This is a genomic window from Streptomyces sp. H39-S7, from assembly GCF_027158205.1.
Classification (GTDB): domain Bacteria; phylum Actinomycetota; class Actinomycetes; order Streptomycetales; family Streptomycetaceae; genus Actinacidiphila.
In genome coordinates this window covers 57,672-172,349 of sequence record NZ_JAPVLU010000006.1, presented here as the reverse complement: position 1 = coordinate 172,349, position 114,678 = coordinate 57,672, and the positions used below count along the sequence as shown (strand labels likewise).

Here is a 114,678-nt window from a genome sequence, read left to right as displayed (position 1 = left end):
CCCACCGCCGCTCCGCCGCTCGGCCGCGTTCCCCCGGGCCGGGCGGCGGCGCGGCGTCAGGCCGCCGGCGCGGCGGGCCTTCCGCTGAGCGCTTCCAGGTCGCTCTTGCGCACCCGCACCACGACCGCCAGGACGACGAAGCCGACCCCGGCCATGAAGGCCGTGGATATGCCCTGGGAGGGCACGTCGTGCCCCCAGCGGGCGGGCAGCTCGTGCGTCGTGCCGCCGCCCGCCGAGACGGCGGCGAACACCCCGAACGCCCGGTTGCGCTCCGGGCCTTCGGGAATCGTGCTGGGGATGAGGGCCAGTGAGGTGGGGGAGGCGATGGCGCCCCCGACGACTTGAGAGGGCGGCGGTCCACCGCCGCTGGCCGTCGAAGGATGCGCTGGTGGCCGACGCCACCGCGGCCATCGTCGCCGACGTGGTGACCGCCCTGAGGAGGTACCGCGCCAAGCTCGGCGACCACCGGATCGGGGAGCAGGACATGGCCGATCTCGTCGATCACGTGATGCTCCCGCTCCTCCGGCCCTGAGGGGGGAGTACCCTGGTCCCCGCCATGCCGTATGAACCTCCCACCCACAGCGTCGAACGCTCCCTGCGCGCCACCCTCGGAGCGAAGATCGTCGCAGGCGTCGACGAGGTGGGACGTGGCGCGTGGGCCGGGCCCGTCACCGTGTGCGCGGCCGTCACCGGTCTGCGCCGGGCGCCCGAAGGACTCACCGACTCCAAGCTGATCCCCGCGCCGCGCCGCGCCCCGATGGCCGCGCTGCTGGCCGACTGGGTGACGTCCTACGCCCTCGGCCACGCGACGGTCGAGGAGGTGGACACCCTCGGCATGACCGCCTCGCTGCGGCTGGCGGCCGTCCGCGCCCTCGAAGGCCTCCCGGTGCGACCCGACGCGGTGATCCTGGACGGCAAGCACGACTACCTCGGCGGGCCCTGGCGGGTGCGCACCGTCATCAAGGGCGACCAGTCCTGCGTCTCGGTGGCCGCGGCCTCGGTCATCGCCAAGGTGCACCGCGACGCCGCGATGGCCGAACTGGGCGCGGAACACGCGCCGTTCCGCTTCGCCGACAACGCCGGCTACCCCTCGCCCGTACACCGTGCGGCCCTGGAGGAACTCGGCCCCACACCGCACCACCGGCTGTCCTGGTCGTACCTCGACGCGCTGCCGCGCTGGCGGCACCTGAAGAAGGTCCGGGCTTCCGCCGACCCTGGGGAGCAGCTCGGTTTCGATTTCTGACGACCCACCGCTGCGCATCCGCGGCGTATTTGATAGACATCAGCCCATGCCTCTCATCCCCGAGGAGCCTCAGATTCACGAGAGTGTCCCGGGTCCCCGCTCAGCTCCGGCCGCAGGCCGCAGCGCGTCGACCCCCCGTCCTGTCCCCGGTCCCCGACCTACCCCCCGTCCCGTGCCTCCGCGCGCCGGTTACGCGGCCAACGCCGGGCCCGGTCGGCCCGGTCCGGCCCGCGGGCCCGCGCCGACCGCTTCCGCGACCGCCACGGCCACCGCGCCGCTGGTGCCGCGTTCGCCGGGCGGAGCCGGCGGCGTTACCGCAACGGCGCAGATCCAGCTCATCCCGGCTCCCGCCGACGGTGCGATCGACGCCGCCGACGAGGCGGTCGACCTGCTGCTGGACACCGGCCGCGCGCCCGGCGAGATCCTGGTGCTCACCACCGGCGAGCACCACCCCTGGGCCGCGCACGAGTTGTCCTTCGGTGAGACGTCCTACTGGGCGCAGCACGACGCGGGCGACGACGTCTTCTACGCCGGCATCACGGCCGAACGTGCCGCCGGCCGCCAGGTCGTGGTCGTCGCGGTCAACGGCGGAGCCGACGAGGCCACGGCGTTGGGACTGCCCACCGCGCTGGCCCGCGCCGGCACCCTGCTGATCGTGTGCGGCGACCCCGTCCTGATCAACGGGATCGTCGCGGCGAAGGCCTGAGCCGCACGGACCCCGTCCCGGTCACCGGGCGGCGGTGCGGCGTAGCGACTCCGGTGCCCTGTGCGGGCCCGGAGCCGCTACGCCGCCCGTCCGTTCGGAAAGGTGCCCGGAATTCGGGGTGCGGCCGCAGCGGTTCTCGCCCAGGACCCGCCAGCCCTCCCGGGTGAGCGTGATGTAGGCGCCGCAGCGCAGCCCGTGCAGCCCGCACGCGTCGCGCAGGCCCCACATCCAGGCGCCGTCCTCCTCGGTCCAGCCGGGAGGCCCGTCGCGGCACAGCAGCAGCATCGCGGTCCGTGCCGGGGTGCGCCGCCGCAGGTCGTGCGGGAGCACCCGGCGCAGATGCGCGAGGATCGCGTTGCGGTGCTCCCAGCCGTCGACGGCCCCGGTGCTGCCGGTGAACGAGGCGCTCGCCACGAGCCGGCCCTCCGGCGCGAACACCGCGACCACGGCGGTGACCGGAGTCGGGAGATGACGGAACTGCAAATCCTTGACGACCTCGCGCGGATTGGCGAGCAGCGGGATCCCCGCCGCTGTCCACTCGGCCGGTTCGAGGTTGCGGAAGAGCCGGGAGGAGCCGCGCGTCGTGGCCTGCGGAGCGAAACCGATGGTCATGTTCCTCCCCCCGCTACCGCTGGGGGTGCCCCCAGTCGGCGGACACACCCGAGGGCCGGGCGCGGGCGCACGCCGGTCAGGGGCTCGATGAGCCGGTCGGGGATCCATCGTCAATTCTTCCCCTCGCGCCTGCGAGCGGCAACGGGCACTCGAATCTTCTGACCGGTTATGGCCCGGTGCGTCGGTTAGATCCCGCTCATCGTCTCAAACGTCGGTACCCGTCACCCCTGCGCGGCCAGGACCAGCGGGAACACCGCGGTCGCGCCCGCCTTGCGCAGCAGCCGGGCGGCTACGGCCAGCGTCCAGCCCGTGTCGGCCAGATCGTCCACCAGGAGCACGGGACCCGGCGTCGCGGCCAGCGTCGCGGCCAGTTCCGGCGGGACGGTGAACGCGCCGTGCAGCGCCCGCAGCCGCTGCGCGCTGTTGCTGCGCGGTACCCGGCCCGGTCCCTCGTCCGTGTACGCGATCTGGCCGAGCAGCGGCATCCGGCCGATCTCGGCGATGCGCGCGCCCAGGGTTCCGATGAGCTGCGGACGGGTGTGGGACGCGACGGTGACGACGCCGACGGGCCGTTGCGGGGCGTCCGCCTCGCCGCTCGCCCACCCTCCGTGGCCCTTGGCCCAGTCCGCCAGCACCCGCACCACCGCCTCCGCCGCGTCGGCGGGTACGGGCTGGTCCGGGGCGCCCTCGGCGAGCAGCGGGCGCAGCCGGTTGCCCCAGCCGATGTCCGAGAGCCGGCCCAGTGCCCGCCCGGAGGACGCCTGCTCCCCGGCCGGGATGCGGCCCTTGAGGTTGAGCCCGATCGCCTGCAGCCCGGTCGGCCACATCTTGCGCGGCTCCACCTCGATGCCGGGCCGGCCCAGCGCCGCCCGCGCGGCGTCCAGCGCCGCGGCGGAGACCTCTATGCCGAACCGGGCGCCGGCGCAGTTGTCGCAGCGGCCGCACGGCTTGGCCTCCTCGTCGTCCAGCTGGAGCCGCAGGAACTCCATCCGGCAGTCGGTCGTCGACGCGTAGTCGCGCATCGCCTGCTGCTCCGCCTCGCGCTGCCGCGCGACCCACGCGTAGCGCTCGGTGTCGTAGGCCCAGGGCTGTCCGGTGGAGGTCCAGCCGCCGCGTACCCGGTGCACCGCCCCGTCCACGTCCAGCACCTTGAGCATGATCTCCAGCCGGGACCGGCGCAGATCCACCCGCGCCTCCAGCGCCGGGACGGACACCGGGCGGCCGGCGTCGGCCAGCACCTCCAGGGTGCGGCGCACCTGCTCCTCGGTGGGGAACGCGAGGGAGGCGAAGTAGCGCCAGATCGCCTCGTCCTCGCGCCCGGGCAGCAGCAGGACCTCCGCGTGGTCCACTCCGCGCCCGGCGCGGCCGACCTGCTGGTAGTAGGCGATGGGGGAGGAGGGGGATCCGACGTGCACGACGAATCCGAGGTCCGGCTTGTCGAAGCCCATGCCGAGCGCGGACGTCGCGACCAGCGCCTTCACCCGGTTGGCCAGCAGGTCCGCCTCGGCGGCCATGCGGTCGGCGTTCTCGGTCTTGCCCGAGTAGGACGCCACCGGGTAGCCGCGCCCGCGCAGGAACGCGGTGATCTCGTCGGTCGCGGCGACCGTGAGGGTGTAGATGATGCCGGAGCCCGGCAGGGTGTCGAGATGGTCCGCGAGCCAGGCCAGCCGGTGGGCCGCGTCCGGCAGCCGCAGCACCCCGAGCGACAGGCTCTCGCGCTCCAGCGGACCGCGGAGCACGAGCGCGCCCTCCTCGCCCGTCCCGGCCGTGCCGGTGCCGAGCTGGTCGGCGACGTCCGCGGTCACCCGGGCATTGGCGGTGGCGGTGGTGGCCAGCACCGGGACCCCCGGCGGCAGATCCGCCAGCATCGTGCGCAGCCGCCGGTAGTCGGGGCGGAAGTCGTGGCCCCAGTCCGAGATGCAGTGCGCCTCATCGACGACCAGCAGTCCGGTCGTCGCCGCGAGCTTGGGCAGCACCTGGTCGCGGAAATCGGGGTTGTTCAGCCGCTCCGGGCTGACCAGCAGCACGTCCACCTCGCCCGCCGCGACCTCGGCCTCGATGGTGTCCCACTCCTCGGTGTTCGCCGAGTTGATCGTCCGGGCCCGGATACCGGCCCGCTCGGCGGCCTCGACCTGGTTGCGCATCAGCGCGAGCAGCGGCGAGACGATCACCGTGGGACCGCCGCCGCGCCGGCGCAGCAGGGCGGTGGCCACGAAGTACACCGCGGACTTCCCCCAGCCGGTGCGCTGCACGACCAGCGTCCTGCGGCCGTGTGCCACCAGGGCCTCGACCGCCAGCCACTGGTCCTCGCGCAGCCGGGCGGTGCCGGTGGAGTCGCCGACGAGGCGGCTCAGAACGGTGTCGGCCGCGGTACGGAGCGCGGTGGGGGAGTCAGTCATACCCCCATGCAACCCGATGCCACCGACAACGCGCGAACCGCGCACCGAACCTGTGGATAACTCCGTCCCGAAGTTATCCACAGGTTTTTGGGGGGTCTGGCGGAGATCACCGGCCTGCGGGACTGTCGGGCCATGACACAGCACACCGAATCGCCCCGGTCCGAGAACGACCCCAAGGTCACCCTGCGCAGTCCGGCCGACCTGGCCGACGCCCTGCCGTACCTCATGGGATTCCACCCCACCGACTCCATCGTGATGGTCGCCCTGCACGGGGAGCACGGCCGTTTCGGTGGCCGGTTGCGCCTGGGGATTCCCCGGGACCGCGGGGAGTGGCCCGAGGTCGCCGCGCAGCTCGCGGACTGTCTGGTGCGCGGCAGCGAGCAGCGCGGCGACCGGGCGGCCTCGATCGTCCTTTTCCTGTGCCAGGACCCGGCGGGGAGCGAGCGGCCATCCGAGGTCATGGAGCGCCTGCGGCCACTGGCGCAGCGGCTGCGGACAGCCTGCGGCGCCCTGGACGTGCCGGTGGTCGAGGCGCTCTGCGTCTCGGCGGGCCGCTGGTGGTCCTACTGCTGCGCCGGCAATGGTTGCTGTCCTGCCGACGGGTTCACCATCGCGACCTCGGGCGACTCCGTGATGGCCGCGGCCGCCGCGTACGCCGGCATCCATGTGCGCGGCTCGCTGCGCGAGATGGAGGCCCGGCTCGTCCCGCCGGCCACGGAACGGACCTCCGGGCAGGCGCTGGCGCTGGACCGGGTCTGCGCCGAACTCGTCCCGCGGATCCTGGACGTGGGGGACTGCGAGGCCGTGCGGCACCGGACGCTGACCCTGGTCGGCGCGGCACTCGAACGCTTCCGGGCCACCCCGGCGGACGGGGACCCGCGGCGCAGCGACCGGCGCGACGACGGGCTGCTCGGCGACGACGAGGCCGCCGAGATCATCCTGGGCCTCCAGGACCGCGCCGCGCGGGACCGGGCCGCGGAGTGGATGGAGCCCCCGCACACCGACCCCGCGCTGCGCCTGTGGCGAGCCCTGGCCCGGCGCTGTGTCGGGCCGTACGAGGACCATGCCGCCGCCCCGCTGACTCTGGCCGGCTGGGTCGCCTGGGCGTCCGGGGACGAACCGGAGGCGCGCGTCGCCCTCGGCCGCGCGCTCGACCTCGATCCCGGATACACCTTCGCGCGGCTGCTCCACCACTCGGTGAACGAAGGGCTCGACCCCGAGCCGCTGCGCCAGTGCCTGCGCCAGGAGCGGCGGCAGCGGGTGATCGACGCGTCTAAAGCTCGCCGCGGACCAGTCGGATCAGCCGGTCGAGGACCCGGCCGCCGCTCACCCGGAGACCGTCGTGCTCGTACTCGTCGGTGACCCAGGTGCGCAGACCGCGCACCGCGCGGGCGGTGGCCAGCGAGTCGGCGGCGTCGACGTACATGTCGTCGTGGTAGACCGCCGCCGCCACCGGCACCTCGTTGCGGGCCAGTTGAGCCGGGTCGTAGAGGTCCGGCCAGCCCTCGCGCAGCGCCAGCCGGTTCGCGGCGTCCCGGAGCGGGACGAGCGCGGGGTCGCCGGTGAACATCCAGGGATAGATCATCTCGCCGGTGAACAGCACCGGTCCCTCGCCCGCCAGCGCCTTGTCCACGTCGAACTGGGGGAACTCGAGGTGCGCGGAATGCGCCGCCCAGCCGGTACCCGCGGCGGACACCGAACGCTGCCCGTAGACCGACTCGTGCAGCACGGCATACAGCGGATTGGCCGCGAACGACAGATGGCTCTGCGCCTCGGCGAGGAAGCCGTCCGAGAGCTCCGGGTCGGCGGTGCCGGGGAGGAAGGCGTCCTCCAGCAGATAGTGGAGGGTGTGCGAGCCGGTGCCCGTGCCGAGCATCAGGCCCAGGGACTGGAACGCCTCCGCGGTGAACCGGCCGCCGTCGGGCAGCGTCACGTCGTGGTCGCGCAGATGCCGGGCGACGGCGCGCGCGGCCTGCACGTCCCCGGGGTAGCGGTCGTAGTGCGCTGCGTTCTTGCGCTCCACCCGGGGGAAAGCCGAGCGGTAGACGTCGAGGGCGCTGCTGCGCAGCCCCGGCAGGCCGCCGGTGATGAACGCCTCCCGCAGGCCGTCGGGGGCCAGCGACAGGTAGGTCAGCGCGCAGAAACCGCCGAAGCTCTGCCCCAGCAGGCTCCACCGCCCCTCCGCGCCGAGCAGTTCACGACGGATCAGTTCGCAGTCCCGCACGATGGAGTCGGCCCGGAAATGCGCGAGATACGCCGCCTGGGCGCTGCCGTCGCCGCGCGCGGGCAGGGTCTGCCGGTTGGCGGGGGTGGAGCGTCCGGTGCCGCGCTGGTCGAGCAGCAGCACCCGGTAGTCGTCCAGGGCCCGGACCAGCCAGCCGTCCCGGCCGAGCGGGCGCGGGGAGCGGCCGCCGGGGCCGCCCTGCAGGAACAGCAGCCAGGGCAGGGGCTCGCCCTCCCGGCCCGCGGCCACGACCTCACGGGCGTACACCTGGATCCGCTCCCCGGTGGGGGCCGCGTGGTCGAGCGGTACGTCGAAAGCGTGGTCGGTCACTACGGTGCCGGGCTGGCGGTACACGGCCATGGCGTCTCTTTCCGGTGGTACGGGCGGATACCGGGGGTGCGATCCCTGTCCAGGAACGGTAGACGGGCCGTGACCCGGGTGCCCACACGGCCGTTCACCGGGATGTGAACCCGTCCATGACCGCCCCGACCGTTTCGACGCCTCCCACCCCGACCAGGACCGCTTCCGGCCCGCAGCCCGTGCACACCTCGGTGATCTGTGTCGCGGCCCCCTCGCTCGCCGTCTCCGCCGAGGACGGACAACTGCGGGGGAAGGGGCTCGACGGTTTCTACCAGGAGGGCCGGCGGGTGCTGGCGCGCTGCGAGGTGCGGCTGGCGGGGGCCGAGCCGGTCCCCGTGCTGGCCGCGCTGCTCAGCGCGGACCGGGCGCGGTTCGTGGCGGTGGTCAGGACCCCGGCCGATACCGGTCCCGATCCGGAGGTCACGGTGGAGCGGCTGCGGGACGCAGACGGCTCCGAGCGCATCACCGTGGTCAACACGGGGCCGACCGTGCTGCGGCTGCCGCTCGAGGTGGCGCTGGGTACCGACCTGGCCGAGCTCGGCGCGGCCGCCGCGGGGCGGGCGGGACCCGACCTGCCGGCCGGCGTCTGTGCCGCAGGGCTGCGCTGGTCCCATGCCGGGATCGGGGTCCGGGTCACCGCGCGGCCGGCTCCTGCCAGCGTGCTGGCGTCGGCGGGGGTACTGCGCTGGGATCTGGCGGTGCCGCCCGGCGCCGGCCGGACCGTCGAGCTGCGGGTGTGGCGGGAGTCCGCGGCCCAGGGGGCCGCCGTTCCCGCCCCGGTGCGCGGCGACCGGGCGCCCGCGCCCTGGTCCGCCGCCGAGCTGTCCGGGGACGACGCCCGGGGTGAGGCGCTGCTGCGGGGCAGCCTGGACGGTCTGCGGGTGCTGCTGCTGCGCGACCCTGCGCGGCTCTCCGACGTCCATGTGGCGGCGGATGCCCCCTGGCGGATGGGACTGACGCCCGCCGACGCGCTGTGGGCGGCCAGAATGCTGCTGCCGCTCGGCACCAGGCTTGCCGCCGGCACCCTGCGCACCCTCGCGCGGCTCCAGGACCAGGACAGCGGCCGGATCCCCGGCGTTCTGCGGCATGCGGGACCTCATTTGCCGCCCACCTGCTCGGGCGTCGAGGCCACGCTGCTGTTCGTCACCGTCCTGGCGGAGGCGCGGCGCTGGGGGATGCCGCCACGGGAGGCCGAGCTGCTGCTGCCCGCGGCGGAACGCTGCCTCGGCTGGCTGCGCGCGGTCGCGGACACGGCGGGCTACGTGCCGGACCCCGCCCCCGGTGGCCCGCTGCGCAGCGAGGTCCAGGCCCACGCCCACCGGGCGGCGCTGCACGGCGCCGACCTCCTGGACGCGTACGGGCGTCCCGGATCCGGCGCGTGGCGCGAGTACGCGGCGGGGCTTCGTGAGCGGTTCGAGGAGGACTTCTGGGTCGACGACCGGGGTGGCGGCAGGCCCGCCGCGGCGCTCACCCCCGGCGGACGGCAGGCGGTCCACCTCGGGTCGGCGGCGGTCCACCTGCTCGACACCGGACTGCTCGGCAAGGCGCGGACCGGGCAGCTGGCGCGGCTGCTCGGCGCCCCGGACCTCGACTCCGGATGGGGCCTGCGGACGCTCTCGAGCCGGGCGCCCGGGCACAATCCGTTCGGCCACCGGAGTGGTGCGGTGCGGGTCCATGAGAGCGCCCTCGCCGTATCGGGGCTGGCTGCCGCCGGATACGAGAAGGAGGCGGGCGCCCTGCTGCTCGGTGTGCTGGACGCGGCCGGGACCTTCGGGTGCCGGCTCCCCGAGATGTACGCGGGCGAACAGCGAGCCGCCGACCGGACGCCGCTGCCGCACCCCACCGCGTGCCGGCCGTCCGCCGTCGCGGCCGCGGGAGCCGTCCACCTGCTGGCCTCCCTCGCGGGGGTACGGCCCGACGCTCCCGGCGGCGTCGTCGCGGTGCGTCCGATGAGTACCGCCCCACTGGGCGCGGTGCGCTTCTCCGGACTGCGGGTGGACGAGCAGCCGTTCGCGGTGCGGGTCAGCAGGCTCGGCATGGCGATGGTCGAGGAGGCGGCCCCCGCCCTCCAGCTCGGCGCGTGAGCACCGGCGTGTCGCCGCGGGGCGGCACGCCGACGGCACCGCGGCCCGTGGCGTCGTCCGTGCCGCGGACCCCGGCGCGGGAAACAGGGTGAAACAAGGGGCGGGCGCAGGGGGCCATCCTGCTGTTTATCGTCAGGCAGACGACTATGATCGCGCCATGTCGCCCTACGACCCGTCGGCCTTTCCACCCTTCGCCGTCACCGTCGACCTGGTCGTGCTCACGGTGCGGGACCACGCCCTGTGCGCGCTGGCCGTGCGCCGGGGCGAGCCGCCCTATCAGGGGCGCTGGGCACTGCCCGGCGGGTTCGTCAGAGCCGACGAGGACCTGTCCCAGGCCGCGGCCCGCGAGCTCGCGGAGGAGACCGGTCTGCGCGCCCAGAGCGGCGCGCACCTGGAACAGCTGGCCACGTACGGCGATCCGCACCGCGACCCGCGGATGCGGGTGGTCAGCGTCGCCCATCTCGTCCTGGCACCCGATCTGCCCGCGCCCCGCGCGGGCGGCGACGCGCGCAGCGCCCGCTGGGCCCCGGTGGGTTCCCTGCTGGAGCAGGACGGTTTCGACTCGGCGGGCGAGGCCGCTCCGCTGGCCTTCGACCATGCGCGGATCCTCGCCGACGGGGTCGAGCGCGCCAGGTCGAAGATCGAGTACTCCTCGCTGGCGACCGCCTTCTGCCCGCCCGAGTTCACCGTCGGTGAGCTGCGGCGGGTGTACGAGGCGGTGTGGGGGGTGGCCCTCGACCCCCGCAACTTCCACCGCAAGGTGACGGGCACCGTCGGCTTCCTCGTACCGACCGGAGGGACGACGACCCGTCAGGGCGGCCGGCCGGCCCAGTTGTTCCAGGCCGGAGGGGCCGCTCTGCTCAATCCGCCCATGTTGCGACCAGAGGTCTGATTCCGGGCGTTATGGTGCAAGGGTGATCCAGGCCATCGGATTGACCAGCATGCCCCGCCGTAACGGTCCGCCCGCGGTCGACGACCTCACCTTCGAGGTCCGCCCCGGGCAGGTCACCGGTCTGCTCGGCGCGCCGGGCGCGGGAAAGTCGACCACGCTGCGCCTGATGCTCGAACTCGAGGCGGGCCGGGGCGTCACCCTCTTCGACGGCGTCCCGCTGCACGCGGTGCGGCAACCCAACCGCGAGGTCGGCATCCTCCTCGGCGATGTGCCGGGGCATCCCGGGCGTACCGCGCGGAACCATCTCCGCATGCTCACCGCCGCGCTCGGCGTGCCGGCGGAGCGGGCCGACGAAGTGCTCGACATCGTCGGTCTCACCGGCCTCGCGGACCAGCGGCTGAGCACCTACTCGCTGGGCATGGACCGGCGGCTGGGCCTCGGGGCGGCGCTGCTTGCGGAACCGCGGACCCTCTTCCTGGACGAACCGTCGTTCGGCCTGACGCCCCGTGAAGCCGACTGGGTCCACGCGCTGCTGCGGGCCTACGCGGCCGACGGCGGAGCCGTCCTGGTCACCGGGCGCGATGCCAAGGCGATGGCCAGGACGTCCGACCGGGTGGTCTCGATGGAAGGCGGCCGGCTGGTGGCGGACCAGCCCGCAGAGGAGTTCCGCCGCACCCGGCTGCGCCCGCACGTGTCCGTCCACTCCCCGCACGCCCAGCGGCTCGCCGGTGTGCTGACCGAGCGCGGCGCCGAGATCGCGTCGGCCGCCGGCAGCCATCTGGTCATCTACGGCACCACCTCCGCGCACATCGGGGAGATCGCCTACCGGAACGGGATCCTGCTGCACCGGCTGACCGACGAGGTCGCCGACCTCGGCCCGGTCGCCGCGCTGCACCGCGCCGACGGCCGCGATCCCGCCGCCGTCCCCTCCGGCGATCCGACCCCGGCCCCCTCGGGCGATCCCGCCGAGGGGCCGCCCGTCCGGATCCCCGCCCCGTCCCGGGCGGCCGTCGCGCCGGCCACTCCCGCCCACCCGCTCCGGTACGAACTGCTCCGGCTCGGGGGAATCCGCACGCCGTGGTGGATCGCCGCGTTCTCGCTGCTCGCCTCGGTGGCGGGCGCCCTGGTGCTCTCGCGGACCGGGGGCGCCTCCGCGCTGTCGCTGATGTCCGGTTGGGTGCCCCACTTTCCGCTGCCGCCCGCCGCGCTGGGCGCCGGTCTGCTCGGCGCGCTCGCCTACGGGCAGGAGTTCCGTTATCCGGCCCTGGCGCCCGCCCAGGTGCCGGTGCCCCGGCGACTGCGGCTGCTCGCCGCCAAGCTGCTGGTGGCCGGCGCCGCCGCGCTGCTGATCGCGGCCGCCGCCGCGGTGCTCGACACCCTCGTGCTCCGCGCGTTCCTGGGCTCCGGCGCGGTTCCGCTGCCCGTCGACCGGCCCGTGCAGGCGGCCGGATGGGCCGCGCTGGCCGTCGGCTGCGCCTGGGCCGGACTGCTGGCCGCCGGGCTCTTCCGCACCACGGCGCTGGGAATGCTGGCCGTGCTGGCGGTCCCGCTGATCGTGGCCCCCGCGGTGCGGCTGGTGGTCCGCAGCCGCGCGGGAAGCCACCTGATCGACGCCGCCGGGGCACTGCTCAGCGTCCTCGGCGGCTGGCCGGGAGGCGTCGGCAGCACCGCCGCGGGGGTGATGGGAAAGGCCGTCCAACCGGTCGGCTGCGCCTTCGTGTTGTCGCTCACCGTGCTGCTCTGCGCCCACCTCGCAACGGTGTTGCGGGGCCGTGGACGTTGACGCCGGCCAACTCGCGGTCGGATAAACGGAAGTGTCGCCGTGGCCTGTCCCGTAGGGCGTTTCATTCCGATAAAGCGTCAATTATCAGGTGATGAGCGCTCACCCTTTCGTGTGCTTTTCAGCAAAGCCCTCAAGGCCCGCACCGGCATCGCCGACAAAGGATGCGTGAGTACCCTTGCGCACCCCCTGATGACCACGGCTCGTTCCGCCGACTCCAGCATCGTCGGCCCGGCCGAGCTCGACCGCTACTCGTATGCCGACGCCTCAGGTGTCGACCGCCCCGGCCTGCCCTCCTGGGACGGCGCCGATTCGGACATGGGCCGGGTCGGCCGCCGGGCCGGCGGCAGCCGCGGCCGCGGGCTGCACGGCCAACTCGTCCAACAGCTCGGCCAGATGATCGTCTCCGGCGACCTGGGCGCCGACCGGCCGCTCGTCCCCGAGGAGATCGGCCAGCGTTTCGAGGTCTCCCGCACGGTGGTGCGCGAGTCCCTGCGCGTCCTCGAGGCCAAGGGCCTGGTCAGTGCCAGGCCGAACGTCGGGACCCGGGTCCGCCCGGTCGCCGACTGGAACCTGCTGGACCCCGACATCATCGAATGGCGCGCCTTCGGTCCGCAGCGTGACGACCAGCGCCGCGAGCTGTTCGAGCTGCGCTGGACGATCGAGCCGCTCGCGGCCCGCCTCGCCGCCGGCCACGGCCGCGAGGACGTGCAGCAGCGCCTCGCCGACATGGTGGAGATCATGGGCCACGCCGCCGCCCAGGGCGACTCCCTGACGTTCTCCCGGGCGGACGCCGAGTTCCACTCCCTGCTCCTGCAGGTGGCGGGGAACCGGATGCTCGAACACCTGGCCGGCATCGTCTCCTCCGCCCTGCACGTGTCGGGCGGCCCGATCACCGGCTGCGAGCGGCCCGGCGAGCCCGCCGTGACCCTGCACCGGCGGATCGTCGAGGCACTCGCGTCGGGCGACGGGGCCGGCGCCGAGGCCACCATGCGCCAGCTCCTCGCCGTGCACACCGAGGTCGCCGCGAGCGACCACGTCGTCCCGGCTCCGCGCGAGCACTGACCGTACGGCCGTTCCGCGGCCGGCCCCGGGCCATCGGTCCGGGGCCGGCGGCAGCCCAGGTGCACAGAGTGTCCCGCTATCCGATAAGTACAGTTGGTATGGGGTGTGACTCGGGCCACGTGGGCCGGGCGTAACGCTTGGCGAGGCAGCGCGATGACTTAAGAGGTGGTGGCCGCAGGAGGAATAGCAGCGACAGTTCTGACGCTGTGCTCCCGAGCGGTTCCACCGAGTCGTTCCCATCGTTCCGAGAGGTTGTTCGTGTCGGCCAGCACATCCCGTACGCTCCCGCCGGAGATCGCCGAGTCCGAGTCTCTGATGGCGCTCATCGAGCGGGGTAAGGCTCAGGGGCAGATCGCCGGCGACGACGTGCGTCGGGCCTTCGAAGCGGACCAGATTCCGGCAACCCAGTGGAAGAACGTTCTGCGCAGCCTCAACCAGGTCCTCGATGAGGAAGGTGTGACGCTGATGGTCAGTGCCGCTGAGGAGCCCAAGCGCACTCGCAAGAGCGTCGCAGCCAAGAGCCCGGCGAAGCGCACCGCCACCAAGACGGTCGTCACCAAGGCCACCGTCGCCAAGAAGACCGTCGCCGCCAAGGCCGCCACCGCTCCCGGTGCTGTCGAGGCCGAGACGGTGGATCCGGTCGAAGAATCCGACGCACCCGCCGCCAAGACGGCGGCCAAGAAGACGGCGGTCAAGAAGACCGCCGCCAAGAAGACGGCGGCCAAGAAGACCGCCGCCAAGAAGACCTCGGGCGATGACGAGGCCGCCGACGGTGAAGAAGCCGACGAGACGACCACGCCCGGCAAGGACGGCGAGGAGTCGGACAAGCCCGAGTCCGAGAGCTTCGTGCTCTCCGACGACGACGAGGACGACGCTCCCGCCCAGCAGGTCGCGGTGGCCGGTGCCACCGCCGACCCGGTCAAGGACTACCTGAAGCAGATCGGCAAGGTTCCGCTGCTCAACGCGGAGCAGGAGGTCGAGCTCGCCAAGCGCATCGAGGCCGGCCTGTTCGCGGAGGACAAGCTGGCGGCGGCGGACAAGCTCGCCCCCAAGCTCAAGCGCGAGCTGGAGATCATCGCCGAGGACGGCCGCTGGGCCAAGAACCACCTGCTGGAGGCCAACCTCCGTCTCGTGGTCTCGCTGGCCAAGCGCTACACCGGCCGCGGCATGCTCTTCCTGGACCTGATCCAGGAGGGCAACCTGGGCCTGATCCGTGCGGTCGAGAAGTTCGACTACACCAAGGGTTTCAAGTTCTCCACGTACGCCACGTGGTGGATCCGCCAGGCGATCACCCGCGCGATGGCCGACCAGGCCCGCACCATCCGTATCCCGGTGCACATGGTCGAGGTCATCAACAAGCTGGCCCGCGTCCAGCGCCAGATGCTCCAGGACCTGGGCCGCGAGCCCACCCCGGAGGAGCTGGCCAAGGAACTCGACATGACCCCCGAAAAGGTCATCGAGGTCCAGAAGTACGGCCGCGAGCCGATCTCCCTCCACACCCCGCTGGGTGAGGACGGCGACAGCGAGTTCGGAGACCTCATCGAGGACTCCGAGGCGGTCGTCCCGGCCGACGCGGTCAGCTTCACGCTCCTCCAGGAGCAGCTGCACTCGGTGCTCGACACCCTGTCCGAGCGGGAGGCGGGCGTGGTCTCCATGCGCTTCGGCCTCACGGACGGTCAGCCGAAGACGCTCGACGAGATCGGCAAGGTCTACGGGGTCACGCGCGAGCGGATCCGCCAGATCGAGTCGAAGACGATGTCGAAGCTTCGGCACCCGTCACGCTCGCAGGTGCTGCGGGACTATCTCGACTGATCCTCGCAATCCAGCGGATGCGGCCTCCGGTCCTATGGATCACTCTGGGTTTCCAGAGGGATCCACAGGGTCAGGAGGCCGTATGCGTTTCTCGTTCCGGATGGTGCTCAACGGGTCGGCGATGGCGCTGGCGGCGCTGATCGTGCCGCTCGCGGTCCCCGGAGCCGCGGCGGAGGCCGGGGCGGTGGTCATAGGCGGGGACCAGGTCGTCGCGGGACAGCAGCCCTGGGCGGTGGCGCTGGCCAGTCGAAACCGGTTCGGACCGGCGAGATCCGGCCAGTTCTGCGGAGCGGCCGTGGTGTCCGCCTCGACCGTGATCACCGCGGCGCACTGCTTCGGCCGGGACGTGCTCGGCGGGGACTGGCGGACCGTCCGGGACCTGCGCGTCATCGCCGGCCGGGTCGACCTGCGGAGCCGCGACGGCCGGGAGATCCGGCTGCGGCAGGTCCGGATCAACCCCGGATACGACCCGGTGACCAACGCGGGCGATGTGGCGGTCATCACACTTCAGAGCCCGCTGCCGACGGAATCCGCCATCGAGATGGCGGGTCCGGACGACCCGAAGGCCTACCGGGCGGGCTCGCCGGCCCGTGTGTACGGCTGGGGGGACACCACGGGCGCCGGGGCGTACTCGTCGGTGCTGCGCTCCGCGGAGGTGGCGCTGCTCTCCGACACGGTCTGTGAGCGGGCCTACCCGGGCACTGCGGACGGCACGTACCTCAGAAGGACGATGCTGTGCGCGGGGGAGCCGCAGGGCGGCAGAGACGCCTGTCAGGGCGACAGCGGCGGGCCGCTGGTGGTCCGGGGCAAGCTGGTCGGCCTGGTCTCCTGGGGCACCGGGTGCGCGGAGGCCGGACATCCCGGGGTCTACACCCGGATCTCCTCGTTCAGCGCCCTGATCACGGACGGGCCGGCCGCCCGGCACCGGTGACGGGCCCGGAAGAGCCGACGGACGGCCCGGCCCCGGGTGGGGTCCGGCCGCCCGTCGGTTCCGAGCTCGTCGCAGGTGCGAAGTGTCAGTGCTCGTCCTCGACCGTTTGCGCCGGGGTGTCAGTGAGTCGGCCGGTTTCGTCCTGTATTTCCGCAGCGATCTTCTTGAGTTCGGGCTCGAACTTGCGCCCGTGGTGCGCGCAGAAGAGCAGTTCGCCGCCACTGATGAGGACGACGCGCAGGTATGCCTGGGCGCCGCAACGGTCGCAGCGGTCCGCTGCCGTCAGCGGGCTCGCGGGGGTCAGAACTGTAGTCACGTCGCCTCTTCTCTAGCTCGACGAGCTGTCGTACCAGGGTCAACATCCAACCAGGCCGAAAACGTTCCCGCTCGTGGCTTTTCCTCGAAATCTGACTTCGAAGTGACTGGATGCTACCTGTTGGTAGCGGATTGGCCTCTGATGCGTTAGTTGTCGCTTTTGGGGCGCTTGTCCGGTTGTGTCCGCCGACTGGCTTGCCGGTTGTTGGTGAGGACGTGCCCGGAGCCTAAATGGTTCATGCCTCAATGTGAACGTGACATGTGTATCACTCAAATGAGGTATCGAACGTATGATCGATACGGGGGTACTCCGAGGCCCGGATAACGGGTCGCGGCACTACGGGCGCACCAGCTCTCGGTACCCTTCCACCGACACGGCCCATTGACACGGCCGAAGTACTTTTATCGAGGAGCTGCCCGCGTGACCGCCGAAACATCCGTGCCGTCCTCCGCGCTGCTGACGGGCGCAGATCGCGACGGTTCCAACTACACCGCGCGGCATCTGCTGGTCCTCGAGGGGCTGGAGGCGGTCCGCAAGCGCCCCGGCATGTACATCGGGTCCACCGACAGCCGTGGCCTCATGCACTGCGTGTGGGAGATCATCGACAACTCCGTCGACGAGGCCCTGGGCGGTCACTGCGACCGCATCGAGGTCTTCCTGCGCAGCGATTCCTCGGTCGAGGTCCGCGACAACGGCCGCGGCATCCCGGTCGACGTGGAGCCCAAGACCGGGCTGTCCGGCATCGAGGTCGTGATGACCAAGCTGCACGCCGGCGGCAAGTTCGGCGGCGGCTCCTACGCGGCCTCCGGCGGCCTGCACGGCGTCGGCGCCTCCGTCGTCAACGCCCTGTCCGCCCGCCTCGACGTAGAGGTCGACCGCAGCGGCCACACGCACGCCATCAGCTTCCGGCGGGGCGTTCCCGGCTCCTTCTCCGGGGCGGGCCCCGACTCCTCCTTCGACGCGGCGAGTGGCCTGAAGAAGACCAAGAAGGTGCCCAAGAACAGGACCGGCACCCGCGTCCGCTACTGGGCGGACCGCCAGATCTTCCTCAAGGACGCCAAGATCTCGCTGGAGAACCTCCACCAGCGCGCCCGCCAGACGGCCTTCCTGGTGCCGGGTCTGACCATCCTCGTCCGCGACGAGCGCGACCTGGAGGGCGACGGCAAGGCGATCGAGGACGTCTTCCACTACGACGGCGGCATCAGCGAGTTCTGCGAGTACCTCTCCCAGGACAAGCCGATCTGCGACGTCCTGCGGCTGACCGGCAGCGGCAGCTTCAAGGAGACCGTCCCGGTCCTGGACGACCGCGGCCACATGACAGCCACCGAGGTCACCCGCGAGCTGGGCGTCGACATCGCGATGCGCTGGGGCACCGGGTACGACACCGTGGCCCGCTCCTTCGTGAACATCATCGCCACCCCCAAGGGCGGCACCCACGTCACGGGCTTCGAGCGGGCCATCACCAAGACCGTCAACGAGGTGCTGCGCTCCTCGAAGCTGCTGCGCGTCGCCGAGGACGACGTCGTCAAGGACGACGCCATGGAGGGCCTGACGGCGGTCGTCACCGTACGGCTGGCCGAGCCGCAGTTCGAGGGCCAGACGAAGGAAGTGCTCGGCACCTCGGCCGCCAACCGGATCGTGGCCAACGTCGTGGCCAAGGAGCTCAAGGAGTTCCTGACCTCCGCGAAGCGCGACACGAAGCTGCAGGCGCGGGCGGTGCTGGAGAAGACCGTCGCCGCCGCGCGCACCCGCATCGCCGCCCGTCAGCACAAGGACGCGCAGCGCCGGAAGACGGCGCTGGAGACCTCCTCGCTGCCGGCGAAGCTCGCGGACTGCCGCAGCGACGACGTGGACCGCACCGAGCTGTTCATCGTCGAGGGCGACTCGGCGCTCGGCACCGCCAAGGTGGCCAGGAACTCGGAGTTCCAGGCCCTGCTGCCGATCCGCGGCAAGATCCTCAATGTCCAGAAGTCGTCGGTTTCGGACATGCTGAAGAACGCCGAGTGCGGCGCGATCATCCAGGTGATAGGGGCCGGGTCGGGCCGCACCTTCGACATCGACCAGGCGCGCTACGGCAAGGTGATCTTCCTCGCGGACGCCGACGTCGACGGCGCGCACATCCGGTGCCTGCTGCTCACCCTGTTCCAGCGCTACATGCGTCCGATGGTCGAGCAGGGCAGGGTCTTCTCGGCCGTGCCCCCGCTGCACCGGATCGAGCTCGTCCAGCCCAAGAAGGGGCAGGACAAGTACATCTACACCTACTCGGACAACGAGCTGCGCCAGACGCTGCTCGACCTGCAGCGCCGGAACGTCCGCTACAAGGACGGAATCCAGCGCTACAAGGGTCTGGGCGAGATGGACGCCAACCAGCTCGCGGAGACCACGATGGACCCGCGCCACCGCACCCTGCGCCGGATCAACATCAGCGACCTCGAAGCAGCGGAGCAGGCCTTTGACCTGCTCATGGGGAACGAGGTCGCGCCCCGCAAGGAGTTCATCACCAACTCGGCGGCGACGCTCGACCGCTCCCGCATCGACGTGTAGTCCCGCGGGTGAGGCCGTCGGTCATGTCCACGGGCACCGTTCCCGGGCATGGCCGACGGCACGGCATCACCTGATGGGGTGAACGTTTCCGCTTGGTGGCACCGGATCTTCGCACTCTGTCCATGCTTGGGCACACGGCCGATTGGCTCGTGACGCGAGGAGAGTTCGGTGGACAAGCACGACGGGGGCGACCCGGGTGCGCTGCGGGTGGACGACCCCTGGTACGACGCCCTGGCCGCCGGGCTCTGGGCTCCGGACCCGACGGCTCCGCCGTCCGCGCCCGTGCCGGCGCCCTCCGCGGCGCCCGTCCCGGGAGCGGAGCGGGACCGGGCCGCGATCTACCTGGAAGTGCAGCGGAGCGCCGCGTTCCAGGAGGTGCGGGGCCGGTACCGCCGGTTCGCCTTCCCGGCGACCGCGGCGTTCCTCGCCTGGTACCTGCTCTATGTGGTGGCGGCCACGGTGGCGCCGGGCCTGATGAGCCGGCCGGTGGCCGGGGAGCTCAACGTGGCGATGGTCGCGGGGCTCGGGCAGTTCGCCACGACGTTCCTGCTGACCTGGGCCTACTCGCGGCACGCACGGCTGCGCAGGGACCGGGCCGCGCTCGACCTGCGCTGGGACACCCAGGAGCGGATGCGCTGATGGTCCGGTACCTGGCAGATCCGGCGAACGAGCACCAAGGGCTCGCCCTCGTCCTGTTCACGATCTTCGTCTCCGTCACCCTGGCCATCACCGCCTGGGCGGGCCGGCGCCGCAGCTCCTCGGTGGAGTTCTTCGCCGGTGGCCGGCTCTTCTCCCCCATGGAGAACGGCTTCGCCATCGCGGGCGACTACATGTCGGCGGCGTCCTTCCTCGGCATCTCCGGCCTCATCGCGCTCTTCGGCTACGACGGCCTGCTGTACTCGGTCGGCTTCCTCGTCGCGTGGCTCGTCGTGCTCCTGCTGGTCGCGGAGCTCGTGCGCAACTGCGGCCGCTACACCCTCGCCGACGTCCTGTCCGCCCGGATGCGGCAGCGGCCCGTGCGGCTGGCAGCCGGCACCTCCTCGGTCATCGTCTCGGTGCTCTACCTGGTCGCGCAGATGGTCGGCGCGAGCAGCCTGGTGGCGCTCCTGCTCGGCGGCCAGGGCGGCGCGGCCCGTACCTGGACGGTGATCGGGGTCGGCGGTCTGATGGTGGTCTACGTGTCGTTCGGCGGCATGCGCGCGACGACCTGGATCCAGATCGTCAAGACCGTGCTGCTGATGGGCGGCACCATCACGCTCGTCGTGCTGGTGCTGATCCGCTTCCACGGCGACCTGAACGGCCTGCTGCGCTCCGCGGCGGCCGGCAGCGGACACGGCAGCGCCTTCCTGGCCCCCGGCCTCAAGTACGGCGGGAGCTGGACCTCGAAGCTGGACTTCATCAGCCTCGGGATCGCCCTGGTGCTCGGCACGGCCGGGCTGCCGCACATCCTGTCGCGCTTCTACACGGTGCCCACCGCCCGCTCCGCCCGCCGGTCGGTGGTCTGGGCGATCGGGCTGATCGGCTCCTTCTACCTGATGACGATCGTCCTCGGCTTCGGCGCCGCGGCCGTCGTGGGCTCGGACGCCGTGCGCACCTCCAATGCGGCCGGCAACACCGCCGTGCCGCTGCTGGCCCAGGATCTGGGCGGGGGAGCGGGCTCCACAGGCGGAACGGTTCTGTTCGCCGTCGTCGGCGCGGTGGCTTTCGCCACGATCCTGGCGGTGGTCGCCGGCATCACGCTGGCCTCGTCCGCCTCCGTCGCGCACGACCTGTACGCCACCCTGCGCCGCAGTGGGAAGCACGCGGGCCCCGCGACCGGGAACGACGAAGTGCGGGTGGCGCGGTTCGCCGCGGCCGGGATCGGTGCGGTGGCCATCGCGCTGAGCCTGTTCGCGCAGGGGCAGAACATCGCCTTCCTGGTGGGCCTCGCCTTCGCGGTGGCCGCCTCGGCGAATCTGCCGGCGCTGCTGTTCTCCCTGTTCTGGCCCCGGTTCACCACCAGGGGAACGGTCTGCGCCATCTACGGCGGACTGGTCCCCGCGCTGCTCCTCGTCGTGCTGTCGCCCGTTGTCTCCGGACGCCCCGACGCGCTCTTCCCCGGTATGGACTTCCATCTCTTCCCGCTGGAGAACCCGGGACTGGTCTCCATCCCGCTGGGCTTCCTGGCCGGCTGGCTGGGCACCGTGCTCTTCCCGGAACCGGGGGACGCGGGCAAGTACGCGGAGACGGAGGTCCGTTCCCTCACCGGTGCGGGAGCGGTGTGACGCGGCGGCAGGCCGGCACTCCCGCACCGTTCAGTCCGCCGCCGCCCAGGCGTAGCGGTGCTCGGGGCGGCCGGTGTCGCCGTACTTGAGGGTCAGGCCGATCCGCCCGGCCTGCTCCAGGTACTTCAGATAGCGCTGCGCCGTGGAGCGGCTCAGCCCGGCCAGTTCGGCGACCTCCTGCGCGGAGAGCGGGTGTCCGGCCTCGCGCAGCACCCGGCGTATCAGGTCGGCGGTCGGCGCCGAGTGCCCCTTGGGCAGTTCGGCGGAGGCCGCTCCCGCCGTCCGCAGCGCACCGAAGATCCGGTCGACCTGCTCCTGGCCGGCCTGACCGGCCCCGCCGACCCCGTCCAGGGTGCGGCGCAGCGCCGCGTACCCGTCGAGCTTGGCGCGCAGCCCGGCGAAGGTGAACGGCTTGACCAGGTACTGCAGGGCGCCGTACCGCATCGCGGCCTGGACGGTCGCGACGTCGCGGGCGGCGGTCACCATGATCACGTCGGCGTGGTGGCCGAGCTGGTGCAGCCGCCGCACCAGCGTCAGTCCCGTCTCGTCGGGAAGATAGTGGTCCAGCAGGATCAGGTCGATCCGGGTGCGCTCCAGGGTCGCCAGCGCGTGGGCGGCCGTGTGGGCCCGGCCGGCCACCCGGAAGCCGGGGACCTTGGCCACGTAGGCCGCGTTGATCTCGGCGACGCGGAAGTCGTCGTCCACGACCAGTACCTCGATCATCGTGTCTCCCTTGTGGCGACGAGCTGCGTGGAGTGATCGGCTGCGCCGGGGCGGCAGCCCTGGACGTCCTCCGCGACCAGGGACTCGGGCAGCACCACGGTGAAGACCGCGCCGCCGCCCGCACGGGCGGTGACCCGGGCGATGCCGCCGTACCGTTCGGCGAGCCGTCTGACCAGCGCCAGGCCCAGCCCCCGGCCCCGGTGGGCGGGGCGCTCCTTCGTGGACCAGCCCTCGGTGAAGATGAGGTCGCGCGCCTCGGGCGGCACCCCGGGGCCGGTGTCGGAGACCCGCAGGACGGCGGTCGTCCCCTCCTCGGTCCGCAGCTCGACCTCCACGAAGGAGTCGGCGGTGCGGTGCGCCGCCGCCGCGTCGAGGGCGTTGTCGATGAGGTTGCCCAGCACGGTCACCAGGTCGCGGGGGTCGACGACCCGGTCGGGCAGCCCGGTCGCGGCGGAGATCCGCAGGGCCACCCCGCGCTCGGCGGCGATGGCCGCCTTGCCGACCAGCAGGGCCGCCAGCAGGGGGTCCCGCACCTGTTCGGCGATCTGCTCCGCGGAGGAACGGTGGGTGTCGGCGACCTCCACGACGAACTCCACCGCCTCGTCGTGCATCCCCAGTTCCAGCAGGCCCAGCAGGGTGTGCAGCCGGTTGGCGTGTTCGTGGTCCTGGGCACGGAGCGCGTCCAGCAACCCGTGCGTGCTGTCCAGCTCCCGGCCGAGCAGCTCCAGTTCGGTGCGGTCCCGCAAGGTGGCGACCGCGCCGCCGTCGGCGGTCGGCATCCGGTTGGTGACCAGTACCCGGCCGCCGCTCACCGTCAGCAGGTCGGTGCCCTCGACCCGGCCGGTCAGGACGTCCGCCGTGCGGCCCGGCGGCAGCACGTCGTCCAGGACGTGTCCGGTGGCGTCGGGGCCGAGTCCGAGCAGCCGGCCGGCCTCGTCGTTGACGAGCCGGACCCTGCCCTGCCGGTCGAGCGCCACGACGCCCTCCCGGATGCCGTGCAGCATCGCCTCGCGCTCGTCGAGCAGCGAGGAGATGTCGGCGAACGCGAGTCCGTGGGTGCGGCGCTGCAGCCTGCGGGAACCGCCGATCGCGGCCAGCACACCCACCGCGAGCGCGGCGGCCGCGTACAGCAGCAGCCCGGGGACCGCGCCGAGCAGCCGCTCGCGGACGCTGTCGTAGGCGATGCCCACGGAGACCGCGCCGACGATCCGGCCGCCGCTGTCGCGCAGCGGCGTCTTGCCCCGGGCGCTGCGGCCCAGGGTGCCGTTGTCGATCTGCATGACGTCCTCGCCGGCCAGCGCACCGCCGGGGTCGGTGGAGACGTGCTCGCCGATCCGGTCCTGTGTGGTGTGCGACCAGCGCGTTCCGTGGAGATCCATCACGACGACGTACTCGGCCCGGGTAGCGAGGCGGATCCGCTCGGCCTCGGCCTGGACCGGGCCGTCGGGGGTGGGCTCCGAGGCGAGGAGTGCCTCGGCGAGCCGCGGTTCCGCCGCGGCGGTCTGCGCGATGGACAGGGCGCGGCGCATCGCCTGGTCGTCGAGCTGGTGGCTCAGCGGTGCGAGGAAGAGCGCGGTGGCCAGCACGGTGACACCCGTGGTGATCGCGACCTGGGTCAGCAGGACCTGTGCGGAGACGCGACGCGGCCACCGGATGCGCATGCGGTCTCCTTCTGCTGAGTGGTGTGCGGGGTTATAGAGCGATATGCACCGTTTCGCAGGCGAGGACCGTGCCGTATCCCGGTGTGAACGCAACGTAAACGCCACAGAGGCGGATGCACAGCCTCCGTTTCGCTTTCGTTGTGCGGGAGCGAGCAGAACGAGCAGAACAGCGGTTGTGAGCAGAAGGCGCCCTGTGCTCACAAGGCTGCCGCCCGGCCCGGAGCCGCGCCTAACGTCCCGGCCCATGAGCAGTCAAACGAGTCCCGCCATTGAGTTGCGGGGGGCGAGCAAGGCGTTCCGGACCCCGTCCGGGGCGCTGCACACCGCCGTACGTGATCTGGACCTGACCGTGGAGCGCGGCGAGTTCGTCGCGGTCGTCGGACCGACCGGATGCGGCAAGTCCACGACGCTGACCCTGGTCAGCGGGTTGGAGGAGCCGACCGAGGGCGAGGTGCTGGTGGCCGGTGAGCCGGTCCGCGGCATCGGCGACAAGGTCGGGTTCGTCTTCCAGCAGGACGCCGTCTTCCCCTGGCGCACCGTGCTGTCCAACGTGATGGCGGGGCCCCGCTTCCGCGGCGTGCCCAAGGCCGAGGCGAGGGAACGGGCCCGGGAGTGGCTGGCCCGGGTGGGCCTGACGTCCTTCGAGGACCGCTATCCGCACCAGCTGTCGGGCGGCCAGCGCAAGCGCGTGGCGCTTGCCGCGACCTTCGTCAACGACCCCGAGATCCTGCTGATGGACGAGCCCTTCTCGGCGCTCGACGTCCAGACCCGGGCGCTGATGTCGGACGAACTGCTGGACCTGTGGGCGGGCACCGGCTCCTCGGTCGTGTTCGTCACGCACGACCTGGAGGAGTCCATCGCCCTCGCCGACAAGGTCGTGGTCATGACCGCCGGACCCGCGACCGTCAAGGAGGTCTTCACGATCGACCTGCCGCGGCCGCGCAAGGTCGAGGAGGTCCGGATGGAACCGCGGTTCCTGGAGATCTACCGGGAGATCTGGTCCTCGCTGGGCGAAGAGGTCCGCATCACCCGCGAGAGGGGAGCCGGCAATGCCGCCTGAACCCGTCACCAGCATCGTCACCGACGCCGTGGCCACCAGGGACCGGCCCGCCGAGGCCCGTCCCGCCAAGGCTTCCACCGAGCGCACCGCGGCCCGGGCCCGGGCCGCCCGCAACCGCCGGGTCCTGGTCTACGGAACCCGTCTGCTGCTGCTCGTCGCCGTGATCGGCCTGTGGGAGTGGTTCGCCCGCGCCGGGATCATCGACCCGTTCAACTTCTCGATGCCGTCGAAGATCTGGGACCAGATCCGGGAGTGGGCGCTGCACGGCACCGCGCAGGGCTCCCTGTGGGAGCAGATCTGGTACACGCTCTACGAGGCGCTGTTCGGCTGGATCATCGGCGTCATCGCCGGCGTGCTGCTGGGCATCGCGCTCGGCCGGGTGCGCTTCCTGGCCGACGTGCTCGGCCCGTACATCAAGGTCCTCAACGCGCTGCCGCGTATCGTGCTGGCGCCCATCTTCCTCATCTGGTTCGGCCTCGGCCCGGCCTCGAAGGTCGCGTCCGCAGTCGTCCTGGTCTTCTTCCCGGTGTTCTTCAACGCCTTCCAGGGGGCCAGGGAGGTGGACCGCAACCTGGTCTCCAACGCCCGCATCCTCGGCGCGAGCAACCGCCGCGTGACGCTGCAGGTCGTCATCCCGTCCGCCACGTCATGGATCTTCACGAGCCTGCACGTCTCATTCGGCTTCGCGCTGATCGGCGCCATCGTCGGCGAGTACATCGGCGCGACCAAGGGCCTCGGCCTGCTGGTCTCCGCCTCGCAGGGCACCTTCAACGCGGCCGGGGTGTACGCGGCCATGGTGATCCTCGCCGTGGTGGCACTGCTGGCCGAGGGGCTGCTGACGTTCGGCGAGAAGCGGCTGTTCCGCTGGAAGCCGGCCGAGCCCGGCTCCGAACGCTGAGACCCGCGAGCCGGGCCTCGTTCCCGATGTCCCCCGAACGACTCTCCCCCTTCATTTCGCCATCCCCTCACAAGGACGTGAACATGCGCAGCATGGCCAGAATCCCGGCGGCCGCGGTCGCCGGAGCGCTCGCCCTCACCACCCTCACCGCCTGCGGCAGCGACTCCTCGGCGGCGGGCGACAACGGCAAGGTCAAGGTCATGGTGGGCGGCCTCGACAAGGTCATCTACCTGCCCGCGATGCTCACCCAGCAGCTCGGCTTCTTCAAGGCCGAGGGCCTGGACGTCACGCTGCTCACCGAGCCGGCCGGTGTGCAGGCCACCACCTCGCTGGTCTCCGGCGACGTGCAGGGCGTCGTCGGGTTCTACGACCACACCCTCGACCTCCAGGTCAAGGGAAAGATCATCGAGTCCGTGGTGCAACTGGCGCAGGCTCCCGGTGAGGTCGAGGTGGTCTCCGCCAAGGCGGCCGGCGACATCTCCTCCGCCAAGGACTTCAAGGGCAAGAAGCTCGGCGTGACGGGCCTCGGCTCCTCCACCGACTTCCTCACCAAGTACCTCGCCGTCAAGAACGGCGTGGAGGTCAGCGACTTCACCCCGGTCGCCGTGGGCGCGGGCCAGACGTTCATCGCCGCTCTGCAGCAGGGCTCGATCCAGGGCGGGATGACCACCGACCCGACCGTCGCGCAGATCCTCGACAAGGGCATCGGCAAGGTGCTGTACGACATGCGCACCCCCGAGGGCTCGAAGGCGGCGCTCGGCGGCCTCTACCCGTCGTCCAGCCTCTACATGAGCACCGACTGGGTGAACGGTCACAAGGCGACGGTGCAGAAGATGGCCAACGCCTTCGTCAAGACGCTCGCCTGGATGTCCACGCACACCCCGGAGGAGATCGCCGCGAAGATGCCGGCCGACTACGCGCAGGGCGGCAAGGAGCTGTACGCCCAGTCGATCAAGGCCACGCTGCCGATGTTCACCAAGGACGGGGTCATGCCGGCCGACGGTCCGCAGACCGTCGAGAAGGTCCTCAAGGCGTTCAACCCGGCCCTGAAGCACGCCACGGTGAACCTGGAGAAGACCTACACCTCGGAGTTCGTGAAGAAGGCGGGCTGATCCGCACCTTCCTCCCGCGTCGCTGTCAGCGGCCCCCGGCCACCGCCTCGATCCCCGTGACCTCCATCCGGGCGGGGGAGCCGAGGGCCGCTCCGCAGCTCTCCGGGCGCGGCGGCAGCGCCGGGACCTCGGTGACGCCGACGTCCCAGGACCGGCCGTCGGTGTGCGCCACGCGCACCGACCAGGCCGGCGACGAACCCTCCGTGCGCTCGACCACGAGCGCGTCCGTCCGGTCCTCGCCGGTCAGGGAGCGCACCGCGAGGTCGGCGGCCTGGCCCGGCCGGTCCCAGGCGGAGGCGCCGCGGCAGCCCTCGAGCCCGATCCGGTCGTCGCGCGCAGCCTTGAGCACCCCGTGGGCCAGTTCCGCGTCGATCCGCCCGTAGGCGTAGCCGGACGGCAGGACGAGCATGGTGGGGGAGAACCGGTGGCCGCCGATGTGGGTGATCTCCCATACGCCGCTGCCGCCGCCCTCGGCGGCCAGCCGCGCGGCGAGCGGACGGCCGTTCAGCGCGCAGCAGCGGTCCCGTCTGCCGTTGGTGCAGACGAGCGCGACGGGTTCCCGGTGCGGTTGCCCGAACCCCCGGTGCTCGCCGGTGCCCAGCGCCGCGAAGTCCAGCTCCAGCAGGGCGGCGGGGTCGTCGATCACGTCCTGCCGGATCCAGGACCGCCCGGGGACGACATGGGCGATGAGGACCTGGTGCCGGGAGGGCGGGACACGGAAGTCCGCGTGGCGCCCCGGGCGCCGGATCAGCGCGACCCTGACGCCGGTGCCCTTCGCGGCCTTCTCCAGGGCCCGGCCCACCGCCGGATCCAGATGGCTCGAGGTGAGGGCCTTCGCGCCCCAGGGACCGGGCTGTTCGAGCAGGAGCCAGGTGCTGGCGGTGGCAGCGGTCGCGGCGAGCGGTTCGCCCAGCTCCGCCGAAGCGTTCGTGCACGTACTCACACAGGGCAGCCTAACCGCAGCGCGGCAGGGCGCGGCACCGGTGGTGCCGCGCCCTGCCGGTCGCCGGTCGGCGGTCCTTCGGGTCAGACCGGGCCGGCCACCACCGTGATCGGCTTGGCCAGCGCCACCCCTGAACCGTCCCTGCGGGGGTCCTTCGGGGGGAGGTCGGCGGGCAGGCCCGTCGCCGTCGCGGCGCGGGCCGGGACCGCGCCCGCCCAGGCGAGCACCAGGCCGTCCTCACCGCGCAGGAAGCGCTGGCAGCGCACCCCGCCGGTCGCCCGGCCCTTGCGCGGATACTGCTCGAACGGGGTGAGCTTGGCGGTGCCCTGGACCGCGCCGTCGAGCGTGCCCTCGGCGCGGGCCACGGTGAACACCACCGCGTCCACGGCCGGGTCGACGGCCGTGAAGGAGATCGCCTTCGCCCCGTCGGTCAGCTTGATGCCGGTCATACCGCCAGCCGGGCGCCCCTGGGGGCGCACCTGCGAGGCCGGGTACCGCAGCAGCTGGGCGTCGTCGGTGATGAAGACCAGGTCCTCCTCGCCGGTGCGCAGCTCCACGGCGCCCACGACCCGGTCACCGTCCTTGAGGCCGATGACCTCCAGATCGTCCTTGTTCGCGGGATAGTCCGGGACCACCCGCTTGACGATGCCCTGCTCCGTGCCCAGCGCGAGACCGGGTGAGGACTCGTCGAGCGTCGTCAGGCACAGCACCCGCTCGCCGGTCTCCAGGGACAGGAACTCCGAGACGGGAGCTCCGCCCGCCAGGTTCGGCGCCCCGTGCGTGTCCGGCATCATCGGCAGGTCGATCACGGTGAGCCGCAGCAGCCGGCCGGCGGAGGTGACGGCGCCGACGTCGGCGCGCGCCGTGGTCGGCACCGCGGAGACGATCACGTCGTGCTTGGCCCGCTTGCCCTCGCTGTCGTCGAACTCCTCGCCGTTGGCGGTCCGCGCGAGCAGCCCCGTCGAGGAGAGCAGCACCCGGCAGGGGTCGTCGGCGACCTCCAGCGGAACGGAGGAGACCGGCGAGCCGGCCGACTCCAGCAGGACGGTCCGGCGGTCGGTGCCGTACTGCTTGGCCACCGCGGCCAGCTCGTTGGAGACCAGCTTGCGCAGCTCGGCGTCCGATTCCAGGATCACCGTGAGCGCTTCGATCTCGGCGTTGAGCCGCTCGCGCTCGGACTCCAGCTCGATGCGGTCGAACCGCGTGAGCCGGCGCAGCGGGGTGTCCAGGATGTACTGGGTCTGGATCTCGGACAGCGAGAAGTGCCCGATCAGCCGTTCCTTGGCCTGCGCGGAGTTGTCGCTCGACCGGATGATCGAGATGACCTGGTCGATGTCGATGAGGGCGACGAGCAGGCCGTCGACCAGGTGCAGCCGGTCCCGGCGCTTGGTGCGGCGGAACTCGCTGCGGCGCCTGACCACCTCGAAGCGGTGGTCGACGTAGACCTCCAGCAGCTCCTTGAGGCCCAGCGTGAGCGGCTGCCCGTCGACCAGCGCCACGTTGTTGATGCCGAAGGACTCCTCCATCGGCGTCAGCTTGTAGAGCTGCTCCAGCACGGCTTCGGGGTGGAAGCCGTTCTTGACCTCGATCACCAGGCGCAGGCCGTGCGACCGGTCGGTGAGGTCCTTCACGTCGGCGATGCCCTGGAGCTTCTTCGCGCCGACCAGGTCCTTGATCTTGGCGATGACCTTCTCCGGGCCGACCGTGAACGGCAGCTCGGTGACGACCAGGCCCTTGCGGCGCGGCGAGGTGTCCTCGACGGACACCGTGGCACGGATCTTGAACGTGCCGCGGCCGTTCTCGTACGCGTCCCGCACCCCGGCCAGGCCGACGATGCGGCCGCCGGTGGGCAGGTCGGGGCCGGGTACGAAGCGCATCAGCGTCTCGAGGTCCGCGCCCGGGTGCTTGATCAGATGCCGGGCGGCGGCGATGACCTCGCCGAGGTTGTGCGGCGGCATGTTCGTCGCCATGCCGACCGCGATCCCCGACGCGCCGTTGACCAGCAGGTTCGGATAGGCGGCCGGGAGCGTGACCGGCTCCATCTCCTGGCCGTCGTAGTTGGGCGAGAAGTCGACGGTGTCCTCGTCGATGGACTCCACCATCAGCGTGGCGGCCCCGGCCATCTTCGACTCGGTGTAACGCATCGCGGCGGGCGGGTCGTCGTTGCCCAGGGAGCCGAAGTTCCCGTGCCCGTCGACCAGCGGGAGGCGCATGGAGAACGGCTGCGCCATACGCACCAGGGCGTCGTAGATGGAGGCGTCGCCGTGCGGATGCAGCTTGCCCATCACCTCGCCGACCACGCGGGCGCACTTCACATACCCCCGGTCGGGGCGCAGCCCCATCTCGTTCATCTGGTAGACGATGCGCCGGTGCACGGGCTTGAGCCCGTCACGGGCGTCGGGCAGGGCGCGCGAGTAGATGACCGAGTAGGCGTACTCGAGGAAAGAGCCCTGCATCTCATCGACGACGTCGATGTCGAGGATGCGCTCCTCGAAGTCGTCGGGAGGAGGGGTCTTCGTGGTGCGGCGGGCCATCGCGGCTGCTGCTCCTTTTCCTGGACCTGGACGGGGCTGACGCGGACCATTGTGGACCGGCCCACTGACACTGGTGACCACCGCCCGGCATAAGCGTGCCGTGAGCGGGAACTTCGCGTGGTGTCGGCACGCTTGCCTAGAGTGTCAGCACTCGACCAAGACACGTGCATACGACCGGAAGGACAGCTTGCCCATGGGTCTCACGGCCACGTCGGACGGCACACAGCCGCAGGACTCCGACGGCCTGACAGCAACCGAACACCGTTTGGCGAACGGCCTGCGTGTGGTGCTCTCCCAGGACCACCTCACCCCGGTCGCCTCGGTGTGCCTCTGGTACGACGTCGGTTCCCGTCATGAGGTGAAAGGCCGGACCGGATTGGCCCACCTGTTCGAGCACTTGATGTTCCAGGGGTCGGCCAGTGTGAAGGGCAACGGTCACTTCGAGCTGGTCCAGGGCGCAGGCGGTTCGCTCAACGGCACCACCAGCTTCGAGCGCACCAACTACTTCGAGACGATGCCGGCCCACCAGGTGGAACTGGCGCTGTGGCTCGAGGCGGACCGGATGGGCAGCCTGCTCACCGCGCTCGACGACGAGAGCCTGGAGAACCAGCGCGACGTCGTCAAGAACGAGCGCCGCCAGCGGTACGACAACGTGCCGTACGGCACGGCCTTCGAGCGGCTGACCGCGCTGGCCTACCCCGACGGCCACCCGTACCACCACACCCCGATCGGCTCGATGGCCGACCTGGACGCGGCCTCCCTGGAGGACGCGCGGGCGTTCTTCCGCACGTACTACGCGCCGAACAACGCGGTGCTGGCCGTGGTCGGCGACATCGACCCCGAGCAGACGCTGGCCTGGGTCGAGAAGTACTTCGGCACCATCCCCGGCCACGACGGCAAGCCCGCCCCCCGTGACGGGTCGCTGCCCGACGTCATGGGCGGCCAGCTGCGCGAGGTCGTCGAGGAGGACGTGCCCTCGCGCGCCCTGATGGCGGCGTACCGGCTGCCGCACGACGGCACCAGGGAGTCCGACGCGGCCGACCTGGCGCTGACCGTGCTCGGCGGCGGCGAGTCGTCCCGGCTGCACAACCGGCTGGTGCGCCACGACCGCAGCGCCGTGGCGGCCGGGTTCGGCCTGCTGCGACTGGCCGGCGCGCCGTCGCTGGGCTGGCTGGACGTGAAGGCGTCCAGCGGCGCCGAACTCACCGACATCGAGGCGGCCGTCGACGAGGAGCTGTCGCGCTTCGCCGCCGAGGGCCCCACCCCGCAGGAGATGGAGCGGGCCCAGGCGCAGCTGGAACGCGAGTGGCTCGACCGGCTCGCGACCGTGGGCGGCCGCGCCGACGAGCTGTGCCGCTTCGCGGTGCTCTACGGCGACCCGCAGTTGGCGCTCACCGCCGTCCAGCGGGTGCTGGAGATCACTCCGGAGGAAGTACGGGCCGTCGCCGCGGCCCGGCTGCGCCCCGACAACCGAGCCGTCCTGGTCTACGAGCCCACCGGCTCGTCCGACGAGGCGGCCGACGAGACCGAGCAGGAAGGCGCGGACCAGTGACCGACGTCGCCGCGACCATGACGTTCCACCCCCAGCCGCAGCCGGGTGCCCCCAAGCCGTGGGCCTTTCCGGCCCCGGACCGGTCCACGCTCGGCAACGGGCTGACCGTGCTCACCAGCCACCGCCCCGGCCAGCAGGTCGTCGCGGTGGAGGTGCTGCTCTCGGCGCCGCTGGACGCGGAACCCGAAGGCCTGGACGGGGTGGCCACGATCATGGCCCGCGCCTTCTCCGAGGGCACCGACAAGCTCACCGCGGAGGAGTTCGCCGCGGAGCTGGAGCGCTGCGGCGCCACCCTGGACGCGCACGCCGACCACCCGGGCGTCCGGGTCTCGCTGGAGGTCCCGGCCTCCCGGCTGGACAAGGCTCTCGGGCTGCTCGCGGACGCCCTGCGCGCCCCCGCGTTCCCGGACAGCGACGTCGAGCGGCTCGTCAACAACCGGCTCGACGAGATCCCGCACGAGCTGGCCAACCCGGCCCGCCGCGCCTCCATGGCGCTCTCCGCCGAACTGTTCCCCACGGACCTGCGCTGCTCCCGCCCGCGCCAGGGCACCGAGCAGACGGTGGCGCGGATCGACGCGGCGGCCGTCCGGGCGTTCTACGAGGCGCACGTGCGTCCCGCCACCACCACGGCCGTCGTCGTCGGCGATCTGACCGGCATCGACCTGGTCGCGCTGCTGGACGAGACGCTCGGCGAATGGACCGGCTCGGCCGCGCAGCCGCGCCCGCTGCCGCAGATCACCGCCGACGACACCGCGCGCGTGGTGATCGTGGACCGGCCGGGAGCGGTGCAGACCCAGCTGCTGATCGGCCGTACCGGCTCCGACCGCCATGACCCGGTCTGGCCGGCCCAGGTGCTCGGCACGTACTGCCTGGGCGGCACCCTGACCTCCCGTCTCGACCGGGTGCTGCGCGAGGAGAAGGGCTACACGTACGGCGTGCGGGCCTTCGGCCAGGTGCTGCTGTCCACCCCGGAGGGCACGGGAGCCTCGCTGCTCGCCATCAGCGGCTCGGTGGCCACCGAGGTCACCGGACCGGCGCTGGCCGACGCCTGGCTGGTCATCCGCACGCTGGCGGCCGAGGGGCTGACCGACGACGAGCGCGACGTCGCCGTGCAGAACCTCGTGGGCGTGGCCCCGCTGCGCTACGAGACGGCCGCGGCCGTCGCCGGCACGCTCGCCGACCAGGTCGAGCAGTTCCTGCCGGACGACTTCCAGGCCCAGATGTACGCGCGGCTGGCCAGGACCGGCACCGTGGAGGCGACCGCCGCGGTGGTCAGCGCCTTCCCGACGGACCGCCTGGTCGTCGTCCTGGTGGGCGACGCCTCGGCGATCGAGGGGCCTGTCACGGAGCTGGGCCTCGGCCCGGTGAAGGTCGTCTCGGCCGGCTGACCGGCCCGACCGCGCGGCGGTCGGCGGAACCCTGGCGCACCCCTTGGGGCGCCGGGGTTCCGGGCGTTTTGGATCTTTATCCGCCGGCAAACCAATCTTGTGGCGAACGCAACAAATCACCTGATCTGTTTGCCGTAACCGACGCGGTCCGATTAGCGTCCCCCTCTGCTGCTCGTCACCATCCGCCGCGTCCAGCGGCAACCGGGCAGTGATCGCCGAGTCCCCGTCCGGCGCGAGCCTGGGGAGCCGGGGACCCACGTCCCTGGGGTGAATCGGGCCGTCCTCACCACGAGGCAGCCCGTAGGAGACCTTCCTGCTCCGAACCCGTCAGCTAACCCGGTAGGCGAGAAGGAAGGAAAGGATCTCGCCGCACCCATGGCGTTCAAAGTTCTGCCCGCGCCCAGCGGGAAGCACCGCCGTCCCCGTCGTGCCGCTCTGCGCACCGGGACCACCCTGGCCGGCGTCGCGGTCCTGACCGCCGCCGGCACCTTCGGAGCCACCGCGGCCACCGCGCTCTCCACCCCGGCCGATGCCGCTCCCCAGGCGATCGAGGACATCGCGTTCGCCCGCGCCGTCGACGCCTCGGACAACCTCACCGACTCCCTCGCCGCCCAGGCCGCCGCCCAGCACAAGGCGGCCGACGAGACCAAGCGCAAGGCCGCGGAGGCCAAGCGCAAGGCGGACGAGGCGAAGCGCCTGGCCGAGGCCGCCGCGAAGAAGGCCGCCGCCGAGGCTAAGGCCAAGGCGGAGCGCATCGCCGAGCGCGAGGCCCAGGCCCGCGCCGCCCGTGACGAGGAGCGCAGGAAGCTCAACTCCTTCGTGCTGCCCGTCGACAGCGGCATCGGCACCGGGTACAAGGTCCCCGGCTCCATGTGGTCCTCCGGCTACCACACCGGTGTCGACTTCACCGCGTCCACCGGCACCCCGGTCCACGCCGTCGGGGCGGGAACCGTCGTCACCGCCGGCTTCGACTCGGCCTACGGCAACAACGTGGTGATCCGGCACAACGACGGCATCTACACGCTGTGCGCCCACATGTCCTCGCTCAGCGTCTCGGTCGGCCAGACCGTCACCACCGGCGAGCAGATCGGCCTGTCCGGCGCGACCGGCAACGTCACGGGACCGCACGTGCACTTCGAGGCCCGCACCACGGCCGAGTACGGCTCGGACATCGACCCCGAGGCGTACCTCCGCTCGCACGGCGTCTCCATCTGATCCACCCGATCCCTCCGGGATCAGCAGAACCCCGTCCCCCCGAAGGCCCCGGCTCCCCGCCGGGGCCTTCGTGTTGTCCAAAAATAATCCATGAATTCTCGCCTGCGGTCGGATTCCCGGATGTGCTGGAATAGAGTCGCCGAAGAATACGGGGAAATGAATGGAGACCGGCGATGCGGAATCGGGTGTGAACGGGACGGACGGCGCAGGGCGTCGTATCTCCGCACAGGTCGTGTGCACCGCGATCCGTGACGACATTGTCGGCGGTTACTACCCGCCTGGCAGCCGGCTGACCGAGGAGCTGCTGGCGAGGCGTTACGGCGTCTCCCGGGTCCCGGTGCGGGAGGCGCTGCGCACGCTGGAGTCCGAGGGGTTCGTCCGCACCCGCCGGCACGCGGGCGCCTCCGTCGCCGAGCCGACGGCGCAGGAGGCGGCCGATCTGCTGGAGCTTCGCGGCCTGCTGGAGCCGCTGGGGGCCGCCAGGGCCGCGCAGCGGCGCACGGACGCCCACCTCAAGGTGTTGCGCGGGCTGGTGCGGCTGGGCCAGGAGCGTTCCCAGCAGGGCCAGCTGTCGGATCTGCCGTCCCTGAACGGCTGGTTCCACGAGACGCTCGCGCAGGCCTCCGGCAGTCCCACCCTGGCCGCGCTGCTCACCCAGCTGCGGCACAAGATCGCCTGGGTGTACGGCGAGGGGGAGCCGGACCGGGCGGTGCAGTCCTGGGAGGAGCACGGCGCCATAGTCGACGCGGTGGCCCGCGGGGACGCCGAGCGGGCCCGCCGGATCTCGGCCGGGCATGTGGAGCGCGCCGTCGCCGTGAGGACTCCGAAACCTTCTGTATACGCCGCACGCCGGAAGAATTAACAATGGCACCGTATACAAGTGGGCAGAATTACCGGTGCTCTGCGGGCGCCTTGAATAGGAAAAGGCGGAGTCGCGTTATCCCGTCGGACAACGCGACCCCGCCGATATTCCTGCACGGGCATACGCCCGGGGGCTCAGACGGGCTCGGGGAGTTCCTCGAGGCCCTCGGAGACCAGCTTGGCCAGCCGGTCGAGTGCGGCGTCGGCGCCCTCGGCCTCCGACGCGAGCACGACCGGCTCGCCGCCCTGCGCGCCCAGGCCGAGCACGGCCAGCATCGAGGCGGCGTTGACGGCGTTGCCGTCCGCCTTCGCGATCGTCACCGGGACGCCGGCGGCGGTCACCGCGCGGACGAAGAGTGAAGCGGGGCGGGCGTGCAGGCCCTCGGCCCAGCCGACGGTGACGCGGCGCTCAACCATGGTGTAGCCCTTCAGGTGGTTCCTGTTGTCTAGACCAGTTTCGCACGGGCGGGAGACTGCTCAGACACCTCGACGCAGTTCAGCCTGCCCGCTGCGCCGACCCGACGCCAGACGGGCGCGCCCGGACCGCACCGAGCCCTCCGGGCACCCGAGGTCGTTACCCTGGCCCCATGACGACTCCGGCCCCCCGCCCGTATCCGGTGCACTGGGAAGCGGACGTCGTTCTGCGCGACGGCGGCATCGCCCACATCCGGCCGATCGGCCCCGACGACGCCCAGCGGCTCGTGGACTTCTACGAGCAGGTCTCCGACGAGTCGAAGTACTACCGCTTCTTCGCGCCGTACCCCCGGCTCTCCGACCGCGACGTCCACCGCTTCACCCATCACGACTACGACGACCGGGTGGGCCTGGCGGCAACCGTCGGCGACGAGTTCATCGCCACCGTCCGCTACGACCGCATCGACGCCGACGGCCGGCCGGCCAGCGGCGACGCGTACCGGGCCGAGGTGGCGTTCCTCGTCCAGGACGCCCACCAGGGCCGCGGGGTGGCCTCGGCGCTGCTGGAGCACATCGGGGCGGTCGCCCGCGAGCGCGGCATCCTGCGGTTCATCGCCGAAGTCCTGCCCGCCAACCGCAAGATGGTCAAGGTCTTCACCGACGCGGGCTACACCCAGCAGCGCAGTTTCACCGACGGCGTCGTCCACCTCGAACTCGACCTGGAGCCCACCGAGGCGTCGGTCCAGGTGATGCGGGCCCGCGAGCACCGCGCCGAGGCGCGCTCGGTGCAGCGGCTGCTCACCCCCCGGTCGGTCGCCGTGATCGGCGCGAGCCGGCGGCCCGGCGGCGTCGGCCGCACCCTGCTGCGCAACCTGTTCGCGGGCGGCTTCACCGGCCGGGTGCACGCGGTCAACCGCTCGTTCCCCGCGGGCGAGAGCACCCTCGACGGCGTCCGCGCGCACCGCACCGTCGCCGACATCCCCGAACCGGTCGACCTGGCGATCATCGCGGTACCCGCCGAGAACGTGCCCGCCGCCGTCGCGGCCTGCGGGGAACACGGCGTCCAAGGCGTCGTCGTGGTCACCGCCGGGTACGCCGAGTCCGGCCCCGAGGGCAGGGAACGGCAGCGCGAACTGGTGCGCCAGGCCCGCTCGTACGGCATGCGGGTCATCGGCCCCAACGCCTTCGGCATCATCAACACCGCCCAGGGCGTGCGCCTCAACGCCTCGCTCTCGCCCGAGGTGCCGGCCGCCGGACGGCTCGGGCTGTTCACCCAGTCCGGCGCGATCGGCATCGCGCTGCTGTCCGGGCTGCACCGGCGCGGCGCCGGGCTCTCGTCGTTCGTGTCGGCCGGCAACCGGGCCGACGTCTCCGGCAACGACCTGCTGCAGTACTGGCACAACGACCCGGACACCGACGCCGTCCTCATGTACCTCGAATCCTTCGGCAACCCGCGCAAGTTCACCCGCCTCGCCAAACGGACCGCCGCGAGCAAGCCGGTCGTGGTCGTCAAGGGCGCCCTGCACTCCGGCACCACCCCCGCCGGGCACGCCGTCTCCCCGACCCGGATCCCGGACAGCACGGTGTCCGCGCTGTTCCGGCAGGCCGGGGTGATCCGCGTCGACACGGTCACCGAACTCCTGGACGTGGGCCTGCTGCTCTCCTTCCAGCCCATCCCGCGCGGCGGCCGGGTCGCGATCCTCGGCAACTCCGACTCCCTCGGGCTGCTCACCTACGACGCGGCGCTGACCGCGGGGCTGCGGCCGCTCGCTCCGATCGACCTCACCACGTCGGCCGGACCCGGCGACTTCCGCGCCGCGCTCACCGCGGCACTGGCCGACGACACCAGCGACGCCGTGGTCGTCACCGCCATCCCCCGGGTCGGCTGCGAGGACGCCCCCGACCCGGAGTCCGGCGACGACCCCGCGCTGGCCCAGGCACTGCGCGCGGCCGCGGCCGGCTCCGGCAAGCCCGTCGTCGTCGCCCACCTCGCGCTGGAGACCATGGCCGACCGGCTGGGCCTCCCGGCCCCCTCCGGCGAGGGGCCGGACCAGGCGCGGGTCCCGGCGTATCCCGCCGCCGACCGCGCGGTGCGCGCCCTGGCGGAGGCGGTGGAGTACGCGCTGTGGCGGCAGGGCGCCGCCACGCCCGGCCGGGTGCCGCAGTTCGCGGACATCGAGGAGAGCGCGGCGGCGGCCGACGTGGCACGGCTGCTGGACGCGGGGGAGAGCGGCAGCCAGGACGGCGTCCTCCTCGACGACGGGGCCGCCGCGGCCCTCCTGGGGCGCTACGGGATCACCGTGCGGTCCGCGCTGCCCGCGCCCGGGATCGCCGCCGCGCTCGCCGCCGCCCGGCGGCTCGGCTACCCGGTGGCCCTCAAGACGACGGCTCCGCACCTGCGGCACCGGGCCGACCTCGGCGGGGTCCGGCTCGACCTCGCCGACGAGGACGATCTGCGGCGCGCCTACGAGGAGCTGACCGCGCGTCTCGGTAAGCCGGAGGAACTGCTGCTGGTGGTGCAGGCGATGGCGCCGCGCGGGGTGGACACCGTCGTCCGCGCCACGGTCGACCCGGCGGTCGGTGCCGTGCTCTCGTTCGGCCTGGCCGGCGCCCCCTCGGAACTGCTGGGGGACACCGCGCACCGGCTGGTGCCCGCCACCGACCGGGACGCGGCGGAACTGGTGCGCTCCATCAAGGCGGCCCCGCTGCTCTTCGGCTGGCGCGGCAGCGAACCGGTGGACACCGCCGCCCTGGAGGAACTGCTGCTGCGGGTCTCGCTGCTCGTCGACGACCTCCCGGAAGTGGTCGCCGTCGACCTGGAGCCGGTGGTCGTGGCGGCTCGCGGCCTCACCGTTCTCGGAGCGTCCGTCCGGCTCGACCGGCCGCCCGCCAGAACCGATCTGGGACCACGCGCACTGTCGTCCTTCTGAGCGGTACCCGCCCTTAAGATGGACCTCATGGCGAAGACCGGTATGACGACCCAGGGCCTGCGCACGGCCATCGAGCGCAGCGGCTACTACCCGGCCCTGGTGGCCGAGGCCGTCGAGGCCGCGGTGGGCGGCGAGCCGGTGGCGTCCTACCTGGTCCACCAGGAGACGACGTTCGACGCGAACGAGGTGCGCCGGCATGTGACGGTGCTGGTCATCACCGACCACCGCTTCATCGTGAGCCACACCGACGAGCAGGCCGCCGACGACACGTCCCCGACCCCGTACGCGACCACCTCCACCGAGTCCGTGAAGATCGGCCGGATCTCGTCCGTGGTGGTCAGCCGGGTGGTGGCCAACCCCGAGGCGTACGTGCCGGGCACGCTGCCCCGCGAGGTCGTACTGACCATCGGCTGGGGCGCGGTCAGCCGGCTGGACCTGGAGCCCGCCGCCTGCGGCGACCCCAACTGCGACGCCGACCACGGCTACACCGGCTCCTCGACCGCCGACGACCTGTCGCTGCGGGTCAGCGAGGCCGGCGACGGGCCCGACGCGGTACGCCAGGCCCTCGCCTTCGCGCAGGCGCTGTCCGAGGCGACGGCGGCCGACCGCTGATGGTGCACGCCGTACCCGCCTACGACCCCGCGCCACTGGATCCGCGTACCGCTCCGGCACCGCTCTACGGCACCGCCTCGCTCTGCGACCTCTTCCCCGCGGCGGCCGCCGGGCTGGCCGTCCCGGGCATGCCCGCCACCGGCCTCGAACTGGCCCCCGCCGACCGCGTCTGCGTCTTCCTGGTCGACGGGATGGGCTGGGAACTGCTGCGCGCGCACCCGGAGGAGGCGCCCTTCCTCGCCTCCCTGATGCACACCTCCCGGGGCGGCACGGGGCAGCCGCTCACCGCGGGCTTCCCGTCCACCACCGCGACCTCGCTCGCGTCGGTCGGCACCGGCCTGGCGCCGGGCCGCCACGGGCTCGCCGGCTACACCGTCCTGGATCCGTCCTCCGGGCGGCTGATGAACCAGCTGCGCTGGCAGCCGTGGACCGACCCGCACGTGTGGCAGCCCTACCCCACCGTCTTCCAGCTCGCCGACGCCGCCGGGGTCGCGACCTGTCAGGTGTCCTCGCCGAACTTCCAGCACACGCCGCTGACGAAGATCGCGCTCAGCGGCGGCACCTTCCACGGCCGGCTCACCGGCGACGAGCGGATGGACCTGGCGGCCGACCGGCTCGGCGCCGCCGACCGGACGCTCGTCTACACGTACTACAGCGAGCTGGACTCCATGGGCCACCGGCACGGCGTCGACTCCGACGCCTGGCGCGGCCAGTTGATGATGGTCGACCGCCTCGCCCAGCGGCTGGCCGAGCAACTCCCGCCGCGCTCCGCGCTCTACATCACCGCCGACCACGGCATGATCGACATCCCGTTCGACCCCGAGTCCAGGATCGACTTCGACGAGGACTGGGAGCTGGGCGCCGGCGTCTCCGTCCTCGGCGGCGAGGCCCGTGCCCGCCACGTGTACGCCGTGCCGGGCGCCGCCGCCGACGTGTACACGGTGTGGAGCGAGGTGCTCGGCGAGCAGATGTGGGTCGCCACCCGTGAAGAGGCCATCGCGGCGGGCTGGTTCGGCCGCCCCGGCGACCCCGTCGACGAGCGGGTGCTCGGCAGGATCGGCGACGTCATCGCCGTCGCGCGCGACGACATCGCGATCGTGGCGAACCGCACGGAGTCGGGGGAGTCCCTGATGGTGGGTCTGCACGGCTCGATGTCCCCCGTCGAGCAGCACGTGCCGCTGCTCGAAGTACGCTCCTGATCCGCAGCGCAGCCCGTCCCCTCCCTGACATTCCTCCCTGAAAGGCCGTCGCCCTCCTCATGCCCGAGCTTGTGTTCTTCTCCGGAACGATGGACTGCGGAAAGAGCACTTTGGCGCTCCAGATTGCCCATAACCGCGACGCGCGGGGTCTGCAGGGCGTGATCTTCACGCGGGACGACCGCGCGGGCGAGGGCAAGCTGTCGTCCCGGCTGGGTCTGGTGACGGAGGCGATCGAGGCGCCGGAGGGCATGGACTTGTACGCGTACCTGGTCTCCCAGCTCTCGAAGGGCGGCAAGGCGGACTACGTGATCGTGGACGAGGCCCAGTTCCTGGCCCCGGAGCAGATCGACCAGCTTGCGCGCATCGTGGACGACCTGGACATGGACGTCTTCGCGTTCGGTATCACGACGGACTTCCGCACGAAGCTGTTCCCGGGCTCGCAGCGGCTGATCGAGCTGGCGGACCGGCTTGAGCAGCTCCAGGTCGAGGCCCTGTGCTGGTGCGGCGCCCGTGCCACGCACAACGCCCGTACCGTGGGCGGCGAGATGGTCGTCGAGGGCGCCCAGGTGGTGGTCGGTGACGTGAACCGCCCGGCGGAGGAGATCGGCTACGAGGTCCTGTGCCGCCGCCATCACCGCCGCCGCATGACCTCGGCCGCAGCCCACGCCGGCGCCCTCTCCCCGGACGTCCTCCCCGTCAACCACGCCTGACCGGCTTCTTCCATGCCGGCGGCCGAGTTACCGGAGACCGTGACTGTCGAGACGGTGGATGAGGCCGGGCCGGCTCCGGTAGGTGTCGCGCAGGAGCCCCAGACGCTGCTGGAAATCGACACCGTATCCGGCGTGAGCGCAGGCATCGCGCAGGTCACAAAGGAGGGCGACAGCCGCGTCGTAGGCACTGGTCTTCTTGGAGGCGATGTGTGCTTCGGCCTGGTTCCAGATGATGTCCGCCTCGGCGGCGAGTGCGGTCAGGCGCGTGGCGCGGGCTCGCAACCGGTCGCGTTCGGCGTGCCCGTGGCGCTCGGCGCGGCGGGTGTGCGCCGCATCCAGCAGCCGGGCGGCGGTCCGGCGACCGGGTGCGGTCGCGGGGGCGGAAGTTTCCCGCAGACGGTGCAGGAGTTCGCTGTGCAAGTGGGGTTCCGGGCCGAGGGCGAGGCGCACCAGTAGGGCGTCCTTCTCCTCGTCCGGGAGGGCGGAGACGAGTCGCGCGAGCTCCTTCCGTGTCAGACTGGCTGCGGGTTCCGGCGCCGCGGTGCTGCTCTGTGCGGCGACGGCGAGCAGGTCGGTGTCGATGCGCAGGAAGTCCGCGAGCGCGCTTTGCGGAGCCGTGAGTTTGCCCAGGCCGGCGGGGACGGGAGGCTCCAGGGCGGACTGGTACTCCCCTTCGTCGTCGTCCTCGGCTTCCCAGGCAGAGAGGGCGGAGAGCCACGCCAGATAGAGGGGCCGCATATCGCCGGTGGCGAGTTCCTCGCGTACGCCGATGACCGCTGCCAGGGAATCGTCGGCTCCCTCGTCCCAGTCGGCGCCCTCGTCCTCGCTGGTCAGGTCGAGGAGAAGGTGGGTCCGGGTGGCCCAGGCTTCGACGTGGTTGCCGAGACCGTACGGTTGGACGCTGCGCAGGGCCAGGCGCTGTAGGGGCAGGCGGAGCATCAGCCGGCGTGTGCCCCAGCTGGCGACGTACAGATGGGCGTCGAAGTACCGTTCCACCAGGTTTCGCGGATTCCCCCGCAGGTCGCCCCAGTGGTATTCGTTGGTGAAGCTCGTGGCGGTGATCCTGGCCCGGCTGGAGACGCCCCGCAGTGCTTCCCGCTGGTCGCCGCTCAGCGGCCGGTCCAGGGCCTGAAACTCGTAGTACTGGTACTCGCTCACCGGAAGCACCCTACGGCTGACGGCGGTGCGGGAGGGTAGATTCGGCGAGGCGGCGAGAGCACGGAACGGAGCGGTTGTGGACCAGTCTCATGGCAAGTCGGTGGGGCAGGTGCGGGAGTTGGTCGGGTGGATCGGCGCGGGACGGAAACTGACGCAGACCGGCCGGATCACTCTCGCGGACGCCCGGACCTTGGTGGAGCTGCTGGGCACCGGCGACCAGCTGGACCCGGTGATCGGTGACCGGATGTTCAAGACGAAGTCCAGCGAAGAGCTGTACCACCTCAACCTGCTGGCGGAATGGGCCAAGGCCGCCAGACTGCTGAGGGTTGCCGGTGGTCGTCTGCTCCCGGTGAAGAAGAACGCCCGGCTGCTCGACCAGCCCGATGGCCTGTGGAACGCCCTCTTCGAAGCGGTACCGCGCATCGGGAGTGCCGTACTGGTCTCGGGGTGGGCCCAGTCGGTCTTCTCGCAGGAGTATGCCGCCGGCCTGCGGACGCTGCTGCATCGGCTGTACGCGGCTCGTGGCCCGCTCGCCGGCGACGCGCTGCGCAGAGCGGTGTGGCAGGCGGTGACCGCTCCCTACATCCTCGACGATGTGTCGCCCGAGCGGCTGCGGGGCTGGCGCGGCAGCAACGATCGTGACGTGCGGCTGTTGCTCGACGTCCTCGCGGCCCTTGGGGCCGTCCGAAGCGACGATGACACCGTGGAGCTGACGGGTCAGGGCAGGCAGGCCGTGGCCGTGATGCGCGGCGAACCGCTCCCCGGAGAAACGGTGTTCCAGCTGCGCATCGATCTGGAGGACGTTGTCGAACCGGCGGTCTGGCGACGTGCGCTGCTGCCGGCCGCGGCCCGGTTCGACCAAGTGCATGCCGCGATCCAGGCTGTCATGGGCTGGGAGGACAGCCATATGCACGCTTTCACCGTGGACGGCGTCCAGTACGGCCGGGCCAACACCGAGCTCGACTTCGAGGACGAGCGGGGCGTCACTCTCGGCGCCCTGCTCAAGGAGGGAGGGAGCTTTGCCTACACGTACGACTTCGGTGATTCCTGGGACCACCGCGTCACGGTGGAGCACCGGCTCGCAGCCGAGGCGGACCGGAGCTATCCGGTCTGCGTAGCCGGTTCCGGCGCATGCCCTCCTGAGGACTGCGGAGGCGCCGCGGCCTATGAAGACCTCAAGCGGACTCTCGCCGACCCGACACGGGCGGAGCACGACGACCTCGTGCGGTGGCTCGGCCTTGACTCCGGGGCGGGCTTCGACGCGGCCCTGTTCACCCCCGGCGAAGCCAATCGCAGACTCCAGCAGATGTGACCCACCCATCCCGGGCGCAACCCCCAGGCGGGCTCGGTGTGGGCGCACGGCCCTCGTGCTCTCGCGCCCGAGAGTCGGACGGCGCCGAAGGGCTGCGGGGAGCGGTCCCGGCTCAGCTGACATGGCGGATGCCCCAGTAAGAGCACTCTCGCTCTTCAGATCGAGCACAACCGCTCGACCCGGGGGCTGCAGGGCATGATCTTCACCCGTGACGACCGGGCGGGGGGAGGGCGTGCTCTCGTCCCGGCTGGGCCTGTCCACCAAGGCGATCGAGGCGGCCGACGACGTCGACTTCTACGGCTACGTGGTCTCCTACCTGTCGGGCGGCGGCCGTGCCGACTACGTCCTGGTCGACGAGGCGCAGTTCTTCGCGCCCGCCCAGATCGACCAGCTCGCCCGGATCGTCGACGACCCGGGCCTGGACGTCTTCGCTTTCGGTATCACCACCGACTTCAGGACCGAGCTCTTCCCCGGGTCACGGCGGCTCGTCGAGATGGCCGACCGCGTCGAGGTGCTGCAGGTCGAGGCGCTGTGCTGGTGCGGGGCCCGCGCGACGCACAACGCCCGGACCATAGACGGCCAGATGGTCGTCGAAGGCGCGCAGGTCTTCGTCGGCGACGTCAACCGCCCGGCGGGCGAGGTCGGTTACGAGGTGCTGTGCCGGCGCCACCACACCCGGCGGATGACGGCGGCGAGCGCGCAGGCCTCGGCACTCTTCCCCGACGTGCTGCCGGTGGACCAGGCCGTCGACCGCAACGTCGGGTCCGTCGACCGAGCCGGCGTCAGCGAGCCGCGTCGATGACGGTGAAGACGGCGCCCTCGGGGTCGGCGACAGTCGCCAGCCGTCCGTAGCCCGAGTCGCGGGCCGGCTGCAGCACCCGGCCGCCCAGCTCGACCACCCGGCGGACCGCCGCGTCGGTGTCCGCCACGGCGAAGTACGTCATCCAGTGCGCGCCCCGGTCGCGGGGCAGCGACGGGCCGACCCCGTGGATCCCGGCCACCGCACGGCCCTTCAACCGCAGGGTGAGGTAGTCGAAGTCCGCCGCCCTCCCGGTCTCCGTCTCGTAGCCGAAGACATCGGTGTAGAACTTCTCGACACTGGACGACTCGCGCGTGACCAACTCGTTCCAGGCCAGCGTTCCGGGCTCACCGATGACGCCGGCGCCGGGGTGGCGCTGCGCCTGCCAGATCCCGAAGACGGCGCCCGACGGGTCGACGGCCACCGCCATCCGCCCCTCGTGGTCGGCGTCCAGCGGGCCGACACCGACCGTGCCGCCGCACTCGCGGATCAACTCGGCGGTGACGTCCGCGTCGTCGCAGGCCAGCAGGGTGGTCCAGGAGACCGGGAGGTGGCGGTCCTTCGGGCCGTCGCCGATGCCGGCGATCTGCCGGCCGCCCAGCTCGGCCCGGACGTAGGGGCCGAGGTGCTGCGGGCCCTCGTGGAACTCCCACCCGAACAGGGCGCCGTAGAACTCCTGGGCCGCGTCCAGATCGTGTGCCATCAAGCTGACCCAGCAGGGCGTGCCGGGCGAACGCCGGCTCGGAACCTCGGTCATGGATTTTCTCTCCTCGGGGCCGGCGCGCGGGGCATTCGGGGGAGGTGCCGAAGTCGATGGTTCCATCACGGGGCCCGCGGCGCGCCCCGGCCGCGCCGCATCCAACCCCTAAGTGCTGAATCATGCCCGTTTTGCCATTCGGCTTCCGTTTCGAGCCGGTTGCCGCGCGACGACGATCAGTCGAACGTCCAACGTGCGAGGCCCACAATGGACGTATGGAACCCATTATCGCTGCAGTCGAACTCGCGAGCGAGCTGAGCCGGACCACCGTTCTCGACGTCCGCTACCGGCTCGGTGCCCCTCCAGGCCGTCCGGAGTACGAGGCGGGTCACATCCCCGGAGCGGTCTACGTCGACCTCGACTCCGAGCTGGCCGGCGAACCCGGTGTGAACGGCCGCCACCCGCTGCCCGACCCGGAGGTCTTCGGCGCCGCGATGCGCGCGGCGGGCGTCAGCGCCGACCGTGACGTGGTCGTCTACGACGCCGCCCAGGGCTGGGGCGCCGCTCGCGCCTGGTGGATGCTGCGCTGGACGGGCCACACCCGGGTGCGGGTCCTGGACGGCGGACTGGCCGCTTGGACCGCCGCAGGGCAGCCGCTGGAGACCGGCACGGCGGACCCCGCCCACGGCGATTTCACCCCCGCCGTCGGATCGGCGCCGCTGCTGACCGCCGACGACGCGGCGGCGCTGGCCCGGCGCGGCCTGCTGCTCGACGCACGGGCCGGTGAGCGCTACCGGGGCGAGGTGGAGCCGATCGACCCCGTGGCCGGTCACATCCCGGGCGCGGTGAGCGCGCCGACGACGGAGAACGTCGCGGAGGACGGCCGCTTCCTGCCGGCCGAGGTGCTGGCGGCCCGGTTCGCGGAGCTGGGAGCCAAGGACTCCGCCGAGGTCGGCGTCTACTGCGGCTCCGGCGTCTCGGCGGCGCAGCAGGTGCTCGCGCTGGCGGTCGCGGGCATCCCCGCAGCGCTCTACGTCGGCTCGTGGAGCGAATGGACGGCCGACGAGGCCCGCCCGGTCGCCACCGGCGCCCAGCCGGGCTGACCCGCGCCACCCCGTCCTTCGGACAGGGGTCGCGGGAACAGGTAAGGGGCGGCGCACCTGGTGCGCCGCCCCTTACCTGTCGACTGCTGTGGCTACTCCTGCTTCTTGCGGCGGCTGCCGAAGACGATCTCGTCCCAACTGGGCACCGTCGCCCGGCGTCCCGGCCGGACACCGTCCGCCTCGGCCTGCCGGTCCGTGGTGCCGACCAGCCGGTCGCGGTGCCCCGCGACGGCCCGCGGCATCAGGACGTCCGCGTAAGCGGAGCCCGCGCCCGTGCTGGCGGCGGGCGGAGCCGCCTCCTCTGCCGCCGGCTCCTCCGTCTGCTCCACCGGAGGGGCCTCCGGCGGTGCGGACGGTGGCGCCGGCACGACCATGTCGCCGCGGAAGCTCGGCACCGCCTCCAGCAGGCTGGTCAGCGAGTCCCGGTCCTCCTCGGCGCGCTCGGCACTGCGCTCCTGCGGCCGGTCGGGGCGCTCCAACTGCCGGTCGAGTGCCCGGTCCAGCGGGCGGTCCCTGGGCAGCCGGGCGATCCGCGGCACGAAGGGGAAGCTCGGCGGCTCCTTGGAGTCCTGCGTCTGCGGGGCGTCCTGCTGGGTGGTCTCGCCGATCAGCGCCCGTGCCTCGTCGTCCACGGCCTGGACGAGCCGCCGGGGCGGGTCGTACGTCCAGCTCGCGGAGTGCGGTTCACCGGCGACCCGGTAGACCAGCAGGACTTCCCAGGTGCCGTCGTCGCGCCGCCAGGAGTCCCAGAGAACGGTTTCTTTCTCGGCGCCGCGCAGCAGCAGCCGCTCGGCGACCGCCTCACCCAGCTGCGGTCCGGCGCTCTCGCCGTGCCGCCGCACCGGGGTCTTCCTGGCCCGCTCGGCCATGAAGGCGCGCTCGGCCAGCACCGGTCCCTCGAAGCGGCGGACCCGTTCCACCGGAATTCCGGCGGTCTGGGCGACCTCTTCCGCGGAGGCTCCGGCTCGTATACGTGCCTGGATGTCGCGTGGCCGCAGGTGGCTCTCGACCTCGATCTGGCCGAGGCGGGCACGGTCATTGCGTACCGCTGCCCGGAGTCGCTCGTCGATGGGGAGCGAGTATTCCGTGCTGTCTGCAGCCTTGAGCACCAGTCGTGTTCCGTCGTTGCTGACGGCCACGACACGCAGTTCGGGCATGGGAACCTCCCGGGTGGTGCCTGCCGACGTCACGTGCGTCGCTGCTCCCGTTGGACGAGTGTGGCCTGCCCAGGTGCGGCATGCCACAACCTTGCAGGGTTACCCGGCGTGTCGGGCAGGTGCCGTGACTCGCCGTTATGGGACGGTGACCAGTTGGCCACTCAGAGTGACCAAACGCGGCACCCCGGGATGAGCACCGCCTCCGGGCTCCCCTCCCGTGGTCCGGGCAACCGGACGGGAAGCCGGAGCCAGGATTCGCCACAGTACTCCATTCGGGCCACTGAGGTGGGTCGCGGCGCAGGCGAAGTTCTCCGGTGGCAAGGCAGTTGAGTGGCGAGGCTCACAGAATGTCTGCAAGTGGAACTCCTGCCTTCGCCCATATGTCTCTTCTCTGTGCAAGGAGGATGAGATCGGCTACCCAGGTATGGATATGGACGAAAAGGACGAGCGCGAGGAAACGCCCCAGCGGGGACGGCTGGACCTGAGCGTCCCCCAGGTGGCGGGCAGCGCGCTGGCGGCCGTGACCGCCGCGCTGCTGGCGTCGCAGCTCGGGGTGTACGGAACGATCATCGGCGCCGGTGTGGTCAGCGTGGTGGCCACCGCGGGCGGCACGCTCTTCCAGCACTTCTTCCGGCGCACCGGCGAGCAGATCCGCACGGTCTCCACCCGGCACCTGCCGGTCTCCGTGCCGGGAACGGACCCGGGGCCGCAGGCCGGCTCCACCCGGATGCTGGAGGAACTGCCGCCACCGGGTGAGAGCGGTGGACCGGAGGACGGCAGACCGGACGGGGAGTACGGCGAGGCGACCGTGCACGGCACGACCAAGCGCGGCTGGCGTAAGTCGGCGATCGGCGCCGTCGTCGTGTTCGTGCTGGCGATGGGCACGGTCACGTCGATCGAGCTGGCCACCGGCTCGGAGCCGTCGGTCACGGCGGTCTTCAACGGCGGCTCGCACGGCGGCTCGCCGGCCGGGAAGCCGAGCGCCCCGGCCTCCGATCCGGCCGGCAGCCCGAGCGGCGCCCCCTCGTCCGGACCGTCGACGACGCCCTCGGGGTCCTCGTCACCGTCGCCGACCCCGTCGGACAGCGGCAGCGGGTCTCCCACGCCCGATCCGAGCGGCTCCCCTTCGACGAGCGCGCCGAGCGGCACCCCGAGCACCGGCACCTCGTCGACGCCGGCCCCCGGCCCGTCCTCGGACGCGGGCACGGGCGGAACGGGCGGCAGCGCGTCTCCCGGCACCCAGGACTGAGCGCCGGGAGGCGGTACTACGCGCCGAGCACCCGCCGCAGGTAGTCGTTGCCGAAGAGTCGCTGCGGGTCCAGCCGGTCGCGCAGGGCGGTGAACTCGCCGAACCGCGGATAGACCCCGGAGAAGTACTCCGCGTCACGGGTGTGGACCTTGCCCCAGTGCGGCCGGCCCTGGTGCGCCGTCATGATCTTCTCGGCGGCGGTGAAGTACTCCTGGTAGCGGCTGCCGCGGTACATGTGGACGGCGATGTACGCGCTGTCGCGGCCGGAGGCGGTGGACAGGGTGATGTCGTCGGCGGGCGCGATCCGCACCTCCACGGGGAAGCTGATCCGCAGCCCCGAGGACTCGACCATCGCCTTGAGTTCGCGGATCGCCCCGACCGCCGCCTCGCGCGGCACGGCGTACTCCATCTCCACGAACCGCACCCGGCGCGGACTGGTGAAGACCTTGTACGCGATGTCGGTATACGTACGGGCCGACAGCGCCCGGCTGGAGACCTTCGCGATGCCGGGGATGGTGCCGGGAGCGGCTCTGCCCAGCGCGCAGGCGGCCTGGAACAGGCCGTTGGACAGCAGCTCGTCGTCGATCCAGCCCTTGACCGGGGAGAGCGGGGCGGCGGGGCCCTGGCTGCGGTTGTTGCGCTTGGTGTTGCAGCTGTCGGTGTGCGGGAACCAGTAGAACTCGAAGTGCTCGTTCTCCGTCGCCAGCTGGTCGAACTCCGCCATGACCCGGTCGAAGTGCATCGGCTCCTCGCGGGCGGTGAGCAGGAAGAGCGGCTCGACCGCGAAGGTGATCGCGCTGATCACCCCGAGGGCGCCGAGTCCGAGCCGGGCCGCCGCGAAGACGTCGGCGTTCTCGTCCGCCGAGCACGTCAGCACCGAGCCGTCGGCCAGGACCAGTTCAAGCCCCTTGATCTGGGCGGAGATCGAGGCCGAGTCCCGGCCGGTGCCATGGGTGCCGGTACTGGTGGCGCCCGCCACCGTCTGCTCCATGATGTCGCCCATGTTGGTCAGCGACAGGCCCTCGGCGGCCAGCGCCGCGTTCAGCTGGTGGAGCGGAACCCCCGCTTCCACGGTGATCGTGCCGCGCTCGCGGTCGATCTCCCGGATGGCAGCCAGCCGGTCCGGCCGGATAAGGACCCCGCCGGTGGCGGCCGCGGCGGTGAACGAGTGCCCGGTGCCCACGGCCTTCGCGGTCAGCCCGTCCTCCGCGGCCTTGCGGACGGCGGCGGACAGCTCGTCCACCGACGCCGGCGACACGCTGCGCCGCGGCTGGGAAGTGACGTTCCCCGCCCAGTTACGCCACGCCTTCTCGGCGGTTCCGTTCATCGTGCTCGTCGTGCTCATACGTACGCGGCCCCTCCTGCTCCGGCGCCGGCCGCAGCCGGCGGAACCCCAGGACTGCCACCACCACGGCGAGTGCCCCGGCGGCGGCCGGTACCGCGAACGCCGCCTCCGCCCCCGACGAGTCGATCACCCACCCGGACACCGAGGCTCCCAGAGCCACGCCGACCGTGATGCCTGTGCTCACCCACGTCATGCCCTCGGTCAGCTTCGCACGCGGTACCAGCTGTTCGACCAGGGCCATGGTGATGACCATCGTCGGTGCGATGGACAGGCCCGCGACGAACAGCGCTACGGCCAGGAACCACAAGTTTCCGACCAGTAGGAGCGGGATCATACTCACAGCCATCACGCACACACCCACCAGGAAGCCCCGGGAGGCAGGTCCTTTCAGCCGGAACAGCCCGAAGGCCAGCCCCGCGACGCAGGAGCCGAACGCGTACACCGCGAGGACCAGACTGGCCGCGGCCTTGTGGCCCAGCTCGTCGGCGAAGGCCACCGTCGTGACCTCGACCGAGCCGAAGATCGCCCCCGTGCAGGCGAAGGTGGCCACGAGCAGCTGCAGCCCGCGGGAGCGCAGCGCCGAGCCGCCCGTGTGGGAGGCCGTGGGGTGCGGGACCGGTTCCGTCGAGCGCTGGGCCGTCAGCAGGAACGTGCCGACCGCGAGGAAGACCGCCGCGAGCAGCGGGCCGGCCTCGGGGAACCAGACGGTGCACAGCCCGATCGACAGGATCGGGCCGACGATGAAGCAGACCTCGTCGACCACCGACTCGAAGGAGTACGCGGTGTGCATGGCGGGGGTGCCGTGGTGGATCACCGCCCAGCGGGCCCGGACCATCGCGCCCAGGCTCGGAGTGGCGCCGGCCATGACGGAGAAGACGAAGAGGGTCCAGTCGGGCGCGTCCCACGCGACACACGACAGGAGCCCCGCCACCGCCATCACGGTGATCGCGGCCGCCGGCCGCAGCACGCGGCGCTGCCCGTAGCGGTCGACCAGCCGGGACACCTGCGGGCCCATCACGGCGCCGGACATCGCGAGCGTCGCGGAGAGCGCGCCCGCCAGCCCGTAGCGACCGGTGACCTGCGAGATCATCGTCACGATGCCGATGCCGAGCATCGAGAGCGGCAGCCGGCCGATGAATCCCGCAGCCGAGAATCCCTTGGTTCCAGGTGCTGCGAAGATCGCGCGATAGGGGCTGGACACGGGCGCTCCACGGCGTCGCCGCCGGTGTCGGTAAGGATTGGGACTGTCCTCCACAGGTTACGTGGGAGCGCAATCGCTTTTCTGGACGTCGCGCACCAATGGCAGGATCGGACCCATGTCCGATCACAACGAGGGCGGTCCTTCGGCCGGGCCCTATGACGCGCTGCTCCTGCTGTCCTTCGGCGGCCCGGAGGGACCCGACGACGTCGTCCCGTTCCTGGAGAACGTCACCCGCGGCCGGGGCATCCCGCGCGAGCGGCTCAAGGAGGTCGGGCAGCACTACTTCCTGTTCGGCGGTGTCAGCCCGATCAACGCGCAGAACCGCGAGCTGCTCGGCGCGCTGCGCAAGGACTTCGGCGAGCACGGCCTCGACCTGCCGGTCTACTGGGGCAACCGCAACTGGGCGCCCTACCTGGTCGACACGCTGCGCGAGATGACCGACGACGGGCACCGCCGCATTCTGGTGCTCGCCACCAGCGCCTACGCCTCGTACTCGGGCTGCCGCCAGTACCGCGAGAACCTGGCCGGCGCCCTCGCGGAGCTCGCGGCCGAGGGCCGTCCGGTGCCGCGCGTCGACAAGCTGCGGCACTACTTCAACCACCCCGGCTTCGTGGAGCCCATGACCGACGCGGTGCTCGCCGCGCTGGACGGACTTCCCGCGGACGTCCGGGCCGGCGCGCACCTGGCGTTCACCACACACTCCATCCCGACCGCCGCCGCCGACACCTCGGGTCCCGTGGAGGGCCACGGGAACGGCGGCGCCTACGTGGCGCAGCACCTGGACACCGCGCGGGTGATCGCCGACGCGGTCCGGGAGGCGACCGGCACCGAGCACCCGTGGCAGCTCGTCTACCAGTCGCGCAGCGGCGCCCCGCAGATCCCGTGGCTGGAGCCGGACATCTGCGACCACCTCGCGGAACGGCACGGGAGCGGCGTGCCCGCCGTCGTCATGGTGCCGATCGGCTTCGTCTCCGACCACATGGAGGTCAAGTACGACCTCGACACCGAGGCGGCCGACCGGGCCGCCGAGCTGGGGCTGCCGGTCGCGCGGGCCGCGACCGTGGGCGCCGACCCCCGGTTCGCCGCCGCCGTGCGCGACCTGGTCCTGGAGCGGGCGGCGGGCGAGCGCGGCCCGGCGCCGCGGCGGTGCGCGCTGGGCGCGCTCGGTCCGAGCCACGACGTCTGCCCGGCGGGCTGCTGCCCGTCCCGGAGCCCCAAGCCCGCTGTCGCGGGCATCGACTGAGGAGAGCCGTGAGCACCGAACTGCTGGAGATCGCGCTGGAAGCCGCCCGCAAGGCGGGCGAGCTGCTGCGCACCGGCCGGCCCGCCGACCTCGGGGTGGCGGCCACCAAGTCCAGCCCGATCGACGTCGTCACCGAGATGGACCTCGCCGCCGAGAAACTGATCACCGAACTGATCGCGGAGCACCGCCCCGACGACGGATTCCTCGGCGAGGAGGGCACCGAGAGCACGGGCACCAGCGGGGTGCGCTGGATCGTCGATCCCCTGGACGGCACCGTCAACTACCTGTACGGCCTGCCCTCCTGGTCGGTGAGCATCGCGGCCGAGCGGGACGGCGAGACGGTGGTGGGGGTCGTCGAGGCCCCGATGCGCGGCGAGACCTACCGGGCGGTGCTCGGGCAGGGCGCCTTCGTCAACGACGTCCCGGCCCGGCCGCGCCCGGTGCCCGAGTTCGCGCACGCCCTGGTCGGCACCGGCTTCGGCTACCTCACGGACCGCCGGGCGACGCAGGCGGAGGTGCTGCGCACCCTGCTGCCGAAGGTGCGCGACATCCGGCGTGGGGGATCGGCCGCGATCGACCTCTGCGACGTGGGGTGCGGACGGCTCGACGCGTACTACGAGCGCGGCCTGAACCCGTGGGACTTCGCGGCCGGAGCGCTGTTCGCCCGGGAGGCGGGCGTCCGCACCGGCGGCCGGCCGGGGCAGCCCGCCTCGCACGAGCTGACCGTCGCGGCCGGGCCCGGCCTCTTCGAAGCGCTCCAGGGGCTGCTGGAGGAGCTGGGAGCCTGGCACGACTGACCTGGGCCGACACGGCCGTCCGCGGGCGGCAGGAGGACGCCGTGGCCCTCCGGCGGGGGCTGCGGCGGAGCTGCGCCGCAGCACCCGGGGCCGGGCACGCGAACGCCCCGGCACCTTGGAGGTGTCCGGGGCGGGCCGACGGCCGTTGTGCTGCCGTTCCGGGTCGGGTGCCCGGGGCGGAATGCCGCGGTCGGTCAGGCGACCTTGGACTGGATGTGCACGCCGTGCTCCGCGGCCAGGCGCCGCAGATCGTCGAGCTCGCCCTGTTCGACCTCGGCGAGGAACTCGTCGCCGGCCTCACGGGCGTGGTGGAGGTCGGATTCAGTGCTGTGTATCCGCTGCAGGATTCCGGTGGTGAACGCGTCCATCAGCTGGCGCCCCCTCGTCGTCGTCGTTGACACGGGGTGTGTCAAAGCCCATAACGGCGCGTCGGGAAGCGCGTCAGGGCTTGGTTGGTGGGTGTAAGACGGGTCCTCCCCGGGCCTGGCGACGCAGAAACCTCCGTTGACCGAAGAATTCCGGGCCGGTCGGCACTTACGGCCGATTTACGGCCCTCCGGTGCAGGATGGGGGCACATTCGTACTGCTCACGGAAGGAACAGCGCCTTGCGCGTACTGGTCGTCGAGGACGAGCAATTGCTCGCCGATGCGGTTGCCACCGGACTTCGCCGCGAGGCCATGGCCGTCGACGTCGTGTACGACGGCGGCGCCGCCCTGGAGCGGATCGGGGTGAACGACTATGACGTCGTGGTCCTCGACCGCGACCTTCCGGTCGTCCACGGCGACGACGTCTGCCGGCAGATCGTCGAGCTGGGGATGCCGACCCGGGTGCTGATGCTCACGGCCGCCGGCGATGTGAGCGACCGGGTGGAGGGGCTGGAACTGGGCGCCGACGACTACCTCCCCAAGCCCTTCGCGTTCAGCGAGCTGACCGCTCGCGTCCGCGCTCTGGGCCGCCGGACGACGACGGCGCTGCCGCCGGTCCTGGAGCGGTCCGGCATCCGGCTCGACCCCAACCGCCGCGAGGTGTTCCGGGAGGGCGCCGAGGTGCACCTGGCGCCGAAGGAGTTCGCGGTGCTGGAGGTGCTGATGCGCAGCGAGGGCTCGGTGGTCTCCGCCGAGCAGCTTCTGGAGAAGGCGTGGGACGAGAACACCGACCCGTTCACCAACGTGGTGCGGGTGACGGTGATGACGTTGCGCCGCAAGCTCGGCGAGCCCCCGGTGATCGTCACCGTGCCGGGCTCCGGATACCGGATCTGACCGGCGTGACCACTTCCGCTCCCACCCCGCCCCCGCCTCCCGCCCGGCCCCCGGCCGACCGGACCGCTCCCCGCCGCCCCGGCTGGGACCTGCTGCCGGCCGAGGCGCCGCCGCCGTGGCTGCGGCCGACGATCCGGATACGGCTGACGGTCCTGTACGGCGGCATGTTCCTGATCGCGGGCGTCCTGCTGCTGTGGATCATCTATCTGCTGGCGGCGCAGGCGCTGCACCAGGGCAGCGCGCTGCCCTTCCGGCTGCTGGGCGCCAACGTGCAGCCGACGGACGCGTGTCCCAACCTGCAGAGCAGCAGCGGCACCACCTCCATCGACCGGTTCAACGCGACGGTGGACACCTGCATGCAGCACCAGCGCGAGCTGGCGCTCAACACGCTGCTCAGGCGCTCCCTGATGGCCCTCATAGGGCTGACCGTGGTCGCGTTCGCCTTCGGCTACGTGATGGCCGGGCGCGTGCTCTCCCCGCTGGGCAGGATCACCCGCACCGCGCGCGGCGTGGTCAGCTCCGACCTCAAGCGCCGGATCGAGCTCGACGGGCCGGACGACGAGCTCAAGGAGCTCGCCGACACCTTCGACGACATGCTCGACCGGCTGGAGCGCTCCTTCGACGCGCAGCGCCGCTTCGTGGCCAACGCCTCGCACGAACTGCGGACGCCCTTGGCGATCAACCGCACGCTGCTGGAGGTGCAGATGTCCGATCCGGAGGCGTCGGCCGACCTCCAGCAGCTCGGCAAGACCCTGCTGGCCACCAACGAGCGCAGCGAGCAGCTCGTGGAGGGACTGCTGCTGCTCGCCCGCAGCGACAACGAGCTCGTGCACCGCAAGCCGGTGGACGTCGCGGAAGCGGCCTCCCAGGCCCTGGACCAGACCCGTGCCGAGGCGCAGGCCAAGGGCGTGGAGCTGCGCAGCGAGCTGGGGGAGGCGGTGGTGCAGGGCAACGGCGTGCTGCTGGAGCGCATCGCGCTGAACCTGGTGCAGAACGCCGTCCGGTACAACACGGCCGACGGCTGGGTCGAGGTGCGCACCACCGCGGAGGGGGGCCAGGCCCTGCTGATGGTGGCGAACACCGGCCCGATGGTGCCCGCGTACGAGGTGGACAACCTCTTCGAGCCCTTCCGGCGGCTCCGTACGGAGCGCACGGGCAGCGACAAGGGCGTCGGCCTGGGCCTGTCCATCGCGCGCTCCGTGGCGCGCGCCCACGGCGGTTTCATCTCGGCGGAGCCGAGGGAGGGCGGTGGCCTCGTCATGCGGGTGGTCATCCCGCAGTGACTCCCGCTGTAGGGTCCGTCACGCTCGGTCGGGGTCTTCCGAGGTCCTTCCAGGACCGCGGAACCCCTCGTGAGGGTCGGATCCTGTTCGCTTTGCGAGTAATTTCGTGGTCTGCGACGCTGCGGGGACTGGTGTGATTGATCACACCAGCCATCCGGGTGCCGCCTACCCTCCGTGATCACTACGTCCGAAAAAAGACCGGAAAATCCATGTTTCCGCAGGTCATGATCACGGGAAGTACACGTGTTGGCGCGAGTGATGTGCGACTTTCGGACCCGAGCAGGTCCTGATCGACCACTGCCGCGATCACCTCATCCGGGGTGACGTTGGGTGTCGATTGAGTAACAGGCCTTGATGTGAGGCAAAATCTCCGCCTCAGGTCGGGCACAAGTCCGGCCTCCCGCGCGTTACGTGCGCAGACACCAGCAGATACCCAGAGGGGGAGAGCGACACATGGCAACGGATTACGACACACCCCGCAAGACTGACGATGACGTCAATGAGGACAGCATCGAGGAACTGAAGGCTCGCCGGAACGAGAAGTCCACGTCCGCGGTGGACGTCGACGAGTTCGACCAGGCGGAGTCCCTGGAGCTGCCCGGCGCCGACCTCTCCAACGAGGAGCTCTCGGTCCGGGTCCTGCCCCGCCAGGCGGACGAGTTCACCTGCATGACGTGCTTCCTGGTGCACCACCGCAGCCAGCTGGCCGGCGAGGCGAAGAACGGCGACCCGATCTGCCGCGACTGCGCGGCCTGAGGCAGCGGGTAGCCGTGAAGGGCTCGAAGGACTCGCCGGAGGGCCGGGAGGACGACGAGCGAGGCCGTGCGGCCTCGCTCGCGGCCGCCATGGCGCGCGGAGTGAGGAGCGGGGCCAGGAAGGGCGGCATGGGCGCGCGGGTCGGTATGGGCTCGCTCGCCGGGCGGCTCATCGAGGCGGCCCCGCGCATCCCCGTGCGTGACCTGGACACACTGCGCAAGCAGTTCCCGGGTCTGGGACCCGAGGAGATCGCGGACAAACTCATCGCCGGCGCCGTCAGGGGCACCATGACCGTCGGCGCAGGCGTGGGAGCGGCGGCGATGCTGCCGACCCCGCCCGCCATGCCGGCGGAACTGGCCGCCGACACGCTCGGCGTCGCGGCGGTCGAGTACAAGCTCATCGCCGAGCTGCACGAGGTCTACGGGCTCCGTGCGGCCGGCACCGTACGGGAACGCGCAACCGCCTACCTGTGGTCGTGGACCGAGCAGCGGGGCATCGACTTGCTCCGGCTGTCCTCGGTCAATGTCGCCCTCGGCGGCAGGATGAAGAGGGAGCTGCGCCAGCACTTCCTCAAGCGCACGGTCCGGCACCTGCCGATGCTGACCCCGTTCATGATCGGCGCCGCTGTCGGCGCCGCGATGAACCGGCGCGACACCAAGAGGCTGGCGGAGAAGGTCAGAAAGGACCTGCGTGCCGCTCAGATCCCCTGGGACGCGCTGCCGGGCCCCGTGTTGCCCCTGACCCCCCTGCCCCCCGCTATCGAGCTCTGACGGCCTCCAGGGCCTGTGCCAGGCGCTCGGGGGAGCGCGTCGACACGTAGGCGTACGGCGTCGGGTCCGCCGGATCCGTGATCTCGACCTTGAGTGCGGTCGGCACATAGCTGCGGAGCAGCATGAAGGCGCGCGGGTCGGCCTTCCGGCCGCGCCAGGCGACCGTCTCCGCCGGGTCCAGCACCGTCGCCTCGCCCAGCGCCGTGACCGGGATCTTCGCCTCGCCGGCGATGAGTGAGCCCGCCACCACGCGAATCCGCGCCGAGCCGTACGAACTCAGGCCCATCGCCGCCAGCGCGGTCCCGCCGGCCAGGCCCGCGAGCATCGCCAGGACCCCGAAGGGGAAGAGGATCAGCGCGGCTGAGACGCCCGCCCCCAGGGCCAGGAGCCACCAGGAGCGCGGGACGGTGAGGCGTTCGTCGTAGGGCTGCATGGCGTCCAGCTTGGCAGACGCTGTCCGGCCGCCCGCCGCCCGGCCGGTCACTTTCCGCGCAGCCGCTCCACCGCCCGCGCCATCCGCGGCGGGGCGGTCCGCAGACCGGTCGCGAGCTGCTTGGCCCAGTCCGTCGCGCAGGTCGGCGCCACCACGTCCAGCGTCGCCGCCGAGCGGGCCCCGCCGCCCACCAGGTAGCGCGGCAGCGGGCGCCGGGCGTTGAGGGCCTTGAGGACGGCCAGGGCCACCGGACGCGGACCGGGCAGCGTCCGGGCGTCGCGCACCACGTGGTCGGCGGCGGCGTACTGGTCGCGGTAGGCCGAGGTCCGCTCGGCCGGCAGCAGCTCCGCGCCCTGCTCCCAGATCCCGGTGCGGTGCGAGCGGGGCTCGATCAGCACGACCTTCACGCCGAACGGCGCGGTCTCCATGCGCAGCGCGTCCGTCACCGACTCCAGGCCCTGCTTGCTGGCGCAGTACCAGCCCAGCATCGGCAGCGAGATCCGTCCGGCGACCGACGAGATGTTGACGATCCGGCCCGCCCGGCGCTCCCGCATCGCCGGCAGCACCAGCCGCGCGATGCGGGCCGGGGCGACCAGGTTCGTCTCCAGCTGGCGCCGCACCAGCTCGTCGTCCACGTCCTCGACGGCGCCGGGCTGGGCGAAGCCGGCGTTGTTGACCACCGCCCAGGGCCCGCCGTCCGTCAGCATCGCGATCTCGGTGAACGCCTGCACGCACGACGTCGCGTCGGCCACGTCCAGCAGGACCGTGCGCACCGCCGCCCCCGTACGCTCCACCACCGCCCGCAGCGCCTCGGCCTTCTCCGGCGTCCGCACCGTGCCGATCACGTCGAATCCGGCGTGCGCGAGTTCGAGGGTGACGGCGAGGCCGATGCCTCGGCCGGCTCCGGTGACGACGACGGACTTGGGGCTCATGTGCGCTCCGGTCAAGTGGGGGTAGAAGCCGGTACGGGTCAACGGACGGCCGACGGGAAAGGATCCCGCAGGAGGGTAGGGTCTCGGGCGTGAGTGGAGCTACCGCATCCGAAAGCCCTGGCCGGCCGGGCCTGAAGCCGCCGCCAGACGCAGTCCCGCCCGTACGGCACCCCGGCGCGCCCGCGCCCGGCGAGCTGCTCGGGGCGCACTACGACCAGTGTTTCGGCTGCGGCGGCGGACAACCGCACGGACTGCACCTGGAGTCCCGTGCGGGTGACGGAGTGAGCGTCACCGCGGAATTCACCGTACAGACCGCCCACCAGGGCGCTCCGGGCCTCGCGCACGGCGGCGTGCTGGCCTCGGCGCTGGACGAGACGCTCGGCTCGCTGAACTGGCTGCTGCAGGTCATCGCGGTGACCGGCCGGCTGGAGACGGACTTCGTCCGCCCGGTGCCCGTCGGCACCACCCTGTATCTGCGGGCGCACTGCCGCGCGGTCGCCGGACGGAAGATCTACAGCACCGCCGAGGGCCGGATCGGTTCCCCCGACGGCCCGGTCGCGGTCCGCGCGGAAGCCCTCTTCCTGGAAGTGAAGCTCAACCACTTCACGGACAACGGACGCCCCGAGGAGATCCAGGCCGCGATGTCCGACCCGGACCAGGTCAAGGTCGCCCGCGCCTTCGAGGTGAACCCGTGAGCGAGGCCGTACGACGTCCCGTGGACGTCCTCATCCGCCGTCTCGACGACTCGGTGCCCATCCCGGCGTACGAGCACCCCGGAGACGCGGGCGCCGACCTGGTGACCACCCAGGCCGCGGAACTCGCCCCCGGTGAACGCACGGTGCTGCCCACCGGTGTGTCCATCGCGCTGCCGGACGGGTACGCGGCCTTCGTGCACCCCCGCTCGGGCCTGGCCGCCCGGTGCGGGGTGACTCTCGTGAATGCCCCGGGAACGGTGGATGCCGGGTACCGTGGGGAGATCAAGGTGATCGTGGTCAACCTGGACCCACGCGAGAGCGTGCGGTTCGAAAAGGGCGACCGCATTGCCCAACTGGTCGTCCAGCAGGTCGAACGGGTCCGCTTCCACGAGGTCGCGGAACTTCCCGGTTCTGCCAGGGCCGCTGGGGGCTTCGGCTCCACCGGGGGGCATGCCTCGGTAGGTGACGCCCCCGCCGGCCAGACCAGTAATGGATTCGCTTCGGTCGTTGAAGACCGGGAAGGACAGTGACCGTGTTCCGTCGTCGTCGCAAGGAGCGCGAAGACGCCCTCGACGAGCTCGAGGGCGCGAGCCCGGACGAGCTGGCCGAAGACGCCGAAAACGCCGGGGAGTCCGACGACTCCGGCGCATCGGGTCGGTACAACCTTCCGCCGGCCCCCAGGCCCGACGGGCCCTGGGACCTGAGCGAGGTCAAGCAGCCCGGCGAGGGCCGGGTCGACCTCGGCGGTCTGTTCGTGCCCGGTGTCGAGGGCATGGAGCTGCGTGTCGAGGTGGCCGGTGAGTCGATCGTCGCCGCGACCGTGGTGCTGAACGACAGCGCCGTCCAGCTCCAGGCGTTCGCCGCCCCGAAGTCCGAGGGCATCTGGGGCGAGGTGCGCGACGAGATCGCCTCCGGGATCACCCAGCAGGGTGGCATCGTCGACGAGATCGAGGGTTCGCTGGGCTGGGAGCTCCGCGCCCAGGTGCCCGTACAGCTGCCGGACGGCGCGAACGGCGTGCAACTGGTCCGCTTCATCGGCTGTGACGGCCCGCGCTGGTTCCTGCGCGGCGTCATCTCCGGCCAGGGCGCCGTGCAGCCGGAGGCCGCCGGCCTGCTGGAGACGGTCTTCCGCGACACCGTGGTGGTGCGCGGTGAGACACCGATGGCGCCGCGCGACCCGATCGTGCTGAAGCTGCCGACCGACGCGCAGATGGTGCCCGAGGGCATCGCGCAGGAGGAGTCCGAGGGGCCGAAGTTCGGCGACGGGCTCGACCCGATGCGCCGCGGTCCCGAGATCACCCAGATCCACTAGAACGCACCGCACCGCACCGCACCGCACCGCACCTCGGCGAGGGCCGGATCCATGATCATGGATCCGGCCCTCCGTCATGCCGGGGGCAGCGGCCGGGGCCCGGACCAGGGCTGTCGCGGCCGGGATCACCGGCCGGGGACGCGCTGTCCTTGACCGGGTGGATAGGCTCCAGCTGCCGGGAACGCAGCGGTACGGCGGGGGCCGACGGGTGCGGCGCACGGCCGGGAACGACCACCACGGGGTGTGGCCCGCCGAGCGGGCCAGGAGGGGGAGCGCATGAGCGAGCAGTCGACCGGGCACGCGGGGACGGCGGTCGCGGACGGGCCGGCGACCGGGGAGATGGTCGTCGTCGAGGACCTCCGCCGCACCTATGGCAGCGGGGAGACGGCCGTGCACGCGCTGCGCGGTGTCTCCTTCCGGGTGCCGCGCGGCGAGCTGGTCGCCCTCAAGGGCCGGTCCGGCTCCGGGAAGACCACCATCCTCAACCTGGTGGGCGGCCTGGACGCGCCCGACGGCGGCCGGATCACGCTGGACGGCACCGACCTCGCGGGGCTCGGCGACAACGGACTGCTGGCGCTGCGCCGCGACCGTATCGGCTTCGTCTTCCAGTCCTTCGGACTGATCCCGATCCTCACCGCCGCCGAGAACGTCGGCGTTCCCATGCGGCTGCGCAAGGTGCCGCCGCGCGAGCGCGAGGAGCGCGTGCAGCTGCTGCTGTCGCTCGTCGGGCTCTCCGACCACGCCGCGCAGCGCCCCGGCGAGCTCTCCGGCGGCCAGCAGCAGCGGGTCGCCATCGCCCGCGCCCTGGCCAACCGGCCCGTCCTGATCATCGCGGACGAGCCGACCGGCCAGCTCGACGCGGAGACCGGTCTCGCCGTCATGGAGCTGCTGCGCGCCGTCGTCCGCAGCGAGGGCGTCACCGCCCTCGTCGCCACCCACGACGCCCAGCTGCTGGCCCTGGCCGACCGGGTCCTCGAACTGCGCGACGGCCGGATCGTCGACGAATCCTGAGCCCGGCCGACCAGGGCGCGGGAGCGCCGGTCAGGCGCCGACCACCACCCTGTGATCGGCGGTGAAGGGCCGGCCCTCGATCAGCTCGGACGGGGTGCCGTCCGGGCCGACCGGGACATCGCCGATCAGGGTGACGCGGTGCAGGCGGCGCTCGACGTCCAGGTGCTCGATGTCGCGCGGTGCGAGGTGCGCGGTGGCGCGGTTGTCCCAGAAGGCCACGCTGCCCGGCTCCCAGCGGAACCGCACGGTGTACTCGGGCCGGGTGATCTCCTCGTAGAGCAGGTTGAGGACGGCCCGGCTCTCCCGCGGAGTGACGTCCACGAGGTGGCTGGTGAAGCCGGGGTTGACGAACAGCGCGCGCTCGCCGGTCTCCGGGTGCACCCGCACCACCGGGTGCACGGCGACGAGCAGGTTGTCGTTGATCCGGCGGGCGTACTCGCTGTTGCCCTCCGTCCGCTCCGCACCCCCGTAGCGGTGCTCGGCGCGCAGCGTGTCGACGAAGGCCCGGACGGGAGCGGACAGGCCCTCGTACGCGGCGACCAGATTGGTCCAGGTGGTGTCGCCGCCGAACTCCGGTACGGACTCGGCCCGCAGGATCGAGCCGGCGGGCGGGTTGACGGCCGCGGTGACGTCCGTGTGCCAGCCGGCGAAGTAGCTGTACTGGCGCTTGCGCACCGCCTCGCGGAAGCCGGCGCCGTACCGCTCCTCGTAGCGGCGCGGGTCGATGGTGAAGATCTCCGGGTGGTCCTCCGGCGGGGCGTCGTCGTGCGGGTGGGCGTAGGTCAGCTCGCCGAACTGCCGGCCGAAGGCGATCTGGGAGGAGTGGTCGAGCTCCTGGCCGCGGAAGAAGACCACCTTCCAGCGGTGCAGCGCCTCCTTGATCAGCAGCAGGTTCTCCTCGGAGAGCGGCAGCGAGAGGTCCACGCCGGAGATGTCGGCACCGGTGTGGCCGGAGGCGGGACGGACGGTGACAGCCATGGTGATCAGCCCTTCGTCAGCGGGGAGTTGCGATTCCGTCGGATCGGCACCCAGGAGGGCGGGCGCATCAGTGCTCTCCGTCGCCCGGCCGGGCGAGGACCGTGTTGTACGCGGTGTCGTCCCCGGTGAGCGCGCGGCTGTGCGAGCCGTCCACGGCGACCGGGGCGTCACCCGCGAGGGTGATCCGCTGGACCCGGCGCGGCAGGGTGCCGTAGTCGGCCACCGCGTAGTGCTGGGTGGCGCGGTTGTCCCAGAACGCCACGTCGCCGGGTGCCCACCGCCAGCGCACGGTGTTCTCCAGCTCCGTGATGTGCGACTGCAGCAGCCGCAGCAGGTCGCGGGAATCGTCGCCGTTCCAGCCGACGAACCGGCGGACGAACCCGCCGAGCACCAGGACGCGCTCGCCGGTCTCGGGGTGCACCCGCACCACCGGGTGCTCGGTCTCGTACGTGGTGGAGGTGAAGACCTCGCGCTGCCGGCGGGCGTCGTCGGTGTCGTCGGCCGGCTTGTAGGCCGCGTAGTCGTAGCTGTTGGAGTGCACCGCCCACAGCCGGTCCGCGAGTTCGCGCAGCTCGGCGGGGAGGTTCGCGTAGGCGGTCGCGGTGTTGGCCCACACGGTGTCGCCGCCGTACGGCGGGATGGTGACCGCCCGCAGGATGGAGCCGAGCGGCGGGTGCTGGACGAAGGTGACGTCGGTGTGCCAGTGGTTGGCGCGCCCCGCGGTGCGCCCGTAGTCGAGGTCGAGGACGGCGGGGGAGCCCTCCAGCGCGGGAATGGTCGGATGGGCGGTGGTCGGCGTGCCGAAGCGGCGCGCGAAGCGCTCGTGCGCCGCCTGGTCGAGATCCTGGCCGCGGAAGAACACGACCTTGTGCTCCAGCAGCGCGGCGCGGATCTCGGCGATCGTTCCGGCGGACAGCTCGGCGGCGAGGTCCACACCGCTGATCTCGGCGCCGATGTTCCCGGCGACCTTGGCGACGTCGAGCGCGGTCTGGGTGGGTGCGGTCATGGCGAAGCAGCTCCAACTCATGGGTGGGCATGGTGGGCGGGGTTCTGGCGGGACGGAACCGGCCACCACAGGGCGCGGATCGCCGCGGACCGGAAAGCCGGCCCCTGTGGAGGCGGAGAAGGGGGATCAGGTGCCGGGAGTGGGCCGCGGATCAGGCGCCAGGGGGCGGAATCGCCCGGTCAGCGCGTGCGGCCGGCGGGACCGGCGAGGGGGGCGCGACCGGCGGTGCCGGTGGAGCCGGTGGGACGACAGCCGAGACCGGCGAAATGGTGGGCGCGGAAGGCGTTGACCGCCTCCCGCCCGGCGGCGTCGCGTGCCGCTGCCCTACCTGTCACGTCCATGTGCCGATTCTCCTGAACCCCGGTCCGCCGGGCAATGATTTACGACGCGGTGGAAGAAACCCGGGCGCCGCGGGAGGGGAATCCCGCGGCGCCGTACGGCTACGCCGACCGCGCGGTACGCAGTTCCATCGGCCGCCGGTAGACCGCGTCGAGCACCACGGCCCCCGCCGCGACCGCGAGCACCTGCTCCCCGAAGCTGGTGGGGACGACGGCCCGTTCGGGGTCCGTGCACAGGTGGGAGTGTGCGGCGACCTCCTCGTACAGGTCGGGCAGCAGCTCGGGGAAGTGCACCGCCGCGGCTTCCGCGACGACCAGCACCTCGGGGTTGATGACGTCGAGCAGCAGGGCCGCCGCCCGGCCCACCGTGCGCAGCCGCTCGCGCAGCATCAGCACCGCGCCCGCGTGGCCGTCGCGGGCCCGGGACAGCAGCAGCCGGAAGTCCGGGACGGGCACGATGCCGGCGGCGAAGGCCCGCTGGGCCAGGTTGAGTTCCGACACCGCCTCCTGGAGGCAGCCGGTACGGCCGCACGCGCACCGCTGCCCGGGGGCGCCGAACGGCAGGTGCGCGACGTCGCCCGCGCCCGACCGGCGGCCCCGCAGGACGCTGCCGCCCGTCGCGATCGCCGCGTCGACCACGTTGCCGACGAAGAGCTGCACCAGCTCCTCGCGCCCGATGCCCGCGCCGAACATCAGCTCCGCCTGCGCCAGCGCCCGCGCGTGCCCGTCCACATGGACGGGCAGCCGGGTCGCCGCGGTCAGCACGCTCCGTACGGGGACGTCCCGCCAGCCCAGCGGGGCGTGCTCGACGACGGTGCCCTGCTCGCTGTCCACCCAGCCGCCGGTCACGACTCCCAGGCCGAGCACGGACCGTCCGGCGGCGTGCCGGTGCAGGAACCCCGGCAGATGGCCGCGGATGCCGTCCAGGACGCCGCTCACCGAGCCGTCGTGCGGCAGCCGCTCCTGCGCCGTCACCCGCCCGCGCAGGTCCACCACGGCGAAGGTGGTGTGCGGCAGGGCGATGTGCACCCCGCAGACGGCGTGGTGCGCCGGGTCGACGTCCACCGGCACCTGCGGCCGGCCGGCGCGCGGCGGACCGTCCGGCGGCGGCAGCTCGCGCAGCAGCCCGAGCCCGATCAGCTCGGCGGTGTGCCGGGAGACGGCGGCCGGGCTCAGCCCGGTGGCCCGCGCCAGCGCGGTCCTGGCCACCGGGCCACCCCGCAGTACGGCCCGCAGCACCGCCCCGGTGGCGCCGCCCTCGCCGCGGCCGGCGGCCGGCAGGGGCACGGACGGCAGGGCGACGAGCCACGGCGGGCGGGTGGTGGAGAGCATGCGCCGATGCTCGCTGGCGGCGCGCGGCGGGTCAACGAACGGGCGTTACGTCCGTATGGCAGTCCTGCGAACTCGGTCCTGCGGCGTCCCGGGAGGTCTCCGGTGTCAAGGCGCCGTCAAGGTACGCCCCCGCGGCGACCCCGGTCCCATATGCCCCCTTCGGCCGTTCTAAGGTCGAGTCAAGCGCCGCCCGCGCGTCCGGGCGACCGGCGGATCCGAGCAGAACGATGGGGCCATGGCACGCGGCAGACTGCGCATCTACCTCGGGGCGGCCCCCGGCGTGGGCAAGACCTACGCCATGCTCTCCGAGGCGCACCGGCGCACCGAGCGCGGCACCGACATCGTCGTCGCCTTCGTCGAGCACCACCGGCGCCCGCGCACCGAGGTGATGCTGCACGGCCTGGAGCGGATCCCGCGCCGGGAGCTGGAGTACCGCGACGCGGTGTTCACCGAGATGGACGTGGACGCGGTGCTCGCGCGGCGGCCGGCGGTCGCGCTCGTCGACGAGCTCGCGCACACCAACGTGCCCGGCTCGCGCAACGCCAAGCGCTGGCAGGACGTCGAGGAACTGCTCCGGGCCGGAATCGACGTCGTCTCGACCGTCAACATCCAGCACCTGGAGTCGCTGGGGGACGTGGTCGAGTCGATCACCGGTGTGCGGCAGCGCGAGACGGTGCCCGACGAGGTGGTGCGCCGCGCCGACCAGATAGAGCTGGTCGACATGTCGCCACAGGCGCTGCGGCGCCGGATGGCGCACGGCAACATCTACGCCTCCGACAAGGTCGACGCGGCGCTGTCCAACTACTTCCGGCCCGGCAACCTCACCGCGCTGCGCGAACTCGCGCTGCTGTGGGTCGCCGACCGGGTCGACGAGTACCTCCAGGAGTACCGCGCCGACCACCGGATCTCCGCCGCCTGGCAGGCCCGGGAGCGCATCGTCGTGGGCCTGACCGGCGGCCCCGAGGGCCGCACCCTGATCCGCCGGGCGGCCAGGATGGCGGCCAAGGGCTCGGGCAGCGAGATCCTCGCCGTCCACATCGTCCGCAGCGACGGGCTGGCCTCGGGCTCCGCCAAGGAGCTGGCCGCCCAGCGGACCCTGGTGGAGGACCTGGGCGGATCGTTCCACCACGTCGTCGGGGAGGACATCCCCGAGGCCATGCTGGACTTCGCCCGCGGGGTCAACGCCACCCAGATCGTGCTCGGCACCAGCCGCCGCAAGGCCTGGCAGTACGTGCTGGGCCCCGGCGTCGGATCCACCGTCGGCCGCGAGGCCGGCGACATCGACGTCCACATCGTCACCCACGAGCACGCCGCCAAGGGCCGCGGGCTGCCGTCGGCGCGCGGCGCCGGCCTGGGCCGCGCCCGGGTGGTCGCGGGGTGGCTCACCGGCGTGATCGGCCCCGTCCTGCTGGCCCTGCTGCTCACCGGGTGGCACCCCGGCATGAGCCAGGCCACCGAGATGCTGCTCTTCCTGACCCTCACCGTCGCGGCGGCCCTGGTCGGCGGGCTGTTCCCCGCGCTGGCGGCCGCGTTCGCCGGATCGCTGCTGCTGAACTACTACTTCACGCCGCCCACCCACTCCTTCACCATCGCCGAGCCCGAGAACATCATCGCGATCGTGATCTTCGTGTTGGTGGGCCTCGCGGTCGCCTCCGTGGTGGACCTCGCGGCCCGCCGCACCCAGCAGGCCGCCCGGCTGCGCTCGGAGGCCGAGATCCTGTCGTACCTGGCCGGCAGTGTGCTGCGCGGCGAGAGCTCCCTCGACGCGCTGCTGGAACGGGTCCGCGAGACGTTCGGCATGGACTCCGCGGTGCTGCTGGCCCGGGACAGCGACCACGGCGACTGGTCCCAGGAGGCCGCCGTCGGGGAGCACCCCTGCCTGCGCCCTGAGGACGCCGACGTCGAGGTGCCCGTCGGCGACCGCCTCTCGCTGGCGCTCACCGGCCGGGTGCTGCCCGCCTCCGACCGCCGGGTGCTCTCCGCCTTCGCCGCCCAGACGGCCGTCGTCATGGACCGGCGGCGGCTGGAGGGCGAGGCCGAGCAGGCCCGAGAGCTGGCCGAGGGCAACCGCATCCGCACCGCGCTGCTCGCGGCCGTCTCGCACGACCTGCGGACCCCGCTGTCGGCCATCAAGGCGTCGGTGTCGTCGCTGCGTGCCGACGACGTCGCCTGGTCCGACGAGGACGAGGCCGAGCTGCTGGCCGGGATCGAGGACGGCGCCGACCGGCTCGACCACCTGGTCGGCAACCTGCTGGACATGTCCCGCCTGCAGACCGGCACCGTCACCCCGCTGATCCGCGAGATCGACCTCGACGAGGTGGTGCCGATGGCGCTGGGCGGCGTCCCCGAGGGCAGCGTCGTTCTCGACATCCCGGAGAGCCTGCCGATGGTGGCCGTCGATCCCGGCCTGCTGGAGCGCAGCGTCGCCAACGTCGTCGAGAACGCCGTGAAGTACAGCGCCCCGGGCTCCCGGGTGGTGGTGGCCGCCAGCGTCCTGGGCGACCGGGTGGAGGTGCGGGTCGTCGACCGCGGCCCCGGGGTGCCGGAAACCGCCAAGGACCGGATCTTCGAGCCGTTCCAGCGCTACGGCGACGCCCCGCGCGGCACCGGCGTGGGCCTGGGCCTCGCGGTCGCCCGCGGCTTCGCCGAGTCCATGGGGGGCACGCTGGTCGCCGAGGACACCCCCGGCGGCGGTCTGACGATGGTCCTCACCCTCCGGGCCGCCCCCGGCGGCCGTCCGGCCGCGGCAACAACGTGAACGAGAAGAGGAATCCCATGCACCGGGTGCTCGTGGTGGAAGACGAGCCGCAGATCGTGCGCGCCCTTGTGATCAATCTGCGGGCCCGCAAGTACGAGGTCGACGCCGCCCACGACGGCGCGACCGCGCTGCAGCTGGCCGCCGCCCGCCACCCCGACGTGGTCGTCCTGGACCTCGGCCTGCCGGACATGGACGGCGTCGAGGTGATCCGCGGGCTGCGCGGCTGGACCCGCGTCCCGATCATCGTCCTGTCGGCCCGCCAGACGTCCGACGAGAAGGTCGAGGCCCTCGACGCGGGTGCGGACGACTACGTCACCAAGCCGTTCGGCATGGACGAACTGCTCGCCCGGCTGCGGGCCGCCGTCCGCCGGGCGGCGCCCGGCGGCCCCGAGGGCGACGCCGCGACCGTCGAGACCGCGACCTTCACCGTCGACCTGGCGGCGAAGAAGGTCCACCGGGGCGGCGCCGACGTCCGGCTCACGCCGACCGAGTGGCACCTGCTGGAGGTCCTGGTCCGCAACACCGGCCGGCTGGTCGGCCAGAAGCAGCTCCTGCAGGAGGTGTGGGGGCCCTCGTACGGCACCGAGACCAACTACCTGCGGGTCTACATGGCGCAGCTGCGCCGCAAGCTGGAGGCGGATCCCGCGCACCCGCGGCACTTCATCACCGAGCCGGGCATGGGCTACCGCTTCGAGCACTGATCCGCGGAACGGACATTCCCGTCCCGGCGATCGGCCGTCCGGCGTACCTCACGCCTTGCCGGCCGGGCCCGGTACGCTGGATACATGAGTGGTGCCACCCGTTCGGAACGACCCACCGGCCGCTTCCGGCGCATGATTGACCGCCTGTCGTCCTCCCAGGAGGAGCTGCACTCCGAGGAGCTGCAGAAGGACGCCCTGTCGGTGGGCTGCACGCGCATCTGCGACTGCGGGGACCGGCAGATCGTCACCGTGACCGGTAGTCTGCGCACGGTCACCCTGCGACCACGGGCCGGAGTGCCCGCGCTGGAGGCGGAGCTGTTCGACGGTTCCGCCGCCCTGGACGTGGTGTGGCTGGGACGCCGCAGTATCAACGGGATAGAGCCGGGCCGCAAGATCATAGCTTCGGGCCGGATCTCGATGAATCACGGTCGTCCCGTTCTGTTCAATCCCAAGTACGAACTGCGTCCGGTCGGACAGGAGTAGTCGGTGGCGTCGATCGACAAGCAGACAGAGGACCCGCGGACCGACAAGGGGGCGGACGACGATTCCAGAGCGATCACCGAAGCCGCGCTCTTCGAGGCGTTCGGCGGCATCCGGGGCATGGTGGAGACCACCGTGCCCGGCCTGGTCTTCGTCCTGATCTACACGATCAACAGAGATATCCACATCGCGGCCATCGCCGCGCTCAGCCTCTCCGTGCTGCTCGGGATCGCCCGGCTGGTCCGCAAGGACACCCTCAAGCACGCCTTCAGCGGTGTGTTCGGCGTGGCCTTCGGCGCGGTCTTCGCGATGATGTCCGGCGATGCCAAGAACTTCTACCTGCCCGGGATGCTGTACACCCTGGGGCTGGCCGTCGCGTACATCGCCACCGCCATCGCGGGCGTCCCGCTGCTGGGCCTGATCCTCGGTCCGGTCTTCAAGGAGAACCTGTCCTGGCGCAAGCGCAACCCGGGCCGGCTGCGCGCCTACACCAAGGCCAGCTGGGCGTGGGGGCTGATCCTGCTCGCCAAGTCGGCGATCCTGTTCCCGCTGTACTGGTGGGGCGACGCCACGCAGCTCGGCTGGGTCAAGGTGGCGCTCGGCATCCCGCCGATGCTGCTGTCGGTCTACCTGACGTGGATCTTCCTGTCGAAGGCTCCGCCGCCGATCAACGTGATCGCCGAGATGGAAGCCGAGGAAGAGGCGAAGAAGGCCGCCGCGAGGTCCTGACACCCGCTCCTTGTGCGTGACGCTCCTTGTGCGTGACGACGGGCGCCCCGGACCTTCCCGGTCCGGGGCGCCCGTCGTCGTATCCGGTTTGTCAGTCCTCGCGCTGGACGGACAGCAGGTCCTCCAACTGCTCCTCGCGGTGAGGTGCGGCGACGAACAGCAGCTCGTCACCGGCCTCCAGCGCGTCGTCCGCGGTCGGCGTGAGCACCCGGTTGCCCCGGATGATCGTCACCAGCGAGGTGTCCTGCGGCCACTCCACGTCGCCGACGCGGGTGCCGACCAGCGCGGCCTCCGGCGGCAGCGTGAGCTCCACCAGGTTCGCGTCGCCCTGGCTGAAGCGCATCAGCCGCACGAGATCACCGACGCTCACGGCCTCCTCGACCAGCGCGGACATCAGCCGCGGGGTGGAGACGGCCACGTCGACGCCCCAGGACTCGTTGAAGAGCCATTCGTTCTTGGGGTTGTTGACGCGGGCGACGACCCGCGGCACCCCGTACTCGGTCTTGGCGAGCAGCGAGACGACGAGGTTGACCTTGTCGTCACCGGTGGCGGCGATGACCACGTTGCAGCGCTGCAGCGCCGCCTCGTCCAGCGAGGTGATCTCGCAGGCGTCGGCGAGCAGCCACTCGGCCTGCGGAACCCGCTCCACCGAGATGGAGGTGGGGTTCTTGTCGACGAGCAGGACCTCGTGCCCGTTCTCCAGCAGCTCGCCCGCGATCGAGCGGCCGACCGCGCCGGCTCCGGCGATGGCGACTCTCATCAGTGCGCCTCCTCAGGGCCCTTGGCGCACGCGGCCTCGACCTCGGCGACTCCGTCGGTGCGCATCATCACGTGCACCAGATCGCCTTCCTGCAGCACCGTCTGGGAGGACGGCAGCATGGCCTCGCCCAGCCGGGTGAGGAATGCCACACGGACCCCGGTCTCGTCCTGCAATTTGCTGATCTTGTGACCCACCCAGGCCGGCGAGGTGTGCACCTCGGCGAGCTGCACACCGCCGCTCGGGTCCCGCCACAGCGGCTCCGCGCCCGAGGGCAGCAGCCGGCGCAGCATCTGGTCCGCGGTCCACCGCACGGTGGCCACGGTCGGGATGCCGAGGCGCTGGTACACCTCGGCACGCCGGGGGTCGTAGATCCGGGCGGCCACGTTCTCGATACCGAACATCTCCCGGGCCACCCGGGCCGCGATGATGTTGGAGTTGTCGCCGCTGCTGACCGCCGCGAAGGCGCCTGCCTCCTCGATTCCGGCCTCGCGAAGCGTGTCCTGGTCGAACCCGACTCCGGTCACCCGGCGCCCGCTGAACCCGGATCCCAAACGGCGGAACGCCGTCGGGTCCTGGTCCACCACCGCGACCGTATGACCTTGCTGTTCGAAGGATTGCGCAAGAGTGGAACCCACCCGTCCGCAGCCCATAATCACGACGTGCACGCCCGTCCTTCCGGCTGTCAACATGTGTGGCCGTACCTGGTAAGCGTCTCAGACCGCGCCCAAAGCTACACACGCGCGCACCCCCGTGGGAGGTTGCGGACGCTCGGAGCGGGACTTTGCCTTCTCTTAGGAGGGTGGCGGTCGCATGCCCGTACGGCGCAGCGCTTACCATCCTCTCCGTGCCCAAACTGACTGACCTGCCGAAACGGATCTTGATCGGCCGCGCCCTGCGCAGCGACAAGTTGGGAGAGACTCTTCTCCCCAAGAGGCTCGCGCTTCCGGTGTTCGCCTCAGACCCGCTCTCGTCGGTCGCCTACGCGCCCGGCGAGGTGCTGCTGGTCCTGTCGATCGCGGGCGCGTCCGCCTACCATTTCAGCCCGTGGATCGCCGTCGCGGTCGTCGTGCTGATGTTCACGGTCGTGGCGTCCTACCGCCAGAACGTGCACGCCTATCCCTCCGGGGGCGGTGACTACGAGGTCGCCACCACCAACCTCGGGCCGAAGGCCGGTCTCACCGTCGCGAGCGCGCTGCTCGTCGACTACGTGCTGACCGTCGCCGTGTCCGTCGCCTCGGGCATCGAGAACCTCGGCTCGGCCGTGCCGTTCTTCGCCACCCACAAGGTGCTGGGCGCCGTCAGCATGATCTTCCTGCTGATGGTGATGAACCTGCGCGGGGTGCGCGAGTCCGGGTCGATCTTCGCGATCCCGACCTACGCGTTCGTCGTCGGCGTCTTCTGCATGATCCTGTGGGGCTGCTTCAAGATCGCCACCGGCGACACCATGGAGGCGCCCACCGCGCACTACACGATCCATGCCGAGGTCAGCGGCATCAGCGGCTTCGCGCTGGTCTTCCTGCTGCTCCGCGCCTTCTCCTCCGGCTGTGCCGCGCTCACCGGAGTCGAGGCCATCAGCAACGGTGTCCCGGCCTTCCAGAAGCCGAAGTCCAAGAACGCCGCCACCACGCTGGCGGCCATGGGCATCCTCGCCGTCACCATGTTCTGCGGCATCATCGCGCTGGCCATGTACACCAACGTGCGGATGGCCGAGAACCCGGCGACCGACCTGCTGGTCGACGGCAAGCCGGTGGGCCCCGGCTACACCCAGGACCCGGTCATCGCACAGGTCGCGGAGGCCGTCTTCGGGCACAACTCGATCCCCTTCATCTTCCTGGCCGCCGTCACCGCGCTCGTCCTGTTCCTGGCGGCCAACACGGCCTACAACGGCTTCCCGGTCCTCGGCTCGATCCTCGCCCAGGACCGCTACCTGCCGCGCCAGCTGCACACCCGCGGCGACCGGCTCGCGTTCTCCAACGGCATCGTGGTGCTGGCCGGCTTCGCCGCGGTCCTCGTCTACATCTACGGCGCCGACTCGACGCGGCTGATCCAGCTGTACATCGTCGGCGTCTTCGTCTCGTTCACGCTCAGCCAGATCGGCATGGTCCGGCACTGGAACCGCCACCTGCGCAGCGAGACCGACACCGCCAAGCGCCGCCACATGTTCCGGTCCCGGGCGATCAACACCTTCGGCGCCTTCTTCACCGGCATGGTGCTGATCATCGTCCTGCTGACGAAGTTCACGCACGGCGCCTGGGTCGCGGTCCTCGGCATGGTGCTCTTCTACGGGATGATGACCGCCATCCGGCGCCACTACGACCGGGTGTCCGAGGAGATCGCCGCGGGCGAGGAGCGGACCGACGAGGAGGTGCGCCCGTCCCGGGTGCACTCGATCATCCTCGTCTCCAAGGTCCACAAGCCGACGCTGCGCGCCCTGGCCTACGCCAAGCTGATGCGCTCCGACACCCTCGAAGCGCTCAGCATCAACGTCGACCCGGCCGACACCAAGGCCCTGCAGGCCGAGTGGACCCGGCGCGGCATCGACGTGCCGCTGAAGGTCCTGGACTCGCCCTACCGCGAGATCACCCGGCCGATCATCGAGTACGTGAAGGGCCTGCGGCGGGCCAGCCCGCGCGATGTGGTCAGCGTCTACATCCCCGAGTACGTCGTCGGCCGCTGGTACGAGCACCTGCTCCACAACCAGAGCGCCCTGCGGCTCAAGGGCCGGCTGCTCTTCACGCCCGGCGTCATGGTCACCTCGGTGCCGTGGCAGCTGGACTCCTCCGAGCGCGCCAAGGTCCGGGCGCGCAAGCGCGCCGACTGGAACGCCCCCGGCGCGATCCGGCGCGGCCCGGTCAGCCCCCCGAAGCGGGACAAGGAGCACACCGGCCAGAAGTAGGCCGTCAGGCGGGAGGCGCGGCGGGACGTAGACTGGTGAGCTGCCGTTCTACGGTCCCGCCCGCAGCACCCCGCCGCACCACCTCTCGCAGGAGCCTGTTCATCATGCAGAACCGTACGAAGGAACAGGCCGACGAGCTGGTCGGAGAGCGCTACGAGGTCGAGGTCGGCCCCGTCGCGCACGGCGGCCACTGCATCGCCCGTCACGAAGGACGGGTCCTGTTCGTGCGGCACGCCCTGCCCGGTGAGCGCGTCATCGCCAAGATCACCGAGGGCGGCCCGGACTCCAAGTTCCTGCGCGCGGACGCCGTGGAGGTCCTCCAGGCGTCCCCCGACCGCGTCCCGGCGCCCTGCCCGTACTCCGGCCCCGGCGCCTGCGGCGGCTGCGACTGGCAGCACGTCGCCCCCGGCGCCCAGCGCCGGCTGAAGGTCGACGTCATCACCGAGCAGCTCAGCCGGCTCGCCGGTCTCAGCCCGCAGGACGCCGGCTGGGACGGCACCGTCGAGCCCGCGCCCGGCGACAAGACCGCCGAGGGCACGGTGCCCGCGTGGCGCACCCGCGTGCAGTTCGCCGTCGACGCCGAGGGGTACGCGGGTCTGCGCCGCCACCGCTCGCACGAGCTCGAGCGGATCGACCAGTGCCTGATCGCGGCGCCCGGCGTCACCGAGCTGGGCATCGAGACCCGTGAGTGGCCGGACACCGCGTCCGTCGAGGCCATCGCGGCGACCGGCTCCAACGACCGCCAGGTCATCGTCACCCCGACGCCCGAGGGCCGGCTGCCGATCGTCGAGCTGGACCGTCCGGTCTCGGTCGCCCGCGTCGACGAGCAGGGCGGCGTGCACAAGGTGCACGGCCGCGGCTTCGTCCGCGAGCGCGCCGTCGGCCGCACCTGGCGGGTCGGCTCCGGCGGCTTCTGGCAGGTCCACCCGCAGGCCCCCGACCTGCTGGCCGCGGCGGTCCTGGACGGCCTCCAGCCGCGCGACGGCGACACCGCCCTCGACCTGTACTGCGGCGTCGGCCTGTTCGCCGGCGCGATCGCCGAGAAGGTCGGCGAGACCGGCGCGGTGCTGGGCATCGAGTCCGGCAAGCGCGCGGTGGAGGACGCCCGGCACAACCTGGCCGACCTGGACCGCGTACGCATCGAGCACGGCAAGGTCGAGACCGTCCTGCCGCGCACCAAGATCACCGAGGCCGACCTGATCGTCCTCGACCCCCCGCGGGTCGGCGCCGGCAAGTCCACCGTCAAGCACCTCGCCTCGCTCGGCGCCCGCCGCATCGCCTACGTCGCCTGCGACCCGGCAGCCCTCGCCCGCGACCTGGCGTACTTCGCGGAGTTCGGCTACAAGCCGGTGTCGCTGCGCGCCTTCGACCTCTTCCCGGTCACCCACCACGTGGAGTGCGTGGCGATCCTCGAACCCGTGGCCAAGGGTCGCTGACCCGGACCGCGGTGGCGCTGCCACGAACGGCCCGCCGGAGTGCGCCCGACCCTGATGGGCGGCACAGTGATGAACGTCGTCGCATTCCGGGGGCCGAGTTCGAGGAGATCTGCGGATCGTGGCAAAGGGAAAGAAGCTCGGCAAGGGTGACCAGGTCTCCTGGAGCAGTCACGGTCAGACTGTCTCCGGGACGGTGAAGAAGAAGATCACGGGACGCGCCGAGGTGGCGGGCCGTACCGTCGACGCCTCGAAGGACGCACCGCAGTACGAGGTCGAGAGCGACAAGTCCGGCCGCAACGCCGTCCACAAGCCGCAGTCCCTGCGCAGGAAGAGTGGCGGCTCGTGAGCGGCAAGGACGACGACGGCCGGCAGGAGACCATCGACGAGTTCGGTGACGCCGCCGGCGGTACTCCCTCATGAACCGGGTCCACGACCCGGCGGCGTGACGGACCCGAGGACGGAGTGCTCGGCATGACCGGGGAAGAGTCCGGCACCACCCATTGGCTGTTCGGCGACCAGCTCGGTCCCCACTTCACCGATCCGGCGCGGGGCGGCCCGCACCCGGACGCCCCGCTGCTGATGATCGAGGCCCGCAGCGTCCTGCGGCGCCGGCGGTTCCACCGCGCCAAGGCCCATCTGATCCTCTCGGCGATGCGCCACCGGGCCGCCGAACTCGGCGACCGGGTGCGCTACGTCAGGGCGGACACCTACTGCCAGGGTCTGCGCGAGGCAGTGGGGGAAGGCCCGGTCACCGTGCACCACCCCACCTCGCACGCGGCCCTCGCCTTCGTCCGCGCGCTGCCCTCCGTACGCGTCCTGCCGGCGCGCGGCTTCCTCGTGTCGCACGACGAGTTCACGCACTGGGCGGACGGCCGCGGCACGAAACACCTCCGCCAGGAGGACTTCTACCGATGGGTCCGCCAGACGCACGAGCTGCTGATGGAGGGCGAACAGCCCGCCGGCGGGCGCTGGAACCTGGACCACGACAACCGGCAGCCCCCGCCGCGCGGTGCCACCGAGCTGGGCGTCCCGGCGGCCTACCGCCCCCGGGAGAGCGACATCGACGCCGAGGTGCGGGCCGACCTCGACCGCTGGTCGCGCGACGGGGACGTCGAGTTCGTCGGTGAGGACGGACCCCGCGCGTTCCCCGCCACCCGCCGGGAGGCACTCGCCGCACTGCGCCGCTTCGTCGAGCACCGGCTCGCCACGTTCGGCGCGAACGAGGACGCCGTCCTCTCCGGGGACGCGACGATGAGCCACAGTCTGCTCTCCTCGTCGCTCAACCTCGGCCTGCTGGACCCCGCCGAGGTTGTCGAACGGGCCGAGGCGCGCTGGCGGTCGGGCGACGCGCCGCTCAACAGCGCCGAGGGGTTCGTGCGGCAGATCGCCGGATGGCGCGAGTTCGTCTGGCACACCTACTGGTACTTCGGCGAGCGGTACCGCACCAGCAACGCCCTGGGCCACCGGCGGCCGCTGCCCGACTGGTTCACGGAGCTGTCCTCGGATGGGACGGAGGCGAACTGCCTCTCCCACGCCCTGGACCAGGTCAGGACCACGGGCTGGACCCACCACATCCCCCGGCTGATGATTCTGGGCAGCTACGCCCTGCAACGGGGATGGGAGCCCCGGGCCGTCACCGACTGGTTCCACCGCAGCTTCGTCGACGGCTACGACTGGGTCATGCTGCCGAACGTGGTGGGCATGTCGCAGTACGCGGACGGGGGCCGCATGACCACCAAGCCGTACACGTCAGGCGGCGCCTACATCGACCGCATGACCGACTTCTGCGGCCCCTGCCGGTACAAGCCGACCGTGCGGGTCGGCGAGGACGCCTGCCCCTTCACCGCCGGGTACTGGAACCTGCTGCACCGCCACCGCGACCGGTTCGAACGCAACGCGCGGATGACCCAGGCGGTGCGGGGACTGGACCGGCTCCGCGATCTCGAAGAACTGCTGGAGCAGGAACGCGACCGCGAGGACTGAGATCCTGGGGCAGGCAGCACGCGGAGAGGAAGAACACGTGGATCAGCCGGCGGCGGAACCCGCCTCGGGAGAGCCTGAGCAGCAAGCCCTGTTCGGGTGGTCGGAGACCGAGCCGGTGCGGCCGGCCGTACCCCAGCCGTTCCGGGACAGCCCGCAGGCACGCCGGATGCTCGACGTGCGCGAGGTCTACGCGGAGCCGGCGGCCCTCGACTCCCCGCGCGGCCGGCAGATCATGGCCCGGCTGCCGGGAGTGCCCGTGACCGAGGTCGCGAGCCACTGGCGCATCCCCGCCCTGCACGGCAACGACGGCAACATCGGCCGATGGGTCCGCATCAAGACCGAGACGCTCGTCCTCGGCGTCAAGCACACGCTCGCGACGCGCCCCAACGGCAGGTCGGCCGACTGGATCGCGCCGGGGCCCTCCAACGGCTGCGCCATGGCCTGCGTCTACTGCTACGTCCCCCGCCGCAAGGGCTTCGCCAACCCCATCACCCTGTTCACCAACATCGAGGCGATCGTGGCCCACATCGGGCGCCATGTACGGGCCCAGGGACCCAAACCGGAACCCAACCAGTGCGATCCCCAGGCCTGGGTCTACGACATCGGCGAGAACGGCGACTGCTCCGTCGACGCGCTGATCTGCGACAACACGGCGGACCTGGTGGCCGCGTTCCGTGGCCTGCCGACGGCGAAGGCGTCCTTCGCGACCAAGTTCGTCAACCCCGACCTCCTCGCCCTCGACCCCCAGGGGCGCACCCGCGTGCGCTTCTCCCTCATGCCGCCCGACGACGCCCGCCTGCTGGACATCCGCACCAGCCCCGTCCCCGAGCGGATCGCGGCGGCGGCCGACTTCCTCGACGCCGGCTACGAGGTCCACTTCAACCTCTCGCCCGTCGTACTGCGCCCGGGATGGGAGCAGGACTGGGCCGACCTGTTCATCCACCTCGACGACGTCCTGCCCGCCCGTGTGAAGGAACAGGCCGCGGCCGAGATCATCATGCTGACCCACAACCGGTCGCTCCACGAGGTCAACCTGGGCTGGCACCCCCGCGCCGAGGAGCTGCTGTGGCAGCCGACCGGCCAGGAGACCAAACGCTCCCAGAACGGAGCCCTCAACGTCCGCTACGACCACGACCTCAAGCGGCACTCCCTGCAGCGGATCCGCCAACTCCTGGAAATGCACGCACCCTGGCTCCGCGTCAGGTACGCGTTCTGAGGGATGCGTTCGTCCGCCGGCGTCCGTGTCGAGGAGGAGACCGTTCTGGACGTGCTGCTGTCCGACCTCGGGCCGGGGTGACGCGGCCGGGGCTATTCCGTTGCCATCGCGGTGAGTTTCAGGACGGTGTTCCAGTTGCGGGCTGTTGCTGTGACGCCGAGTTTCTTGTCGGTGAACAGCAGGGCGAGACGGGCTTTGTGGATGCCGTCCGGCAGGTGGGTGTAGATCTCGGTCGGGGTCTTGGGGTCGGCCAGGCGGAACTCCTCCGGGGCGTAGGCCGCGGGGTCGATGGCGGAGAGGCGTTCCTGGTCGGGCGGGGCGGAGAGGAAGGTCACCAGGAAGCGGGACGGGTCGATGCCCTCCATGTCGAAGGGGTTGCGGTCGACCACGCGCCGGAGGCCGGCGCCGTCGCGCACGAGGCAGCGGATGGTGAGCCCCAACTCCTCGGTGATGCGCGCCTCCAGGGAGGTGGCCAGCTCCGCCGGGTCGGCGCGGGGGTGGCCGAAGACGGCGTTGCCGCTCTGGAGGTGAGTGCGGACGTCGGTGCAGTCCAGCCCGGTCAGCAGCTCGCGCAGGGTCTGCATCGGCACCTTGTTCTTGCCGCCCACGTTGATCCCGCGGAGCAGCGCCACATAGCTCGTCACGCGGCCCACCGTAGACCAGGAGTCGGACAATGCTCCGAATTCTCAGGCCCTGGCGACCGGGGCGCCGTCAGTCCGGCGGGTCGCCCGTTCGGAGGACGTGGGGGCTGGTGTAACGGTTCGGCAGGGGTGGGGCTGGTTACGTTCGCGGATATGAACCTCACGAGTGAGCGTCCCGCCGTCACCGAACTGCGGTTGTCCGCCTTCAAGTCGCACCGGGGGGCGAGCTTCGCGCTGGGTCCGCTCACCCTGCTCGCCGGCGCGAGCGGGACGGGGAAGTCGAGCGTTCTGGAGGCGTTGGCGGCGCTGGGGCGGTTGGCCGGCGGGGAGACGCTGGGTGAGGTGTTCGACGGGTCGGGGGACCGGGCGGGGAGCGTGCGGGGCGGGGCCGCGGCCTGTGTGCCGCAGGGCGCGCAGCCGGACGCCGAGGGGCGGCGCGGGTTCCGGGTCGGCTGCACGGTCACCGGACCCGTCGGGCCGGTCCGGCTGGATGTGGCCGTCCAGACCGAGCCGGAACTGCGGATCGTCGGCGAGCGGTTGACGGGTGGCGGGGAGACGCTGCTGACCACCGCGCTGCGCGACCCGGAACGGCGCACCGTCCAGGCGGCGTGGCACACGGCGGGGCTGGTGCCCGTCACCCGGGCGCCGCTTCCGGACGATCTGCTGGCGACCGCGCTGCTGCCGCTGCGCGTCGCGGGCCGCACCGAGGGCCAGCGGCTGGTGCTGGCGGCGGTGGAACAACTGGTCCTGGCGTTGCGCGGGGTGTTCCCGGTGGAGCCGCGGCCGGAGACGATGCGGGCGCCGGTGGACGCCGCGGACGGGATGCTCCGCCGCGGCTGCGAGAACCTGTCGGCGGTCCTGGCCAGGACCGAGGGGGAGTGCCGTACCCGGCACGCGGCGCTGGTGCGGGCGATGCGGGAGGTCTGCAGTCCGCCGGTGGACGGGCTGACCGTCCTGCGGTCGCAGCTGCCGGACGGCGCTGATCGCGGTGCCGAACTGCGGTCGGTGATCGCCGCGGTGGACCGTGGGCCGCTGGGCCTGGTGCCGGTGGACCGGCTGGGCGACGGGGAGCTGCGCTTCCTGGCCATCGCGCTGGTCCTGCTGACCGGGCCGGGGGTGCTGGAGGTCGACACGAGCGCCGAACTCCTGCCGGCCGCCCAGGTGCTGACCGTGCTCAGTGACGGCTTCGACCTGGGGATGGACCGGCGGCAGACCCGTGAGCTGCTCGCTCTGGCGGGCATGGCGGCCGACCGCGGTCACATCCGGCTGGTGGGGGTGGTGCATGACGCCGCTGTCGCGGAGGGGTTGGGGGGAGTCTCCGTCATCGACTTCGTTCGCCCCCGGCGGTCGGAGCACGGCGGCAAGGAGGGCGAACCGGCGGCGGAACCCCAGGTGAATCCGCAGCGGACCGCGCCCGAGGAGGGGGCCGGTGCGCCGGTGTCCGCGCGGTCGGCGCCCACGATGCGGTAGACCTGTGCGGATGAGCGAGGATCTGCAGGCGCTGCAGGCCCGTCTGGTCGCCTTCGCGGCGGCCAGGCGCTGGCAGCAGTATCACGTACCCAAGAACCTGGCCGCGGCGTTGAGCGTCGAGGCGTCCGAACTGCTGGAGATCTTCCAGTGGATGACCCCGGAGGAGGCGGGCCGGGTGATGGAGGACGCCGGGACCGCGCACCGGGTCCAGGACGAGGTGGCGGATGTCCTGGCGTATCTGCTGCAGTTCTGCCACGTGCTGGACATCGACGTGCTGCAGGCGCTCTCGGCCAAGATCGACCGCAATGAAGCGCGTTTCCCGGTGCCGGCGGAGGACGAGGGGCCGGGAAGTCTGCATCCGACCGGGTGATCGCGATGCCGACGACCGGCGGGTTATCCACAGGCTCGAGACCCCCCTTTCGCTCATCGTCTGCGACCGTCACTCTGAGTAGTGGAACGGTAGCTCGCGGCGGTGGGGGAGTAGATCATGGACGCGGTACGGCTCATCCTGGCCACCCGGCACGCGCTCGAACAGGCGTGGCGGGTGGAGGACCTGATCACGGAGGCGTGGCAGGCGCAGGCGCTCGCTGAGGCGGTGGGTGGACATCTCGCCGTCCACGGGCCGCCGGAGTTGCGGGCCGCCGGGCTCTCGGGGTGCGAGCCGGGTGGGCCGGCCTGCGGGCCGGGCGGGCTCTCGGCACCTCCGGGGACCCGGTCGGAACCCGTCCGGGCGGCGATACTCACCGGCGTGCGGGAGCCGGCCCGCGCCCTGACGGAGATACGGGACCTGCTGTCGGAGCTGGGCACCACCCTCGCGGGGGTGGCCTGCTCCGCGGAGGAGGAGGCGGTGTACTGGCAGTGCATCGACGCGCTGGACGCCGCCGAGGAGTCCAAGGACCGCGTCTGCGCGCTGCTCGGCGCGCTCGACCCGTGAAGCGGGGTCCGGTTTCGCCGTGGTGGTCCGACGGGGAGGATGGGCGCCATGGATCTTCGTATTTTCACCGAACCCCAGCAGGGCGCCACCTACGACACCCTCCTCACGGTTGCCAAGGCCACCGAGGACCTCGGATTCGACGCCTTCTACCGCTCGGACCACTACGTGAGCATGGGTGGCGGAGACGGCCTGCCGGGACCGACGGACGCCTGGATCACCTTGGCGGGGCTGGCTCGCGAGACCCGCCGCATCAGGCTCGGCACCCTGATGACGGCCGGCACCTTCCGGCTGCCGGGCGTCCTCGCCATCCAGGTCGCCCAGGTGGACCAGATGTCCGGCGGACGCGTCGAGCTGGGACTGGGTGCGGGCTGGTACGAGAGGGAGCACACCGCTTACGGCATCCCGTTCCCGAAGGAGAAGTTCGGCCGGCTGGAGGAACAGTTGGCGATCGTGACCGGTCTGTGGGCCACTCCGGCCGGTGAGACCTTCGACTACGACGGGAAGTACTACCAGCTCAAGGAGTCGCCCGCGCTGCCCAAGCCGGTGCAGGCGAAGATCCCGGTGCTCATCGGCGGGCACGGTGCCAAGCGGACCCCGGCCCTGGCGGCCCGCTACGCGGACGAGTTCAACATCCCGTTCGCGTCCGTCGAGGACAGCAGGCGCCAGTTCGGCCGGGTGCGCGAGGCGGCCGAGGTGGAGGGGCGCAAGAAGGAGGAACTGGTGTACTCCAACGCCCTGGTCGTCTGCGTCGGCAGGAACGACGCCGAGGTGGCGCGCCGTGCCGCGGCCATCGGCCGGGAGGTCGACGAGCTGAAGGCCAACGGGCTGGCCGGCTCGCCGGCCGAAGTGATCGACAGGATCGGCCAGTACGCCGCGACCGGCTCGACCCGCTTCTACCTCCAGATGCTCGACCTGGGCGATCTCGACCACCTGGAACTGATCTCCGCCGAGGTCCGGTCCCAGCTGACCTGACGCCTGATCCACCGCACCGCACCAGACCGCACCGGAACCCCGGTGCCGAGGCAAGGAGCCACCGCCATGCTGCCCGACCTGACCGAGGGCACCCCGCTCGTCCTGGACGGCGGGCTGTCCAACCAACTCGCCGCCCAGGGCTGTGACCTGTCCGACGCGCTCTGGTCGGCCCGGCTGCTCGCCGACGCGCCCGAGCAGATCGAGGCGGCGCACGCGGCCTACGTCCGGGCCGGTGCGCGGGTGCTCATCACCTCCAGCTACCAGGCGACGTACGAGGGCTTCGCCCGCCGGGGAACCCGCCGGGAGGAGGCGTCGGCCCTGCTGCGGCGCAGTGTCGAGCTGGCGCGGAGCGCCGCGGGCGGGCGGAATGACGTGCTGGTGGCGGCGTCCGTCGGTCCGTACGGGGCGATGCTGGCGGACGGCAGCGAGTACCGGGGGCGGTACGGGCTGAGCGTGCGGGAACTGGAGCGCTTCCACCGGCCGCGGATCGAGACACTGGCCGCGGCCGCGCCCGATCTGCTCGCCCTCGAGACGGTGCCGGACGTGGACGAGGCGGAGGCGCTGCTGAGCGCGGTCGAGGGGATCGGCGTGCCGGTCTGGCTCTCGTTCAGCATCGACGGCGACCGGACCCGTGCCGGGCAGCCGCTGGAGGAGGCCTTCGCGCTGGTCGCCGGGCGGGACGAGGTGGTGGCGGTCGGCGTCAACTGCTGCGCCCCGCGGGACGCGGACCGGGCGGTGGCGCTTGCCGCGGAGGTGTCCGGCAAGCCCGTCGTGGTGTATCCGAACAGCGGCGAGGAGTGGGACGCGCAGGCTCGGAGGTGGACGGGCGAGGTGACGTTCGAGGCGTCCCGGGTCCGGGACTGGCGGTCCGCGGGCGCCCGGCTGATCGGCGGCTGCTGCCGGGTCGGTCCCGACCAGATCGCGGCGCTGGCGGAGGTGGTGCGCCAGGAGGCGTGACACCCCCGCCGGACACGTGCCCGGCGATTGCCGAGAACCAGCAGGACCACCGGTCCTGCGACCGTAGATTGCGCCCCACGCGTCCATCGCGCACCGGGGCGGGCAGGGGGTGTGCGATGCGCCTGAGAGAGGGGAAGGACTGTGTCCATGGGCTTTCACGTGGATTCCGAGGCCGGGCGGCTGCGCCGCGTCATCCTCCATCGACCGGACCTTGAACTGAAGCGGCTCACGCCGTCCAACAAGGACGCGCTGCTCTTCGACGACCTGTTGTGGGTGCGCCGGGCGCGTGCGGAGCACGACGGCTTCGCGGACGTGCTGCGCGACCGAGGGGTCGAGGTCCACCTCTTCGGCGATCTGCTCAGGGAGGCGCTGGCGGTGCCGGAGGCGCGGGCCCTGGTGCTGGACCGGGTCTTCGACGAGAAGGAGTACGGGCCGCTGGCCACCGACCACCTGCGCGCGTCGTTCGACGAGCTCCCCGTCGCGGACCTGGTCGAGGCGCTGGTGGGCGGGATGACCAAACGGGAGTTCCTCGAGCGGTTCGCCGAACCGGTCTCGGTGCTCTTCCACGCCATGAGCCTGGACGACTTCCTGCTCAACCCGCTGCCGAACCACATCTTCACCCGGGACACCTCCGCCTGGGTCTACGACGGGGTCAGCATCAACGCGATGCGCTGGCCGGCCCGGCAGCGCGAGACCGTGCACTTCGAGGCGATCTACCGGCACCATCCGCTGTTCGCCGGCGGCGGCTTCCACGTCTGGTCGGAGGGGCAGGCGGCGTATCCGTCGACGATAGAGGGCGGCGACGTCCTGGTGATCGGCAATGGGGCGGTGCTCATCGGGATGAGCGAGAGAACCACGCCGCAGGCGGTGGAGATGCTGGCGCAGGGCCTGTTCGCGGCGGGTTCCGCGCGCACGATCGTGGCGCTGGACATGCCGAAGAAGCGGGCCTTCATGCACCTCGACACCGTGATGACCATGGTGGACGGCGACACCTTCACCACGTACGCCGGGCTGGGGATGCTGCGTTCCTACTCGATCGAGCCCGGCGCGGGGGACCGGGACCTGAAGGTGACCGATCATCCGGCGGAGCACATGAACCGGGCGATCGCGGCGGCGCTCGGCCTGGACGACATCCAGGTGCTGACCGCGACCCAGGATGTGCACTCGGCGGAGCGCGAGCAGTGGGACGACGGGTGCAATGTGCTCGCCGTCGAGCCGGGAGTGGTGGTGGCCTACGAGCGGAACGTCACGACCAACACCTTCCTGCGCAAGCGCGGTATCGAGGTGATCGAGATTCCGGGGAGCGAGCTGGGCCGGGGGCGCGGTGGCCCGCGCTGTATGAGCTGTCCCATCGAACGTGAGGCGGTGTAGGGGCCCGGACGGGGGGCGGGGAAACAGATCTGTATAAACATGTCATTGATCGTATAGACTTCCAGGGTCCTCCCCCCGCCGTTACCTAGGAGTCCCCATGGCCATCGACCTCAAGGGCCGTCACTTCCTCAAGGAGCTGGATTTCAGCCCCGAGGAGTTCCGTCACCTGGTGGAGCTGGCGGCGCGGCTGAAGGCGGCCAAGCGGGCGGGGACCGAGGTCCGGCGGCTGGCCGGCAAGAACATCGCACTGGTCTTCGAGAAGACCTCCACCAGGACTCGCTGCTCGTTCGAGGTCGCGGCCGCCGATCAGGGCGCCAGTACCACCTACCTCGACCCCTCCGGCTCGCAGATCGGGCACAAGGAGTCGGTCAAGGACACCGCGCGGGTGCTCGGGCGGATGTTCGACGGCATCGAGTACCGGGGCGCCGGACAGGAGATCGTCGAGGAGCTGGCGCAGTACGCGGGCGTGCCGGTCTGGAACGGCCTCACCGACGAGTGGCACCCGACGCAGATGCTCGCCGACGTCCTCACCATGGCCGAGCACACCGACAAGCCGCTGGGCGAGACCGCCTACGCGTACCTCGGCGACGCCCGCTACAACATGGGCAACTCGCTGCTCGTCACCGGCGCGCTGCTCGGTATGGACGTGCGGATCGTCGCGCCCCGGCACCTGTGGCCGGAGGAGTCGGTGGTCGCCGAGGCCCGCCGGCTCGCGGAGCGCACCGGAGCGCGCGTCACGCTGACCGAGGACGTCGCCGAGGGCGTGCGCGGGGTGGACTACCTCCACACCGACGTCTGGGTGTCGATGGGGGAGCCCAAGGAGGTGTGGGACGAGCGGATCGCCCTGCTCGGCCCGTACGCGGTGACCATGGACGTGCTGCGCGCCACCGGCAACGCCGACGTCAAGTTCCTGCACTGCCTGCCGGCCTTCCACGACCTCGGGACGAAGATCGGCCAGGAGATCTACGAGCGGCACGGCCTGACCTCGCTCGAAGTCACCGACGAGGTCTTCGAGTCGGCGCACTCGGTCGTCTTCGACCAGGCGGAGAACCGGATGCACACCATCAAGGCGATCCTGGTGGCCACGCTGGCCTGAGCGCCGACCTCGCACGGTGGTCCCGCGGTTGTCTCGCGGTTATCTCGTACTCGTGACGGCAGTCACGGATGAGTGATAACTTCGCTCTGCGGGCGTCCGCACCCCCTCCCCCCGCCAAGGAGGACGTGCCTTGAGTCCCTATCCGAGCTCAGCGAGCCCCACCGGCCAGTGGAAACACCTGCGGGTGGAGCGCGCCGGTGGCGTCGTCACCGTCACCTTCGACCGTCCCGACAAGCTGAACGCCCTCACCTTCGGCTCCTACGCCGACCTGCGCGACCTGCTCGCCGAGTTGGCGCACGACGGGGAGACGCGGGTGCTGGTGCTGGCCGGCGCCGGCCGCGGGTTCTGCTCCGGCGGCGACGTGGACGAGATCATCGGCGCCACCCTCGCCATGGGCGCGGGCGAACTGCTCGGCTTCAACCGGATGACGGGCCAGGTCGTCCGAGCGATCCGCGAGGCGCCGTTCCCCGTCATCGCCGCCGTGCACGGGATCGCGGCGGGCGCCGGCGCGGTGCTCGCCCTGGCCGCCGACTTCCGGATCGTCGAGGCGTCGGCCCGGTTCGCGTTCCTCTTCACCAGGGTCGGGCTCGCGGGAGCCGACATGGGGGCCGCGTACCTCCTGCCCCGCATGGTCGGACTCGGCCACGCCACCCGGCTGCTGATGCTCGGCGAGACGGTCGGCGCCGCCGAGGCGGAGCGCATCGGGCTGGTCAGCCAGCTCGCGGCGGACGGAGAGGCCGACGCCGTGGCCCGCGCACTGGCCGAACGGCTGGCCGCCGGCCCCGCGCTCGCCTACCAGCAGACCAAGGCGCTGCTCACCGCCGAACTCGACATGCCGCTGGCGGCCGCCGTCGAGATGGACGCCGCCGCCCAGGCGCTGCTCATGACCAGCGCCGACTACGCCGAGTTCCACGCCGCGTTCACCGCGAAACGCCCGCCCCGCTGGGAGGGGCGCTAGCCATGCGGATCGCGGTCATCGGCGGCGGCCCCGGCGGCCTGTACGCGGCCGCCCTGCTCAAGCGGCTCGACCCGACGCGCGACATCACCGTCTGGGAACGCGGCGCCCCCGACGACACCTTCGGCTTCGGCGTCGTCCTGTCCGACGAGACCCTCGGCGGCATCGAGCACGCCGACCCGGTCGTCTTCCGCGCCCTGCAGGCGGAGTTCACCCGCTGGGACGACATCGACGTGCACTTCCGCGGCGAGGTGGTCACCTCCGGAGGCCACGGCTTCGCCGCGCTCGACCGCCGCAGGCTGCTGACGATCCTGCACCAGCGCTGCCGCGACCTCGGCGTCGGACTGCGGTTGCGCACGACCGCCCCCACCGCCGCGGAGCTCGCCGCGAGCCACGACCTCGTCATCGCCGCGGACGGCGCCAACAGCGCGACCCGCGCCGCGCACGCGGACGTCTTCCGGCCGCGGCTGACCGGCCACCGCTGCCGCTACATCTGGCTCGGCACCGACCTGCCCCTGAACGCCTTCCGCTTCGAGATCGCCGAGACCGAGTACGGCGTCATGCAGGGGCACGCGTACCCCTACCGCGACGGCGCCGCCACGTTCATCGTCGAGATGCGGGAGGACGTCTGGCTGCGCGCGGGGTTCGACCGGCTCGAGGAGGCGGAGTCGATCGCCCGCTGCGAGAAGCTCTTCGCGGGCTGCCTGGAAGGCCACACGCTGACCGGCAACCGCTCGCGCTGGGGCGCGTTCACGACCGTCGTCAACGAGCGGTGGTCGCACGAGCGGACCGTGCTGCTCGGCGACGCCGCCCACACCGCGCACTTCTCCATCGGCTCCGGCACCAAGCTCGCCATGGAGGACGCGCTCGCGCTCGCCGCCTGCCTGCAGGAGCGGCCGGACGTGCCGTCCGCGCTGACGGCGTACGAGACCGAGCGCAGGCCCGTCGTCGAGAGCACCCAGCGCGCGGCCCGTGCCAGCCTCGAATGGTTCGAGCAGGTCGCGCAGTACACCGGGCAGCCGCCGCTGCAGTTCGCCTTCAACCTCCTCACCCGCAGCCGCCGTGTCACCCACGACAACCTGCGGCTGCGCGACCGCGGCTTCACCGACGCCGTGGAACGGGACTTCGGCAGCGAGCCGGCCACCCCGCCGATGTTCACCCCCTTCCGGATCGGCGGCCTGACCCTGCGCAACCGCGTCGTCGTCTCGCCGATGGACATGTACTCGGCCGTGGACGGCACGCCCGGCGACTTCCACCTCGTGCACCTGGGCGCGCGGGCCCTCGGCGGCGCGGGCCTCGTCATGACCGAGATGGTGTGCGTCAGCCCGCAGGGCCGCATCACCCCCGGCTGCGCCGGCCTGTACACCGACGAGCACGAGACGGCCTGGCGGCGCGTCACCGACTTCGCCCACGCGCGGTCGTCCGCCGCGATCGGCCTCCAGCTTGGCCACAGCGGGCGCAAGGGCTCCACCCGCCTCATGTGGGAGGGCATCGACGAGCCGCTCCCGGACGGGAACTGGCCGCTCGTCGCCCCCTCCCCGCTCTCCTACCGGCCGGGCGTCAACCAGGTGCCGGCCGAGCTCGACGCGGCCGGGCTCGCCGCCGTCCGCGAGCAGTTCACGCGGGCCGCGGCGCGCGGCGCCCGCGCGGGCTTCGACCTGCTGGAACTGCACTGCGCCCACGGCTACCTGCTCGCGTCCTTCCTCTCCCCGCTCACCAACCACCGCACCGACGCCTACGGCGGCGACCTCGACGGGCGGCTCCGCTACCCGCTGGAGGTCTTCGACGCGGTCCGGGCCGTCTGGCCGCGGGACCGCCCGATGACCGTCCGCATCTCCGCCACGGACTGGGCGCCGGGCGGCACCACCGAGGACGACGCCGTCGCCGTCGCCCGCGCCTTCGCCGCCCACGGGGCCGACGCCATCGACGTCTCGACCGGCCAGGTCGTCGCCGACGAGCGTCCCGCGTACGGACGCTCGTACCAGACGCCGTACGCCGACCGTATCCGCAACGAACTCGGCGTCCCCGTCATCGCCGTCGGAGCGATCTCCTCGTGGGACGACGTCAACTCGCTCCTGCTGGCCGGCCGCACCGACCTGTGCGCGCTGGCCCGCCCCCACCTCTACGACCCGAACTGGACCCTGCACGCCGCCGCCGAACAGGAGTACTGCGGCCCGGCCGCGACCTGGCCGCAGCAGTACGCGGCGGGCAGCCGACGCCCTCCGACCGGCCGCACGGACGCCCCGAAGCCCCGGCTGACGCTCTAGGCCGGCCCAGGCGTGCCGAACACGAGGGGCCGGGGCCGTCCGGGTGGATTTGCCGCGCGGTGACGGTGGGTGCCGGGCCGGAACCGGGGCGATGGGTGATCTTGGCCTCGCAAGATCCCTCCACTCCTGGAAGAGGCATCCCGTCATGCGTCGTGCCCCCACCCGCCGACTCGTCACCGCCCTCCTCGCCCTCTCCACGCTGGTCCCCCTCACCCTGGCCTCGTCCGCGGCCCAGGCCGCCCCGCCGAGGGCCACGTTCACCGCCGTCGACCCGCATGCCGACCCGCACGCCGACGACTGCCCGCCCCATGGACTGGATCCCGCGCTCGTGGCCCGCCTCAACAAGGCGATCGAGGCCACCCGCAAGGAGGCCGGCGTCCCCGGCGTGACCGTCGGTCTGTGGATGCCCGGCAAGGGCAGCTACATCCGGTCGACGGGGATCGCCGAAAAGGGCACCCGCGCGCCGATGAAGCCCGACCTCAACATGCGCATCGGCAGCGAGACCAAGACCTTCACCGCCACCGCCGTCCTGGAACTGGTCGACCGGGGGCTGGTCGGGCTGGACAAGCCGATCGCCGCCTACCTCCACGGCGTACCCGACGGCCGGCACATCACCGTCCGCCAGTTGCTGGAGATGCGCAGCGGCCTGTTCTCGTACAGCGCCGACGCGGACTTCGTCCACACCCTGCTCAGCGACCCGACCCGCCCGTTCACCCCGCAGGAGCTGCTGGACTACGCCTTCCGCCACCCGAACGTCTTCGCCCCGGGCGCGGAGTTCCAGTACTCCAACACCAACTACATCCTGCTCGGTCTGCTGGTGGAGAAGATCGGCAGGATGCCGCTCGCCGACTTCATCCACGAGCACGTCACCAAGCCGGCCCACATGGAGCACACGCTGTTCCCGAAGGGCGCCGAGTTCCCGTCGCCGCACGCGCACGGGTACACGAACCAGACCCTGACCGGTGCGATCGCCGACACGACGAACTGGAACCCCAGCTGGGGCTGGGCGGCCGGCGCGATGATCTCCGACCTGCACGACCTGCGCAAGTGGGCCAAGGTCGTCGCCACCGGCACGCTGCTCTCCCGGGCCACCCAGGCGGAGCGGGAGAAGTTCATCCCGGTACCGAACTTCGACGGCGCCGGGTACGGGCTGGGCCTGTTCACCACCCACGGCTGGATCGGGCACAACGGCTCGCTGCCGGGCTACGAGAGCGTGACGATGTACCTGCCGGAGCAGAAGGCCACCATGGTGATCCTGCTCAACACCGACATCCTGCACGACGGCTTCGAGCCGAGCACCCTCATCGCCAAGGCCGTCACGTCCATCGTCACCCCGAAGAACGTCTACGAGCTGCCGGCCGAGGGGTGACCCCGGCGGACCGACCGTAGCCACGACCGAGCGCGGTACCCGGCCTTCGCGACCGGGTGCCGCGCTCGGCCGCGAACGTCACCCGTCGAGCCCGTCGAGCCCGTCGAGCACGTCACCCGTTCGTTCAGGCGGGCCCGGGCGCCGCCCGGACGAAGGCCGCGCCCGCTTCGTGCAGGCGCTGGTGCAGCTCGGTGAAGACCTGCGAGGCGCGGGCGCCCGGCCAGTCGGGCGGGAGCAGGGCGGCGGGGAGGCCCGGGTCGGCGTAGGGGAGGTGGCGCCAGGAGTCGAGGGCGCGCAGGTAGTCGGGAAAGGCCTCGCGCGCGGGGACGTCCGGACGGCCGGACCAGCGGTCGAGCACCGGCTCCTGGGCGTCGAGGAAGGTGCGGTGGAGGCCGGCTATGGCGTCCAGGTCCCACCAGCGGCGGACGGCGGTGGCGGTGGGTTCGAAGCCCCGGTGCGTGCCGTGGAAGAGGTCCACGTAGGGGTCGAGTTCGAGGCGGCGCAGGGTGTGGCGGGCCTCTTCCCCGACGTGCGCCGGCGCTATCCAGACGCCGGGCGCGGCGCTGCCGAAGCCGAGCCGGGCCAGCCGGGAGCGCAGCAGGTGCCGCTTGTGGCGCTCGGTCTCGGGGACGGAGAAGACGGCGAGCACCCAGGAGCCGTCGGCATCCTCGTCGGCGGGCCCGGGGCCGCCGTAGATACGGCGGTCGCCGTCGGCGAGGAGCTGGCGGGCGTCGTCGGAGAGCGCGTACGCCAGACGTCCTCCCGCATCTCGACGATGAACGTGGCGCCGCCGACGCGGTCGGGGACCAGCAGCTCGCGCCGCTTGAGCCGGGAGACGGCGGAGCGGACCGACTGCGGGTCGACGTCCACCGCGCCCATCAGCCGGATGAGGGCGGCGACCGGTACCCGGCCGTCCATCTCCGCGCGTCCGTAGGCGCCGAAGAAGGTCACGATCAGCGAACTGGGGGTGTGCTCGGTCACCTGATCATTTTAGGTCGCGCAGCCGGAAGCGCTGCAGCTTCCCGGTGGGGGTGCGGGGCAGGGCGTCCAGGAAGACGATGTCGCGCGGGCACTTGTAGGGCACGATCACGCCCTTGGCGAAGTCCCGGAGCACCCCGACCGTCTCCGCGCCGCGCGGTACGCCGTCGCGCAGGACGACGTAGGCCCGGACGATCTGACCGCGCTCCTCGTCCTCGACGCCGATGACGGCCGCCTCGCTGACGTCCGGATGGCGCAGCAGCGCCTCCTCGACCTCCGGCCCCGCGATGTTGTAGCCCGCCGAGATGATCATGTTGTCGGCGCGGGCGACGTAGCGGAAGTAGCCGTCGGGTTCGCGGACGTAGGTGTCGCCGGTGAGGTTCCAGCCGTCCCGCACGTACACGGTCTGGCGCTCGTCGGCGAGGTAGCGGCAGCCGGTCGGGCCGCGCACCGCGAGCAGCCCCGGTTCGCCGTCGGGGAGCGGCTCCCCGGCGGTGTCGACGATCCGCGCCCGGTAGCCGGGCACCGGCAGGCCGGTGGTGCCGGGGCGGATGGCGTCGTCGGCGGCGGAGATGAAGATGTGCAGCAGTTCGGTGGCGCCGATGCCGTTGATGATGCGCAGGCCCGTGCGGTCGTACCAGGCCTGCCAGGTGGCGGCGGGCAGGTTCTCGCCCGCCGACACGCACCGCCGCAGCGACGAGACGTTGAACGGAGCACCGTCGCCCTGGAGGTGTCCGAGCATCGCCCGGTACGCCGTCGGCGCCGTGAACAGCACGCTCACCCGGTGCCGGGCGACGGCCGCCAGCAACTGTTCGGGTCCGGCCTGCTCCAGCAGCACGCTGGAGGCCCCGACGCGCATCGGGAAGATCACCAGCCCGCCGAGGCCGAAGGTGAAGCCGAGCGGCGGGCTGCCCGCGAAGACGTCGTCGGCGCACGGACGCAGCACCTCGGCGGAGAACGTGTCGGCGATGGCCATTACATCGCGGTGGAAGTGCATACAGCCCTTGGGGCGGCCGGTGGTCCCCGAGGTGAAGGCGATGAGCGCGACGTCGTCGGACGAGGTGGCGACGTCGGGGAAGCGGTCCGGCTTGCCGGCCGCCCGCCGCAGCAGGTCCTCGGGCGCCTCGCCGCCGTAGGTGGTGACGCGCAGGCCGGGGATCTCGGCCTTGGCCAGGTCGTCCACCGACCGCAGGTCGCACAGCGCGTGCCGGACGGCCGCGATGTCGCAGATCGTCGCGAGCTCTCCGGCACGCTGCGCGGCCAGGACGGTCACGGCCACCGCGCCCGCCTTGAGCACCGCGAACCAGCAGGCCACCAGCCAGGGGGTGGTCGGCCCGCGCAGCAGGACCCGGTTGCCGGGCCGCACCCCGAGGTCGTCGGCCAGCACGTGCGCGATGCGGCCGGCGGCGGCGTTCAGATCGCCGTAGGACCAGACCTCGCCGCCGGGGGTGCGCAGGCACGGGGTGTCGGGGCTGCCGCCGGCCAGCAGTTCGGCCGCGCAGTTGAGCCGGTCGGGGTAGTGCAGCGCGGGCAGCTCGAAGGCGAGTTCCGGCCACTGGTCACGTGGCGGGAGGTGGTCGCGCGCGAAGGTGTCCACGTGGGCGGAGGGCAGCAGGTCCATGGCGGTACCGCCTTCGTTGGCACCTGAGAGCGGACGAATTCAGCGTAACGTGTTGCTGACGACAGTCAACGGTACGCGATACCGCTTGGAGGCGCCGATGCCCTCGTTCGCTCTCGACCCGGAACAACTGAAGTGGTGCGCCGAGGTCCGCTCGCTGGCGGCGAGCCGGCTGCGGCCGCTGGCCGAGGCGGGCGAACCCGGCCGGGTCAACCGCCCGTTGCTCGCGGAACTGGGCGAACTCGGCCTGTTGGCGCGAGTCTTCCCGCCCGGTGGCCGCGTCTCGGCGATGGACCTGTGCCTGCTGCGGGAGTCGCTGGCCCGCGAGTGCACCGAGGCCGAGACCGCCCTCGCCCTGCAGGGCCTCGGCGCGCACCCGGTGCTGCACAGCGCGGAGCTGGCCGCCCGCTGGATCCCGGAGGTCGTGGCGGGCCGGGCGGTCGCCGCCTTCGCGCTGACCGAGCCCGCCGCCGGCTCCGACGCGGCGGCGCTGGAGCTGGCCGCCGAGCCGGACGGGTCGGGATGGCGGCTGACCGGCGAGAAGTGCTGGATCTCCAACGCCCCGCAGGCCGACTTCTACACGGTCTTCGCCCGCACCACGCCGGGCGCGGGGTCGCGCGGGGTGACGGCGTTCCTTGTCCCCGCCGACCGGCCGGGGCTCTCCGGCGAGCACCTGGACATGCTCTCCCCGCACCCGATCGGACGGCTCGCCTTCGACGGCGTTCCGATCGGCGCCGGCGATCTGCTGGGGGAGCCCGGCCGGGGCTTCCGCGTCGCGATGGACACCCTGAACCTGTTCCGGCCCAGCGTCGGCGCGTTCGCCGTCGGTATGGCGCAGGCCGCGCTCGACGCCGCCACCGAGCACGCGGGCGGGCGCACCGCCTTCGGCGGGCCGCTGAAGGACCTGCAGGCCGTGTCCCACGCGCTCGCCGAGACGGCGACCCGCACCGAGGCCGCGCGGCTGCTCGTCTACGCCGCCGCGGAGGCGTACGACAGCGGGGCGCCCGACATCGCGAAGCGGTCGGCGATGGCGAAGCTGTACGCGACGGAGACGGCGCAGTTCGCGGTGGACCGGGCGGTCCAGATCCACGGGGCCCGCGCTCTGGAGCGCGGACACCTGCTCGAGCACCTCTACCGCGAAGTGCGGGCGCCGCGTATCTATGAAGGGGCCACCGAGGTCCAGCGCACCATCATCGCGAAGGAGCTGTACCGATGAGCCTGCGGCGCATCAACCCGGGCGAGCTGTCGCCGCCCACCGGCTTCAGCCACGCCGTCACCGCGACCGGCCGCACGATGGTCTTCCTGGCCGGCCAGACCGCACTCGACCCGGCGGGCAAGGTCGTCGGCGACACGCTGCCCGCGCAGTTCGAGGTGGCGCTCGGCAACCTGCTGGCGGCGCTGGCCGCCGCGGGCGGCGGTCCGGCCGACCTCGCCCGGATCACCGTGCACACCACCGACGTCGCCGCCTACCGGGAGCACGCCCCCGAACTCGGGCGGCTGTGGCGGGCGTTGGCCGGCCGCGACTACCCGGCGATGGCGGTCGTCGGGGTAGTCCGGCTCTGGGACGAGGAGGCGATGGTGGAACTCGACGGGATCGCCGTCCTGTCGTGAACACCGCGCTCGTGCGTGCGGGTGATCCCTTGGCAGCGCCTAAGCCATGTGACATATTACTGTCGTGCCCACGAGACACTCGCTGGACGTCGTCATCGTCGGGGCCGGGGTGGTCGGCGCGGCCTGCGCCTACTACGCCTCCCGGTCCGGACTGTCCGTCGCCGTGGTCGACCGCGGCTCCGTCGCGGGCGGCACCACGGGCGCCGGTGAAGGCAATCTGCTGGTCTCCGACAAGGAGCCCGGCGCTGAACTCGACCTCGCGCTGCTGTCCACCAGGCTCTGGCGCGAGCTCGCCGACGACCTCCCACCGGAGATCGAGTTCGAGTCGAAGGGGGGCCTCGTCGTAGCGTCCGACGAGGCCCGCCTGGACGCCCTCAGCACCTTCGCGGCCCGCCAGTCGGCGGCCGGCGTCACCGTGGCGCGGATCCCGGGGGACCGGCTGCACGACGTCGAACCCCACCTGGCGCCCGGCCTCGCCGGCGCCTTCCACTACCCGCAGGACGCCCAGGTCCAGCCCGCCCTCGCCGCCGCCCACCTGCTGCGCGCCGCCCGGCGCGACGGCGCGCTGCTGCGCCTCGGCGAGGAGGTCACCGCGATCCTGACCGGCCCCGGTGGCATCGTCCGAGGCGTGTGCACGAACCGCGGCGAGCTGCGGGCACCCGCCGTGGTCAACGCGGCCGGGACCTGGGGCGGCGAACTCGCCGCGCTGGCGGGGGTGGAACTGCCGGTCATGCCCCGGCGCGGCTTCGTCCTCGTCACGGAACCACTGCCCCGGCTCGTCCGGCACAAGGTCTACGCCGCCGACTACGTCGCCGACGTGGCCAGCGGCTCCGCGGCCCTGCAGACCTCGCCCGTGGTCGAGGGCACGCCCTCCGGGCCGGTGCTCATCGGGGCGAGCCGGGAGCGGGTGGGCTTCAACAGGACGCTGCGGGTCGAGGTGCTGCGCCGGCTCGCGGCCGGTGCGGCCGCGCTCTTCCCGGTGCTGGCCGGGGTCCGGGTGATGCGCGCCTACCACGGCTTCCGGCCCTACCTGCCGGACCATCTGCCCGCGATCGGGCCCGATCCGCGCGCTCCCGGCCTCTTCCACGCCTGCGGCCACGAGGGCGCCGGTATCGGACTCGCCCCGGCGACCGGGCTGCTGGTCGCCGCCGCGATCCGGGGCGAGCGGCCCGCGCTGGACCTGGCACCGTTCCGGCCCGACCGCTTTTTCGGCGCGACGGATCCGAAAGGACCACACGATGGCGCGTGACCCCGTCGAGCTGGCCGGGGCCACCCCCGGGCCGTCGTTCGAGATCAGGATGGACGGCCGCGCCGTGTCCGCGCTGCCGGGCCAGACCGTCGCCGCGGCGCTGTGGTCGGCGGGCATCCTCGCCTGGCGCACGACCCGGGTGAACGGCCGCCCACGCGGCGCCTTCTGCGGCATCGGCTCCTGCTACGACTGCCTCGCCACCGTCAACGGCGTGCCCAACCAGCGGGCCTGCCTGGTTCCGGCGCGCCCCGGCGACCTCGTCACCACCCAGGAGGGCCACGGCCGTGCCGACCTCGCCGTCTGAGCCTCCCGAACCTGCCGCGTACGACCTCGCGGTCATCGGGGCCGGCCCCGCCGGGCTCGCCGCCGCCGTGACCGCGGCCGACCTCGGACTGAGCGTCGCCCTGCTCGACGCGGCGGCCGCCCCCGGCGGCCAGTACTACCGCCACCCCGCGCCCGAACTGGGCGCCGCGCGCCCCGAGGCGCTGCACCACGGCTGGGCCGCCTTCGCCGCGCTGCGGCGACGGCTCGACGCGCACACCGCGACGGGCGGGGTCCGCCACCTCACCCGCCACCACGTCTGGACCGTGGAACCCACCGGCCCGGCGGTGTGGACGGCGCACGCCGTCACCGGTCCCGACGGGCCGGAACAGGGCCGGGCGGCCGTGACGTCACGCGCGGTGCTGCTGGCCACCGGCTCCTACGAGCGCCAGCTGCCGTTCCCCGGCTGGACGCTGCCCGGGGTGGTCGGGGCGGGCGGTGCCCAGGCGATGCTCAAGTCCGGCCTGGTGCTGCCCGGCCGGCGCATCGTCGTCGCGGGCAGCGGTCCGCTGCTGCTGGCGGTCGCCGGCTCGCTGGCCGCCGCGGGCGCCGAGGTGGCCGCCGTCGTCGAGGCGGCCGCCTACGGCGCGTACGCCAGGAGTCCCCGGTCGCTGGCCGCCAACCCCGGCAAGCTCCTCGAAGGCGCGGTCCACGGCGCGGCCCTGCTGCGCCACGGCCTGCGCCCGCGCACCCGCAGCGCGGTGACGGAGGCGCACGGCACCGACCGGGTCGAGGCCGTGACCGTCTCCCGGCTGGACCGCGACTGGCGCCCGGTGCCGGGCACCGGCCGGCGGATCGCCTGCGACGCGCTCGCGGTGGGCCATGGCCTGGTGCCGCAACTGGAACTGGCCACCGGACTCGGCTGCGCCACCCGCCGCACCCCCGACGGCACGCACGCGCTCGCCCTCGACGACCACCAGCGGACATCGGTGCCCGGCGTCTGGGCGGCCGGCGAGACCGGGGGAGTGGGCGGCGCGCAACTCGCGCTCGCCGAGGGAGAACTGGCGGCCCTGGCCGTCGCGGCCGCCTCGCGTTCCGCGGTACGCCCCGACGCCCGGCGGGCCGGCGCGCTGCGCCGTGCCCGGACGCGGCTGCGGGCCTTCGCGGCGGTCATGGCCGCCGCCCACCGGCCGGGTCCCGGCTGGCCGGACTGGCTGGGCGACGACACCGACGTGTGCCGCTGCGAGGAGGTCTCGGCGGGCGAGGTCCGTGCGGCGGTCGGCGATCTCGGCGCCCGCGACGCCCGTACCGTCAAGCTGTTCACCCGCGCGGGGATGGGCTGGTGCCAGGGCCGGATGTGCGGCCCCGCGGTCGACTGCCTGGCAGGCGCCGGCACCGATGCCGAAGCGGTTGGCGAAGCGGTCGCGAGCGCCGGAGCGGGCCCGGACCGGCGCCCGCTCTCCTGTCCCGTCCCGCTGGCCGCCCTGCTGGAACCGGCCGCCCGGCCCCCGGAGGAACCGTAGGACTCCCGCCGGCGCGCCCCTTGTGGTGGCCCTGTAGCGCACAGTAAAATGTCACACCTCACTAAGGGAGAACCACCGTGACCGCGAACCCCCCGCCCCGCGACCAGCCCTGGCACGGCATCATGGTCGCCACCGCCCTCCCCTTCCACGACGACCTGCGCGTGGACCACGACGCCTACGCCGAGCACGTCGCCTGGCTCATCGGGTCCGGCTGCGACGGTGTCGTGCCCAACGGCTCCCTGGGTGAGTACCAGACCCTCACCGACGACGAGCGGGCCCACGTGGTCCGCACCGCCGTCGAGGCGGCGGGCGACGGGGACCGCGTCATGCCCGGCGTCGCCGCCTACGGCAGTGCCGAGGCCCGCCGTTGGGCCGAACAGGCCGCAGAGGCCGGCGCCGGGTCCGTCCTGCTGCTGCCGCCCAACGCCTACCGCGCCGACGAGCGGGCGGTGCGCGCGCACTACGCCGAGGTGGCCAGGGCCGGGCTGCCGGTCGTCGCCTACAACAACCCGTACGACACCAAGGTCGACCTCACCCCGCACCTGCTCGCCGAGCTCTACAACGAGGGCAGCATCGTCGCGGTCAAGGAGTTCACCGGCGATGTCCGCCGGGCCTACGAGATCGCCGAACTCGCCCCCGGACTCGACGTGCTGGTCGGCGCCGACGACGTCCTGCTCGAACTCGGCATCGCGGGCGCCGTCGGCTGGATCGCGGGCTACCCCAACGCGTTCCCCGAGGCCTGCGTGACCCTGTACCGGGCGGCGCTCACCGGCGACCTCGACACCGCCGTGCCGCTCTACCGCGCGCTGCACCCGCTGCTGCGCTGGGACTCCAAGCCCGAGTTCGTCCAGGCCATCAAGGTGTCGATGGACCTCGTCGGCCGGCCCGGCGGCCCGGTCCGGCCGCCGCGCTTCGCGCTCCCGGCCGACATCGAGACCGCCGTACGCGCCGCGACCGAGAAGGCGATGGCCGAAGGCCTCGGCTGACCCACCAGAACACCCACGAGAACACCCACGAGAACACCGACGAGAACGCCTACGAGAAGGAGGACCCCTTGCGCAGCCGGAACAGCTACCACGCCGTCGACTCGCACACCGAGGGCATGCCGACCCGCGTCATCACCGGCGGCGTGGGCGTCATCCCCGGCGCCACGATGGCCGAGCGCCGGCTGTACTTCATGGAGCACCACGACCGGGTGCGCACGCTGCTGATGTACGAGCCGCGCGGGCACGCGTCGATGAGCGGCGCGATCCTGCAGCCGCCGACCCGCCCCGACGCGGATTACGGGGTGCTGTACATCGAGGTCTCCGGTTACCTGCCGATGTGCGGGCACGGCACCATCGGCGTCGCCACCGTCCTCGTCGAGACCGGGATGGTGCCGGTCACCGAACCGGTCACCACCGTCCGGCTGGACACCCCCGCCGGGCTCGTCACCGTCGACGTCCAGGTCCAGGACGGGCAGGCCACCGCCGTCACCCTCCGGAACGTCCCGGCGTTCTCGGCCGGGCTGGACCTCAAGGTGGACGTGCCCGGCCACGGGACGCTCACCTACGACCTCGCCTACGGGGGCAACTTCTACGCGATGCTGCCGCTGGCCGACCTCGGACTGCCCTTCGACCGCGAGCGCAAGAACGACCTCCTCGCCGCCGGGCTGGCCGTCATGGAGGCCATCAACGCGGCGGACCGGCCGGTGCACCCCGAGGACCCGGACATCAACGGCGTCAAACACGTCCAGCTGATCGCCCCCGGCTCCGACGCCCGGCTGTCCCGGCACGCGATGGCCATCCACCCCGGCTGGTTCGACCGCTCGCCGTGCGGCACCGGCACCTCGGCGCGCATGGCGCAGCTGCACGCGCGCGGCGAACTCCCGCTGCACACGGACTTCGTCAACGAGTCCTTCATCGGCACGTCCTTCACCGGCCGGCTCGTCGAGGAGACCACGGTCGGCGGGCTCCCGGCCGTGGTGCCCACCGTGACCGGCCGCGCCTGGATCACCGGCACCGCCCAGTACTTCCTCGACCCGTCCGACCCCTTCCCCGGCGGGTTCCTGCTCTGATCGCCCCCGGCGGGTACGGTCGGGCGCAGGGGGCACTGAGCCGACGACCTTCCGGGAACGGGACCACCGCTGTGACGCTGCTCCACCTCGACGCCGCCGCCATCGGGCGGCTCCTCGGGCCCGCCGACGCGGCGGACGCCGTCGAGGCCGCCCTGCTCGGCGGGCTCGACCCGGAGAGCGGGCCGCCGCGCACCGGCGTCCCCGTTCCGGCCGGCGAGCTGCTGCTGATGCCCGCCGCCACCGACGACTTCGCCGGCGTGAAGATCGCCGGGGTGGCGCCGGGCAATCCGGCCCGCGGACTGCCCAGGATCACCGGCAGCTACCTCCTCCTCGACGGCGGCACCCTGGAGCCGGTCGCGCTGCTCGACGGACCCGCCCTCACTTCGCTGCGCACCCCGGCGGTGTCCGCCGTCGCGATCCGCCGCCTCGCCGTGCCCGACGCCTCGCACCTCGTACTGTTCGGCGCCGGACCGCAGGCGTACGGGCACCTGGCGGCGGCGCTCGCGGTGCGGCCGCTGACCCGGCTCACCGTGGTCGCCCGCAGGCCCGAGCCCGCGCGGGCACTGGCGGCCCACGCGCGCACGCTCGGAGTGGACGCCGTCATCGGCGGTCCCGAGGCGGTGGCCGGCGCCGACCTGGTGATCTGCTGCACCACCGCCCGCACCCCGCTCTTCGACGGGCGCACCGTCGCGGGGCACACGACCGTGATCGCCGTCGGCTCGCACGAGCCGACGGCCCGCGAGACCGACACCGCGCTGGTGACCCGGGCCACCGTCGTCGTCGAGGCGCGGTCGGCCGCGCTGCGCGAGGCGGGGGACATCCTGGTCCCGATCGCGGAGGGCGCCTACCGGCCGGAAGAGCTCGCGGGCACTCTCGCCGACCTCGTCGCGGGCCGGCTGCGTCCCGAAGCGGGCCGTCCGCGCCTCTTCAAGGGGACCGGCATGGCGTGGCAGGACCTCGCGGTGGCCGCCGCAGTCTTCCGGGTCTCGAAAGCAACGTGACATTGTACGCTGGAGCTCCGCGGGATGACGGAGGAACAGCGATGGGCGACCTGAAGCAGCGCAACCTGATCACGGCGCAGGAGCGGCTGCGCGATCAGGTGGGCCACGCCCTGCGGGCCGCGCTCATCGCCGGTGAACTGCGCCCCGGCGTCGTCTACTCGGCGCCCGCCCTCGCCGCGGACTTCGGCATCTCCGCGACGCCGGTGCGGGAGGCGATGCTCGACCTGGCGCGTGAGGGCCTGGTCGAACCGGTGCGCAACAAGGGGTTCCGCGTCACCGAGATGAACGAGCGCGACCTCGACCAGTACACCGAGATCCGCGCCCTCATCGAGGTCCCCACGGTCGGCCGGGTCACCCGCACCGCCACTCCCGAGCAGTTGGAGGAACTGCGGCCGGTCGCCGAGGAGATCGTGGCCGCCGCCCGGGCGCACGATCTCATCGGCTACCTGGAGGCCGACCGCCGCTTCCACCTCACCCTCCTCGGACTGGCCGGCAACGAGCGGCTGGTCGAGGCCGTCGGCGACCTCCGCAAGCGGTCGCGGCTGTACGGGCTGACGCGGCTGGACGAGCGCGGCGAGCTGGTGTCGTCGGCCGAGGAGCACCTCGAGCTGCTCGACCTGATGATCACCGGCGACGCCGAGGCGGCCGAGGAGTGCATGGCCCGCCACCTCGGGCATGTGCGGTCGCTGTGGGCGGTGGGCAAGGAGGAGTCGCCCGCGGCTCAGCCGGAACCGGTGCTGAAGCGCAAGCTCGGCAGGGCGTAAGCCGGCAGCCTTGCGGGGCTACCGGCCGGCCACTCAGCCGAGCAGTTTGCCCATCCACGCCTCGATGCCCGCCACATCACGCGGCAGCGCCCCCGACATCAGCCGGGCTCCGTCGGGCGTGATCACCAGGTCGTCCTCGATCCGGATGCCGATGCCGCGCAGCTCCAGCGGCAGTGTCTCGTCGTCGGGTTGGAGGTACAGGCCCGGTTCGACGGTGAGGACGTGGCCCTCCTCCAGGACCCCGTCGAGATAGGTCTCGGCGCGGGCCTGGGCGCAGTCGTGGACGTCCAGGCCGAGCATGTGGCCGCTGCCGCACAGCGTGTAGCGGCGGTAGAGGCCGCTGTCCTCGGCCAGCGCCTCGTCGGCGGAGACGCGCAGCACACCCCAGTCGGCGAGCCCTTCGGCGATGACGCGCATCGCGGCCAGGTGGAAGTCCCGGAAGCGGGCGCCGGGTTCGAGCGCCGCGATGCCGGCGCTCTGCGCGGCCAGCACCAGCTCGTACAGCTGCCGTTGGACGGGGGAGAAGGTGCCGGACAGCGGCAGGGTGCGGGTGACGTCGGCGGTGTAGAGGGTGTCGGTCTCCACGCCCGCGTCGAGCAGCAGCAGTTCGGCGGGGTCGAGCGGGCCGTCGTTGCGGGTCCAGTGCAGGACGCAGGCGTGCGCGCCGGAGGCGGCGATGGTGTCGTACCCGGTGCCGTTGCCCTCGGCGCGGGCGCGCCGGTCGAACGTCCCCGCGATCCAGCGTTCGCCGCGCGCGTGCCGCAGGGCGCGCGGCAGGGACCGTACGGCGTCCTCGAAGCCGGTGACCGTGTGGTCCACGGCCTCTTGCAGCTGGCCGACCTCCCACGCGTCCTTCACCAGCCGCAACTCCGAGAGCACGCTCGCGAGTTCGGCGTCCGTGGCGGCGTCGCGGCCCGGCGGCAGCGCGCCGAAGCCGTCCAGGTGCTCGCACCGGAGGCCGGTCATCCGCTCGGCCTCCGCGAGGTCGGGGCGGCGCCCGACCCAGAACTCCCCGTAGCGGCGGTCGCGGTAGAACCCGGGCTCGCTGCGCGGTGAGCGCGGCCGCAGGTACAGCACGGCCTCGTGCCCCGAGGGGCCGTCCGGTTCCAGGACCAGGACGTTGCCCGGCTGGTCCTCGCCGGTCAGGCCGGTGAGCCAGGCGTACGCGCTGTGCGGGCGGAAGCGGTGGTCGTCGTCGTTGGAGCGGACCTTGAGCTGCCCGGCGGGGACGACGAGCCGTTCGCCGGGGAAGCGCGCGGAGAGCCGGTCACGGCGGGCCGGGGTGAGGTGCGAGGCGGGGACGCGGGTGCCGGCCGGCAGTGGGGAGGCGGCCCAGCCGGTGCCCATGAAGGCGTCCAACGCCGGTGAGGTGGGCAGGTCATGACTTCCCGTATGCGGTCGGGCGGGGGTTCCGTTCATCGAAGAGCTCCTTCGGACACCGGTCGGCCAGTGGTGGCAAACTCATCCATCAGTGCAATTTCACATTACTATGTTACAGGTCGCATCCTGGAGCGCACCGGGCCTCCTGTGGGCTCGGCAGGGGCGCGATACGGTCGATCGGATCGGTTGCCGACCCGCTTGGGGGATCACGTGTCCGAGATCGAACTCACCGCCGGGACCATCGACTTCGAGGACACCGGGGGGCCGGGACCGGTCGTGGTCCTGCTGCACGGGCTCGGGCAGAACGGGTCGGTGTGGAAGCGGGTCGTCGACGATCTGCGGGCCGACCACCGCTGCGTGATCCCCGACCTGCCGACCGGCGGCCACGTTCGTCCGATGCGGCCGGAGGCCGAGCTGTCACTGCGCTCGGTGGCCCTGCTGGTCGGGGAGTTCCTGGAGCGGCTGGGGCTGGACGGGGTGACGCTGGTCGAGAACGACTCCGGTCACGCCCAGGTACTGGCCGGTGAACGGCCGGAGCGGATCGGCCGGCTGGTCATCACCTCCGGCGAGGCGTTCGAGAACTACCCGCCGGGAGCCGGCGGCAAGATGCTGACCGCCGTGAGCCGCGTCCCCGGCGGCGTGTACGTGCTCGCCCACCTGATGAACCTGCGGGCGCTGCGCGGGCTGCCGATCGGGTTCCGTCCGATGTCCGTGCACGGCGTGCCGCACGAGATGCTCGACGACTGGCTCCGGCCGCTGCTCGCCGACCGGGCGATCCGGGCCGACCTGCGGCGCTACCTCCGCAGCGCCCGCAAGGGCGCCATGCTCGAAGCGGCCGAACGTCTGAAGAAGTTCGACCGGCCCGCGCTGGTCGTGTGGGCCGAGGACGACCGGATGATGCCCCGGGCCCACGGCCGCCGGCTCGCGGACCTGCTGCCGCAGGGCCGGCTCGTCGAGATCCCGGACTGCCGCACCCTCATCCCGGTGGACCAGCCGGCGGCCCTCGCGGCGGCACTGCGCGGGTTCATCGCCGCCGAGGCTTCCGGGAACTGACGGCCGGAGCGTTCCTCGCGCAGGTCACAGCCCGGTGGCCCTTTACCGGGGGCGTCGCGTGGGTGATGCTGGCCGGCGTTGAACGATGATCGACACGGCGGGGCCGGTCGGCGCAGAAGGGGAGGCCGCGGTGGTCCGCGTAGTGCTGCTGGGACCGGTTCAGGTGTACGCCGACGAGGTGACGCCGGTCGAGGTGGGCGGTGTCCGGCTGCGGATGCTCCTCGCCAGGCTCGCCCTCGAGGAGGGCAGGACGGTGTCCGTCGACTCGCTCGTCGACGGCCTGTGGGGGGAGGAACCGCCCGCCTTCGCGGCCAACGCGCTGCAGGCGCTGGTGTCCCGGCTGCGCAGGGCGCTGGGCGGGTCGGCGGCGCTGGAGTCCGCGTCGGGCGGCTACCGGCTCTCGGTGCGGCCCGAGGACGTGGACGTCCACCGCTTCGAGGAGCTGGCCGCCCGCGGCAGGCGGGCTCTCGCGGCCGGCCGGGCCGGCGAGGCGGCCGCGCTGCTCGCAACGGCGCTCGGGCTGTGGCGGGGCGGGGCGCTGGCCGATGTCCTCGACGCCCCGTTCGCCGGGCCCGTCGCGACCCGCCTCGACGATCTGCGGACTGCGGCGGCCGAGGACCGGTGCGACGCCGAGCTGCGGCTCGGAAGGCACGGGGAGGTGCTGGCCGACCTCGAAGCGGCGGGCGCCGAGCGGCCGTTGAGCGAGCGGGTCGCCGGGCTGCGGATGCGGGCGCTGTCCGCGGCCGGCCGGCAGTCCGACGCCCTCGCGGTGTACGAGGCGATACGCGCGCGGCTCGGCGACGAACTCGGCGTCGATCCGACGGCCGAACTGCGGGAGATCCACCTGGAGCTGCTGCGCGGCGAGCTGGAGACGCCCGCCGAGCGGGCCGAGGCCGTTCCGAGCCGCCTCCCGGCCCGGCTGACGAGCTTCGTGGGACGGGACACGGAACTGGACGGTCTCGCCGCGCAGTTGGAACGCGGCCGGCTCGTCACCATCGTCGGCCCCGGCGGTGCGGGCAAGACCCGGCTCTCCCTCGAAGCGGCCACCCGGGACCGCGCCCACGCACGCGGCCGGGTCTGGTTCGTGCCGCTCGCCGGGGTGAGCGCCCCGGACCAGCTGGCCGACGCGGTGCTCGGCGCCCTCAGCTCCACCGACGGCCGCCTCTACGACGCGGGCCAGGGGCAGCGGGCCACTCCCGTCGAGCGGATGGCCGGACTCCTCGGCAGCGGCGACGCCCTGCTGCTGCTCGACAACTGCGAGCACCTCGTCGAGGCGGCCGCGGAGCTCACGGCAGAACTCCTGGACCAGCTGCCGGAGTTGCGGATCCTCGCCACCAGCCGCGAGGCCCTCGCCATCACCGGCGAGGCCCTGTGCCACCTCGGCCCCCTCGACATACCGATGGGAGCGCCGGAGCCCGCCGAGGCCGCCCAGTCGCCCGCCGTCCGGCTCTTCGTCGACCGGGCCGCCGGTGTCCGGCCGGACTTCGCACTCGACGACTCGACCCTCGACGCCGTGGTCGAGGTCTGCCGACGGCTCGACGGGATGCCGCTCGCCCTCGAACTGGCCGCGGCGAAGCTCCGCTCGATGAGCGTCGAGCAGATCGCCCGCCGCCTCGACGACCGCTTCCGCCTCCTCGCCTCGGGCAGCCGCACCGCCCTGCCCCGCCAGCGCACCCTGCTCGCGCTCGTCGAGTGGAGCTGGGACCTGCTCGACGAACCCGAGCGGATCCTCGCCCGCAGACTGTCGGTGTTCCCGGGCGGCGCGACCGTCCCCGCGCTCGAAGCGGTCTGCGCCGACCCGTCGCTCCCGGCCGCCGACATCCCGTACGTCCTGGACGCCCTGGTCGAGAAGTCGCTGGTCCACACCGTCGACGAAGGGGCCGGCGAACCGCGCTACCGGATGCTGGAGACGGTACGGGCGTACGCGGAGCGGCAGCTCACGGACGCCGAGTCCGCGCAGGTCACCGCGCGCTATGCCGCGTACTTCCTGGCCCTCGCGGAGGAACACGAACCCCGCCTGCGCACCCGCGAGCAACTGCACGCGATCGAGGTCTTCGACGCCGAGCACGACAACCTCGTCCTCGCGCTGCGCTCGGTCGCCGACGCCCGGGAGGCGGAGCTCGCCGCGCGCTTCGGACGGGCGATGTTCTGGTACTGGGGGATCAGGGGGATGAGCACCCAGCTCGACACCTATCCGGCGGAGACCGCCGGGCCGGGCGGAGCGGTACGGAGCGGTGAACGCCCGCCCGCGGACGGCGAATCGGCGACCGCGCGGGAGTTCCACCCGGCCGTGCTGCTCCTGCGGATGTCCCAGGCGTCCTTCCCGCCCGCGGCGGGGCCGGGCGGGAGCGCGGACCAGGACCCCCTCGACTCGCCCGACCCGTGGGTCCGGGCCGGCGCCCACCTGGCCCGGGACTTCGCCCTCACCGAACAGGGCGACCTGGTCACCGGCGCCGCGTCCCGGATCGAGGCGCTGCGCGGCTTCGAGGAGGTGGGCGACCGCTGGGGGCTGGTGATGAGCCTGTTCCCGATCGGCCGCGACCACTCCCTGCGCGGCGAGTACCCCCAGGCCATCGCCACCTTCGAACGGACGGTGGCCCTCAGCTCCGAACTCGGCACCGAGGACTACCTCTACCTCAGCAAGGCCAGACTCGCCCGGGAGCGCCGCCGCAGCGGCGACCTGGAGGGCGCCTTCCGCGATCTGCGCGCCGCGCACCGGCAGGCCCGCGAGCGCGGGCAGTTGCGGCTGGAGGCCAACATCCTGGTGGGCCTGGCCAATGTGCACCGCAGGGCCGGTGACCTGGCGCAGTCCGACGCGACGCTCGACCGTCTCGAAGCGCTGAGCGCCCGGCGGCCCTCCCTGCGGGGGCTGGCCCGCGACCTGATCGTCAGCACCCGTATCGAGAACCGCCTCGCCGAGGGGGACGCCGAGCGGGCCCGGGCCCTGCTGCCGGAGGCGGCCGGCGCCCTGTTCGGCCAGGGCGCGGGCGCCGCGCTCGCCTGGGTGGCGGAACTGCTGGGCGGGCTGCGGACACTCGAGGGGGCTCCCGAGGACGGCGCCAGGTCCCTGGGCATGAGCCAGGTGATGCGCGGTGCCTTCGACCACGGTGAGCCGGAGTGGCGCGAGCTGGTCGACCGCATCGTGGCGACGCTGGGCGACGCCGGCTTCCGGAAGGCGTACGAGGAGGGGGCCGCGTACTCCCGCGACGACGCGCTGCGCTGGCTGGAGGCGGAGACCCTACGGGCGGTGCCGCGGAGCTGAGGAGCCCCGCGGCGACATGTGGACGACCGGGCGGGGTCCGCGCACCCCCGTGGTGCGGACTCCGCCCGGCCGGGCTTGTCACCGGAGGATCATCCGGCGTTCTTGCGGTAGGCCCGCATGGCCAGCGGGAAGAAGATCACGATCACTCCGGCCATCCAGGCGAGGCTGCCGAGCAGCGAGTCGGCGACCGGGCCGCCGTTGAGCAGGCCGCGGACCGCGTCGGCCACCAGGGAGACGGGGTTGATGTCGGACCACGCCTGGAGCCAGGGGGCCATCTTGTTGTCGGAGACGAAGACGTTGCTGGCGAAGGTGAGCGGCAGGATCAGGATGGTCATCAGGCCCTGCACGGAGGTGGGGTTCTTGATCAGCATCCCGAGGAACACCGAGATCCAGGAGAAGCTCAGCGCGAAGCCGATGAGCAGGGCGAACGCGGCGAGCGAGGCGACCGGGTTGTTCTCGACGCGGTATCCCATGACCAGGGCGAGGACGACCAGCGTGCCCAGGCAGGCGACGTAGCGGACGATGTCGGCGAGGACGGCGCCGATCAGCGGACTGGAGCGGGCGATCGGCATGCTGCGGAACCGGTCGAAGATCCCGGTACTGGCGTCCGCGCTGAGCGAGGCGCCGACACCGATGCTGGCCTGGAAGACGGCCATGACCATGACGCCCGGGGTGACGTGCTGCAGATAGCTGTGGGTGTCACCGCCTGACATCGCGTCCCCGAACAGGTAGATGAACATCAGCAGGCTGATGATCGGCGTGAGGATCACGTCGATCAGCTGCATCGGCGACTTCATGAACTTGGTGACGCCCCGGCCGGCGAGGGCGAGGCTGTACTGGGCGGTCCGCGCGAGGCCGATACGGCCGGCGAGTTCGGCGGGGGCGCTGAGGGGCTGGGTGCTCATGACGGGGTCCTCTCGGGAAGGTGGTGTGCGCGGAACGGGGGAGCCGGGCTCAGACGGCGGCGGGCTGGTCCTCGGTGACGACGGGCTGTTCCTCGGCGGCGGGCGCGTGTCCGGTCAGGGCGAGGAAGACCTCGTCGAGGCTGGGCAGTCGCAGGCCCAGCTCGTCGGCGGTGATGCCGGCGCCGTCCAGACGGCGGGCGACCGCGGCGACGAGCAGCGGGTCGTCGGCCGGGACGGTCAGCACGCCGGAGTCCTGCGCGGGGGAGTGGCCGGACAACTCGGCGAGCAGGTGCGCCACCTGCGGCACATCGGCCGCCATGGCGGGCCGGACCTGGAGGATCTGGCCGCCGACCCGGCGCTTGAGCTCACCGGGCCGGCCCTCGGCGACCTTGCGGCCCTTGTCGAAGACGGTGATGGAGTCGGCCAGCTGGTCGGCCTCTTCGAGGTACTGGGTGGTCAGCAGCACTGTGGAGCCGTCCGCGACCAACTGCCGGATGACCTTCCATACCTCCTGCCGGGCGTGCGGGTCCAGGCCGGTGGTGGGCTCGTCCAGGAAGAGCACCTGCGGCCGTCCGACCAGGGAGGCGGCCAGGTCCAGGCGCCGCCGCATACCGCCGGAGAAGGTGGCGATGGACTTGCGGGCCGCCTCGGTGAGGGAGAAGTCCTCCAGGAGTTCGGCGGCCCGCGCCTTCGCGTCGCGCCGGGACAGCCCGAGCAGCCGGCCGATGAGCACCAGGTTCTCGGTGCCGGACAGGGTCTCGTCCACCGAGGCGAACTGACCGGTCAGCCCGATCAGCTGCCGGACCCTGACCGGGTCCGTGGCGATGTCGTGGCCGCCGATGGTGGCGTGCCCGGCGTCGGGGCGCAGCAGCGTGGCCAGGATGCGCACTGTGGTGGTCTTGCCGGCGCCGTTGGGCCCCAGCACCCCGACGACCTTGCCGGCGGGCACCTCCAGGTCGACGCCGTCCAGGGCGGTGAAGTCGCCGTACTTCTTGACCAGACCCTCGGCCCGGATCGCGTACCCCATGCTCAACAGCTCCTCGTCAGGTCCTCGTCGTTCTCGATGACCATGACGATGCCGAGCCGCGCTGACAGTCCGCGGACAGCCCACTGACGACGGCCGCGCACGGCTGTCAGGCGGTGTCAGGAACGTCGAAGCGCGGGCCCGGCGACAACAGGCCCGGCAAGCACTCCCTCGGGAGTGCTTGCCGGGCCTGAGGACCTGCCGCTCGCTCGGATGCCGCGGAAGGATGCGGGCCGCGACGTCAGCGCGGCCGGTGGTCTATCGCGGCTGTGTCGCGATCTGGATCAGGTTGCCGCACGTGTCGTCGAAGACGGCGGTGGTGACCGGTCCCATCTCCAGGGGCTCCTGGGTGAAGCGGACGCCGAGGCCGCGCAGCCGCCGGTACTCCGCCCGCACGTCGTCGACGGTGAACTGGGCGAGCGGGATGCCGTCCTTGACGAGCGCGTCCCGATAGGGCCTGACGGCCGGATGCCCGGCGGGTTCGAGGAGGAGTTCGGTGCCGCCGGGCTCATCGGCCGATACGACGGTCAGCCACCGGGTCTCCTCACCCATCGGGACGTCGTGCTTCTTCACGAAGCCGAGGATCTCCGTGTAGAAGCGCTCGGCTTCGGCCTGGTCGTCGACGAAAATGCTGGTGAGAAGGATCCTCATGGGGTCTGTCTCGCTTCCTCTCCTGAAGTGTCGCGACTCGGCCGGCGCCCGGTGAATCCGTACGGGTGCGGCTGAGAAGGGATGCGGCACGCGTCGGTCAGATGTCGCGGAAGAGACTCGGCTGGTCTTTGACCTGCTGGGATGGGTGGCTGTGAGGTGCTGACCTGCGCGGATGATCTTTCGGCTGTTTCACGGTCCTGCCCGTTGATGCGGCTGGAAGTCCCAGAAAAGTCCCACAGGTGCTAGCGACTCCTACAGCTCTTGGGCACCCACCCCAAACGTTCAGGGGGCGGCCGGTGCTCCGGCCGCCCCTGGGTGGGTGTTGGTGGTGTGTTAGCTGAGTTGGGTGGGGGTGGGTTGGTCGTGGTTGAGGGCGGCGACTGCGGCGGGGGTGAGGGCGGTGTTGAAGGTTTGGACGTTGCTGATGTTGCCGGGGAAGTAGTTGCTGGTGCCAGCGCTGCCGATGTGGAGGGGGCCGGTGGCGTTCCAGGCGGTGGTGTTGGTTCCGGTTCCGGCGAGGTTTCCGTTGATGTAGAGGTTCATGGTGTGGGTGGTGGCGTTGTAGACGCCGACGAGGTGGGTCCAGGTGTTGAGGGCCGGTGGGGTGGAGGCGACGGCGCCGGGATAGGTGCCGGGGCTGGTGCTGTCGCTGGCGGGTGAGATGAACGCCCAGGCGTTGTATCCCTTGGAGTACTGCAGGTAGAAGGAGTCGACGCCGGTGCCGGCGCTGCTCGCTTGGCCGACGGCGGTGTTGTAGGTGGTGGTGTTGGTCATGTTGACCCAGGCCGAGACGGTGTAGCCGGCGGAGGTGTCCAGGACCGGGACTGCGGTTGCGGCGTCGCCGGTGGTGCCGTTGAGGTGCAGCACGGTGCCGCGGTTGGGGTCGGTGGTGAAGGTGGCTCCGCTGTTGACGGTGAGGTTGTTGGCGGGGCGCACGGTGTTGTTGGTGTTGGTGAGTTTCCACCAGTCGGTGGGCTGGTGGAGGTAGCCCAGCGGCACCGGTGTGGCGAACTGCGCGATACCTGACGTCGCGGCCGTGCCGGGGTGTTCGAGGATCTGGCCGTTGCTGGTGGTGGCGTACAGGTCCGGGTTGCCGTCCGGGCCGCCGGAAGCGCCCGTGGCGATGTTGTTGGTGTCGCCGGGCGAGGCGATGGTGGGATAGGTGCTGTTGTCCAGGCCGATGGGCAGGATCGGGGCTTGGGCAAGGAGGGTGCCGGTGGCGCTGCCGGTCCAGTTCTGGTCGGCTCGGCCGGTGAGGCAGGCGTAGAGGATGAGTTGCGTGCCGGCGGTGGTGCTGCTGGCGGGGTCGGCGAGGCAGAGGTTGGACTGCGGGTTGATCAGGGATCCGGTGGGTCCGGGCTTCCACTTCTGGGCGGCGGTGCCGTTGCAGGTGTAGAGCTGGATCGGGGTTCCCGAGGCGGTTCCGCCGTTGGTGATGTCCAGGCACTTACCGAGGACCCGCACGGTGTTGTCGGTGCCGAGGGTCATCTGCTGGGCATCGGAGCCGTTGCACGGGTAGATCTGGATCTTGGTGTTGTTCGCGGTCGATGCCTTGGCGACATCGGCGCACACCGTGCCACCACCCGTGACCGCGATGGCGGAGACCAGGGCGCGGTGGGCTGGTGCGGTGAGCACGGTGGTGGGCAGGCCGTTGCCGTCGAAGGTGAGGGGGTAGGTGTGGAGGGTGCCGGTGATGTTGTCGCGGGCCCACAGGGTGGGGGCGCCGTCGACGGTGCCGGGGGCGATCAGTGTTGTGTTGGACCAGTCACCGCTGCCCAGGAGGAGGGCCTGCTTGAGGTGGGATCCGGGTTTGGAGGTGCCGGGGTAGTACCAGAGCTTGCCGCCCTCCATGGTGATCAGATCGGCGAGTCCGGAGCCGTTGTCGAAGCTTCCGGGGGCGAGGATCTGGCTGACCGTTCCCCAGGTGGTGTCGTAGCCCGTGCAGGTGGATCCCGGGTTGCAGGTGGGCTTTTCGGTGAGCGGGATGCGGCCGTTGGTGTTGCTGAAGTGCCCTGCCGCCCCGGTGGTGCTGGTCTCTGCGTCGTTGCGGTAGATGTACATCTGGTGGGTGACGGTGCTGTAGGCGAACAGGTCGTCCACCCCGGACTGGGCGGTACTGCCGCGGTGGGTGATCAGGAACTTGTCCCAACCGGTGGAAGCCTCGGCCTCGGGGCTGGTTGCGGCGGTGGAGGAGATCACCGGGGCGGCGGCGGCGTCGGTGTTGCCGGGCAGCAGCAGCAGGTCACCTCCCTTGGAGGGGGCGATCAGGTCGGGAATGCCGTCCCCGGTGAGGTCACCAGCGGTGACCTTGGTGGCGGGATTCCACGGTGCGTAGAAGCTGTAGGTAGAGGGGTCGGCGTTGCCGGCTCCGTCGACGGCCTGGACGTACAGCGTGTGCGTCCCCCATTGCTGCGCGGTGACGCTGATCGGGATGTCGGCTTGGGCGAAGCCGGTGGCATCCGGGGAGACGCCCTTTATGTGCCCGGCGTCCGCACCGGTGGGCCCGATGGGCGTGTCCAGGGACCATTCGAACTTGCGGATGTCACTGCGGACGCAGGCTACGGGTGCGCAGGGTCCGGCGGGCATGGGGTCGGTGCTGGTGACGTGGATGGTGAGGTCGGGGTCGCCGGCGTGCTTGGTTGGTGCGGTGCCGCTGCCCAGGGGCGGGAAGTCTGCTGAGTCGGTGAAGGCGGCCTGGGTGGGCGGGGTGAGGTCGGTTTTGAAGTGGCAGCTAGTGGTCCAGGGGCCGTACAGGGTGCCGTCCCAGGCGCGGACACCCCACCCGTACTGATGTCCGTCCTGGGCGGCGAAACCGAGGTTGTGGTGGACCTTGGTGCCGGAGGCATAGCCTGCGGTAAGTGGAGGGTTGATGACGGTGGCGTTGCCGTTGGCCTGGGGGAGCATGTTGTCCCACATGGCGTACTGGGCCTGCAGGTTCACTCCGGACATGGGGGTGGTGAGGGTGGCGCTGAGGGTGATGTCGTTGTTGGTGCCGGCCAGGGTCGTCTTGCCGATCCAGCCGTCAGGGCCGCCACCGCACGCGGCCCCCGCGGGGTTCTGGCTGTCGGGGTCGGTGCTGGGTCCGCTGGGCGCGGCTGGGGGGATGTCGAAGACGGTGACGATGTACGGGTTGCTGTTGAAGCGCATGAACCCGTAGTTCGTGTCGTACTTGGACTCGTTTCCGCGCAGCGAGAACGCCCAGGTGTCCTTGTCGATGGCGGCGTTGCCTCGGATGCCTGCGGTGACGTCGAAGTTGACGTATCGGGTTCCGCAGCCGGCGTTGACGCTGGCGCTGGCGACATTCTGCGTGCCGAGGGCACCGCCGACACTGGGCTGGTTGTTCCAGGTCAACTTACCTACGAACTGGGAGGTGTTGATGTCTGCTGTCGGGTACAGGGTGACGGGCCAGGTGTTGGAGCATCCGCCGTCCGCGCCGTCGACCTCGGCCAGGACCAGGGTGGACTTGGAGATGACCATGTTCGAGTGCAGGTTGCTGGTGTTCAGCTCGAAGAACGAGCGCTCCAGTCCGAAACAGGTCGAAGAGAAGTGCTGGTAGCCGATGCCTTCGCCGCCGTACTTCTGCGGGGTGTCCCACTGCGGCGCGTTCGGGCAGCCTTCCTGGGCTTCGGCGTAGTGGTTGGTGCCACTGGAGACCGGGCTGACGGTCGGGTCGATGAACACCGGGTACTTGGTGGTCGCCCCGGTGAGCAGTCCGGCGTCGGGGGTGAGCGTGACAGCGCCCGCGGTCGCGGTCAGTGCGACCGGCTGTACCTGGGCTCCGGCACCCGGGCCGTCCGTGGAGGAGGCGGCCGGCGTCGTGTCGGCGGCGGCGGCAGTCGTGCGGGCGGCGGCGGATTTGGTGCCGGCTGGTGCTGCGGTGGCGGTGGAGGAGTCCCACATGATCGGTGCGGGGCTGGTGTAGGCCGCGGTGCCGTCGGCGGTGGTGGCGGACAGGCGGCCTTGGGCGTCAGCAGCCAGTGTCAACCCCTGGGTGCTGGTGGCCAGACGCAAGGTTTTCAGCGCGGGGTTTGCGGCGGCTGTCGCGTTGCGGACGATCAGTACTTCGCTGAAGGCGCCCTGGTCGCTGACGGATGCTTCCAGGTCTACGCCGGGCAGCACGTTCGCGTACAGGGCGGTGTCGCCGCTGACGGTGGGTGTGGGCAGGGTGGTGGGGAAGGTCAGGGCCAGGCGGTGTCCGCCGGCGTCGGTGAGGGTGGCCAGCGGGCCGCTTCCTCCACCGGACAGGGCGACCCCGGCCGGGGTGGCGGCGGGGGAGTAGGTGCCGTCGCCGTTACGGCCCAAGGTGGCGTCGACCGCGGCCCAGGTGTTGTTCTTCTTCACCCGGACGGCCTGCAGGTTGTTGGTGGTCGCCAACGTGCCGTCGGGGTTGGCGACGGTCTGCTCGGTCGGGGTCGTCAGCGACTCGACCACGACGGGCTTGCCGGTCGCCTTGGCCTGCAGCAATGCCGCCTGCATGGGTCCGCCGGGTGTCAGTGGCGGGGCGGTGGCCGTATCGGCCGGGACGGACGGCGGTACGTCGTCCGCCAGGGCCGGACCGGCCAGGGACAGGACGAGGCCGCTGACTGCGGTCAGTGTTGCCAGTCGGATCGGATTGCGGCGCCTGAATCGGCGCGCGCTGATGGAACCCCCCACGATTACCCCTTTCTAGGGTAAAGATTTACCCATCCACGGAGATGCCGTGCCGGGCGGTGCGGCTGAGCAGCCGCATTGGTGGTGTTGCTTCCGAGCCCCCGCATCCTCCTCTGTCCCAGTGACAGTGCCCCTGCGTGGGGCTGATGTGACTGGTGTGACTTATGGGGATGCCGAGAAAGGCTATTGCGGTTCGCACAGGTGTGGCAATACGGTTCCGGGGATCGTGGCGGCGCACCTGCCTCACGAGTGGGCAGCCCTACACGGGCTGCCGGGGTGGGCTGGGGGGTCTGCGAAGTGCGTTCCAACGTGCGTTTGTTCACCGATGTCCGAACACGGGCTCGGCTACGTCGCGGGATCGTTGCCACGGCCACGGTTGCGGCGATGTCGATGATCGTTCCGTTGGCTCAGGCGGACGTGGTCGGTGGCTATCACTACACCGGCCAGGTCTGGGCCGACGGCCAATTGCAGGCCCAGCCAATTGTCGATGG

Annotated in this window: 98 protein-coding genes, 2 pseudogenes and 1 riboswitch; of the genes and pseudogenes, 68 read left to right on the top strand and 32 right to left on the bottom strand. The window is 72.1% G+C overall.

Annotation, left to right across the window (positions count from 1 at the left end; all coding sequences use genetic code 11):
- Positions 1-56: 56 nt before the first annotated feature.
- Positions 57-251 (bottom strand): hypothetical protein, encoded by a 195-nt coding sequence (locus O3X23_RS08110; protein ID WP_269270510.1) that lies wholly within the window; start codon positions 249-251, stop codon positions 57-59.
- A gap of 137 nt (positions 252-388) precedes the next feature.
- Here O3X23_RS08110 and O3X23_RS08105 point away from each other — a divergent pair, with 137 nt between their 5' ends.
- Genes O3X23_RS08105 through O3X23_RS08095 form a run of 3 tightly spaced genes read left to right on the top strand, consistent with a single transcriptional unit; the run spans position 389 to position 1,949 of the window.
- Entirely contained in the window at positions 389-532 is a 144-nt protein-coding gene (locus O3X23_RS08105) for a hypothetical protein (protein ID WP_269270509.1), read from the top strand.
- A gap of 24 nt (positions 533-556) precedes the next feature.
- Positions 557-1,243: a ribonuclease HII gene (locus tag O3X23_RS08100; protein WP_269270508.1), complete on the top strand. Its 687-nt coding sequence runs from the start codon at positions 557-559 to the stop codon at positions 1,241-1,243.
- A 46-nt stretch (positions 1,244-1,289) separates the two neighbouring features.
- Entirely contained in the window at positions 1,290-1,949 is a 660-nt protein-coding gene (locus O3X23_RS08095) for a hypothetical protein (RefSeq protein WP_269270507.1), read from the top strand.
- A gap of 21 nt (positions 1,950-1,970) precedes the next feature.
- Here the strand turns inward: O3X23_RS08095 and O3X23_RS08090 are convergent, their stop codons facing one another.
- Complete coding sequence (locus O3X23_RS08090) at positions 1,971-2,561, bottom strand: hypothetical protein (protein ID WP_269270506.1); 591 nt, start codon at positions 2,559-2,561, stop codon at positions 1,971-1,973.
- Between the two features lie 221 nt (positions 2,562-2,782).
- Entirely contained in the window at positions 2,783-4,960 is a 2,178-nt protein-coding gene (locus tag O3X23_RS08085; RefSeq protein WP_269270505.1) for a RecQ family ATP-dependent DNA helicase, read from the bottom strand.
- A 132-nt stretch (positions 4,961-5,092) separates the two neighbouring features.
- Here O3X23_RS08085 and O3X23_RS08080 point away from each other — a divergent pair, with 132 nt between their 5' ends.
- Positions 5,093-6,322: a DUF4192 domain-containing protein gene (locus O3X23_RS08080; protein ID WP_269270504.1), complete on the top strand. Its 1,230-nt coding sequence runs from the start codon at positions 5,093-5,095 to the stop codon at positions 6,320-6,322.
- Here the strand turns inward: O3X23_RS08080 and O3X23_RS08075 are convergent.
- On the bottom strand, positions 6,234-7,544 hold the full coding sequence (locus O3X23_RS08075) for an alpha/beta fold hydrolase (protein ID WP_269270503.1): 1,311 nt from the start codon (positions 7,542-7,544) through the stop codon (positions 6,234-6,236). The two genes, O3X23_RS08080 and O3X23_RS08075, sit on opposite strands and share 89 nt — an antisense overlap.
- A 116-nt stretch (positions 7,545-7,660) precedes the next feature.
- Between O3X23_RS08075 and O3X23_RS08070 the strand changes: the two genes are divergently transcribed.
- From O3X23_RS08070 to O3X23_RS08045, 6 genes are all read left to right on the top strand, one after another.
- Positions 7,661-9,628, top strand: coding sequence for a glycogen debranching N-terminal domain-containing protein (locus tag O3X23_RS08070; RefSeq protein WP_269270502.1), 1,968 nt, complete (start codon positions 7,661-7,663; stop codon positions 9,626-9,628).
- Positions 9,629-9,785: 157 nt separating this feature from the next.
- Complete coding sequence (locus O3X23_RS08065) at positions 9,786-10,520, top strand: NUDIX hydrolase (RefSeq protein WP_269270501.1); 735 nt, start codon at positions 9,786-9,788, stop codon at positions 10,518-10,520.
- Positions 10,521-10,542: 22 nt separating this feature from the next.
- Positions 10,543-12,303: an ATP-binding cassette domain-containing protein gene (locus tag O3X23_RS08060; RefSeq protein WP_269270500.1), complete on the top strand. Its 1,761-nt coding sequence runs from the start codon at positions 10,543-10,545 to the stop codon at positions 12,301-12,303.
- A 111-nt stretch (positions 12,304-12,414) separates the two neighbouring features.
- Positions 12,415-13,365 carry a FadR/GntR family transcriptional regulator gene (locus O3X23_RS08055; RefSeq protein WP_269270499.1) on the top strand — a complete coding sequence of 317 codons (951 nt, stop codon included), beginning with the start codon at positions 12,415-12,417 and terminating at the stop codon, positions 13,363-13,365.
- Positions 13,366-13,623: 258 nt separating this feature from the next.
- The gene (locus O3X23_RS08050; protein WP_269270498.1) at positions 13,624-15,177 is read left to right on the top strand and encodes an RNA polymerase sigma factor; all 1,554 of its coding nucleotides are present in this window, start codon (positions 13,624-13,626) and stop codon (positions 15,175-15,177) included.
- A gap of 82 nt (positions 15,178-15,259) precedes the next feature.
- Complete coding sequence (locus O3X23_RS08045; RefSeq protein ID WP_269270497.1) at positions 15,260-16,108, top strand: serine protease; 849 nt, start codon at positions 15,260-15,262, stop codon at positions 16,106-16,108.
- Between the two features lie 85 nt (positions 16,109-16,193).
- Here O3X23_RS08045 and O3X23_RS08040 read toward each other — a convergent pair whose 3' ends face one another.
- Positions 16,194-16,424 carry a DUF7455 domain-containing protein gene (locus O3X23_RS08040; protein ID WP_138357478.1) on the bottom strand — a complete coding sequence of 77 codons (231 nt, stop codon included), beginning with the start codon at positions 16,422-16,424 and terminating at the stop codon, positions 16,194-16,196.
- A 420-nt stretch (positions 16,425-16,844) separates the two neighbouring features.
- Here O3X23_RS08040 and O3X23_RS08035 point away from each other — a divergent pair, with 420 nt between their 5' ends.
- The 3 genes from O3X23_RS08035 (at position 16,845) to O3X23_RS08025 (ending at position 21,232) form a co-directional block, all read left to right on the top strand.
- Positions 16,845-18,968 (top strand): DNA gyrase/topoisomerase IV subunit B, encoded by a 2,124-nt coding sequence (locus O3X23_RS08035; RefSeq protein ID WP_269270496.1) that lies wholly within the window; start codon positions 16,845-16,847, stop codon positions 18,966-18,968.
- 168 nt (positions 18,969-19,136) lie between these two features.
- The gene (locus tag O3X23_RS08030) at positions 19,137-19,607 is read left to right on the top strand and encodes a DUF485 domain-containing protein (protein WP_269270495.1); all 471 of its coding nucleotides are present in this window, start codon (positions 19,137-19,139) and stop codon (positions 19,605-19,607) included.
- Positions 19,607-21,232: a solute symporter family protein gene (locus tag O3X23_RS08025; RefSeq protein WP_269270494.1), complete on the top strand. Its 1,626-nt coding sequence runs from the start codon at positions 19,607-19,609 to the stop codon at positions 21,230-21,232. Before O3X23_RS08030 ends, O3X23_RS08025 begins: the two co-directional genes overlap by 1 nt.
- 30 nt (positions 21,233-21,262) lie before the next feature.
- Here O3X23_RS08025 and O3X23_RS08020 read toward each other — a convergent pair whose 3' ends face one another.
- Positions 21,263-21,955 carry a response regulator gene (locus tag O3X23_RS08020; RefSeq protein WP_269270493.1) on the bottom strand — a complete coding sequence of 231 codons (693 nt, stop codon included), beginning with the start codon at positions 21,953-21,955 and terminating at the stop codon, positions 21,263-21,265.
- On the bottom strand, positions 21,952-23,616 hold the full coding sequence (locus O3X23_RS08015; RefSeq protein ID WP_269270492.1) for a sensor histidine kinase: 1,665 nt from the start codon (positions 23,614-23,616) through the stop codon (positions 21,952-21,954). The genes O3X23_RS08020 and O3X23_RS08015 overlap by 4 nt, the downstream gene beginning before the upstream one ends.
- Before the next feature lie 244 nt (positions 23,617-23,860).
- Between O3X23_RS08015 and O3X23_RS08010 the strand changes: the two genes are divergently transcribed.
- The 3 genes from O3X23_RS08010 (at position 23,861) to O3X23_RS08000 (ending at position 26,686) form a co-directional block, all read left to right on the top strand.
- Positions 23,861-24,676, top strand: coding sequence for an ABC transporter ATP-binding protein (locus O3X23_RS08010; RefSeq protein WP_269270491.1), 816 nt, complete (start codon positions 23,861-23,863; stop codon positions 24,674-24,676).
- Positions 24,666-25,574: an ABC transporter permease gene (locus O3X23_RS08005; protein WP_269270490.1), complete on the top strand. Its 909-nt coding sequence runs from the start codon at positions 24,666-24,668 to the stop codon at positions 25,572-25,574. The genes O3X23_RS08010 and O3X23_RS08005 overlap by 11 nt, the downstream gene beginning before the upstream one ends.
- Before the next feature lie 83 nt (positions 25,575-25,657).
- Positions 25,658-26,686, top strand: a complete 1,029-nt coding sequence (locus O3X23_RS08000) for an ABC transporter substrate-binding protein (protein ID WP_269270489.1) — start codon at positions 25,658-25,660, stop codon at positions 26,684-26,686.
- 25 nt (positions 26,687-26,711) lie between these two features.
- Here O3X23_RS08000 and O3X23_RS07995 read toward each other — a convergent pair whose 3' ends face one another.
- Complete coding sequence (locus O3X23_RS07995; protein WP_269270488.1) at positions 26,712-27,629, bottom strand: sucrase ferredoxin; 918 nt, start codon at positions 27,627-27,629, stop codon at positions 26,712-26,714.
- An 83-nt stretch (positions 27,630-27,712) separates the two neighbouring features.
- The gene (locus tag O3X23_RS07990) at positions 27,713-30,163 is read right to left on the bottom strand and encodes a DNA gyrase/topoisomerase IV subunit A (RefSeq protein ID WP_269270487.1); all 2,451 of its coding nucleotides are present in this window, start codon (positions 30,161-30,163) and stop codon (positions 27,713-27,715) included.
- A 193-nt stretch (positions 30,164-30,356) separates the two neighbouring features.
- Here O3X23_RS07990 and O3X23_RS07985 point away from each other — a divergent pair, with 193 nt between their 5' ends.
- The 4 genes from O3X23_RS07985 to O3X23_RS07970 all read left to right on the top strand — a co-directional run bounded on the left by O3X23_RS07985 (position 30,357) and on the right by O3X23_RS07970 (position 35,180).
- On the top strand, positions 30,357-31,715 hold the full coding sequence (locus O3X23_RS07985) for a M16 family metallopeptidase (protein ID WP_269270486.1): 1,359 nt from the start codon (positions 30,357-30,359) through the stop codon (positions 31,713-31,715).
- A gap of 17 nt (positions 31,716-31,732) precedes the next feature.
- Entirely contained in the window at positions 31,733-33,103 is a 1,371-nt protein-coding gene (locus O3X23_RS07980; protein WP_443047798.1) for a M16 family metallopeptidase, read from the top strand.
- Positions 33,104-33,306: 203 nt separating this feature from the next.
- Positions 33,307-33,463: riboswitch (cyclic di-AMP (ydaO/yuaA leader) on the top strand.
- A 15-nt stretch (positions 33,464-33,478) separates the two neighbouring features.
- Complete coding sequence (locus O3X23_RS07975; protein WP_269270484.1) at positions 33,479-34,318, top strand: M23 family metallopeptidase; 840 nt, start codon at positions 33,479-33,481, stop codon at positions 34,316-34,318.
- A gap of 160 nt (positions 34,319-34,478) precedes the next feature.
- Positions 34,479-35,180: a GntR family transcriptional regulator gene (locus tag O3X23_RS07970; protein ID WP_269270483.1), complete on the top strand. Its 702-nt coding sequence runs from the start codon at positions 34,479-34,481 to the stop codon at positions 35,178-35,180.
- A 134-nt stretch (positions 35,181-35,314) separates the two neighbouring features.
- Here O3X23_RS07970 and O3X23_RS07965 read toward each other — a convergent pair whose 3' ends face one another.
- The gene (locus O3X23_RS07965) at positions 35,315-35,596 is read right to left on the bottom strand and encodes an HPr family phosphocarrier protein (RefSeq protein WP_269270482.1); all 282 of its coding nucleotides are present in this window, start codon (positions 35,594-35,596) and stop codon (positions 35,315-35,317) included.
- 170 nt (positions 35,597-35,766) lie between these two features.
- Between O3X23_RS07965 and O3X23_RS07960 the strand changes: the two genes are divergently transcribed.
- Genes O3X23_RS07960 through O3X23_RS07945 form a run of 4 tightly spaced genes read left to right on the top strand, consistent with a single transcriptional unit; the run spans position 35,767 to position 41,044 of the window.
- Positions 35,767-38,523, top strand: coding sequence for a bifunctional acetate--CoA ligase family protein/GNAT family N-acetyltransferase (locus O3X23_RS07960; protein WP_269270481.1), 2,757 nt, complete (start codon positions 35,767-35,769; stop codon positions 38,521-38,523).
- Between the two features lie 27 nt (positions 38,524-38,550).
- A complete protein-coding gene (locus tag O3X23_RS07955; protein ID WP_138357495.1) occupies positions 38,551-39,135 on the top strand; it encodes a DUF5998 family protein in 585 nt (194 codons plus the stop codon).
- On the top strand, positions 39,135-40,334 hold the full coding sequence (locus tag O3X23_RS07950) for an alkaline phosphatase family protein (RefSeq protein ID WP_269270480.1): 1,200 nt from the start codon (positions 39,135-39,137) through the stop codon (positions 40,332-40,334). The genes O3X23_RS07955 and O3X23_RS07950 overlap by 1 nt, the downstream gene beginning before the upstream one ends.
- A 59-nt stretch (positions 40,335-40,393) precedes the next feature.
- A complete protein-coding gene (locus O3X23_RS07945; protein WP_269270479.1) occupies positions 40,394-41,044 on the top strand; it encodes a thymidine kinase in 651 nt (216 codons plus the stop codon).
- A 27-nt stretch (positions 41,045-41,071) separates the two neighbouring features.
- On the opposite strand, the gene O3X23_RS07940 is transcribed toward O3X23_RS07945, so the two are convergent.
- Positions 41,072-42,202, bottom strand: a complete 1,131-nt coding sequence (locus O3X23_RS07940) for a hypothetical protein (RefSeq protein WP_269270478.1) — start codon at positions 42,200-42,202, stop codon at positions 41,072-41,074.
- 76 nt (positions 42,203-42,278) lie between these two features.
- Here O3X23_RS07940 and O3X23_RS07935 point away from each other — a divergent pair, with 76 nt between their 5' ends.
- Together O3X23_RS07935 and O3X23_RS07930 are read left to right on the top strand one after the other, a co-directional pair.
- On the top strand, positions 42,279-43,514 hold the full coding sequence (locus O3X23_RS07935) for a plasmid pRiA4b ORF-3 family protein (RefSeq protein ID WP_269270477.1): 1,236 nt from the start codon (positions 42,279-42,281) through the stop codon (positions 43,512-43,514).
- A gap of 138 nt (positions 43,515-43,652) precedes the next feature.
- A pseudogene (locus tag O3X23_RS07930) lies at positions 43,653-44,316 on the top strand (thymidine kinase); the annotation flags it as partial.
- On the opposite strand, the gene O3X23_RS07925 reads toward O3X23_RS07930, so the two are convergent.
- Positions 44,297-45,070 (bottom strand): VOC family protein, encoded by a 774-nt coding sequence (locus O3X23_RS07925; protein WP_269270476.1) that lies wholly within the window; start codon positions 45,068-45,070, stop codon positions 44,297-44,299. The pseudogene O3X23_RS07930 and the gene O3X23_RS07925 sit on opposite strands and share 20 nt — an antisense overlap.
- Before the next feature lie 215 nt (positions 45,071-45,285).
- On the opposite strand from O3X23_RS07925, the gene O3X23_RS07920 reads away from it, so the two are divergent.
- Positions 45,286-46,113 carry a sulfurtransferase gene (locus O3X23_RS07920; RefSeq protein ID WP_269270475.1) on the top strand — a complete coding sequence of 276 codons (828 nt, stop codon included), beginning with the start codon at positions 45,286-45,288 and terminating at the stop codon, positions 46,111-46,113.
- Positions 46,114-46,205: 92 nt separating this feature from the next.
- On the opposite strand, the gene sepH is transcribed toward O3X23_RS07920, so the two are convergent.
- Positions 46,206-47,270: a septation protein SepH gene (sepH, locus tag O3X23_RS07915; protein ID WP_269270474.1), complete on the bottom strand. Its 1,065-nt coding sequence runs from the start codon at positions 47,268-47,270 to the stop codon at positions 46,206-46,208.
- A 430-nt stretch (positions 47,271-47,700) separates the two neighbouring features.
- Here sepH and O3X23_RS07910 point away from each other — a divergent pair, with 430 nt between their 5' ends.
- A complete protein-coding gene (locus tag O3X23_RS07910; protein WP_269270473.1) occupies positions 47,701-48,519 on the top strand; it encodes a hypothetical protein in 819 nt (272 codons plus the stop codon).
- A 16-nt stretch (positions 48,520-48,535) separates the two neighbouring features.
- Here the strand turns inward: O3X23_RS07910 and O3X23_RS07905 are convergent, their stop codons facing one another.
- A complete protein-coding gene (locus O3X23_RS07905; protein ID WP_269270472.1) occupies positions 48,536-49,864 on the bottom strand; it encodes a D-arabinono-1,4-lactone oxidase in 1,329 nt (442 codons plus the stop codon).
- A complete protein-coding gene (locus O3X23_RS07900; protein ID WP_269270471.1) occupies positions 49,815-51,065 on the bottom strand; it encodes an MFS transporter in 1,251 nt (416 codons plus the stop codon). Before O3X23_RS07900 ends, O3X23_RS07905 begins: the two co-directional genes overlap by 50 nt.
- 115 nt (positions 51,066-51,180) lie before the next feature.
- On the opposite strand from O3X23_RS07900, the gene O3X23_RS07895 reads away from it, so the two are divergent.
- Positions 51,181-52,308, top strand: a complete 1,128-nt coding sequence (locus tag O3X23_RS07895) for a ferrochelatase (protein WP_269270470.1) — start codon at positions 51,181-51,183, stop codon at positions 52,306-52,308.
- 8 nt (positions 52,309-52,316) lie between these two features.
- Positions 52,317-53,105: an inositol monophosphatase family protein gene (locus O3X23_RS07890; RefSeq protein WP_443047793.1), complete on the top strand. Its 789-nt coding sequence runs from the start codon at positions 52,317-52,319 to the stop codon at positions 53,103-53,105.
- A 194-nt stretch (positions 53,106-53,299) separates the two neighbouring features.
- Here O3X23_RS07890 and O3X23_RS07885 read toward each other — a convergent pair whose 3' ends face one another.
- Positions 53,300-53,473, bottom strand: coding sequence for a hypothetical protein (locus O3X23_RS07885; RefSeq protein WP_187145045.1), 174 nt, complete (start codon positions 53,471-53,473; stop codon positions 53,300-53,302).
- A gap of 237 nt (positions 53,474-53,710) precedes the next feature.
- Between O3X23_RS07885 and O3X23_RS07880 the strand changes: the two genes are divergently transcribed.
- The 4 genes from O3X23_RS07880 (at position 53,711) to O3X23_RS07865 (ending at position 57,173) form a co-directional block, all read left to right on the top strand.
- Positions 53,711-54,364 (top strand): response regulator transcription factor, encoded by a 654-nt coding sequence (locus O3X23_RS07880; RefSeq protein WP_269270469.1) that lies wholly within the window; start codon positions 53,711-53,713, stop codon positions 54,362-54,364.
- Between the two features lie 5 nt (positions 54,365-54,369).
- Complete coding sequence (locus tag O3X23_RS07875; protein ID WP_443047792.1) at positions 54,370-55,647, top strand: sensor histidine kinase; 1,278 nt, start codon at positions 54,370-54,372, stop codon at positions 55,645-55,647.
- Positions 55,648-56,100: 453 nt separating this feature from the next.
- Positions 56,101-56,403: a DUF4193 domain-containing protein gene (locus O3X23_RS07870; protein ID WP_138356502.1), complete on the top strand. Its 303-nt coding sequence runs from the start codon at positions 56,101-56,103 to the stop codon at positions 56,401-56,403.
- A complete protein-coding gene (locus O3X23_RS07865; RefSeq protein WP_443047791.1) occupies positions 56,322-57,173 on the top strand; it encodes a hypothetical protein in 852 nt (283 codons plus the stop codon). Before O3X23_RS07870 ends, O3X23_RS07865 begins: the two co-directional genes overlap by 82 nt.
- Here the strand turns inward: O3X23_RS07865 and O3X23_RS07860 are convergent.
- Together O3X23_RS07860 and O3X23_RS07855 are read right to left on the bottom strand one after the other, a co-directional pair.
- On the bottom strand, positions 57,160-57,606 hold the full coding sequence (locus tag O3X23_RS07860) for a DUF3093 domain-containing protein (protein ID WP_269270468.1): 447 nt from the start codon (positions 57,604-57,606) through the stop codon (positions 57,160-57,162). The genes O3X23_RS07865 and O3X23_RS07860 overlap by 14 nt on opposite strands.
- A gap of 47 nt (positions 57,607-57,653) precedes the next feature.
- Positions 57,654-58,538: an SDR family oxidoreductase gene (locus tag O3X23_RS07855; protein WP_269270467.1), complete on the bottom strand. Its 885-nt coding sequence runs from the start codon at positions 58,536-58,538 to the stop codon at positions 57,654-57,656.
- A gap of 89 nt (positions 58,539-58,627) precedes the next feature.
- Between O3X23_RS07855 and O3X23_RS07850 the strand changes: the two genes are divergently transcribed.
- From O3X23_RS07850 to O3X23_RS07835, 4 genes are all read left to right on the top strand, one after another.
- Positions 58,628-59,233: a PaaI family thioesterase gene (locus O3X23_RS07850; RefSeq protein WP_443047790.1), complete on the top strand. Its 606-nt coding sequence runs from the start codon at positions 58,628-58,630 to the stop codon at positions 59,231-59,233.
- Entirely contained in the window at positions 59,230-59,763 is a 534-nt protein-coding gene (gene dut, locus O3X23_RS07845; RefSeq protein ID WP_269270466.1) for a dUTP diphosphatase, read from the top strand. Before O3X23_RS07850 ends, dut begins: the two co-directional genes overlap by 4 nt.
- 2 nt (positions 59,764-59,765) lie before the next feature.
- Positions 59,766-60,545 (top strand): DUF3710 domain-containing protein, encoded by a 780-nt coding sequence (locus O3X23_RS07840; protein WP_269270465.1) that lies wholly within the window; start codon positions 59,766-59,768, stop codon positions 60,543-60,545.
- Between the two features lie 276 nt (positions 60,546-60,821).
- Positions 60,822-61,556 carry an ABC transporter ATP-binding protein gene (locus tag O3X23_RS07835; protein ID WP_269270464.1) on the top strand — a complete coding sequence of 245 codons (735 nt, stop codon included), beginning with the start codon at positions 60,822-60,824 and terminating at the stop codon, positions 61,554-61,556.
- Positions 61,557-61,586: 30 nt separating this feature from the next.
- Here O3X23_RS07835 and O3X23_RS07830 read toward each other — a convergent pair whose 3' ends face one another.
- The 4 genes from O3X23_RS07830 to O3X23_RS07815 form a co-directional block, all read right to left on the bottom strand.
- Positions 61,587-62,534: a TauD/TfdA dioxygenase family protein gene (locus tag O3X23_RS07830; RefSeq protein WP_269270463.1), complete on the bottom strand. Its 948-nt coding sequence runs from the start codon at positions 62,532-62,534 to the stop codon at positions 61,587-61,589.
- 67 nt (positions 62,535-62,601) lie between these two features.
- On the bottom strand, positions 62,602-63,540 hold the full coding sequence (locus tag O3X23_RS07825) for a TauD/TfdA dioxygenase family protein (protein ID WP_269270462.1): 939 nt from the start codon (positions 63,538-63,540) through the stop codon (positions 62,602-62,604).
- 179 nt (positions 63,541-63,719) lie between these two features.
- Positions 63,720-63,881, bottom strand: a complete 162-nt coding sequence (locus tag O3X23_RS07820; protein ID WP_269270461.1) for a hypothetical protein — start codon at positions 63,879-63,881, stop codon at positions 63,720-63,722.
- A gap of 99 nt (positions 63,882-63,980) precedes the next feature.
- Positions 63,981-65,210 (bottom strand): ROK family transcriptional regulator, encoded by a 1,230-nt coding sequence (locus O3X23_RS07815; RefSeq protein WP_269270460.1) that lies wholly within the window; start codon positions 65,208-65,210, stop codon positions 63,981-63,983.
- Between the two features lie 235 nt (positions 65,211-65,445).
- On the opposite strand from O3X23_RS07815, the gene O3X23_RS07810 reads away from it, so the two are divergent.
- The 4 genes from O3X23_RS07810 to O3X23_RS07795 all read left to right on the top strand — a co-directional run bounded on the left by O3X23_RS07810 (position 65,446) and on the right by O3X23_RS07795 (position 69,878).
- Entirely contained in the window at positions 65,446-67,968 is a 2,523-nt protein-coding gene (locus O3X23_RS07810; RefSeq protein WP_269270459.1) for a sensor histidine kinase, read from the top strand.
- Positions 67,969-67,985: 17 nt separating this feature from the next.
- Entirely contained in the window at positions 67,986-68,669 is a 684-nt protein-coding gene (locus tag O3X23_RS07805; protein WP_269270458.1) for a response regulator, read from the top strand.
- Between the two features lie 84 nt (positions 68,670-68,753).
- Positions 68,754-69,152 carry an OB-fold nucleic acid binding domain-containing protein gene (locus O3X23_RS07800; RefSeq protein WP_269270457.1) on the top strand — a complete coding sequence of 133 codons (399 nt, stop codon included), beginning with the start codon at positions 68,754-68,756 and terminating at the stop codon, positions 69,150-69,152.
- A 3-nt stretch (positions 69,153-69,155) separates the two neighbouring features.
- On the top strand, positions 69,156-69,878 hold the full coding sequence (locus O3X23_RS07795; RefSeq protein WP_269270456.1) for a DUF3159 domain-containing protein: 723 nt from the start codon (positions 69,156-69,158) through the stop codon (positions 69,876-69,878).
- Between the two features lie 91 nt (positions 69,879-69,969).
- Here O3X23_RS07795 and O3X23_RS07790 read toward each other — a convergent pair whose 3' ends face one another.
- Both O3X23_RS07790 and O3X23_RS07785 read right to left on the bottom strand, forming a co-directional pair.
- Positions 69,970-70,638, bottom strand: coding sequence for a potassium channel family protein (locus tag O3X23_RS07790; RefSeq protein ID WP_269270455.1), 669 nt, complete (start codon positions 70,636-70,638; stop codon positions 69,970-69,972).
- Positions 70,638-71,303 (bottom strand): potassium channel family protein, encoded by a 666-nt coding sequence (locus O3X23_RS07785; RefSeq protein WP_269270454.1) that lies wholly within the window; start codon positions 71,301-71,303, stop codon positions 70,638-70,640. Before O3X23_RS07785 ends, O3X23_RS07790 begins: the two co-directional genes overlap by 1 nt.
- A 179-nt stretch (positions 71,304-71,482) precedes the next feature.
- Between O3X23_RS07785 and O3X23_RS07780 the strand changes: the two genes are divergently transcribed.
- The 5 genes from O3X23_RS07780 to O3X23_RS07760 all read left to right on the top strand — a co-directional run bounded on the left by O3X23_RS07780 (position 71,483) and on the right by O3X23_RS07760 (position 78,169).
- Complete coding sequence (locus tag O3X23_RS07780; protein ID WP_269270453.1) at positions 71,483-73,534, top strand: APC family permease; 2,052 nt, start codon at positions 71,483-71,485, stop codon at positions 73,532-73,534.
- A gap of 104 nt (positions 73,535-73,638) precedes the next feature.
- Positions 73,639-74,970: a class I SAM-dependent RNA methyltransferase gene (locus O3X23_RS07775; RefSeq protein WP_269270452.1), complete on the top strand. Its 1,332-nt coding sequence runs from the start codon at positions 73,639-73,641 to the stop codon at positions 74,968-74,970.
- Positions 74,971-75,088: 118 nt separating this feature from the next.
- Positions 75,089-75,316 (top strand): DUF2945 domain-containing protein, encoded by a 228-nt coding sequence (locus O3X23_RS07770; RefSeq protein WP_269270451.1) that lies wholly within the window; start codon positions 75,089-75,091, stop codon positions 75,314-75,316.
- Positions 75,317-75,441: 125 nt separating this feature from the next.
- Positions 75,442-76,953 carry a cryptochrome/photolyase family protein gene (locus O3X23_RS07765; RefSeq protein ID WP_269270450.1) on the top strand — a complete coding sequence of 504 codons (1,512 nt, stop codon included), beginning with the start codon at positions 75,442-75,444 and terminating at the stop codon, positions 76,951-76,953.
- Between the two features lie 37 nt (positions 76,954-76,990).
- Complete coding sequence (locus tag O3X23_RS07760) at positions 76,991-78,169, top strand: spore photoproduct lyase family protein (RefSeq protein ID WP_269270449.1); 1,179 nt, start codon at positions 76,991-76,993, stop codon at positions 78,167-78,169.
- A 92-nt stretch (positions 78,170-78,261) separates the two neighbouring features.
- On the opposite strand, the gene O3X23_RS07755 is transcribed toward O3X23_RS07760, so the two are convergent.
- Positions 78,262-78,813, bottom strand: coding sequence for a DUF1697 domain-containing protein (locus O3X23_RS07755; RefSeq protein ID WP_269270448.1), 552 nt, complete (start codon positions 78,811-78,813; stop codon positions 78,262-78,264).
- A 150-nt stretch (positions 78,814-78,963) separates the two neighbouring features.
- On the opposite strand from O3X23_RS07755, the gene O3X23_RS07750 reads away from it, so the two are divergent.
- From O3X23_RS07750 to O3X23_RS07705, 10 genes are all read left to right on the top strand, one after another.
- Positions 78,964-80,280 (top strand): AAA family ATPase, encoded by a 1,317-nt coding sequence (locus O3X23_RS07750; RefSeq protein ID WP_269270447.1) that lies wholly within the window; start codon positions 78,964-78,966, stop codon positions 80,278-80,280.
- A gap of 10 nt (positions 80,281-80,290) precedes the next feature.
- A complete protein-coding gene (locus O3X23_RS07745; protein ID WP_269270446.1) occupies positions 80,291-80,650 on the top strand; it encodes a nucleotide pyrophosphohydrolase in 360 nt (119 codons plus the stop codon).
- Between the two features lie 117 nt (positions 80,651-80,767).
- Complete coding sequence (locus O3X23_RS07740; RefSeq protein WP_269270445.1) at positions 80,768-81,214, top strand: DUF6099 family protein; 447 nt, start codon at positions 80,768-80,770, stop codon at positions 81,212-81,214.
- 48 nt (positions 81,215-81,262) lie between these two features.
- Entirely contained in the window at positions 81,263-82,186 is a 924-nt protein-coding gene (locus O3X23_RS07735) for an LLM class F420-dependent oxidoreductase (RefSeq protein WP_269270444.1), read from the top strand.
- A 66-nt stretch (positions 82,187-82,252) separates the two neighbouring features.
- The gene (mmuM, locus tag O3X23_RS07730) at positions 82,253-83,143 is read left to right on the top strand and encodes a homocysteine S-methyltransferase (protein ID WP_269270443.1); all 891 of its coding nucleotides are present in this window, start codon (positions 82,253-82,255) and stop codon (positions 83,141-83,143) included.
- Positions 83,144-83,290: 147 nt separating this feature from the next.
- On the top strand, positions 83,291-84,514 hold the full coding sequence (locus tag O3X23_RS07725; RefSeq protein WP_269270442.1) for an arginine deiminase: 1,224 nt from the start codon (positions 83,291-83,293) through the stop codon (positions 84,512-84,514).
- 97 nt (positions 84,515-84,611) lie between these two features.
- A complete protein-coding gene (argF, locus tag O3X23_RS07720; protein ID WP_269270441.1) occupies positions 84,612-85,610 on the top strand; it encodes an ornithine carbamoyltransferase in 999 nt (332 codons plus the stop codon).
- Positions 85,611-85,740: 130 nt separating this feature from the next.
- The gene (locus O3X23_RS07715; RefSeq protein WP_269270440.1) at positions 85,741-86,568 is read left to right on the top strand and encodes an enoyl-CoA hydratase family protein; all 828 of its coding nucleotides are present in this window, start codon (positions 85,741-85,743) and stop codon (positions 86,566-86,568) included.
- Positions 86,569-86,570: 2 nt separating this feature from the next.
- Positions 86,571-88,832 (top strand): bifunctional salicylyl-CoA 5-hydroxylase/oxidoreductase, encoded by a 2,262-nt coding sequence (locus O3X23_RS07710; RefSeq protein ID WP_269270439.1) that lies wholly within the window; start codon positions 86,571-86,573, stop codon positions 88,830-88,832.
- A gap of 145 nt (positions 88,833-88,977) precedes the next feature.
- Complete coding sequence (locus O3X23_RS07705; protein ID WP_269270438.1) at positions 88,978-90,201, top strand: serine hydrolase domain-containing protein; 1,224 nt, start codon at positions 88,978-88,980, stop codon at positions 90,199-90,201.
- A gap of 124 nt (positions 90,202-90,325) precedes the next feature.
- On the opposite strand, the pseudogene O3X23_RS07700 reads toward O3X23_RS07705, so the two are convergent.
- Positions 90,326-91,182 (bottom strand): annotated as a pseudogene (locus O3X23_RS07700) (PaaX family transcriptional regulator).
- A gap of 4 nt (positions 91,183-91,186) precedes the next feature.
- Positions 91,187-92,800: an AMP-binding protein gene (locus O3X23_RS07695; protein ID WP_269270437.1), complete on the bottom strand. Its 1,614-nt coding sequence runs from the start codon at positions 92,798-92,800 to the stop codon at positions 91,187-91,189.
- Between the two features lie 97 nt (positions 92,801-92,897).
- On the opposite strand from O3X23_RS07695, the gene O3X23_RS07690 reads away from it, so the two are divergent.
- From O3X23_RS07690 to O3X23_RS07650, 9 genes are all read left to right on the top strand, one after another.
- Entirely contained in the window at positions 92,898-94,013 is a 1,116-nt protein-coding gene (locus O3X23_RS07690) for an acyl-CoA dehydrogenase family protein (RefSeq protein ID WP_269270436.1), read from the top strand.
- Positions 94,010-94,408: a RidA family protein gene (locus O3X23_RS07685; RefSeq protein ID WP_269270435.1), complete on the top strand. Its 399-nt coding sequence runs from the start codon at positions 94,010-94,012 to the stop codon at positions 94,406-94,408. Before O3X23_RS07690 ends, O3X23_RS07685 begins: the two co-directional genes overlap by 4 nt.
- A gap of 64 nt (positions 94,409-94,472) precedes the next feature.
- The gene (locus tag O3X23_RS07680) at positions 94,473-95,657 is read left to right on the top strand and encodes an NAD(P)/FAD-dependent oxidoreductase (RefSeq protein WP_269270434.1); all 1,185 of its coding nucleotides are present in this window, start codon (positions 94,473-94,475) and stop codon (positions 95,655-95,657) included.
- On the top strand, positions 95,647-95,961 hold the full coding sequence (locus O3X23_RS07675; protein ID WP_269270433.1) for a (2Fe-2S)-binding protein: 315 nt from the start codon (positions 95,647-95,649) through the stop codon (positions 95,959-95,961). The genes O3X23_RS07680 and O3X23_RS07675 overlap by 11 nt, the downstream gene beginning before the upstream one ends.
- Positions 95,942-97,441: an FAD/NAD(P)-dependent oxidoreductase gene (locus O3X23_RS07670; protein ID WP_269270432.1), complete on the top strand. Its 1,500-nt coding sequence runs from the start codon at positions 95,942-95,944 to the stop codon at positions 97,439-97,441. Before O3X23_RS07675 ends, O3X23_RS07670 begins: the two co-directional genes overlap by 20 nt.
- 122 nt (positions 97,442-97,563) lie before the next feature.
- The gene (locus O3X23_RS07665) at positions 97,564-98,427 is read left to right on the top strand and encodes a dihydrodipicolinate synthase family protein (protein ID WP_269270563.1); all 864 of its coding nucleotides are present in this window, start codon (positions 97,564-97,566) and stop codon (positions 98,425-98,427) included.
- A gap of 68 nt (positions 98,428-98,495) precedes the next feature.
- A complete protein-coding gene (locus O3X23_RS07660) occupies positions 98,496-99,497 on the top strand; it encodes a proline racemase family protein (protein WP_269270431.1) in 1,002 nt (333 codons plus the stop codon).
- Positions 99,498-99,568: 71 nt separating this feature from the next.
- On the top strand, positions 99,569-100,498 hold the full coding sequence (locus O3X23_RS07655) for an ornithine cyclodeaminase family protein (RefSeq protein ID WP_443047789.1): 930 nt from the start codon (positions 99,569-99,571) through the stop codon (positions 100,496-100,498).
- Positions 100,499-100,539: 41 nt separating this feature from the next.
- Complete coding sequence (locus tag O3X23_RS07650; RefSeq protein WP_269270430.1) at positions 100,540-101,262, top strand: GntR family transcriptional regulator; 723 nt, start codon at positions 100,540-100,542, stop codon at positions 101,260-101,262.
- A gap of 33 nt (positions 101,263-101,295) precedes the next feature.
- Here O3X23_RS07650 and O3X23_RS07645 read toward each other — a convergent pair whose 3' ends face one another.
- Positions 101,296-102,681 carry an aminopeptidase P family protein gene (locus O3X23_RS07645; RefSeq protein WP_269270429.1) on the bottom strand — a complete coding sequence of 462 codons (1,386 nt, stop codon included), beginning with the start codon at positions 102,679-102,681 and terminating at the stop codon, positions 101,296-101,298.
- A 171-nt stretch (positions 102,682-102,852) separates the two neighbouring features.
- Between O3X23_RS07645 and O3X23_RS07640 the strand changes: the two genes are divergently transcribed.
- Positions 102,853-103,695: an alpha/beta fold hydrolase gene (locus O3X23_RS07640; protein ID WP_269270428.1), complete on the top strand. Its 843-nt coding sequence runs from the start codon at positions 102,853-102,855 to the stop codon at positions 103,693-103,695.
- A gap of 130 nt (positions 103,696-103,825) precedes the next feature.
- Complete coding sequence (locus tag O3X23_RS07635; protein WP_269270427.1) at positions 103,826-106,957, top strand: AfsR/SARP family transcriptional regulator; 3,132 nt, start codon at positions 103,826-103,828, stop codon at positions 106,955-106,957.
- Between the two features lie 89 nt (positions 106,958-107,046).
- Here O3X23_RS07635 and O3X23_RS07630 read toward each other — a convergent pair whose 3' ends face one another.
- The 4 genes from O3X23_RS07630 to O3X23_RS07615 form a co-directional block, all read right to left on the bottom strand.
- The gene (locus O3X23_RS07630) at positions 107,047-107,862 is read right to left on the bottom strand and encodes an ABC transporter permease (protein WP_269270426.1); all 816 of its coding nucleotides are present in this window, start codon (positions 107,860-107,862) and stop codon (positions 107,047-107,049) included.
- A 49-nt stretch (positions 107,863-107,911) separates the two neighbouring features.
- The gene (locus O3X23_RS07625; protein ID WP_269270425.1) at positions 107,912-108,889 is read right to left on the bottom strand and encodes an ATP-binding cassette domain-containing protein; all 978 of its coding nucleotides are present in this window, start codon (positions 108,887-108,889) and stop codon (positions 107,912-107,914) included.
- Between the two features lie 255 nt (positions 108,890-109,144).
- Entirely contained in the window at positions 109,145-109,537 is a 393-nt protein-coding gene (locus tag O3X23_RS07620) for a VOC family protein (protein WP_269270424.1), read from the bottom strand.
- Between the two features lie 333 nt (positions 109,538-109,870).
- Positions 109,871-114,190 (bottom strand): LamG-like jellyroll fold domain-containing protein, encoded by a 4,320-nt coding sequence (locus O3X23_RS07615; protein WP_269270423.1) that lies wholly within the window; start codon positions 114,188-114,190, stop codon positions 109,871-109,873.
- Between the last annotated feature and the right edge of the window lie 488 nt (positions 114,191-114,678).

Excerpts from the sequence above, each read along its gene's own strand:
- O3X23_RS07645 (WP_269270429.1), bottom strand. The coding sequence starts at position 102,681 with ATGAACGGAACCCCCGCCCGACCGCATACGGGAAGTCATGACCTGCCC.
- O3X23_RS07765 (WP_269270450.1), top strand. The coding sequence starts at position 75,442 with ATGACCGGGGAAGAGTCCGGCACCACCCATTGGCTGTTCGGCGACCAG.
- O3X23_RS07820 (WP_269270461.1), bottom strand. The coding sequence starts at position 63,881 with ATGGACGTGACAGGTAGGGCAGCGGCACGCGACGCCGCCGGGCGGGAG.
- O3X23_RS08025 (WP_269270494.1), top strand. The coding sequence starts at position 19,607 with ATGGTCCGGTACCTGGCAGATCCGGCGAACGAGCACCAAGGGCTCGCC.
- O3X23_RS07620 (WP_269270424.1), bottom strand. The coding sequence starts at position 109,537 with ATGAGGATCCTTCTCACCAGCATTTTCGTCGACGACCAGGCCGAAGCC.
- O3X23_RS07885 (WP_187145045.1), bottom strand. The coding sequence starts at position 53,473 with ATGGACGCGTTCACCACCGGAATCCTGCAGCGGATACACAGCACTGAA.
- O3X23_RS07860 (WP_269270468.1), bottom strand. The coding sequence starts at position 57,606 with ATGCAGCCCTACGACGAACGCCTCACCGTCCCGCGCTCCTGGTGGCTC.
- O3X23_RS08085 (WP_269270505.1), bottom strand. The coding sequence starts at position 4,960 with ATGACTGACTCCCCCACCGCGCTCCGTACCGCGGCCGACACCGTTCTG.
- O3X23_RS07805 (WP_269270458.1), top strand. The coding sequence starts at position 67,986 with ATGCACCGGGTGCTCGTGGTGGAAGACGAGCCGCAGATCGTGCGCGCC.
- O3X23_RS07740 (WP_269270445.1), top strand. The coding sequence starts at position 80,768 with ATGGACGCGGTACGGCTCATCCTGGCCACCCGGCACGCGCTCGAACAG.
- O3X23_RS07950 (WP_269270480.1), top strand. The coding sequence starts at position 39,135 with ATGGTGCACGCCGTACCCGCCTACGACCCCGCGCCACTGGATCCGCGT.
- O3X23_RS07735 (WP_269270444.1), top strand. The coding sequence starts at position 81,263 with ATGGATCTTCGTATTTTCACCGAACCCCAGCAGGGCGCCACCTACGAC.
- O3X23_RS08090 (WP_269270506.1), bottom strand. The coding sequence starts at position 2,561 with ATGACCATCGGTTTCGCTCCGCAGGCCACGACGCGCGGCTCCTCCCGG.
- O3X23_RS07775 (WP_269270452.1), top strand. The coding sequence starts at position 73,639 with ATGCAGAACCGTACGAAGGAACAGGCCGACGAGCTGGTCGGAGAGCGC.
- O3X23_RS08080 (WP_269270504.1), top strand. The coding sequence starts at position 5,093 with ATGACACAGCACACCGAATCGCCCCGGTCCGAGAACGACCCCAAGGTC.
- O3X23_RS07745 (WP_269270446.1), top strand. The coding sequence starts at position 80,291 with ATGAGCGAGGATCTGCAGGCGCTGCAGGCCCGTCTGGTCGCCTTCGCG.
- O3X23_RS07985 (WP_269270486.1), top strand. The coding sequence starts at position 30,357 with ATGGGTCTCACGGCCACGTCGGACGGCACACAGCCGCAGGACTCCGAC.
- O3X23_RS07980 (WP_443047798.1), top strand. The coding sequence starts at position 31,733 with ATGACGTTCCACCCCCAGCCGCAGCCGGGTGCCCCCAAGCCGTGGGCC.
- O3X23_RS07815 (WP_269270460.1), bottom strand. The coding sequence starts at position 65,210 with ATGCTCTCCACCACCCGCCCGCCGTGGCTCGTCGCCCTGCCGTCCGTG.
- O3X23_RS07965 (WP_269270482.1), bottom strand. The coding sequence starts at position 35,596 with ATGGTTGAGCGCCGCGTCACCGTCGGCTGGGCCGAGGGCCTGCACGCC.
- O3X23_RS07825 (WP_269270462.1), bottom strand. The coding sequence starts at position 63,540 with ATGACCGCACCCACCCAGACCGCGCTCGACGTCGCCAAGGTCGCCGGG.
- O3X23_RS07835 (WP_269270464.1), top strand. The coding sequence starts at position 60,822 with ATGAGCGAGCAGTCGACCGGGCACGCGGGGACGGCGGTCGCGGACGGG.
- O3X23_RS07975 (WP_269270484.1), top strand. The coding sequence starts at position 33,479 with ATGGCGTTCAAAGTTCTGCCCGCGCCCAGCGGGAAGCACCGCCGTCCC.
- O3X23_RS07630 (WP_269270426.1), bottom strand. The coding sequence starts at position 107,862 with ATGAGCACCCAGCCCCTCAGCGCCCCCGCCGAACTCGCCGGCCGTATC.
- O3X23_RS07925 (WP_269270476.1), bottom strand. The coding sequence starts at position 45,070 with ATGACCGAGGTTCCGAGCCGGCGTTCGCCCGGCACGCCCTGCTGGGTC.
- O3X23_RS08000 (WP_269270489.1), top strand. The coding sequence starts at position 25,658 with ATGCGCAGCATGGCCAGAATCCCGGCGGCCGCGGTCGCCGGAGCGCTC.
- argF (WP_269270441.1), top strand. The coding sequence starts at position 84,612 with ATGGCCATCGACCTCAAGGGCCGTCACTTCCTCAAGGAGCTGGATTTC.
- O3X23_RS07960 (WP_269270481.1), top strand. The coding sequence starts at position 35,767 with ATGACGACTCCGGCCCCCCGCCCGTATCCGGTGCACTGGGAAGCGGAC.
- O3X23_RS07895 (WP_269270470.1), top strand. The coding sequence starts at position 51,181 with ATGTCCGATCACAACGAGGGCGGTCCTTCGGCCGGGCCCTATGACGCG.
- O3X23_RS08020 (WP_269270493.1), bottom strand. The coding sequence starts at position 21,955 with ATGATCGAGGTACTGGTCGTGGACGACGACTTCCGCGTCGCCGAGATC.
- O3X23_RS07750 (WP_269270447.1), top strand. The coding sequence starts at position 78,964 with ATGAACCTCACGAGTGAGCGTCCCGCCGTCACCGAACTGCGGTTGTCC.
- O3X23_RS07725 (WP_269270442.1), top strand. The coding sequence starts at position 83,291 with ATGGGCTTTCACGTGGATTCCGAGGCCGGGCGGCTGCGCCGCGTCATC.
- O3X23_RS07690 (WP_269270436.1), top strand. The coding sequence starts at position 92,898 with ATGCCCTCGTTCGCTCTCGACCCGGAACAACTGAAGTGGTGCGCCGAG.
- O3X23_RS08075 (WP_269270503.1), bottom strand. The coding sequence starts at position 7,544 with ATGGCCGTGTACCGCCAGCCCGGCACCGTAGTGACCGACCACGCTTTC.
- O3X23_RS07790 (WP_269270455.1), bottom strand. The coding sequence starts at position 70,638 with ATGAGAGTCGCCATCGCCGGAGCCGGCGCGGTCGGCCGCTCGATCGCG.
- O3X23_RS07905 (WP_269270472.1), bottom strand. The coding sequence starts at position 49,864 with ATGAGCACGACGAGCACGATGAACGGAACCGCCGAGAAGGCGTGGCGT.
- O3X23_RS07990 (WP_269270487.1), bottom strand. The coding sequence starts at position 30,163 with ATGGCCCGCCGCACCACGAAGACCCCTCCTCCCGACGACTTCGAGGAG.
- O3X23_RS07665 (WP_269270563.1), top strand. The coding sequence starts at position 97,564 with ATGGTCGCCACCGCCCTCCCCTTCCACGACGACCTGCGCGTGGACCAC.
- O3X23_RS08100 (WP_269270508.1), top strand. The coding sequence starts at position 557 with ATGCCGTATGAACCTCCCACCCACAGCGTCGAACGCTCCCTGCGCGCC.
- O3X23_RS07685 (WP_269270435.1), top strand. The coding sequence starts at position 94,010 with ATGAGCCTGCGGCGCATCAACCCGGGCGAGCTGTCGCCGCCCACCGGC.
- O3X23_RS08015 (WP_269270492.1), bottom strand. The coding sequence starts at position 23,616 with ATGCGCATCCGGTGGCCGCGTCGCGTCTCCGCACAGGTCCTGCTGACC.
- O3X23_RS07800 (WP_269270457.1), top strand. The coding sequence starts at position 68,754 with ATGAGTGGTGCCACCCGTTCGGAACGACCCACCGGCCGCTTCCGGCGC.
- O3X23_RS07870 (WP_138356502.1), top strand. The coding sequence starts at position 56,101 with ATGGCAACGGATTACGACACACCCCGCAAGACTGACGATGACGTCAAT.
- O3X23_RS07810 (WP_269270459.1), top strand. The coding sequence starts at position 65,446 with ATGGCACGCGGCAGACTGCGCATCTACCTCGGGGCGGCCCCCGGCGTG.
- O3X23_RS08070 (WP_269270502.1), top strand. The coding sequence starts at position 7,661 with ATGACCGCCCCGACCGTTTCGACGCCTCCCACCCCGACCAGGACCGCT.
- O3X23_RS07945 (WP_269270479.1), top strand. The coding sequence starts at position 40,394 with ATGCCCGAGCTTGTGTTCTTCTCCGGAACGATGGACTGCGGAAAGAGC.
- O3X23_RS07855 (WP_269270467.1), bottom strand. The coding sequence starts at position 58,538 with ATGAGCCCCAAGTCCGTCGTCGTCACCGGAGCCGGCCGAGGCATCGGC.
- O3X23_RS08065 (WP_269270501.1), top strand. The coding sequence starts at position 9,786 with ATGTCGCCCTACGACCCGTCGGCCTTTCCACCCTTCGCCGTCACCGTC.
- O3X23_RS07695 (WP_269270437.1), bottom strand. The coding sequence starts at position 92,800 with ATGGACCTGCTGCCCTCCGCCCACGTGGACACCTTCGCGCGCGACCAC.
- mmuM (WP_269270443.1), top strand. The coding sequence starts at position 82,253 with ATGCTGCCCGACCTGACCGAGGGCACCCCGCTCGTCCTGGACGGCGGG.
- O3X23_RS07625 (WP_269270425.1), bottom strand. The coding sequence starts at position 108,889 with ATGGGGTACGCGATCCGGGCCGAGGGTCTGGTCAAGAAGTACGGCGAC.
- O3X23_RS07830 (WP_269270463.1), bottom strand. The coding sequence starts at position 62,534 with ATGGCTGTCACCGTCCGTCCCGCCTCCGGCCACACCGGTGCCGACATC.
- O3X23_RS07970 (WP_269270483.1), top strand. The coding sequence starts at position 34,479 with ATGGAGACCGGCGATGCGGAATCGGGTGTGAACGGGACGGACGGCGCA.
- O3X23_RS08010 (WP_269270491.1), top strand. The coding sequence starts at position 23,861 with ATGAGCAGTCAAACGAGTCCCGCCATTGAGTTGCGGGGGGCGAGCAAG.
- O3X23_RS07675 (WP_269270433.1), top strand. The coding sequence starts at position 95,647 with ATGGCGCGTGACCCCGTCGAGCTGGCCGGGGCCACCCCCGGGCCGTCG.
- O3X23_RS07920 (WP_269270475.1), top strand. The coding sequence starts at position 45,286 with ATGGAACCCATTATCGCTGCAGTCGAACTCGCGAGCGAGCTGAGCCGG.
- O3X23_RS07955 (WP_138357495.1), top strand. The coding sequence starts at position 38,551 with ATGGCGAAGACCGGTATGACGACCCAGGGCCTGCGCACGGCCATCGAG.
- O3X23_RS08045 (WP_269270497.1), top strand. The coding sequence starts at position 15,260 with ATGCGTTTCTCGTTCCGGATGGTGCTCAACGGGTCGGCGATGGCGCTG.
- O3X23_RS07910 (WP_269270473.1), top strand. The coding sequence starts at position 47,701 with ATGGACGAAAAGGACGAGCGCGAGGAAACGCCCCAGCGGGGACGGCTG.
- O3X23_RS07710 (WP_269270439.1), top strand. The coding sequence starts at position 86,571 with ATGCGGATCGCGGTCATCGGCGGCGGCCCCGGCGGCCTGTACGCGGCC.
- O3X23_RS07650 (WP_269270430.1), top strand. The coding sequence starts at position 100,540 with ATGGGCGACCTGAAGCAGCGCAACCTGATCACGGCGCAGGAGCGGCTG.
- O3X23_RS07705 (WP_269270438.1), top strand. The coding sequence starts at position 88,978 with ATGCGTCGTGCCCCCACCCGCCGACTCGTCACCGCCCTCCTCGCCCTC.
- sepH (WP_269270474.1), bottom strand. The coding sequence starts at position 47,270 with ATGCCCGAACTGCGTGTCGTGGCCGTCAGCAACGACGGAACACGACTG.
- O3X23_RS08095 (WP_269270507.1), top strand. The coding sequence starts at position 1,290 with ATGCCTCTCATCCCCGAGGAGCCTCAGATTCACGAGAGTGTCCCGGGT.
- O3X23_RS08005 (WP_269270490.1), top strand. The coding sequence starts at position 24,666 with ATGCCGCCTGAACCCGTCACCAGCATCGTCACCGACGCCGTGGCCACC.